Raw genomic sequence first — 112,283 nt, 5'->3', positions numbered from 1 at the left:
TCGCGCAGGACGGGCAGCGTGATGCCGCCCTGGTTGTGCAGCGTGAACAGCTTGGACAGCCCACGCGCCTCTAGCATGATGTGTCGCGAAGTCATATCAATTACTCAAAATGGACGAAACGAGCAGCTGGGTGTACGGATGCTGCGGATCGTCCAGGATCTGGTCGGTCAGCCCGCTTTCCACCACGCGGCCGCCGCGCATCACCAGCGTGCGATGCGCCAGCAGGCGCGCCACGGCCAGATCGTGCGTGACGACGATGGCGGCCAGGCCCAGGTCGGACACCAGCTGGCGCAGCAGGTCCAGCAGCCGCGCCTGCACCGAGACATCGAGCGAGGCGGTCGGCTCGTCCATGAACACCATGCGCGGATGCGTCACCAGGTTGCGCGCGATCTGCAGCCGCTGCTGCATGCCGCCGGAAAACGAGGCCGGCGCATCGTCCAGCCGGCCCACGTCGATCTCCATCTTGTGCAGCCAATTGCCGGCGACTTCGCGCAGGCCGCCATAGTGCCGCTGGCCCACCGCCATCAGGCGTTCGGCGATATTGGCGCCGGCGCTGACCTGCATGCGCAGGCCGTCGCGCGGATTCTGCCGCACGAAGCCCCAATCCGTGCGGGCCAGCAGGCGCAGCCGCGCCCGCGACAAGGTGGCCAGGTCGGTGGGGCCTTCTTCGCGCAGGTCGTAGCGCACGCTGCCGGCCTGGGGCGCGACCTGGCAGGACACCGCCTGCAGCAGGGTGCTCTTGCCGGAGCCGGATTCGCCGACCACGCAGAGCACTTCGCCGGGATAAAGGTCGAAATCGACGTCCCGGCAGCCGTGCACGCCGTCCCAGGTATGCGTCATGCCGCGCACGGAAAGCAAAGGGGTGGGCGCCATCATGCCGCGTTCTCCTCGACCCGCGGGCCTTGGTGTCCGGCGGACTGGCGGTCCGCGCAGTATTCCGTATCGGAGCAGACGAACCGGCGCGTGCCTTCGTCGTCCAGGATGATCTCGTCCAGGAAGCTGTCGCGCGATCCGCACAGGGCGCAGCAATCCCGCCATTTCTCTACCGTGAAGGGGTGGTCCTCGAAGTCCAGGCTGCGTACCCGGGTGTAGGGCGGTACGGCGTAGACGCGCTTTTCCCGGCCGGCGCCGAACAGCATCAGGGCCGGACTGCCGTCCAGCTTGGGATTGTCGAACTTCGGTATGGGCGAAGGCCGCATCATGTAGCGGTCGTTGACCACGACCGGATAGTCGTACGTGGTGGCGATATGGCCGTGCTGCGCGATGTCTTCGTACAGCTTGACGTGCATGCCGCCGTACTCCGCCAGGGCATGCATGGTCCGCGTTTCGGTTTCGCTGGGCTCCAGCCAGCGCAGCGGTTCCGGGATGGGAACCTGGAACACCATCACCTGGCCTTCGCGCAGCGGCGTTTCCGGTATGCGATGGCGGGTCTGCACGATCGTGGCCTCGCGCGTCGATTCGGTGGTCCGCACGCCCGTGACGCGGGCGAAGAAGCGGCGGATGTTGATGGCGTTGGTGGTGTCGTCCGATCCCTGGTCGATGACCTTCAGCACATCGCCGGCGCCGATGATGGCGGCCGTCACCTGGATGCCGCCGGTTCCCCAGCCGTAGGGCAGCGGCATTTCGCGGCCGCCGAAGGGGACCTGGTAGCCGGGCACGGCCACGGCCTTCAATAAGGCCCGGCGCAGCATGCGCTTGGTGGATTCGTCCAGGTAGGCGAAGTTGTAATGCGGGTCGCGCGCGACGTCGGTGGCGGTCATGATGCAATGGCCTCGTCCAGGGTGGAAGCGGCCGCGCGCGCGGCCGCCGTATCGTCGTCTTGGGTGGCGGCACCGGCGGCGCGTCCGGCGCCCGCCCGCGCGGCGAGCTCTGCGCGCATGCGGCGCACCAGTTCCAGATTGGCCTGGAAGTCCACGTAGTGCGGCAGCTTCAGGTGCTGCACGAAGCCGGAGGCCTCGACATTGTCGCTGTGATACAGCACGAACTCCTGGTCGTTGGCCGGCGAGTCGGCGGCTTCTCCCAGCTCGGCCGCGCGCAGCGCGCGGTCCACCAGCGCCATGGACATGGCCTTGCGCTCGCCATAGCCGAAGACCAGGCCGTAGCCCCGGGTGAACCGGGGGCCTTCCTGGGGATCGCCGGCGAACTGGCTGACCATCTGGCATTCCGTCACTTCGATCTCGCCCACGGTCACCGTAAAGCCGAGTTCTTCGACGTACATCTCCACTTCGACCGTGCCGTAGCGGATCTCCGCGGCGAAGGGGTGGGTATTGCCATAGCCGCGCTGGGTGGAATAGCCCATGGACAGCAGGTAGCCCTCGTCGGCGCGCGCGAGATTCTGCAGCCGCGCGGCCCGCGATGCCGGGAAGGACAGCGGTTGGCGCGTCAGGTCGAAGGGCGCGGGATCGCCGGGGGGGACGGCCTCGTCCTCCACCAGCGATTCGCGCCGCAGCAGGTCCGTGACGCGGGGCATGCGGGCGGCCACGGGTTCCTGCGCGGGCGGCAGCGGCGGCGGCGGCGCGTCGTCCTCCAGGCTGAAGTCCAGCAGGCGCTGGGTGTAGTCGTAGGTCGGCCCCAGCACCTGGCCGCCCGGTATGTCCTTGAAGGTGGCGGAGATGCGCCGCTGCAAGCCCATGCGGGCCGTATCCAGCGGCTGGGTGTAGCCGAAGCGCGGCAGCGTGGTGCGGTAGGCGCGCAGCAGGAAGACCGCCTCGATGGCATCGCCGGCCGCCTGTTTCAGCGCCAGCGCCGCCAGGTGCGGATCGTAAAGCGATCCTTCGGCCATGACGCGCGCGACCGCCAGCGGCATTTGCTCGCGGATCTGCGCCAGCGTCAGGGCGGGCACCGCGGGATCCCCGCGGCGATAGCCGTCCAGCATGCGGTAGGAATTCAGGATGGCGCGCTCGCCCCCCTTCACGGCAACGTACATATCAGTTCTCCATCCGCGTGGTGCGCGGCAGGCCGCAAAGCCGGCTGCCCTGGGTCAGGAACAGGTCCACGCCCAGCGGGAACATCGCATGATTGGCCGCCCATTGCGCCTGGAAGCCCGCGGGCAGGCCCTGCACGCGCAAGGCGCGGCTGCCCGGAATTCCCGGCCCGGACAGGGTCAACGGCGTATCGGCGTCGAAGGCCTGGACTTCCAGCAGCAAGGTCGCGGACCGGTCCGGATAGGCGGGATCGCCGGCGTCGCACCGATCCAGCGCGGGCGCCGCGCAGCCCGCCGGCACGGCGACGAAACGCGCTTGCGCCGGCTCGTCCACCAGCGGGCAGCCGCAGTGGAAGCGCAGGAAGCCCCGCACCGTTTCCCCGACATCCGCGGGCAGCCACACGGGCGCGTCGATATCGGCCAGTGCCAGAAGCATGGCCGTCATCGCGGGCGACAGGCCATCGGGCACCCCGCTGGCGGCGTCCAGCGACTGGATCGCGCCGGGATGGGCCAGCGCCTGCAGCGCGGCGCGAAAGGTGGCCTGCGCGCCGCCGACCGGATCGTCGAATCCCGGCAGCAGCGTGGCGGCGGCCGCCGCGGCGTGCGCGGCGGCGGTGTGATGCATCGTCATGTCAGTCCTCTCCGCGCACCATGGTGAAGAAATCGACGCGCGTCTGTCCGGCGGCCGCCGCGCGCGCGGCGGCCTGCTCGGCATGGGCGCGCGCCAGCGGCTCGATAACGTCGCGCCGCACGCGCTCGCGCCAGGCATCCATCTGCAGCAGGCCGTCCAGGACGGCGGCCTGCTCCGCGTGGCGCGGCGCGCGCCCCCGCACATACGCGGTGCCGACGACGCCGTCGTCGAAGGCGACGGTACAGCGCGTCACGGAAAGCTCGCCCAGGTTGAATTGCGCGCCGGTCCCGCCCGCACGGCCGCGCACCATCGCCATGCCGGTCTCCGGCGCGCGCAGCTTGCGGTAGCCGGGCAACGCGCCCAGCCCGGCATAGGCGCCGGCCAGCGCCTGGGGATCCGCCAAGGCCATCACGCGCATCCAGGCGGCGCGCGGGGCGTGGGGCTGTCCACCGGTATCCGAAATCATGGTTACCTCTAAACGTCTATACGAGTAGATGTAGTATGATCGCCCGGACAGCAAAGTTCAACCGCAGTGAAGCACGATGTGGGTGAATTTTTTATGACTACGCCTGCGCAACGGGACGACATCATGGTGGAAAGAGGATCGGGCATCGCCATCTGGCGCCAAATCGGCGAGGCCCTGGCGACGGACATACGCAACAAGCGCTACGTGCCCGGCGAACAGCTGCCGCCGGAGCCGGAGCTTGCCGCCAAGTTCTCCGTGAACCGCCACACGATACGGCGCGCCATGGGGGCGCTGGAGCAAGGCGGCCTGGTGCGCATCGAGCAGGGCCGCGGGACTTTCGTGCAGGAGCATGCCATCGATTACGCCATCGGCAAGCGCACGCGCTTTTCCGAGAATCTCGGCAGCCAGGGCGTACTGGGCCATACGCATGTGCTGGACAGCGGCACCGTCAAGTCGGCCGACATCGCGCAGCACCTGGGCCTGGCGCGCAACGCGGCCCTGCTGCGCGTGCATCTGGTCGGCAAAACCGAAAACCGCACCATCAGCGTGGCCGAGCATTATTTCGACGAAAAGCGCTTTCCCGGCTTCGTGGACAAGCTGAACGCCACGCGCTCGATCTCCAAGACCTATCGCCAGTTCGGTATCGCCGATTACACCCGCAAGTGGTCGCGTATCACCGCCACGCTGCCCAACGACGATGTCGCGCGCCTGCTGGCCCAGCCCAAGACCCGCCCCATCCTGAAGGTAGAGGCCTTGAACGTCGACCAGGACAAGCTGCCGCTGCAATACAGCGTCACGCGGTTCTCCGGCGACTGGGTGCAGCTCATGGTCAACGACCAGGACTAGCCCCGGCGGCCCGCTCCCCAGGGGCCGCCGCGTCTCGCAACACATCTAGACATCTGTCCGTCATCAATCCCGCCTAAGCTATCCGGCTCAACAGGTAGACCTATGCATACAGACACTACGCCCCCCCGCTTTCTGCGCGGCATCCGCGGCCGCCGCGTATTGACGTCCCAGGGGTTGGGCCCAGCCGGCCTGTCCTTCGCGCAGGACCGCATCGCCGAGGTGAGCCTGGACGCGGACCACCCGCGGGCGGATTTCGACGCCGGTAACCTGCTGGTGCTGCCCGGCATCGTGGACCTGCACGGCGACGCCTTCGAACGCGCCATCATGCCGCGCCCCGGCGTGACCTTCCCGTACGACGGCGCCCTGCTCGACGTCGATCGCCAGCTGCTTGCCAACGGCATCACCACCGAATTCCACGGCTTGACCCTGTCCTGGGAAGGCGGCCTGCGTGGCGAGCCCTACGCCCAGCGCATGTTCGACGCGCTGGAACGCATGCAGCGCCTGCTGGGCGCGCGCCATTACGTGCACCTGCGCTTCGAGACCCATCACGTGGCCGGCGTGGAACTCGCGCAGTCGTGGATACGGGCGGGCAAGGTGCGCTTCCTGGCCTTGAACGACCACCTGCCCAGCATGACCAGGCGCCTGGGCGACGACCGCAAGCTGCTGCAGTATGCGGAACGCGCGGAATGCGACCTGGACACGTTCCAGGAACGCATCCGGGCGGCGATGAGGTCGGCCGACGCCGTGGCCGGCGCCATGCGCGAACTGACCGATTGCGCGCTGGACGCCGGCCTGGAGATCGCATCCCACGACGACCGCGATGCCGCCACGCGGCGTTATTACCACCAGCTGGGCTGCAAGGTGGCGGAATTCCCGCTGACCATGGAAGCCGCCCAGGTCGCCCGCGGGCTGGGCGACTCCATCGTTTTCGGCGCGCCCAACGTCGTGCGTGGCGGCAGCCACACCAATGCGCCCGATGCGACGGCGATGATACGCGCCGGCCTGTGCGACATCCTGGCATCCGACTACTACTATCCCGCGCAATTGAACGCCGTCCTGAAGCTGGCCGCCCGCGGCATCCTGCCGCTGGAGCAGGCCTGGGCGCTGGTGTCGCGCAACCCCGCGCGGGCAGCGGGCCTGAAGGACCGCGGCCTGCTGGATGCCGGCATGACGGCCGACGCCATCGTGGTGGACGACAGCGTTCCCGAGGTCCCGCGCGTCTGCGCGGCCATCGTCGGCGGACGCCTGTGCTATGCCGCGCGCCACTTCGACAGCCGCCTGGAACGGGCCGCCGCCTGAGGTGCCACACCATGCCGCGGGCTTATCGATATGCCGTTTACCTGGCCCCGGTGGGCGCCTGGCGCGAATTCGGCCGGGCCTGGCTGGGCCGCGATGAAGAAACCGGCCAGCGCCTGCCCCGCTCGCGCCAGGACGATCCGCGCCTGGACGCCTGGACCGAGGCGCCCCGCCACTACGGGCTGCACGCCACCCTTAAGCCGCCATTCCGCCTGCGGCGCGGCACCACCGCCCGGGGGCTGGACGAGACCATGCGTGCATTGGCGCGCATGCAGGCGCCCTTCTCCATCGGCCTGGAACTGCGCGCACTGCGCGGTTTCCTGGCCTGGTGCCTGCCCGACGACGCGGGCACGCACGCGCGCGTACGGGCACTGGCCGACCGCATGGTGCGCGACGTGGATGCCTACCGCGAACCGCCTTCTCCCGCCGAGATCGCGCGCCGCCGGCCCGACCAGCTCAGCCTGCCCCAGCAACGCATGCTGGCGGAATGGGGCTACCCCTATGTCTTCGACACCTACACCTTCCATGTCACGCTGACCGGCCAATTGGGCGGCACGGAGCTCGACCACGCGCAGGACCTGGTGCGCGCCCGCGCCGGACGCGCGCTGGACGGCGCCATGCCCGTCGAGGCGGTCAGCGTATACGTGCAGCCACGCCAGGACGATCCCTTTATCGTCGCGCGGCATTACGGTTTCGACGGCCGCGTCCGCGACGCCGCCGGCAGTTCGTATCTGGACGACGACGCGCCATGAAGGACGATTCCCCGCCCCTGGTCTACGTCATGGGCCCTTCGGGCAGCGGCAAGGACACGCTGCTGCGCCGGCTGCGCGCCATGAGCGCGCCCGAGGACCGCATCCTGGTGGCGCACCGCTACATCACCCGTCCCAGCGGGGCGGACGAGGCCTCGCTCGCGCTGGACGAAGAGGAATTCGTCCGCCGCGAACAGCTCGGCTGCTTCGCCCTGTCCTGGCGCAGCCATGGCCTGGCCTACGGCATAGGCGTGGAGATCGACGCCTGGATGGCGGCGGGCGTGACCGTCCTGGTGAACGGATCGCGGGCCTACCTGCCGCAGGCCTGCGCGCGCTATCCGGGCCTGTGCGCGGTGGAGATCGCGGTCGCGCCGCAAGCCCTGAAGCTGCGCCTGGCGGGACGCGGCCGCGAAAGCGGACACGCGCTGGAAGCAAGGCTGGCGCGCGCGACGACACCGTTCCACGTGCCGGCGGATTGCCTGCACCTGACGATAGACAACAACGGCGCGCCCGAAGAAGCGGCGACGAAACTGCTGGACATTGTCCGGCGGCGCCACGCATAGCGCCTTGCGCGGGCCGCCCGGAATGGGCCGCGTCGCCCCATCCCGGGCGCGCCAGGCCTGGATCAATGCCCCAGCACGCGCAGCTCCCACGAAACGATGGCGGCGGCGGGCGCCGGATCCCGGGCGTCGATCACCTGCAATGTCCAGGTGCCGCGCGCGGACTCGTCCAGGAAGGCGTTGGATGCGGCCAGGTCGATGGAGAACTCGTCGGTGCCTATGAGCTTGACCATGGTGTGCGCCGGCAGGATGATGCTGCGAGTTCCCGCGGGCGACGTCAGCACGATATGCAACTGGCCGGGCTCCTTGTGCGTGGTACGCAGCCGCAGCTGTACGGTCTCGACCTTGATGTCGCCGTCCACCGCGATGCGCGATTTCCCGGCGTCGGCGTCCTTGGCCGAGACCGGCACATCCGTCTGCGCCGTCGCCAGCCAGCCGGTGTTGCGCAGCGGCCCCAGCAGCCTATGGCGCCGCGCGGCCTGTACCGCGGCGCTTGCGTCAACCAGGCCAAAGCCATACCAGTTGCTGAAGGCGCGCCCGGCGGCGTTGGTCACCCAGCCATCGTCCAGCACCAGTCCTTGCCAGACGATCTTCTGGCGGTCCGGGTCCAGCTTGCGCGCCGTGGTGGCCAGGATGTACTTGATGTCGCGCCACGTCAGCCGGGGATTGGCCTGCAGCACCAGCGCGGCAACGCCCGTCACGGTCGGCGCCGCGGCGGAGGTACCGTTGGCGCGCGCGGTGTAGTTGCCGCTGGGGTCGATGGGCGACGCGCTTGCGCTGTCCAGCGCGTTGAAGCGAGGATATCCCGGTTCCTCGCGATTCAAGCCCTGTTGCACGCCCGTGGTATCCGCCGCGACGATGGCCGGCGCGTACAAATGCGCATCGTCGACGCGCGAGGATCTTCCGTGCGCGCCCGATTCGACGAGCCGCGCGGTATGGCCGTTGGCGCCGGATGCCTCCGCGTATTGCCTTTCGTGGCCGAATTCGCCCCCCAGGCCGCTGACCCAGAGCGCCGAGCCGGTATTGGAATAGGAAGCCTTGACGCCGGCGGCGTTCACCGCCCCCACCGTCAGGGCGTTGGCCATGGTATTGATCTTGTCGGCCGTCGCGGTCAGGCAACTGATGCCCGTGCCCATCGTCGCGGCACGGCAGGCGTCGGCATCGATACCGATCTTGTGGGGCCGCTCGAATTCGTTGCCGGCGGACTTGATGAAAAGCTTGCCGTGACGCGAATCGAGCTCGGTATCGGGGTATTCGGATGCATCGTACGGGGCGAAATACACCGGCGAATTGCCACCGCTGGCGTTGTGCAGGATGGGCGTGGGCAGATCGTGCGCGCCGGGCGCCATCATGTCGAGCAGCCTCGCGTCGGGCGCGATGCCGCGGCCGCCCTTGCCGTTGTGCGCCACGGCGCCGATGATGCTGGCCGTGGCGGTGGCGTGCGCGACCTCGCGCGCGGGCGAGCGGGCCGGGTCCACCGGTCCGCCCAGCACCAGGTTGGGGGCCAGGTCCTCGTGCCCGGGATCGATGCGGCCTTGTTCGTGGATGGCCACGACGACGCCCTTGCCGGTGATACCTTCGCGGTGCAGCGTGCCGATGTTCAGGTCTATCCCGGGCGTGGGCAGGGTATCGGCGAAGACACGCTGCCCGGTGTTCTTCAGGTGCCACTGATAAGGGTACAGCGGGTCGTCCCGCCCCGCGCTTTCGAGCGTAAGCGTCGCGTTGTCGGCGGCTTGGCTGGCGGGGGTCGCCGGCGTGACGGGCGCCGGCATGGGGTCGGGCGGCACCGCGGCCGCGGGCGTGGAAACGTGGCTGGAAATCATGGGGACATGGACGGGTTGAAAAAGGCCACATGGTGGTGGCCCGGCGGCGCGCTTCGATCCCCGCATCCAGTGCCCGTGGAGGGCGGCGCTCCACGATTCATCAACGCGCGCCCTGCTCCCCTGCCCGTCCCGCCGCCCACGCCCGGCGTCGACCGATGCGCCCACGGAGGCGCCGCTCAGGCGGCCACCGTCTCCAGCATATCCAGGTAGTGCCGCAGCGGCGGCGTCGCGGCCCCCGGCACCTTGGCCAGGTCGTCGTACTTGCGCAGGCGCACGGCCTCGGCGAAATATGGCAGGCGCTCGAAGGCCTGCACTTCCTGCGTGCTGAACGGACCGCCCTGCAGCACCAGCGTGTCCTTGGACGCCTGCGACAGCGTGGCCCAGTATGCGCGGTCGACGGCGCACAGGTAGCGCTTGGCCGGCACGTGCAGGCGCACCGGCGCGCAGACGCTCTCGCCGACCAGGCCCAGCAAGGCGCGCGCGCCCACGTCCTGGTGGCGCTTGTCCTCCTGCTCGCTCTCGGCCATCATCAGGTGGCCGATATCGTGCAGCAGTCCGGCGACGACGGTGGCGGGCGATTCGCCGGCCTGTTCGGCCAGGGCCGCGCACTGCAGCGCGTGTTCGGTCTGGGTAATGGCCTCGCGGCCGTAATAGGCGCTGCCGTAGCCGCGGAACAGGCTCTCGACGCGCGCCAGCGTCAGGGCTTCGGACATGACGCCCCCCATCAGATGAAAAGTTTGCGTATGCGCGACGACAGCAAGTCGATGCCCGTCACGAAGACCACGATGATGATCATGACCGCGCAGGTCTGCGCATACTGGAAGCTGCGGATGATCTCCCACAGCACCATGCCGATACCGCCGGCGCCCACGATGCCCACGACGGACGCGGACCGCACGTTGGACTCGAAGCGGTACAGGGAATAGGAAATCCACAAGGGCAGCACCTGGGGGATGACCCCGAAGACGATTTCCTCTATGGCCCCCGCGCCCGTGGCGCGCACACCCTCCACCGGCCGGGGATCGATGGCCTCCACGGCCTCGGAGAACAGCTTGGCCAGCACACCCAGGGTATGCACCCACAGCGCCAGCACGCCGGCGAAGGGCCCCAGGCCCACGGCGACGATGAACAGCATGGCGAAGACCATCTCGTTGATGGCGCGGCAGGCGTCCATCAGCCGGCGCACGGGCTGGTATACCCAGGCCGGGACGATGTTCGACGAGCACAGCAGGCTCATGGGAACCGCCAGCACAATGGCCAGGAAGGTACCCCAGATCGCGATCTGGACGGTGACCAGCATTTCTTCCAGGTACATGCGCCAGTCGCGGAAGTTCGGCGGGAAGAAATCCCGCGCGAACTGCGACATGTTGCCCGAATCCCGGAACAGGTCCAGCGGACGCATGTCGGCGCCCTGCCACGAGGCGGCCAGCACCGCGATGACGATGGCCCAGGCCAGCATGGTGGGCAGCGAGCTCTTGGGCGGTTGCGGCGCGGGCCGCGCCGAGGACAGGGTGGCGCTCATTGGATATCTACCTGTTTACTGCGATGCGCGCGATTACTGTTGCGCCTTGGCGGCGGTGACCTGCTTGGCCAGGTCCGCCAGCTTGGCATCCAGCTCCGCCAGCTTCTGCTGCTTTTCCTGGGCGCCCAGCGTCGTGTCGTGCTCCACCTTGGCACGCTGGCCGGCCAGGTTGATCTGGCGCACGGGCAGCAGCTGCGTGTTGTCGGATTGGACGAAGCCCTTGTAGGTCAGGCCCTGCAGGTTCTTCAGCTCCTGCGCGGCGTTGGGGCCGGTCTTGCCGTAGTTCACGAAGAAGGCCTGCACTTTCTTCTTCAGGTCGGCCGGCAGGTCGGTGCGCCACACCAGCGGATCGGCGGGAATCAGCGGCGACTTCCACAGGATGCGGATCTTTTCCTCCGCATTGTGGCCGGTGCTGATCTGGTAGCGCGCGATCGCTTCGGTATTGGTGATCGCCACGTCCACCTGGCCGTTCATCGCCGACAGCAGATTGGTCTCGTGGTTGGCGATGCGGAAATTCTTGAAGAAACTCTTCGCATCGATCTTGTTCGCGCCCCACAGGTAGTAATTGGGAACGGCCGTGCCCGAGGTCGAGTTGGGATCGCCGGCGCCGTAGCTCATGGTCTTGCCGTTCTTCAGCACGTCGTCCAGGGACTTGACCTTGCCGTCCTTGGCGGTGACCAGCACCGACCAGTAGCCGGGATTGCCGTCCTTGTCGATCACGTGGGCAAAGACTTCGCCCTGGGAACGGTCCACCGCCTCGATGGCCGACAGGTTGCCGTACCAGGCCAGCTGGACCTTGTTGAAACGCATGCCTTCGATGATGCCGGCGTAGTCGGACGCGAAGAAGGGCTTGACCGGCACGCCGACGGCCTTGCTCAGGTCATCGATAACCGGCTGCCAGGCGCTGCGCAGATTGGAGGACGATTCGGTCGAGATAATGCCGAAATTCAGGGTCTTCGCGTCCTGGGCGAACGCCGGAGCGGTCAGGGCCGCGGAGGCGACGAGGGCGCAAAAGGTTCTGCGAAGCATGAGGGTAACTCCGTGTCTTGCGGTAGGAAGGAAAGGAATTCAGGCGGCGGCCAGCTGGGGACGGCCCGTGGCGGCGCGCGGCGGCAGGCCTTCCGCCGGCGGCGCGGCAGGCATCAGCTCGTCCAGTTCGGTGCCATACAGGTCTTGCAGCATCGCCGGGCTCAGGTCGGCCGAGGGACCGTCGTACACCACCTTGCCGTGCCGCAGGGCCACCACCCGCGGGCAGTAGCGCATGGCCACATCGACCTGGTGCAGCGAAACGACGACGGCCACGCCGCGGGCGCGATTGATCTGTGCCAGCGTATCCATCACGCGGCGCGACGATTCGGGATCCAGCGAGGCGATGGGCTCGTCGGCCAGGATGGTGCGCGCGTTCTGCACCAGGGTCCGCGCGATGGCGGCGCGCTGCTGCTGGCCGCCGGACAGGTTCGAGGCGCGCTGGAAGGCATGGCCTTCGATGCCCACCTGCGCCAAGGCGTCCAGGCCCACCTGGATTTCGCCGCGCAGGAACCAGCGCAGCAGGCTGCGGTACAGGGGAACGCGCGGCAGCATGCCGGCCAGCACATTGGTGATGACCGGCAGGCGGCCCACCAGATTGAATTGCTGGAAGACGAAACCGATGCCCGCGCGCGCGCGGCGCACGTCGCGGCTGATGCGGCCGTTGCGCTGGATCAGGTCGCCGTTGACGCGGATCTCGCCGCCGCCGGCATCGGCCGCCACGAAGCCGGCCAGGTGGCGCAGCAGCGTGGACTTGCCGGAGCCCGAGGCGCCGAGCAGCGCGACCATTTCGCCGTCCCGCACCTGCAGGCTCACGTCGTCCAGGGCCTTGTGCCCGGGACGGAAGGACTTGCTCACCCCGCGCACATCGATTGCATAAGTCATGACGGATCCCGCCTTCAAATTGATGCGAGTAGTCTGGGCAGCCCCCATGACAAGGGCATGACGGTGTAATACGGCATTCAGACAGTTTTTCGTGACGGTCTGTATGTTCGTCATCAAAATGAAATGATGCGCACCGCCATGCGGGCCGCTGCATTAGTCCTCGCGGCGGAGTCCCCAGGCGCGCCCCCACGGCTCCGGTCGCGGCCCCGCAGGCGGCCATATACGCGCTATTGCGGCGAAACACCCGCCAGAAACGCCGATATCGCGGCTGCCCAGCCGTGCAATGCATGAGCACGCTGCGGCGCCGCATCGGCAGGGCCGTTGCACCCTAAGCACATGGGTCATCTCCGGTTCTTATGGAGGACGCATGGCGCTGCGCCGGACGCGCAGAATCGGAGCATGGTTAAGGGCATAGGAGGTCGCCCATGGGCTTGCTCAGGACTTTATTCGCGCTATCCGTGGTTCTGGACCACTCACCTTTCAATGACGGCAATATGCTGGTGGGCGGACGCCTTGCGGTGCAGCTTTTCTATGTCATTTCGGGTTTCCTGATTTCGTACATCCTGGCCACCGACCCGGCTTATCGCAGCACGGCACGCTTCTACGAGAACCGCTTGCTGCGGCTGTTTCCCACGTATCTGGCGGTCGCCGTCGTCGCGCTGGCGCTGAACTGGGTGGCCAACCCGGAATTCATCGACGTATACCGCCGCAGCCCCGACAGTGCCGACCTGTTCCTGGTGCTTTCGAACCTGTTCATTTTTGGCCAGGACTGGCTGATGTTCTTCGGCATACGCAACGGTACGCTGGCCTTCACGGGCAGCTATGCCGCCAGCGACGTGCCGCTGTACCAGGGCTTGCTGGTGCCGCAGGCCTGGACGCTGGGCGTGGAGCTGAGCTTCTACCTGATCGCGCCGTTCGTGCTGCGTTCGATGTGGCGGGTGGCGGCCCTGTTCCTGGCGTCGCTCGCGCTGCGCGCGGTGCTGTTGCATATGGGCGTGGCGCAGTCCGACCCGTGGACGTATCGCTTCTTCCCGCTGGAACTGGCGCTGTTCCTGGCCGGCGCCCTGTCGCACCGGCTGTTGCTGCCGGGCTGGCAGCGGCTGGTCGCGCGCTTCCATTACCTGCCGGAACTGGCCACCGGCCTGTTCGTGGTGTATGCCTTGTTCCACTTCTCGGTGACGATCAACCACAACGTGCGCGACGCCCTGGCGCTGGCGGTGTTCACCGGCATCCTGCCGCTGACTTTCATCTATCAGTCGCGGCACAGGCTGGATAAAAAAATCGGGCAGCTGAGCTACCCGATCTATATCTCGCATGCCGTCGCCATTCTGCTGGTGCATCAGGCGACGAGCTGGCTGGGCCTGACCGACGCGCTGGCGATCTCGGTGCTGAACGTCCTGCTGTCGCTGATGCTGGCCGTGGTGCTCTGGCGCCTGATAGACAGCAGGATCGAAAGGCTGCGCGAGCGCGTCAAGTCCGGCGCGCCGTCAGGCGCTCCGGCGCGCGCCCTGCGGGCTTGAGAAGGCACCGGAGACCGCTTGCGCGACGATGGCCACGACGATGTTCACGACCAGCGCCACCAGGCCCGTGTACACGCCGTAGCTGTCGCCGCCCACCACGAAGCTATGCACGGGCTTGATGCCGTCCATATAGGCCAGCGTGGTGCCGGTGGCCAGCCCGGCCAGCCAGCCCAGCAGCAGCGGACCGCCGCGGAACCAGCCGAAGAACAGGCCGAACACCACGGCGGGGAAGGTCTGCAGGATCCACACGCCGCCCAGCAGCTGCAGGTCGAGCGCGTACTGCGTGGGGACGAACAGGATGAAGACCAGCGCGCCCACCTTGACCACCAGCGAGACGATCTTGGCGACCTTGGCCTCGCCTTCCGAGCTGACCGCGGGATTGACGTAGGCCTTCCAGAAGTTGCGGGTGAACAGGTTGGCCGCGCCGATGGACATCACGGCGGCCGGCACCAGCGCGCCGATGGCGATGGCGGCGAACGCAAAGCCCGCGAACCAGCTGGGGAACAGGGTGTTGAACAGCGCCGGCACCACGTCGTTAGGGGTCTGCGGATGCAGGTTGGCGGCATAGGCCATGTAGCCCAGCAGCGCGATCAGCCCCAGCAGCAGCGTATAGGCCGGCAGGAAGATGGCGTTCTTGCGTATCGTATCGGCGCTCTTGGCGGCGAAAATGCCCGTCAGCGTGTGCGGGTACATGAAGGCCGCCAGGGCGGAGCCCAGCGCCAGGGTCGCATACGGCAGGAACTGCGAGGCCTTCAGCGTCAGGCCGGTGGCGCCGCCCTTGGCGGCAAAGCCCGCCGCCGCGGAAGAGAACACCGCGCCATAGCCGCCCAGCTTGGCGGGCACCAGCACGATCGCCACCAGCACCACGATATAGATCATCAGGTCCTTGACGAAGGCGATCAGCGCCGGCGCGCGCAGGCCGGCGGAATAGGTATACAGCGCCAGGATCACGAAGGCCGCGGCCAGCGGCAGCTCGCCGGTCAGGCCCAGGGCCTTGATCACGACTTCCATGCCGACCAGCTGCAGCGCGATGTAGGGCATGGTCGCCAGTACGCCGGTGACGGCGATGGCGAGTTCCAGCGGACGCGACTGGAAGCGGGCGTAGACCACATCGGCCGAGGTGACGTGGCCGGCCTTGTGCGCCACCCGCCACAGGCGCGGCATGATGGTGAACACGATGGGATAGACCAGGATGGTGTATGGCAGCGCGAAGAAGCCATAGGCGCCGACCGCATAGACCAGCGCGGGCACGGCGATGACGGTGTACGCGGTGTAGAAATCGCCGCCGACCAGGAACCAGGTGATCCAGGTGCCGAAGCGGCGTCCGCCCAGCCCCCATTCATCCAGGTGGCTGGCGGCGTCGCCGCGTTGCCAGCGCGAGGCCGCGAAGCCCATGACCGTGACCAGCACGAAGAAAAAGACGAATACGCCGAGGGCGGTCCAGTTGATGCCGGTCATCATTCGTCTCCCTGGCCACGCTGGCTACGGTAGACGATCCATGTCAGGAACGCGGTGATCGGCACCCACAGCAGCTGGTACCAGTAGAAGAAGGGAAAGCCGAACAGCTCGGGCAAGGTCTCGTTGTAGAACGGTACCCAGAGCAAGCCGATGAAGGGCAGCAATAGCAGAATCCACATGCCTAGACTCGTTGTAAAGGGGTTGTCTCTCGTTTGTCTCGCGGCGGGTTGCGCGGATGGACATGGCGCCACGCGACGCGAGGTAGCGTGCCGGCGGCGAGGCCGCAGAATACTCCCGTACATCGAGCGGTCGCAATAAAACCGGGCGCATGCGCAACAGTTGGCGGCCCGTTCAGGTCTCTGTCGGGCGCCTGTGCTCAGCGCTGCGCCACGCTCCGGTGGAAGGCGCCGATGCCGTACGAAACGCCGTCCCGGTACATGCACGGCGGCAGTAAAAGGTTTACACCAGGGTAAAATTAGCGTAAACTCTATCGAGTAATAAATCCCCATAGCCCAGACTGCGTCTGAGCGATTGCGGCCTGTCGGCGGCACTGCCGCTCCCACCTGCTTCTTCCAATACGCCTGCCTGGGCGCATTGCGACCAAGCGCCCGCTTGCGCGGGTTTTCAGCCGCCGCGGCGGCAAGCGTCCTCGCCCTTTTTCCACCCCGGACGCAACCGGCTGCCGGAGCGTCACGGGCGCAAGCCCTTGGACCTGGCCCCCGGGGATTTTTCCTGCCGTTGCGCCGCAGCCGTGCAACGCGACGGTTCCCCATTTCTGGAGACTTTTATGGCGAAAGAAGAACTGATCGAACTCGACGGTATCGTCGATGAAGTACTGCCCGACGCCCGCTACCGCGTCACGCTGGACAACGGCGTGGAAGTCGGCGCCTATGCGTCCGGACGCCTGCGCAAGCACCGCATCCGCATCCTGGCCGGCGACCGTGTCACCCTGGAGATGTCGCCCTACGACCTGACCAAGGGCCGCATCAATTTCCGCCACAAGGACGCCAACCCCGTGCCGCGTCCCGCCACCAGCACGTACCGACGCTAGGAGTGGCCGGGCTTTCGGCCCGATTTCGACCGAATGCGCGGTCGCGCCATGGGTTAATGTTCCGGCTTTCGCCGAAGCACCCATCAGCCAGCCATGGCGACTGAACAGGACTTGCGCGCCGCCCTCGCGCGCATCACCGAACTCGAAAAACAACTCGCCCTGGCCGACCGCGGCTGGCAGTTGCTGGGCCGCTCCCGCGCGGCGTTCATCAGCAGCCTGCGGCACACCGGCCTGTCCTACGCGCACGCCCAGATCAAGTTCGACGACTTCGTCGAGGAACAGCGCCGCCTGTACGAACACCTTACGCAGGCGCTACAGGCTGCCCACGAGCATTACGCCAGCCTGGCGCGGTCCGCGGCCGGGGAAGAAGCCCCGGAGCGTCATCCGGATGAGCATCCCGGCGAGGTCGCCGCGGCGCCCACGCGGCCCTGAGGCCGCGGGTGCCGCGCCGGCGCGCCTCACATGCACAGATTGGCGGTCTGGACCAGGTTCTGGGAACCGAAGGACGAACGCGAGGACATGCGGACTTCGACGTTGCCGTTCGCATACTGCAGGATGCGCACCACCGAACTGGGCCCCATCGCCCCTTCGGCCACCACGTCGTAGCCATTGCTGATGGCGATCGTCTTTACCTGTTCGCCCTGGCCGCGCCAGCCGTCGGCGACGCACTGCGCATAGGCTTGCGGCGACTTGGACGTACGTCCGAAAAACACCGGGTCTCTTTTCAGCAGATCGCTGGGGGAGGTGCAGCCTGCCAGAACCAGCAGGGCGGCGGCGGCGCATAGGCGACGGGTCATCACGGCATCCCATTCATTTCATCGATAACGATCCGGGACTATAGCGCAGGAGTATGCTGAAGCGGTCCCGCGGCCCGCTGGCACGGGATGCGGCATGTCATGCCGCGGTTTCGAACGTCCGCCTTTCCCAGCTCGAAAAGGAATCCCCATGAAACGTTCATACCTTGCTCTCGCTCTTGCCTGCGGCGCCCTCGCCGTTTCCGCCGTGCAGGCCCAGCCCGCCACCCAGGGCAAAACCGACAAGGGCGCCGCCCTGGTCGACCAGAAGAAAATGACGCTGTACACCTACGACAAGGATGCCCAGGGCAAGTCCAATTGCAATGGGCAGTGCGCGGCCAACTGGCCGCCGCTGGCCGCCGGCACGGACGCCAAGGCCAGCGGCAAGTGGACCGTCATCACCCGCGACGACGGCAGCAAGCAATGGGCATACGGCGGCATGCCGCTGTACACCTTCAAGAAGGACACCAAGCCGGGAGACGCGACCGGCGACGGCGCGGGCGGCGGGACCTGGCATATCGCCAAGCCCTGAGCGCGCGCCGCGGCCCGCCGCGCCGTCCGGCGGCGGGCCGCCCGCTTACTTGCGCAGCGCCGACTTCGGGCGGAAGGCCTTGACGATTTCAGGACGCGTCTCGATGTAGGGGCCGCCTATCAGGTCGATGCAATACGGGACCGCGGCGAAAATGCCGGGCGCCGCCACCTCTCCTTGCGGGCCGCGCAGCCCCTCCAGCGTTTCCTTGATCGCCTTCGGCTGTCCCGGCAGGTTGACGATCAGCGCGGCATGGTCGGGCGTTTCGCGCAGCACCGCCACCTGCCGCGACAAAATCGCGGTGGGGACGAACTTCAGGCTGATCTGCCGCATCTGCTCCCCGAAGCCCGGCATTTCGCGCGTGGCGACGGCCAGGGTGGCTTCCGGCGTGACATCGCGGCGCGCGGGTCCCGTGCCGCCGGTGGTCAGCACCAGGTCGCAGCCGACCTGGTCCACCAGCTCGATCAGGACCGCGGAAATCGTCGCCCGGTCGTCGGGAATCAGGCGCTCCGCGGACTGCCACGGCGAGGACAAGGCGGTGCCCAGCCAGTCCCGCAGCGCGGGGATGCCCTGGTCTTCGTACGTGCCCTGCGATGCCCGGTCGGACACGGACACAAGGCCGACGATCAATTCATCGGGATGGCGGCGCACAAGGCGCTTGGCGGTATTGCTCATTTGACGGCACCTGACGGAACGAAGACATTCCGCGCACTATACCGCCGCCGATGTCAGCGCCCCAGGTTGGCGCGCGGGTCGAAGGGCGCCTGGCGCTGCAGGTTGCGGTAGGCCTCGCGCATCGCCGGCGTGTCGGCCGGCGGCAGGACCACCTCCAGCTCCAGGTACAGGTCGCCCACCGGCTTGCCGGGCAGGCCGCGCCCTTTCAGGCGCAGCTTGCTGCCGTTGCGGGAACCGGCGGGGATGGCCACTTCCACCTGTCCGCCCGGGGTGGGCGCCGTCACGGTCGCGCCCAGCGCGGCTTCCCAGGGGGCCACCGGCAAGGTCAGGGCCAGGTCGCGGCCGTCCACCCGGTACAGCCGGTGCGGCTTCAGGCGCACCTCCAGGTACAGGTCGCCCGCCGCGCCGCCGGCGTAGCCCGCCATGCCCTGCCCGGCCAGGCGGATGCGCTGCCCCTCGCGGATGCCGGCGGGAATCTTCACATTGAGCTTGCGTTCCTGCAGCCGTGGCCGGCCCTGCTCGTCCATCTTCATGGAGCGCAGGCTGATCTGCCTTTCCGCGCCGTGCAGCGCGTCTTCCAGGTCGACCTCGATGGTGGCATGGTGGTCCTCGCCACGGGCGCGGAAACCGCGCGGCCGCTTGCGCGTCGCGCCGCCGAACAGGGACGAGAAGAACTCGCTGAAGTCGGCGTCCTCGCCGCCGCCGGAGGAACTGAATTCGAAACCCTGGTCCCAGCCCGGCGGCGGCCGGTGGCCGGCGCCGGCGGAAACGCCCGCCGCCAGGCCGTCATACGCGGCCCGCTTCTCGGGATCGCGCAGCACGTCGTAGGCCTCGTTGATGTCCCGCATGCGCGCTTCGGCGTCGGGCTCCTTGCTGACGTCGGGATGGTACTGGCGCGCCAGCTTGCGATAGGCGCGGCGCAGGTCGTCGTCGCCGACGCCGCGCTCCACGCCCAGGATGTCGTAATAGTTTTTGAACTCCATATTGCCCGCTCTCGGTTCCGGGTCGCCGCGCGGGGACTACCCGGCCCACGCCGCCGCGGAAAACGCTGCCTGCGCCGAGGTTCCGCGCATCCCCTTTCCGGCGCCAGCCTGGCGATCCCGGACAAACTTTCAGATAGTGGACATATCGGGGCGAAACGGCGGATTTCAACGTAAGGCAGCCGCATGGGTCTACGGAACCCTACACCCACCGCGCCGGCGGGAGGATCCGCCGTTCGGGCGATGCGCGGACGCGTGGGCCGGTCCCGTACCGTGCCCCGGGATGACGACCGGGACGGCCGTAACCGCTGGCACTGCGCCCGATACAACATTGGGAACATTATGTAGCGCGGCGACGACGTTTACGACAGAATGAGTGCCGTTCATATTAGCGGGCACCTGGTTTGTTCCGTCGCCAAACACTCACGATCCAGCAGCAGATCGTCCTGCTGGCCGGCACGCTTTGCCTGGCCCTGGTGGCCGCGGCGGCCGGCGGAGCGGCCTACATGGGCCAGCGCCAGACTCGTGATTTGATCGAACAGCACGTGGCCGACATCGCCGGCACCATGGCGCGCACCCTGGACCGCGATATGTTCGAGCGGTTCCGCGAGATCCGCATGCTGTCGGAAAGCGCGGCCGTGCGCGCCATGGCGTCGGAGTCCCTGCGCGGCGTGCTGACGGGCCGCCAGCAGTCCATGACGGACTATGCATGGATAGGCGTGGCCGGCACCGACGGGACGGTGATCGCCGCGACCCAGGGCAAGCTGGAAGGCGGCTCCGTGGCCGACCGCCTGTGGTTCAGGCGTGGCCTGGAATCGCCCAACATCGGCGACGTGCGCGAATCCAATATGCTGAACGAGCTGCTGGGGCGTCCGCGCGGCAAGGGTTTCCGCTTCGTCGAGATCTCCGCGCCCATCGCGGACCACGGCCGCGTCATCGGCGTGCTGGGGGCCCACCTGAGCTGGACCTGGGCCGCCGACGTCCGCCGCGCCATGCTGGAAGCCGACAGCGCCAGCGGCGTCCGCGACCTGTGGATTCTGTCGTCGGACGGCACCATGCTGCTGGGCCCCCGCCTGGGCAGCAAACCTTTTCCGGACGAACAGGTCGCCCGCATGCGCGCCAGCCGGCAGGGCTACTTCGAAATGCAGACGGACCAGGGCGAGATGCTGACCGGCTACGCCCTGGCATCGGGCTATCGCGATTTTCCGGGCCGCAACTGGATCATCGTGGCCCAGCAGCCGGCCCGCGACGCCTATGCCGCGGTGCGGCGCCTGGAATGGCGCGTCCTGATCCTTAGCGTGCTCATCAGCCTGGCCGGCCTGGCATTGATGTGGACGATCGCCAACCGCATCGCCCGCCCCCTGCGCGCCCTGACCAAGGCCGCCACCCACCTGGGCCGCGACGAATCCGTGACCATGCTGCCCCGCCTGGGCGGCGCCCGGGAAATCGTCGACCTTTCCGCCGCGCTGCGTTCGCTGATGCGCCGCCTGGACGTGGAGCAGGCGCGCGCCGAGCACGTGCAGCGCCGCGCGCAGATCGAGGAACAGCGCTACGTGCAGGAGATCAGCGAGCTGCGCAAGGCGGCCGGCATCGATCCCTTGTCCGGCCTGTTGAACCGCCGCTCCTTCCTGTACGCGGCCGCCATGCTGATGGCCGAACAAAGCAGCCGCATGGGGCAAGTGGCCGTCATCATGGCCGACATCGATTTTTTCAAGATGGTCAACGACAACCACGGTCATGGCGCGGGCGACGCCACCATCCGCAAGGTGGGCGAGATCCTGACGGGCTCGGTGCGCGAACACGATCTGGTCGCGCGCTTCGGCGGCGAGGAATTCGTCATCCTGCTGGCGGGCGCCTCGCCCAACGCGGTGCTGGCCACCGCCGAGCGGATGCGCCGCAACGTGCAGGAAACGCCCATCGAATACCAGCACGTGACCATCCGCATCACCATCAGCCTGGGCATCGCCGTGGGCAGCGCGCGCGACGGCGACATCCAGGCCATCATCGAAAGCGCCGACCATGCCCTGTACCGCGCCAAGCAGCGCGGCCGCAACCGGGCCGTCCTGTCCGCCTGACCTCCGGAACCCGCCATGGCTGATCCCGACCACTTCGCGCTCCTGGCCCGCTACAACGCCTGGATGAACGACAAGCTGCTGCAGGCCGCCCGCCAACTGCCCCCGCAGGGCTTGCGGGCCGATCGCGGCGCGTTCTTCGGTTCCATCCTGGGTACCCTCAACCATCTCGTGGTGACCGACACCATGTGGTTCAGGCGCTTCCTGGACCACCCCGCGGCGCTCCGCACCGGCGCCCTGGCGCCCATCGCGGCCATGCCGGTCGAAAATCGCCTGGACGCCGCGCCCTTCGATACGCTGGAGGACCTGCGGCCGCGCCGCGCCGCCATCGACGCGGCCATCGGCGCCTGGATCGGGGAACTCGGCGCCGAGGACCTTGCCTATATCCTGAGCTACCGCAACAGCAAGGGCATCGCGTCGCGGCGCGAGACCGCCAGCCTGCTGCTGCACGTCTTCAACCACCAGACCCATCACCGCGCCCAGGCCGCCACTCTGCTGACGCAGGCCGGCGTGGACGTGGGCGTGACCGATCTGCTCGTCCTGGTGCCGGACGAACTGGCCGGGCGCTGCTAGTATTGACCCGACACATGGGCGCCCCCGGCTGCCCGTGCACCACACGCTGACCGGAGGAGACCGTGGCCGTACCGCTGACCCTATACGTCGATGCCCATTTCCTGAGCCCCTACGCGCTGTCCGCGTACGTCGCCCTGGAAAAAAAAGGGCTGGACTTCGAGGTCAGGCTGGTGGACCTGGAGCAAGGCGACCAGCGGACCGCGCCTTTCCTGCACCGGTCGCCCATCGGCAAAATCCCGGTGCTGGCGCACCTGGACTTCTACCTGGCGGAATCCAGCGCCATCGCCGAATACCTGGAACACGCTTTCCCGCCTCCGGACTATCCGGCCCTGTATCCGGCGGACCCGCGCCCACGTGCCCAGGCCCGCCAGATCCAGGCCTGGCTGCGCAGCGACCTGCACGCCCTGCGCCGCGAGCGCCCTACCGAGGTGATTTTCGAAGGCATGCGGCCGGGGCCGCTGAGCGACGCCGGCCACTGCGACGCGGCCCGCCTGATCCGCGTGGCCAGCGCCATGCTGGCGCACGGCCGGCCGCACCTGTTCGACGCCTGGTGCCTGGCCGACCTGGACCTGGCGCTGATGATCAACCGCCTGGCCATCGCGGGCGACAGCCTCCCGGACGCGCTGCACACCTATGCGCAGGCACAATGGAACCACCCCGGCGTGCGCCACTGGCTGGCCAGCCGGGGATAGCGGCGCCGCACGGACATCCAAGGCCCCGCCCTGGCCCCTGCGCAGCCGGTCCCGCATGGGCCGGCGGACCCGTCGGCGGGCCCTCCAGCCGGCACGCGCCGCGCCTTCAGCCCGCCCGCTGCTGCAGGACTTCCACGGCGGGCAGGGTCTTGCCTTCCAGGAACTCCAGGAAGGCGCCGCCGCCCGTGGAGATATACCCCACCTTGTCGGTGATGCCGAACTTGGCGATGGCCGCCAGCGTATCGCCGCCACCGGCGATGGAAAATCCCTGGGACTCGGCGATCGCGCGGGCGATCGCTTCGGTGCCGTGCGAGAACTGTTCGAACTCGAACACCCCAACCGGCCCGTTCCACACGATGGTGCCGGCCTTCTTCAGGATGTCGGCCAGCGCCTGCGCGGTCCGCGGCCCGATATCCAGGACCATGTCGTCCGCGCCGATGGCGTCGGCCGGCTTGACCGTGGCCGGGGCATCGGCGCCGAACGAGGGCGCGCACACCACGTCGGTGGGAATGGGCACATCCGCGCCGCGCTGGCGCATGATGTCCATCACCGCCGCAGCCTCGCCCTTCTGCTCCGGTTCGGCCAGCGATTTGCCGATGGGCTTGCCGGCGGCCAGCATGAAGGTATTGGCGATGCCGCCCCCCACCACCAGCTGGTCGACCTTGTCCGCCAGCGACTGCAGGATGCTCAGCTTGGTCGACACCTTGGATCCACCCACGATGGCCACCAGTGGGCGCTTGGGTTCGTGCAGGGCACGGCCCAGGGCATCGAGTTCGGCTTCCAGCAACGGGCCGGCGCAGGCCACGGGCGCGAAGCGCGCGATCCCGTGGGTGGTGGCCTCGGCGCGGTGCGCCGTACCGAAGGCATCGTTGACATAGACATCGCACAGCGCCGCCATTTTGCGCGACAGGCCTTCGTCGTTTTTCTTCTCGCCCGGGTTCACGCGGCAGTTCTCCAGCAGCACCACCTGGCCCGGGGACACCTGCACGCCATCCACCCAATCGCGCACCAGGGGCACGGGCATGCCCAGCAGCTCGGACAGGCGGCGGCCCACCGGCGCCAGGCTGTCGGCGTCCGTCAGCTGGCCTTCCTTCGGCCGCCCCAGGTGGGACGTCACCATCACGGCCGCGCCGGCGTCCAGCGCCATGCGGATGCCCGGTACCGAGGCACGGATGCGCGTGTCTTCGCTGATGTTGCCGGCGTCGTCGAACGGCACATTGAGGTCGGCGCGGATGAACACACGCTTGCCTTGCAGCGCGCCGGACTTGGCCAGCGCGGACAGAGTATTTACCTTGGACATGTTCTTTCCCCGGAAAAGAGTCGGCCCCGATCGCCGCACATGGCGGTCCTCCGCCCCTGGCGGGGCGCCATCGCTCCAGCGGGCCTTGCGGCAATAGAGGAAAACAAGGGGGACGCGCGCGTCCCCCTTGTTCGTGGTCACTGCATGCGCGACGCGCCGCTTACTTGGCGTTCATCAGCGCAACGGTGGTGTCCAGCATGCGGTTGCTGAAGCCCCACTCGTTGTCGTACCAGGACGAGACCTTGACCAGCGTGCCCGAGACCTTGGTCAGCGTGGCGTCCACGGTGCTGGAAGCCGGGTTGTGGTTGTAGTCGACCGACACCAGGGGTTCGGTGTTGTATTCCAGGATGCCCTTGAGCGCGCCCTGCGAGGCCGCCTTCAGGATGCCGTTGACTTCCTCGACGGAGGTTTCGCGCTTGGCGATGAAGGACAGGTCGACGATGGACACGTTGATGGTCGGCACGCGGATGGCGTAGCCGTCCAGCTTGCCGTTCAGCTCGGGCAGCACCAGGCCCACCGCGGCGGCCGCGCCGGTCTTGGTGGGGATCATGCTCATGGTGGCCGAACGGGCACGGCGCAGGTCTTCGTGGTAGACGTCGGTCAGCACCTGGTCGTTGGTGTAGGAGTGCACGGTGGTCATCAGGCCCGACACCACGCCCAGCTCGTCGTGCAGCGGCTTGACCAGCGGCGCCAGGCAGTTGGTCGTGCACGAGGCGTTGGAGATGACCGTGTGTTCGGCCTTCAGGGTCTGGTGGTTGACGCCGTACACCACGGTGGCGTCCACGTCCTTGCCGCCGGGCGCGGAAATCACCACCTTCTTCGCGCCGCCCTTCAGGTGGGCGCCGGCTTTTTCCTTGCTGGTGAAGAAGCCCGTGCATTCCAGCACCACGTCGACCTTGAGCTCGCCCCAGGGCAGTTCGGCCGGATTGCGGTTGGCCAGCACGCGGATCTTGTCGCCGTTGACGATCATGTACTCGCCGTCGACTTCGACGGTGCCGGGGAAGCGGCCATGCACGGTGTCATAGCGCGTCAGGTGCGCATTGGTCTTGGGATCGCCGAGGTCGTTGATGGCGACGATCTCGATACCGTGCTTCTTGCCGCTTTCGTAGTGCGCACGCAGGACATTGCGTCCGATGCGGCCGTAGCCGTTGATGGCAACGCGTATGGTCATGACTCGATCTCCTCGTTTACAAAACCTGTTTGACGGCCTCGGCCACCTTTTCGGCGGTCAGCCCGAAGAAGGGGAACAGCGCGCCGGCGGGCGCCGATTCGCCGTAGCGATCGATGCCCACCACGGCGCCTTCCAGGCCCACGTATTTATGCCACAAGCCGGTGGTGCCGGCTTCGACGGCGACCCGCGGCAGGCCCTTGGGCAGCACGCTGGCGCGCCAGCCCGCATCCTGCTTGTCGAACACATCCGTGCTGGGCATCGATACCACCCGCACGGCCACGCCATCCTTGGCCAGCAATTCCTGTGCGGCCAGCGCCAGGGCGACCTCGGAACCGGTGGCGATGATGACGGCGCGCGCCTGGTCGGCGTCGCGCAGCACATAACCGCCCCGGGCGATGGCGGCCAGGGTTTGTTCGTCGCGCGGCACGAACGGCAGGTTTTGGCGCGACAGCAGCAGCGCCGTCGGGCCGCCGTCCCGCACCGCCATGCCGATGCTGGCGGGACGCCGGACCGCCTCGATCCAGGCCACCGCGGTTTCGGCGGTATCGCAGGGGCGCCACACCGACAGGTTGGGGATCAGCCGCAGGCTGTTGGCATGCTCGATGGATTGGTGCGTGGGGCCGTCTTCGCCCAGGCCGATGGAATCGTGCGTGAACACATGGACCACCCGCTGCTTCATGAGCGCGGCCATGCGCAGGGCGTTGCGCGAATAATCGGAGAAGGTCAGGAAAGTGCCGCCGAACGGCAGGTAGCCGCCATGCAGGGCGATGCCGTTCATGATGGCGGCCATGCCGAACTCGCGCACGCCATAGTTGATGTGGCGGCCGAACTGGATGGCCTTGTCGCCGGCGCGCACCGGCGCCACGCCTTTCCAGTCGGTGTAGTTGGAGCCGGTCAGGTCGGCCGAACCGCCCAGCAGTTCCGGCAGCGCCTGCGCCAGCGCGGCGATCGCATACTGCGAGGCCTTGCGGGTGGCGACGGTTTCCGCCTTTTCGACCGTGGCGGCCAGGAAGGCGCGTGCCTTGTCGGCGAAATCGGCGGGCAGTTCGCCCTGCATGCGGCGGGTGAACTCCGCGGCTTCGGCCGGGAATTGGCGGGCATAGGCGTCGAAGCGCGTCTGCCATTCGTGCTGCGCGGCGGCGCCGGCCCGGCGCGCGTCCCAGCCTTCGTAGAATTCCGGCGGGATGACGAAGGGCGCATGCGTCCAGTTCAGCGCGGCGCGCGTGGCGGCGATTTCGTCCTTGCCCAGCGGCGCGCCGTGGACCTTGTCGGTGCCGGCCATCGTGGGCGCGCCCTTGCCGATGACGGTGCGGCAGGCGATCAGCGTGGGGCCGCCGTGGCTGGCGGCATTCGCCCGCGCCTGGCGCAGGGCGGCATCGACCGCGTCGACGTCATGGCCGTCGACGCCGCGGATCACATTCCAGCCGTAGGCTTCGAAACGGCGGGCGGTATCGTCGCCGAACCAGGCTTCGACCTTGCCATCGATGGATATGCCGTTGTCGTCGTACAGGACGATCAGCTTGGACAGCCGCAGCGTGCCGGCCAGCGAGCAGACCTCGTGCGAGATGCCTTCCATCAGGCAGCCGTCGCCCACGAAGGCGTAGGTGTGATGGTCCACCACGGCATGGCCGGGGCGGTTGAATTCGGCGGCCAGCAGGGCTTCGGCCAGCGCCATGCCGACGGCGTTGCCCAGGCCCTGGCCCAGCGGGCCGGTGGTGGTTTCGACGCCGGCGGTGATGCCGACTTCCGGATGGCCGGGCGTGCGCGAGTGCAGTTGGCGGAATTGCTTGATTTCCTCGATGGGCAGGTCGTAGCCCGTGAGGTGCAGCAGCGCGTACAGCAGCATCGAGCCGTGGCCATTGGACAGCACGAAACGGTCGCGGCCGGGCCAGGCCGGGTTGGCCGGATTGTGGCGCAGATGCCGCGTCCACAAGGCTTGCGCGATCTCCGCCATGCCCATGGGAGCACCCGGGTGCCCGGAATTCGCCTGCTGTACGGCGTCCATCGCCAAAGCGCGGATGGCATCCGCCAAAGAAGGTTGTCGGGCGGTCGGATTGCTCATTCTGGAAGGGCTCGTCTGCCGGCGAAGGTCGCGAAAAAAGCCGGCCATAGGGTTTGAAGAGCTCACGATTTTAGCATCCGGGCGGGGGTCCTCCGGCGGCAGGGCATCCTGCGGGCGGCCTAGTGCGGCCCGGCCATCCGATGGACGGCGCGCGGGCGGCGGTAAGATTCCCCGCGCAACCCTTATACGACACCGACATGCCCAGCCCCCGTTTCCATTGCCCCTTCGCGCTTTCGCCTCATGCCCGGATCGAACTGCCGGACGCCATCGCGCATCATGCCGCGCGGGTGCTGCGGCTGCGCGACGGCGAGACGGTGGTCCTGTTCGACGGCAACGGGGGTGAATATCCGGCCACGCTGCGCATCGCCGGCAAGACCGTGCACGCCGAGCTGGGCGCGCACGATCCGCGCGAGGCCGAACTGGGCGGGGGCATCACCCTGGTCCAGGGCTTGCCCTCGGGCGACAAAATGGACTGGATCGTGGAAAAGGCGGTGGAACTTGGCGTGGAGCGGCTGGTGCCCATCGCCGCCCAGCGCAGCGTCCTGCAATTGAACGGCGAACGGCAGGACAAGCGCCTGGCGCATTGGCGGCGCGTGGCCGCGGCCGCCAGCGAGCAATGCGGACGCAACCGGCTGATGCGCATCGACGCGGTGGCCAGCCTGGCGCACTGGCTGGATACGCCGCCGGCCGGCCCGCGCCTGTTATGCCACCCGGAAGACAGCGCGCCGCTGAATGCGGCCCTGGATGACGCGCGCCGCGCCGGATCCCTTGCCCTGCTGGTGGGCCCGGAAGGCGGCTGGTCGGATGCGGAACAAGCGGCGGCACGCCAGGCCGGCGTCGCGGCGGTAAGCTTCGGACCGCGTGTGCTGCGCACCGAGACCGCCGGCCTGGCGCTGGTGGCGGCGGCGACGGCGCTGTTGGGCTGGGAGCAGCCCGCGGCGGCGCGGGCGCCTTGAATCCCCGGGGCTAGTCCGCTTCGCCGTAGGGCGCCGCGGCAACGCCGGGCTCGGCCGCGGGATGGGCGCCGGCATGCTCGACGATATAGGCGAACAGCCGGCCGTTTTCGCGCGCGTATTCGGTGACGTCCTGGCAGATGGAGACGATGTGCGCGGCGTCTTCTTCCAGGGCCGGATCGCCGGAATGCAGCTTGTGCAGCCACAGCACGACGCCGACCTTCTGATCGAGCACGGTGTCGGAGAGGCAATCCGAGAGTTCGTCGAAACTGCGGAAATGCATCGGGAAGTCCACCGCCTTGGCGATGGCGCGGAAGACAGCCGAGCGGCTGCGGGCGCGGTCGCAGTCGGCGACATACAAGGCCGCGCGCAATTCGCCGGCAGCCTCCACCACGGATTGCCTATCCAGCGCAGCAGCATCGAGCTCACCGCCACGCTGCAACTGGCGTTGCAATGCGGGCTGACCGGTTCTGGCCATGCTCGGACCTCCTGCAAAAAAAGCCACCGCGACCCATCCGCGGAATACGCTGCATCGTATCGGCATAAAGCGGATCGATCAATCGCATTGCGCCATGATTTTGCGGCATTCCCATACACGGGCTATCCACGGTCGGCACCGTGGTTTCGGAAGATACACCGAAGACCGACGCAATGAAAAGGGCCGGAGACCGGGGCTTGCGCCCGCGGTCTCCGGCCCGTCGTGCCCAGCCGCCCGGACTAGCGGCGGTTGTTCGCGTCCACCACCGCCAGCGCGGTCATGTTGACGATGCGGCGCACCGTGGAACTGGACGTAAGAATGTGTACCGGCGCATTGGCCCCCAGCAGGAAAGGACCCACCGCCACATTCCCGCCGGCGGCAGTCTTCAGCAGGTTGTACGCGATATTGCCCGAATCGACGTTGGGGCAGACCAGCAGGTTGGCGGTGCCCTTCAGCGTGGAGGACGGCAGGATGCGCAGGCGCAGCTCTTCGTCCAGCGCGCAATCGCCGTGCATTTCGCCGTCGATTTCGATTTCCGGCGCGCGATCGCGCACCAGCTGCAGCGCGGCGCGCATTTTCTCGCCGGACGAGGAGCTGCCCGAACCGAAATTGGAGCGCGACAGCAACGCCACCTTGGGCGCCACGTTCAGGCGGCTCATTTCCTGGGCAGCCGCGATGGTGAATTCCGCGATCTGCTCGGCGCTGGGATCCTCGTTGATGTGCGTATCCACCAGCACGACGGTGCGCTCGGCCAGCAGCAGGATGCTCATGGCGGCATAGACATTGCAGCCGGGACGCTTGCCGATGACTTCGTCGACGAAGCGCAGGTGGTCGGCGTACGCGCCCACCGTGCCGCAGATCATGGCGTCCGCATCGCCCAGGTGCACCATCATCGCGCCGATCAGCGTCAGGCGGCGGCGCATTTCCACGCGGGCCATTTCCTTGGTGATGCCACGGCGGCACATCAATTCCCAATACGTCGTCCAGTAGCGATGGAAGCGCTCGTCGTACTCGGGATTGGTGACTTCCACGTCCTCGCCCAGGCGGATGCGCAGGCCCAGGCGCTCGATGCGCGCCGCCAGCACGGCCGGACGGCCCACCAGAATGGGCTTGGCCAGGCCTTCGTCCACCACCACCTGCACGGCGCGCAGCACGCGCTCGTCTTCGCCCTCGGTGAAGACGACGCGGGCCTTGCCGCCTTCGCGCACCAGGCGCTTGGACGCCGCGTACACCGGCTTCATGAAGGCGCCGGAGTGGTACACGAACTGCTGCAGCTGCTCGATGTAGCCGTCCATGTCGGCCAGCGGACGCGTGGCCACGCCTTCTTCCATCGCGGCCTTGGCCACGGCCGGCGCGATGCGCACGATCAAGCGCGGATCGAAGGGCTTGGGAATGAAGTATTCCGGGCCGAAGCAGAGGTCGAAGGTGCCATAGGCGGCGGCCACGACTTCGCTCTGTTCTTCCTGGGCCAGCTTGGCGATGGCATAGACGGCGGCCTTTTCCATGCCGCGCGTGATGGTCGTGGCGCCGACGTCCAGCGCGCCCCGGAAAATGTACGGGAAGCACAGCACGTTGTTGACCTGGTTCGGATAGTCCGACCGGCCGGTGGCCATGACGGCGTCGTCGCGCACGCTCTTGACCACTTCGGGCAGGACTTCCGGCGTGGGGTTGGCCAGCGCCAGGATCAGCGGACGCGGTGCCATCGCGGCCACCATATCGGGCTTGAGCACGTTGCCCGCCGACAGGCCCAGGAAGACGTCGGCGCCTTCGATGACCTCGGCCAGCTTGCGCAGGTCCGTCTTGCGCGCGAAGCGGGCCTTGTCCGGATCCATCAGCGCGGTACGGCCTTCGTAGACCACGCCTTCGATGTCGGTGACCCAGATGTTCTCGATGGGCAGGCCCAGGTCGACCATCAGTTCCAGGCAGGCCAGGGCCGCGGCGCCCGCGCCCGATGTCACCACCTTGACCTTGCCGATGTCCTTGCCGACGACCTTCAGGCCGTTGATGAAGGCCGCACAGACGGTGATGGCCGTGCCGTGCTGGTCGTCATGGAAGACGGGGATCTTCATCCGCTCGCGCAGCTTGCGCTCGACGACGAAGCATTCCGGCGCCTTGATGTCCTCGAGGTTGATACCGCCGAAGGTGGGCTCCAGGCCAGCGATGATTTCCACGAGCTTGTCGGGATCGGTCTCGCTGATTTCGATGTCGAACACATCCAGGCCGGCGAACTTCTTGAAGAGGACCGCCTTGCCTTCCATCACGGGCTTGGACGCCAGGGCGCCGATGTTGCCCAGGCCCAGCACCGCCGTGCCGTTGGAGATCACGCCCACGAGGTTGCCGCGGCTGGTGTAGCGGTAGGCATTCACCGGATCGGTGACGATTTCTTCGCAGGCGGCCGCGACGCCGGGCGTGTAGGCCAGGGCCAGATCGCGCTGGTTGGTCAGTTGCTTGGTCGGCGTGACCGAGATCTTGCCGGGGCGGCCCTGCTCGTGATATTCGAGCGCGGCCTTGCGAAGATTGGCGTCCATGATGGCTTGATACGTGTGAAGAAAGTTGAAAACCGAAAACGCAGGATTCTAGTCCCTTGCGGCGTTGGGTGCTGGAAACCGCGCGAAAACCTGCCATTGCGCTGCCGTCGCGCGATCCCGCGCCACGAAGAAACGATGCCCCCATGCCTGGGCGGCCCACCGTTTCTTACATCTGCAAAGTCTTTTATCTTACTCCGCTCACGCTATCCGGTCCCGGATGTGCGATGGCGCGTGGCGTGGCGAGGCCCGCGCACACGCCGCATACGGCGCGATCGGCCTTGCCCGCTGCTGGCCGCTTCCGGCGCGAGCATCGCGGTGCCTCGCATGGCATCGCGCTTCAGAAGGGCTCGGGAAACAGGCCGGCGGGATCGAAGCTGTCCTTGATCCGCCGGTCCAGCGCCCGCGCTTGCGCCGGCGGCAATCCCGGCGGCAACCGCGTGGTTTCGCTGTCTTCGGCGGGAGCCGCATCGCCGGCATGATCGCCATGCGCCGCGATGCGCCCGGCAGGCGGCACTTCCAGAATCAGGCTTTCCAGCCATGCCAGCGTGCCGCCGTGGCCGTGCAACATGCGCGCCAGATTCGTCGAGGCCGGCGGCACGGGCAGCAAGGCGTCGAGCCGGTACCGGGCAGGCCAGGCCGATTGCGCCGCGCACCATTGCGCCTCCGGCCCGGATGCCAGGCGAAACAGCGTGGGCACCAATTGCTGCAGTGCCGCGCTGCGCAGCGGCCAGCCGTCATCGGCGCCGAAAGGTCCCAGGGTGTCGGCCACCCCGTCCGCCAGCAGCACATCGGCCGCATAGATGCCGGAAAGGTCCGCGCGGCCCGCGGGCCATGCCGCGGCATGCCGATCCGCCAGCCAGGCCGCCACGGTGCGCCCGGCCTCCTGCCCCGCGAACTGCCGCAAGCCGGCCTGCGCGAGCGCGCCCAGCGTCACGCCGGGACCGGCACGCCAGCGCGCCCGCGCGCCCGTTTCCCGCACCAGGGCGTCCAGGCGGCGCGGATCCACCCACAGCACCGGCCGTCCCTCGACGGCGGCGGCGCTGTCCGCCAGCGCCAGCTGCACGCCATGCTCCGCGCACAGCGCGCGCGCCTGCCGCACGTCGGCCGCGGTCCGGGGCGTCCAGCGCGCCTGGGGTGCCTGGGATGCCCCGGCCGGCATGCGCGAGCCCTGGCCATCCGGATCCGATGCCGGCAGCAGCTTCAGCTCGCCGTCGCAGGCGCGGCGCAGGCTGTGGCAAAAGGCCTGCCACGGCGTGCGCGGCGTCGATCGCCCAAGAAGAAACGCCCGTCGCGATGGCTGCATGACTACAATCCTTTCCTTCCTATCCGCCAACTGCCGACAGAATCCGTATGCTGTACCCGCTCGCCGACCGTACCCACGAGTTCCTGACCTTCCATGCCGTTGAGATGTTCAAGCAGGCGCAGGCACTGCAGGCATCGGGCCGGGACATTATCAGCCTGGGCATCGGCGAACCGGACTTTACCGCGCCGCCCGCGGTGCTGGAAGCGCTGGAACGCGCCGCCAGCGCCGGGCTGAGCGGCTATAGCGCCCCGGCGGGACTGTCCGCGCTGCGCGAAGCCATCGCCGGGTTCTATGCCCGTTTCGGCGCGCACGTCGATCCCGCGCGCGTCATCGTCACGGCCGGCGCCTCCGGCGCGCTGTCGCTGGCTTGCGCGGCGCTGGTCAACCCGGGCGACGAAGTCCTGATGCCCGACCCATCCTATCCCGCGAACAGCAACTTCGTACTGGCCGCCGGCGGCCGGCCGCGGCTCATTCCGAGCACGCCGGCCAAGCGCTTCCAGCTGTCCGCGGCGGACCTGCGGGAACACTGGACCGCGCGCACGCGCGGCGCCATCATCGCCTCGCCCAGCAATCCGACGGGGACCTCGGTTGCGCAGGCCGAACTGGCCGAACTGCTGGCGGAAACCCGCCGGCGCGGCGGCTACACGCTGATGGACGAAATCTACCTGGCGCTGTCCTACGACGGCGCGCCGCGGTCGGCGCTGGCGCTGGATGACGAGGTCATCGTCATCAACAGCTTTTCCAAGTACTTCAACATGACGGGGTGGCGGCTGGGCTGGTTGATCGTGCCCCAGCCCATGGTAGCCACGGTAGAAAAAATGGCCGCCAGCCTGGCCATCTGCGCCCCCACCCTGGCCCAGCATGCCGCCCTGGCCTGCTTCCAACCCGACACGCTCGCGCTGTACGAAACGCGCCGCCTGGCCTTCCAGCAGCGCCGCGATTTCCTACTGGACGCCTTCCAGCGCCTGGGGATAGCCGTGCCCGTCAAGCCGGACGGCGCCTTCTACATCTATGCCGACGTGTCGAAATGGGGCATGGACAGCACGGATTTCGCCATGCGGCTGCTGCACGAAGCCGGAGTCGCCGCGGTCCCGGGGCTGGATTTCGGCCCCGCGCATGCCAGCCGCACCATGCGTTTCGCCTATACGACGGGCATGGACCGGCTGGAAGCGGCGGTGGACCGCATCGACGGATTTCTGAAGGGCCTGTGCGGCTGAAAACCGGCGCGATCAAGAACCGGCGCGGTTGAGGACCGCCCCGCCCACCACGCCGTCGCTCAGTCCCGCGCCAGCGGAATGCCGGACGCCAAGGCCAGGCGGCGACGCTCGGCCTGTACTTTGTCGCCGTAGCCGCCATCGTTGGGGCCGCTGGCTCCCACGTAGCAGGCCAGGCCGCCCGGCACGGAGCCGCGGCGCTTGATGCAGTCCTTCAGGATGCCGGCGCCGACGCGGATATTGGCCACGGGATCCAGCGCGCCCTTCTTGCCATAGGCGTCGAACTTGGACTGGTGCACGCTGGTCATCACCTGCATCAGGCCTTGCGCCCCCACGCTGCTCTCGGCGAAGGGGTTGTAGCGCGATTCGACGGCAATGACGGCCAGCAGCAGCAAGGGATCGACCTTCAAGTCCCGCCCGACCTTGTACGCGGTATTGACGAGCACCGCGGTGGCGTCGGACGCGACCTTGTACTTGCGCGAGATATAGTTGCGCAGCGCTTCGGTTTGCGCATTGCTGACGGCGTCCGACCGCGCCGCCGGCTTGGTCTCCGGATGCGGCAAGGGCGTCAGGAAAGCGGTTGCGTTGTTGCTCGTTTCCGGGACGGCAAGGGCGACGGCGCTGGCTGAGCGGTCCGCCGCGGTGCCGACACCGTCGTCGGCATCGCCCAGGGCATCCGCATCGGCATAGGCGCTGTCGGAACCGGCGGGCGGAACCGTCGCGGGCGCCAGGGCGGCGAGCAGTGCCTTGTGTACCTGCAGCGCCTGGTCCCGCAGACCGGGCAAAGCCAGACCCATGCTTACGGTGACGATGACCGCGATGCCCAGATAAACCGAACAGATGCGCAGCCATTCGCCGAGATAGCGGTGAACGCCTTGTGCCAATTGCCGGAATAAGGGGTAATTGGCCACTGACGCATAAGGCATTGGTGACCTCCTGCGTTTTAAAGGGAAGGGGATGTTAACCTCTTATGGCCTTCCCATATGTAACAAATCCCGTAAATAACATGCAACGTTAGGCAATTCTGCCTAACTTCCGCGAATTCGCATTTCGTCTCCCATAGGCCTTCCGTGAAGTACCGAGATTTAAGAGATTTCATCGCCCAACTCGAATCGCGTGGCGACCTCAAACGCATCGCCGCGCCGGTCTCGACGCACCTGGAAATGACCGAAATCGCGGACCGCGTCCTGCGCGCGGGCGGCCCTGCCTTGCTGTTCGAACAGGCTCGCCATCTGGACCGGCCCGCCGGCATGCCGGTGCTGGCGAATCTGTTCGGTACGCCGCGACGCGTCGCGTGGGGCATGGGCGCCGACCAGGTCGAGGCCTTGCGCGATACGGGGGAACTGCTGGCCTCGCTGCGCGAGCCCGAACCGCCCAAGGGCCTGCGGGACGCCTTCGCCAAGGTAGCGATGCTGAAGGCGGCGCTATGGGACATGAGCCCCAGGACAGTGCGCGGTCCGGCCTGCCAGGAGATCGTGCTGGAAGGCGACGACGTGGACCTGGCCCGCCTGCCCTTGCAGACTTGCTGGCCGGGCGATGTGGCGCCGCTGCTGACCTGGGGCCTGGTGATCACCAAGGGCCCCCGCGCGCGGCGCCAGAACCTGGGCATCTACCGCCAGCAGCCGGTCGGCCGCAACAAGCTGATCATGCGCTGGCTGTCCCACCGGGGCGGCGCGCTCGATTTCCGCGAACACGCGCAGGCCCACCCGGGCCAGCCCTTCCCGATTGCCGTGGCGCTGGGCGCCGATCCCGCGACCATCCTGGGCGCCGTCACGCCGGTGCCCGATACCTTGTCGGAATACCAGTTCGCCGGCCTGCTGCGCGGCTCGCGCACCGAGGTGGCCAAGGCGATCGGCAGCGACTTGTCCGTGCCGGCCTACGCGGAAATCGTGCTGGAAGGCCACCTGCTGCCTTCCACCGACCCGCGCGCGGTGGCGCCCACGGTGCCCGACGGCGTGGCGCCGCCGCCGGCGACGGGCTACGAGATGGCCCTGGAAGGCCCCTACGGCGACCACACCGGCTACTACAACGAGCGCGACTGGTTCCCGGTTTTCACGGTGGACCGCATCACAATGCGCCGCGACCCCATCTACCACTCCACCTACACGGGCAAGCCGCCCGACGAGCCGGCCGTGCTGGGCGTGGCGCTGAACGAGGTCTTCGTCCCGCTGCTACGCCGGCAATTGCCGGAAATCGTCGATTTCTACCTGCCGCCGGAAGGCTGCAGCTACCGGCTGGCCGTCGTGTCCATCCGCAAGCAGTACGCCGGCCATGCCAAGCGCGTCATGTTCGGGCTGTGGAGCGTGCTGCGCCAGTTCATGTACACCAAGTTCATCGTGGTGGTGGACGAAGACGTCAATCCGCGCGACTGGAAGGAAGTGGTGTGGGCCATGACCACGCGCATGGACCCGGTGCGGGACACCACGCTGGTGGAACGCACGCCCATCGATTACCTGGATTTCGCCTCGCCGGTTTCCGGCCTGGGGGGCAAGATGGGCCTGGACGCCACCAACAAATGGCCGGGCGAGACCGACCGCGAATGGGGCCGGCCCATCGTGATGGACCCCGCCGTCAAAAAGAAAGTGGACGCGATGTGGGGGGAACTGGGTTTGTGACGGCCTGGGTGGCGGCGTCGCTGGCCTGGCGTGCCCGCCAGCCGCGATAGACCTGCCATCCGACCGCTCCCGCGGTGGCCAGCTTCAACAGCCGGGACCGCTTGCCGCGCAGGAAGATCGCCGACAGCGTCGACATGATCACCGGGTAGCGGCGGACCACCGAAAAAGCCTGCCACGCCATCATCGGCATGTTGCCCGCGCTGAGACGGGGCACCAGGCCCTTGACCAGGTGGGACGGCGACAGGGATGCCGTCAGGCCGGCAACGTTATGGACCAGGGCCTCGCGCTCGACCGCCGCGCGGGCGCGCAGCAGTTCGATGCGCACCTGGCGATCGACCTCAGGGGACATTTTGCTCATCGCGAGGCCTCCCGGCGGATAGGGTGCGAGTGGCGTTCGGCTTGCGCGCGCCGTTCCGCTTCTTCCTCCGCCTTGGCCTGGGCGCGCAGATGCTCCAGCAACTGCACGTCCCGCGCCAGCTCTTCCAAGGTGGCGGCGAAGGGGGCCGGACCCACGGTCAACATGCGGCGCACGGCATACAACAGCCCCAGCCCGAGAACGGCGTAAATGGCCGCCAGCGCTCCCAGGGCCATATAGCGTTCATCGGTGGGCCAGAAATACACGGCGACCAGGATGGAAAACACCAGGACCGCCAGCGTCAGGAACAGCAGCGCCGCGAAAGAGCAGCCCAGCAGTTTCAACAGGCGGGCTTTTTCCGCGGAAGCCTCCAGGGCGAGGAGCTCGAACCGGGTGCGCCCGAGTTCGATCAGGCTGGAGGCAACGCCGAGCAAGGATTTGCGTAGGGCCATATGCTGATACGGGCCATCGAGCAGGCACAGGCGGCCGGCTCGATCGTTGCCCCCTCCAGTCAGTTCAACGGCGGCTGATCAACAGACCCAGCAGCAGGCCGGTCAGGCCGGCGATACCGATGGCCTGCCACGGATTGTCGTGGACATAGTCGTCCGTCGCGCGCGCCGCCTTGCGGCCGCGTTCCATCACGGCATCCTGCACTTCGTACAGCGCTTCACGCGTGCGCTTCAGTGAGGTCATGGCACGATCACGCAGTTCGGCCGCCTTGTCGCCGGTGCTGGCCGCGGCCTCGCGCAACAGGTTTTCGGCGTCGTTGAGACTGCTTTTCACGCTGTCGATCAGGTTTTCCTTGGCGCTTTCGGGTGTGGTCGCGTTCATGTTCGCTCCTTTCTTTTTGATCCGTGTTCCTGACGGAAACAATGATACCAGCGGCGTTTTGCCTCAAGCCCCCTATTGCTACCGACTGCTACGCGCGCGCCGCCGGAAAACGCGCGATGCAGGCTGCGGCCAGGCTGCGGTTTTCTATTTGACCGCCTTGGCGCGGCGGCTTATTTGATCTTTGTTATCTCGACGGCGGATTTGATGCCCTGCTGGTCGATGTCCTGCTTCATCACCAGGTTGACGGCCGGGCAGTACCAGTCGGTGACCGTGGTGTTCAAGGCCGGAATCGGAATCGTCAGCCCCTTGAAGGTGGCCATGGTCGGATCCGTATCGCGGCTGTAGGAGATGGGCCAGCAGGACTGCTTGCCCAGCGCCGTATCCAGGGTGCGCCGCGCGCCCACCGTCTTCTGGCCGATACGCACGGTGGTGCTGGGCTGGCCGCCCACGGGGGCCTCCTTGCCGATATTCAGGCGGAAATTCGCGCCCGGCAGCTTCTGGCCCGGCCCGGAGATCTTGCCGTCATAGGCGAACAGGCCCAGCATGCGCAGGTCGAACTGGCCGTCGGAAGCGGGCTTCTCGCCGGCGTTCTCATACCGCACGAAGCTGGCCTTGCCGTCCCGTACGGTCATCAGGTAATCCAGCTTGGACTTCCCCGGCGGCAGGCCGGCATACGAGAAAGTGGCGATGCCCGTGACGCGCGCCTGGCAGTTTTCTCCATTGCGTTTCGTTACGTCGGCAAACGAGAGGTCGGCACCCAGTTGCAAATTGCCGGAGCCCGTCAGCTGTACCTGGCCGCCGTCGCGCACGAACTGGGCGTCGCAGACGCCGGCCTGCGCGGCGCCGGCCGCCAGCACCATCGCGGCGGCCGCCGCATAAAGCAAAGTGGCGGGAACCGGGCGCCGGCCCCGCCGCGGTAAACGCGCGTCGCGGGCGTGGCAAGCCGGCACGGCAGCGAGAGCGGAATGCGGATACACCATGGGAGACCTCTAGCGAAAACAGCCGCCGCTGACACCGGGCGGTTGCACCGATACTACACCGCGGTCCGGCCGGCGGGCGCTGCAAGCGCGTGAGGAATTCCCAGGGGCGTTTATAGCGCGCCGACATAAAATCGGATCGGAATATTAGTTTTCATTATATAAACATGCCCACATCTTCGTTCGGGCATGGGTGCGCGCCTTTCTAGAATGGAGCGCTCGCCCATGCCGCGCCGCGGAAATGGGCTCGCGCCGTTTCCTTTCGCAGCCTGCCATGAAGCTATTTCCCCTATTCGCCGACCTGAGCCAGCGTCTCGTGCTGGTGGTGGGAGGCGGCGCCGTCGCCGCGCGCAAGACGCAAGCCTTGCTGGAGGCCGGCGCCCGTGTGCGGCTGGGGGCGCCGGAACTGAACGCCGAGCTGGCGGCGCTGGCAAGCGAAGGCAGGATCGAGCACATCGCCGGTTATTTTCAGGACGAATGGCTGGACGATGCCTGGCTGGCGGTCGCCGCCACCGATGACGATGGCGTCAATGCGCGCGTAGCGGCCGCCGCCGGCGTCCGCCGCATGCTGGTGAACGTCGTGGACGACCCCGCCCTGTCCTCGTTCCAGGTGCCCTCCATCGTGGACCGGTCGCCGCTGATCGTGGCGATTTCCTCTTCGGGCGTGGCGCCCGTGCTGGCCAGGCGGCTGCGCGAACGCATCGAATCGATGTTCGACCATGCCCTGGGTCCCTTGGCGGAGCTGGCGGCGCGCTACCGGGCGCGGATCCGCGAACGCCGCCCCGACCTGGGCGCCCGCCGCCGCTTCTACGACCGCCTGATGGACGGCCCGGTCGCCGCCCTGCTGCGCCAGGCGCGCCCTGCCGAGGCCGAACAGGCACTGCAAGCGGCCCTGGAAGCGCCCCAGGACCCGCCGGCGGGCAGCGTGGTGCTGGTCGGCGCGGGCCCCGGCGACCCCGGCCTGCTTACGCTGAAGGCCTTGCGGGCCTTGAACGAGGCCGACATCATCCTGTACGACCGCCTGATCGGCGGCGAAATCCTGTCGCTGGCGCGGCGCGATGCCGAACGCGTCGACGTGGGCAAGCGGCCGGGCGAGGACCACGCGGCCACGCAGGCGCGCATCCATGCGCTGATGGTCGAACATGCCCGGCGCGGCCGGCGCGTGGTGCGGCTGAAGGGTGGGGACGCCTTCATCTTCGGCCGCGGCGGCGAGGAACTTCAATACCTGCGCGCCCATGGCGTCCCGTACGAAGTCGTGCCCGGCGTGACGGCGGCCCTGGCTTGCGCGGCCCACGCCGGCATACCGCTGACCCACCGCGAGCACGCCCAGTCGCTGCACCTGATCACCGCCCATTGCCGCGATGACGGCCAGACACCGGATTGGGCCGCGCTGGCCCCGGGGAACCAGACCTTGGCGTTCTATATGGGCGTCAGCCAGCTGGAACCGCTGTCGCGCCGGCTGCGCGAACATGGCCGGCCGGCGGATACGCCCTTCGCGCTCGTGGAAAACGGCAGCCGCCCGGACCAGCGCGTCCTGACGGGACGCCTGGAAGACCTGGCCGGCCTGGCGAGCAAGCACGCCATCCGCGCACCCGCGCTGCTGATCGTCGGCAGCGTCGCCGCCCTGGCGAACGAGCTGCATTGGTACGGCGAGCACATCGACGGCATGGCCGCGGCGCTGCCGACCTAGGCGCGCCGAGCCTTGCACGCCGGCGGGGCGCCTTGCGCGCCGTTCGGGCACAGGACCGGCATGGCGCGCCGCCCCCGCGTCCGAACGCCCGGCGGATTCAGTCGATGGCCTGCCGCGTGCCGAAGATGCGGTCGCCCGCGTCGCCCAGGCCGGGGATGATGTAGCCGTCCTCGTTCAGGCGCTGGTCGATCGATGCCGTGTACACGTGGACATCGGGATGGTCGCGGCCCAGGCGCGCGATGCCTTCCGGGGCCGCCACCAGCACCAGGGCGCGGATGTCGCGGCAGCCCGCGCGCTTGAGCATATCGATGGTGGCGCACATCGAGCCGCCGGTGGCCAGCATCGGATCCACGATCAGGGCCACGCGGCGATCCAGGTCGGCCACCAGCTTTTCCAGATAGGTATGCGCCTGCAGGGTTTCCTCGTTGCGGGCCAGCCCCACGACACTGACCTTGGCGCCGGGCACCAGCGTGAGCACGCCGTCCAGCATGCCTATCCCGGCGCGCAGGATGGGAACCACGGTGATTTTCTTGCCGGCCAGCTTTTCCACGTCCACGGTGCCGCTCCAGCCCTGGATCTGGCAGGGCTCCAGCGGCAGGTCCTTGCAGGCCTCGTAGGTGAGCAGCGCGGCGACCTCCTGGGACAGTTCGCGGAAGCTCTTGGTGCTCAGGTCGGCGCGCCGCATGATGCCCAGCTTGTGGCGGATCAGCGGATGGCGGATTTCATGCACGGGCATGGGGGTCTCCGGTATCTATGGATGGAATCGTAGCCCGGCGGTCAGCGCTCGGCCAGCCACTTGATCAGCGCGTCGTCGAAGGGACGCACGGCGTCCGCCCGCTCGTCGTTGACGATGCTCACCACCACGTAGCGTTTGCCGCTGGCGCCCAGGACGTAGCCGGCCATGGCCCGCACATTGACCAGCGAGCCGGTCTTCAGGTGCGCCATGCCGCGGGTATCGCGATCGCGCAGGCGCCGCCGCATGGTGCCGTCGACGCCCGCGATGGCCAGCGAGGACATGAATTCCGGCATATAGGGGGAATTCCAGGCCACGGTCAGCAGCGATGCCAGGCTGTCGGCGGAAATGCGGCCGATGCGCGACAAGCCCGAGCCGTTGTCGATGACGAGTTCGGGCATCGACAGGCCCTGGCTGCCCAGCACCCGCCGCACCGCCGCCGCGCCGCCGGCCTCGGTGGCGGGCCGGCGGCCGCCTTCCGCGCCCAGGGTCAGCAGCAGCAGGCGCGCCATCACGTTATTGCTGCGCTTGTTGATCGTGCGGATCACGTCGCCCAGCGGCGGCGATTCGTGGACGGCCAGCGGCACGGCATCGGGCGGCACCATGCCGGCGCGCACCTGCCCGGCGAACGTGCCGCCCAGTTCGCGCCAGAGCAGCCGGAAGACTTCCGTGGCGAACTCCGGCTGCGACAGCGCCAGCCGGTACAGGCTGAACTCGCCGCAGGAACCCGCCACCTTGCCGCTGAGCCGCAGCGTGATGCCCTGTTGGGTGATGACCGGTTCGGTGGCCACTTCGGGGGATCCGGGGCAGGCCACGTCGCTCCACTCCACCTGGCCGCTGACGCTCACGCCGGGCACGGGCGGATCGATGACCGGGCGCCAGCGCCGTGCCGCGGGATCCGGCATGAAAAGCAGCCGCACCGCGCCGAATCCCACCATGAAGGCGTCGGGACTGGCGTTGTAGGCGCGGTCGGGGGCGCCGTCGAAGGCGCCGGGATCGGTGGCCACCGGGCCGAAGATCGTCCGGTCTATCACCAGGTCGCCGATCTGGCGGACGCCATGCAGGCGCAGGTCGCGCAGCAGGGTCCAGAGATCCTGCATGAGCAGCAGCGGATCGCCGCTGGCGCGCAGGTACAGGGGACCGGGCAGGACGCCGTTGGCGCCTGGCCGGGCGCCCGGCTCGGACAGCAATTCCGTGCGCCAGACGTAGTTGGGGCCCAGGCTGGACAGCGCCGACCACGTGGTGACCAGCTTCATCACCGACGCGGGATTGCGCGGTTCCTTGGCGTTGACGGATACCAGGCGCTGTCCGCCCAGTTCCTGCACCACTAGCGACAGGGAGCTGGTCGGCAACTTGCTGGCGCGCCAGGCGGTGGCGAGTTCGTGCGGCAGCACGTTGGCCGAGGCGGGCGCCAGGCCCTGGGCGCGGGCCGCGCCGGCCGTCAGGCCCGTCATCGATATGGCGATCAAGGCGGCCGCCAGCCGCCGCCCCACGCTTGCCGTCCGCCAGCCCCACCGCTCGATCATTCCGCGCCCGCTTCCTTCACCGATCCGCCAAAAGCGCCAAGGATACACGGGCCGGACGCCCGGCTTTCGCCCGCCCACTACAATCACGGGTTGGCTTTCGACGATTTTCACATTCAGCGTGTCACTCTCTCAACCTTCCAGCCATCGCGTTTCCGACTTCGATTACGAGCTGCCGCCGGAATTGATCGCCCAGCATCCCAGCGCGGAGCGCGGCGGCAGCCGGCTGCTGCACCTGGACGCCCAGGGCGGCCTGCACGACCGGCGCTTCCCCGATATCGCGACCCTGCTGCGGCCGGGCGACCTGCTGGTCTTCAACGACACGCGGGTCATCAAGGCGCGGCTGACCGGCCACAAGGCCAGCGGCGGCAAAGTGGAAGTGCTGGTCGAGCGCATCACCGCGCCGCGGCGCGCGCTGGCGCACGTGCGCGCCAGCAAATCGCCGGGCCCGGGCACGGTGCTGCGGTTGGCGGACGCCTTCGAAGTCCAGGTGGAAGGCCGCGCCGGCGAATTGTTCGACATTTCCTTTCCGGACGACGTGCTGGCCCTGCTGGATGCCCATGGCGCCACGCCCTTGCCGCCCTATATCGCGCACGCGGCCGACGCCCAGGACGAGACCCGCTACCAGACCGTGTACGCGCGCGAGCCCGGCGCGGTGGCCGCCCCCACGGCGGGGCTGCATTTCGACCAGGCCATGCTCGACCGCCTGGGCGCGGCGGGCGTCGAACGCGCCTTCGTCACGCTGCACGTGGGCGCCGGCACTTTCCAGCCGGTCCGGGTGGAAAACGTGGCCGACCACGTCATGCACGCGGAGTGGTACACCGTGCCCCAGGCCACGGCGGACGCCATCGCGCAAGCCAAGGCGCGCGGCAGCCGCGTGGTCGCGGTGGGCACCACCAGCGCCCGCGCGCTGGAATCCGCGGCCGGCCAGCATCTGCCGCTGTGCGCCACGCAGGGCGACACCCGCCTGTTCATCACCCCCGGCTATCGCTTCCAGGTGCTGGACGCGCTGGTCACCAACTTCCACCTGCCGCAATCGACGCTGCTGATGATGGTGTCGGCGCTGGCGGGAATGGAACCCATCCGCCGCGCCTATGCCCACGCCGTGGCGCAGCGCTACCGTTTCTTCAGCTACGGCGACGCGATGTTCATCGAAGCCGCCGCGGGCCTCGCACCATGACCGGACTCGATTTTCAACTGCTCGCCACCGACGGCGCCGCCCGGCGCGGCCGCATGACGCTGAACCATGGCGTCGTGGAAACGCCCATTTTCATGCCGGTGGGCACCTATGGCAGCGTCAAGGCCATGATGCCCCACGAACTGGCCGAAGTCGGCGCGCAGATCGTGCTGGGCAACACCTTCCACCTCTGGCTGCGCCCCGGCACCGACATCATGGAAAAGCACGGCGGCCTGCACGGCTTCATGGGATGGGACAAGCCCATCCTGACCGATTCCGGCGGCTTCCAGGTGTTCAGCCTGCAAGGCATGCGCAAGATCACGGAAGAAGGCGTGCGTTTCGCCTCCCCCATCGACGGCGCCCGGCTGTTCCTGACGCCGGAAGAATCGATGCGTATCCAGCGCGCGCTGAATTCCGACATCGTCATGGTGTTCGACGAATGTACGCCTTACGAAATCGAGGGCCGCGCCGCCACCGAGGAAGAGGCCGCCCGCTCGATGCGCATGTCGCTGCGCTGGGCGCGGCGCTCGCGGGACGCCTTCGACCAGTCGGGCAATCCCAACGCCCTGTTCGGCATCGTCCAGGGCGGCATGTACGAACGGCTGCGGGACGAATCGCTGGCGGGCCTGCTGGATATCGGCTTCCACGGCTATGCCATCGGCGGCCTGTCGGTGGGCGAACCCAAGGAAGACATGATGCGCATCCTGGCGCACGTCGCCCCGCGCCTGCCCGCGCAGGCGCCGCGCTACCTGATGGGCGTGGGCACGCCGGAAGACCTGGTGGCCGGGGTCGCGCAGGGGGTCGACATGTTCGACTGCGTCATGCCCACCCGCAACGCCCGCAACGGCTGGCTATTCACCCGCCATGGCGACGTCAAGATACGCAATGCCCGCTACCGCGACGACACCCGGCCGCTGGATCCCACCTGCGCCTGCCACACCTGCCGGCATTTCACGCGCGCCTATCTGCACCACCTGCAGCGCGCCAACGAAATCACGGGCGCCCGCCTGAACACCCTGCACAACCTGCACTTCTACCTGGCGCTGATGGGCGAAATGCGGGAGGCCATCGCGGCCGGCCGCTTCGAAGCCTGGCGGGAAGAATTCGCCGCCGACCGGGCGCGCGGCGTCGATTAGCGCCGGCCGCGTCCTGGCGCCCGGCGGCGCGGCGGCACGCGGCGCTTCCCCGGGCGGGCAGCTTCGCTACAATAGCGGGCTGCCCTGTATGCGCAGGCTCGCGAAAAAACGCAAAAACCATATCAAAAACCCGATAACCAACCGGATCCGCCCGGCGGAATCCATCAGGAGAACCCGATGTCCCTTACCGACACCCTAGGCGTCGTCGTCGCCCAAGCCGCTCCCGAGAGCGCGCTGATGAACATCCTGCCCATCGTGCTGATGTTCGTCATCCTGTATTTCCTGATGATCCGGCCGCAGATGAAGCGCCAGAAGGAACATCGCAACCTGCTGGCCGCGCTGAGCAAGGGCGACGAAGTCGTCACCGCCGGCGGCCTGCTGGGCAAGGTGACCCGCGTCACCGACACCTACATCACGGTGGAAATCGCCGAAGCCGCGGACAAGCCGGTGGAAGTCGTCGTGCAGAAGACCGCCGTCTCCACCGTGCTGCCCAAGGGAACCATCAAGGCCCTCTGACCGTCCCAGGTTCACCGCGCGGCCCCGCCGCGCGGCGCGCCGGCCAGTCGCGGCGCCCGCCTTCCCCGTCACATTCGTCACAAGCAAGTAGCCGGCCATGAACCGCTATCCCCTCTGGAAGTACCTTACGGTCCTGATCGCGGTCGTCATCGGCCTGCTGTATACGCTGCCCAATTTCTATGGCGAATCCCCCGCGGTGCAGATCTCCAGCGCGAAAGCGACCGTCAAGGTCGACAACGCGCTGCTGGGCACTGTCGAACAGATCCTGAACCAGGCCAAGATCCCCACCACGGGCGCCTTCTACGAGCAGAACGGCCCATTGGGCACGATACGCGCGCGCTTCTCGTCCACCGACCAGCAGCTGCAGGCGCGCGACCTGATCGATAAATCGCTGAACACCGTCCCCGGCGACCCGCACTACACGGTCGCGCTGAACCTGCTGCCGGCCTCTCCCGAATGGATGCGCGCCCTGGGCTGGTTCGAACCCAAGCCCATGTACCTGGGCCTGGACCTGCGGGGCGGCGTGTACTTCCTGCTGCAGATCGACATGCAGGGCGCGCTGTCGGCGCGCTACGACTCGCTGGCGGCCGACGTGCGCAGCGTCCTGCGCGACCAGAACGTGGCCGGCGCCACCGTGGACCGTACCGGCCAGGCAGTGACCGCCACCTTCCCCAATGGCGACAGCCGCGACCAGGCCGTCTCCATCCTGCGTACGCGCCTGCCCGACCTGCAGTTCGTCGACCAGAACGACGGCGGCAAGCCGCAGCTGGTCGGCACGCTCAGCCCGGCGTCCATCACGCGGGTGCAGGAAGCGGCCCTGAACCAGAACATCAATACCCTGCACAACCGCATCAACGAGCTGGGCGTGGCCGAACCGGTCATCCAGCAACAGGGCAACGACCGCATCGTCGTGCAGCTGCCCGGCGTGCAGGACGTCGCCAAGGCCAAGGAACTGCTGGGGCGCACCGCCACCCTGGAAATCCGCATGGTGGACGATTCGCCCACCGCGCAATCCGCCCTGGCCGCCAATACCGTACCGTTCGGGCTGGAGCGCTATACCGACCGCGACGGCCGCCCCCTGCTGGTGCGCCGCCAGGTCATCCTGACCGGCGAAAACCTGCAGGACGCCCAGCCGGGCCGCGATCCGCAGACGCAGCAACCGGCCGTGCACCTGACGCTGGACGCCAAGGGCGCGCGGATTTTCCGCGACGTCACGCGCGACAACGTCGGCAAGCGCATGGCCATCCTGCTCTTCGAGAACGGCAAGGGCGAAGTCGTCACCGCGCCCGTCATCCGCGGCGAAATCCCCGGCGGCCAGGTACAGATCTCCGGCAGCATGACGGCGGAAGAAGCCGCCGATACGGCCCTGCTGCTGCGCGCGGGCGCCCTGGCCGCGCCCATGTCCATCATCGAGGAACGCACCATCGGCCCCAGCCTGGGCGCCGACAACATCGCCAAGGGCTTTGCCTCCACGCTGTACGGCTTCCTGGCCATCGCCGTCTTCATCATCGTTTACTACCGCCTGTTCGGCGTGTTCTCCACCATCGGCCTGGCGGTGAACGTGCTGTTGCTGCTGGCGCTGCTGTCCATGCTGCAGGCCACCCTGACCCTGCCCGGCATCGCGGCCATCGCGCTGACGCTGGGCATGGCCATCGACTCCAACGTGCTGATCAACGAGCGGATACGCGAGGAACTGCGCAACGGCGCCTCCCCGCAACAGGCCATCCATCACGGCTTCGAGCGGGCCTGGGGCACCATCCTGGACTCCAACCTGACCACGCTGATCGTCGGCCTGGCCCTGCTGGCCTTCGGCTCCGGGCCCATCCGCGGCTTCGCGGTGGTCCACTGCCTGGGCATCCTGACCTCGATGTTCTCCTCGGTGGTGGGCGTGCGGGCCCTGGCCAACCTGTGGTACGGCCGCCGCAAGAAGCTGGCCAGCGTCTCCATCGGCCAGGTCTGGAAACCCTCGGAGGACTCCAAGGCCAAGGCCTGAAGGCCCGGGCCTGAGGCGCGCGGACCGCGCGCCGCGGATATCGCGACACAACACGACAAGGACACGGGCGCCGCGGCCCCACCGGCCGCCGCCCCACCCAAGCAAGGCGAAACATGGAATTTTTCCGTATTCACCGCACCATCCCGTTCATGCGGCATGCGCTGGTGCTCAACCTCATCAGCGCGGTGACCTTCCTGGCCGCGGTCTTCTTCATCGTGACGCGCGGCTTCCACCTGTCCATCGAGTTCACGGGCGGCACGGTGATGGAAGTCAGCTACGCGCAGACCGCGCAGCTGGAATCGGTGCGCGGCACCGTCTCCAAGCTGGGCTACGCGGACTTCCAGGTGCAGAACTTCGGCACGTCGCGCGATGTCCTGATCCGCCTGCCCCTGCAGGAAGGCCAGACATCCTCGCAGCAGAGCGATGCCGTGCTGAAAGCCCTGAAGACGGCCGATCCCTCCGTGGAGCTGCGCCGCGTGGAATACGTCGGTCCGCAAGTCGGCCAGGAACTGGTGCACAACGGGCTGATGGCCTTGCTGTTCGTCGTCCTGGGCATCGTGATCTACCTGGGCATCCGCTTCGAGTGGAAATTCGCCCTGGCCGGGGTGGTGGCCAACCTGCACGACGTGGTCATCATCCTGGGCTTCTTCGCGTTCTTCCAGTGGGAATTCTCGCTGTCGGTACTGGCCGGCGTGCTGGCCGTGCTGGGCTATTCCGTGAACGAATCCGTGGTGATCATGGACCGGATCCGCGAGAACTTCCGCAAGCAGCGCAAGGCCAGCGTGCCGGAAGTCATCAACGGGGCGATCACGCAGACCATCTCCCGCACCATCATCACCCACGGCTCGACCCAGATGATGGTGCTGTCCATGCTGTTCTTCGGCGGCCCCACCCTGCACTACTTCGCCATGGCGCTGACCATCGGCATCTGGTTCGGTATTTATTCGTCGGTGTTCGTCGCCGCGGCGCTGGCCATGTGGTTCGGCGTCAAGCGCGAGGACCTGGTCAAGCCGGCCAAGAAGGACGGCCCCGAAGTCGCCTGACGGCGCGCGCCCCAGCGGCGCGCCCCCCGCGGACCTGGGGGAGCCGGTTCCAGCGGCGGACAGGCCGCGACGCTCCCCGGGCCCCGACCCCGGAGTCATCCTGTCGCCCCGCCCGGCAGATCGTCCTGGCGCCCTCCCCGCCTACGCGGGGCAATTCATCCGCGTCGCCAGCTCGCCCATGTCCTGGGCGATCCAATCCCATTCCTGCTCGGCGCGCAGATTGGTTTTCTGGTTCGGGCCGTACTCCGTCGGGCGCAGGATGAAGGCGGTACGAAAGCCGCACTGGCGGGCGGCCGCCAGGTCGGAATTGTGCGCGGCGACCATGCAGATTTCCTCGGGCCGCAGGTCCAGCACGTCGGCCGTCCGCAGGTAGGCCTCGGGCGAGGTCTTATACGCCTTGACGACTTCGGCGCCCAGGATGGCGTCCCAGGGCAGCCCGGCATGCTTGGCCATATCCGTCATCAGGCGGATATTGCCGTTCGACATGGGGGCGATGATGAAACGCTGCTTCAGCCGCCGCAGGCCCGCCACCGAATCCGGCCAGGGCTGCAGGCGGTGCCAGATCAGGTTCAGGTCGTTCAGCGTTTCCTCGGGCAGGCTGGCGACGTCGATCTTGTAGTCCTCCAGCAGCTTTTCCAGGTTCTCGCGATGCAGCACGTCCAGCTTGACGAAGGGCCGGCGGCCCGAGCGGACCTCTTCGAGCGCCGGCTGGTACTTCTTGCGCCACGCGTTGGCCACGTCGTGCGGATCGTCCTGGATGCCGTGCCGCGTCAGGAATGGCTGCAACTCGCGCGCCACGCTGGTACGCCAGTCGACCACCGTGCCGAACACGTCGAACAGCAGCGCCTTGATCTTTTCTTCCTTTGCCATGGTCTCCACCCATATGTCGAGCAAAACCCGATGACGGAGTCTACCTCCGGTACTATTCCAGCGGCTTAATCGGCGCTGAACCTGAAGGCCGGACGGCCGGGGAGGATGAAATGGCTCATGGCGAGCACCATTACTATGTACAGGTCGAATGGACGGGCAACCGCGGCACGGGGACATCCGGCTACCAGTCGTATGGCCGCGATCACGCGATACGGGCGGAAGGAAAACCCGAGATCCCCGGTTCGTCGGACCCGGCGTTCCGCGGCGATGCCGCGCGCTGGAATCCGGAGGACCTGCTGGTGGCCTCGGCCTCTGCCTGCCACAAGCTTTGGTATCTGCACCTGTGCGCCGACGCCGGCATCGTCGTGCTGGAATACGTGGACCATGCGCAAGGCACCATGCGGGAAAGCCGGGGTACCGGCCAGTTCACCGGCATCGTCCTGCGCCCGCGGGTCGTCATCCAGGCCGGCGGGGATGCCGCCCAGGCGGAACGGCTGCACCATCTGGCGCACGAGAAGTGCTACATCGCCAACTCGGTGAATTTTCCTATCGCCTGCGAGCCGACCATCATCGTCGCCGAGGTTTCGTGACCGGTATCGCGGCGGCCCTGGCGAAGGCTATTTGCCCCGGAGCTGGTCGATCAGGCGGCGGTTGCGCTTGGTCGGACGGCCCTGTTCGATATCCAGCGCGGGCTCCGGAGCCAGCCGGCGCATTTCGGCCGCCCGTTCCCGCGCGGCAATGCTGTCGGGGGTTTCGTCATACATCAGCCGGGCGGCCGTGGCCGGCCCCCGGATAGTACTGACCGCGCGCACCAGCACCCTTATGGGCGGATCGAGCTTGCGTATGGTGATGTAATCGCCTTCCCCGACTTCGCGGGCGGGCTTGGCGGGCTGGTCGTTGACCAGTACCCGGCCCTTGCCGATTTCCTCGACGGCCAGGCTGCGGGTCTTGTAGAAGCGGGCCGCCCAGAGCCATTTGTCGAGGCGGATCTTGTTGGTCATGATGGATTAGCCTCAGTACGTGGCGAAGTGGAAATCATAGCGGCACCGGGGGCCGCGCCTGGCCGGACGCGGCCGAGCAGGCGATCGATGCGCTGGCAAGCCGTGCAAACCCGCATAAAGCTCGCGCACGCCTGCGTTTACATTGCCCTCTGTTCCCACGACGAAGAATGGTACCCGCCATCATGAGACTGCTCGCCACCCTGATCCTGATATCCCTGCCGGCGCTGGCCGGCGCGCAAACCGCCAGCCCGGCATCCGCGTCCACCCTGGGCAAGGTCGAACAGAGCGGCGTGCTGCGCGTGTGCACGCCGGGCGACTACAAGCCCTTCAGCTTCCAGCATGCGCCGGGCCAGTTCGAAGGCATCGACATCGACCTGATGCAGACCTTGGCAACCGCGCTGAAGGCCAGGCCGGAATACGTCAAGACCACCTGGGCCAAGCTGCTGCCGGACTTCGTCGCCGGCAAGTGCGACATCGCGGCGGGCGGGATATCCGTATCGTTGGAACGCCAGAAACAGGCTTACTTCAGTACGCCCTACATGATCAACGGCAAGACGCCGCTGACCCGCTGCGAGAACGTGTCGCGGTTCCAGACCATCGAGGCCATCGACCAGCCCTCGGTGCGGGTAATCGCCAATCCGGGCGGCAGCAACGAGCGCTTCGCCAAGACCAGGCTCAGCCACGCCAGGCTGACCATGCATCCGGACAACCTGACCATCTTCGAGGAACTGATCAAGGGCCAGGCCGACGTGTTCGTGACCGAGGCGGCCGAGGCCATCGTGCAGAGCAAGGCCCATCCCGAGCTGTGCGCGGTCAACCCCGACAAGCCCCTGCAGTACGCCGAAATGGCCTATCTGTTGCCGCAGGGCGACGAAGTGTTCAAGCAATTCGTCGACCAATGGCTGCACCTGAGCCAGGCCAGCGGCGAATACGGGCAGATACGCGCGAAGTGGCTGGGCAAGTAAGCCGCCCGGCCGCCGCCAGGACATCCCGTGGAGACCATTACCGAGTACAAGCTATGGTCGTTTACAGGCGAGTCGCCGGCGGCCACCGTCGTGCAGCGGCAGGATTACCGCAAGGCCGCCGCCTACCCGGTCGATTCGTACTTCGACCTGGCGACCAAGATCGCGGCGCTGCAATTCCATAACCGCGACCACATTCTGCTGTTCCGCGGCCAGGCCGCCGACCACCGCAACCGGGCCGGGTATACGTCCCTGAAACCTACCCTGCTGCGTGGGTCGGGCAACCGCAACCCCAGCCTGGAGGAATTGCGCAGGCGTTTCGCGCGCCTGATCCGCGCCGAGAAAATCCTGGCGGAGGAATACCTGGCGGCGGGACTGCTGGGGCTGGAACGGGTCGGCCGTCACCGCATCGTGCGCTGGGCGATCCTGCAGCATTACGAGATATGCGCCACCCCCTTGCTGGACGTCACGCACTCGCTGCGCGTGGCCGCCTCGTTCGCCAGCCATGGCAGTGGGAACGAGGGCTGCGTATTCGTGCTGGGCGTGCCCTACCTGAGCGGCGGGATCACCGTCAGCGCCGAGGCCGGCCTGCAAACCGTGCGGCTGTCCAGCGTCTGCCCGCCCTCCGCGGTGCGGCCGCACCTGCAGGAAGGCTACCTGCTGGGCGAGTATCCGGAGATGTCCGGCATCGGCCAGAAAGCGCTTTACCTGCATCACGAAATGGATTTCGGACGGCGCCTGATCGCCAAATTCCGCTTCGATCCCGCCCGCTTCTGGGAAGGACACAGTTTCCCCCTGGTCGGCAAACAGGCCCTGTACCCCTCCGACGATCCCATGCTGGCGCTGGCGCGGCGGGTGAAGGAAAAGCTGGCATTGCAGGCGCCCCATGCCGCGCCATGACATCGCGGCGCCGGGCCGCTTACGTCAGGCGTTTTTATCGTCCCGGCGGCGCCACTGCCAGGGCAGGCGCGTGGGCCAGGTATAGGCCGGATCCAGGAACCAGGGCTTGAGCGCATGCACGGCGGCGATCGCGATCAAGGCCGATGCCGTCACGTCGGAAGCGAAATGGTCCAGGTTCACCACGCGGCTGACGGCGGCCAGGATGGCCACCGTATAGATCGCCCAGCGCCAGCGCGGCGCCACCACGGAGATGGCCGCGGCCAGCACGAAGGCCGTCAGCGCATGGCTGGACGGGAAGGAATTGAAGGGCTTGCCCTGGAAGGCATGCCCCAGGCCGTAGAAGCCCTGCTCGAAGAACACTTCCGGGCGGGCCCGCGCCACCGTTTGCTTGAGCAGCCCCGTGACGATGCCGCCGACGATCCACGCGGCCATCAGCAGCAGCGAACCGCGCACCACGCGTTCATAGCCGCCCGGCCAGGCGGCCTCCCGGCCGCGGCGCAGCGCGACCAGGGCGGCGATATACACGGCAAGCACGACCCAGGCGTAATTGTCGCTGTCGCCGATTTCGCCGATCCACTCGAAGGCGTTGTCGACGGCGGGCGGCACATGGGCCTGCATGAACCGGGACAGGGGAAGATCGACGAACAGGAACAGCACGCCGATGGCCAGCAGGCCCAGTATGCTGCCCGCCAGCCAGCGGTTGCGGGCGTGGGCGCGGCGGGCCGCCTTATTGCCGGCCGCGTCGCCGCGCAGGGCCGTATCGTGACGCATATCCCCTCTCTCGTCGGTGATTCCACGGCGGCCGCCCCGTGCGGAACCGGCCGTGCATCCGGCCTCATGCTAGGACCGGACCGAGACAATACCAAGACAACGCACCATCCGGGGTAAAATTCTGTTTTTCGCCTCGCCCCCGGGATCTACACCCGCCACGGCCATCGACATGCAAGAAATCCTGATCGCGCGCGACGCCGCGTCCGCGCCCGCCGAGCCTTCCCCCTCGGCTTCCCCGCGCAAGCTGTTCATCCGCACCTTCGGCTGCCAGATGAACGAGTACGACTCCGACAAAATGGCCGATGTCCTGCGCGAGTCGCAGGGCGTGGAGCTCACCGATACGCCGGAAGACGCGGACATCATCCTCTTCAATACCTGTTCCGTGCGCGAAAAGGCGCAGGAAAAGGTGTTCTCGGACCTGGGCCGCGTGCAGCAGCTCAAGAAAACCAAGCCCGGCCTGGTCATAGGCGTGGGCGGCTGCGTCGCCAGCCAGGAAGGCGAGGCCATCGTCAAGCGGGCGCCCTATGTGGACGTGGTCTTCGGCCCCCAGACCCTGCACCGGCTGCCCGAGCTGATCCGCCAGCGCCAGGCCGAAGGCCGCGCCCAGGTGGACATCACCTTCCCCAGCATCGAAAAGTTCGACGCCCTGCCGCCGCCCCGCGTGGAAGGCGCGACGGCCTTCGTGTCCATCATGGAAGGCTGCAGCAAGTACTGCAGCTTCTGCGTGGTGCCGTACACGCGCGGCGATGAAGTCTCGCGTCCCTTCGACGATATCCTGGTCGAAATCGCCGACCTGGCCGACCAGGGCGTGAAGGAAGTCACGCTGCTGGGACAGAACGTCAATGCCTATCGCGGCCGCCTGGGCGACGGCGACGAGATCGCCGACTTCGCCATGCTGCTGGAGTACGTGCACGAGATCCCCGGCATCGAGCGCATCCGGTACACCACCTCGCACCCCAAGGAAATGACGCCGCGGCTGATCCAGGCCTACGCCCGCCTGCCCAAGCTGGTGTCCTTCCTGCACCTGCCGGTACAGGCCGGCAGCGATCGCGTGCTGGCGGCCATGAAGCGCGGCTACACCACGCTGGAATTCAAATCCATCGTGCGCCGCCTGCGCGAGGCCCGCCCCAACCTGACCTTGTCGTCCGACTTCATCGTGGGCTTTCCCGGCGAAACCGAAGAGGACTTCGAAAAAACCATGAAGCTGATCGACGACGTCGGCTTCGATACTTCGTTTTCCTTCGTCTATTCGCGCCGTCCCGGCACCCCCGCGGCCGACCTGGCCGACGATACGCCGCAGACGGTCAAGCTGCAGCGCCTGCAGCGGCTGCAGGCGCGCATCGGCGAACAGGCGGCGGCCATCGGCCGCGCCATGGTGGGCAGCACGCAGCGCGTGCTGGTGGAAGGCCCCTCGCGCCGCGATCCCGACGAACTGATGGGCCGCACGGAAAACAACCGCATCGTGAACTTTGCCGCGCCGCCGCGCCTGATCGGACACATGATCGACGTCGTCATCACCGAAGCCTTTACCAATTCCCTGCGCGGGCGCGTCGTCCTGGCGGACGACGATACCGCGGAGCCGGCATGAGCGGCCGCGAGCGCCCACCCCGCAAGCAGGCCGGCATCGTGGTGCAGCTCAGCGGCGATAACGCCCAGCTGGCCAACCTGTGCGGTCCGCTGGACGAAAACCTGCGGCAGCTGGCCGACGGCCTGGGCGTCAAGCTGGCGCGCCGCGGCAGCCGCGTCACCCTGGAAGGCGACCAGGCCGAACTCGCGGCCCAGGCATTGCGCCGTTTCGACGAACAAGCCGCGCGCAAGCCGCTGTCGGTGGACGATATCCAGCTGGGGCTGGTCGAGATCGGCGTGGGCCGCCCCACGGAAAACGGCGGCGGACGGCCGGCCCTGAATCCGGCGGCGCTGCCCGCGCTGGAAAGCGATAGCGAATTCATCGCGCTGCGCACGCGCCGGTCGGACCTGCGGCCGCGCACGCCGCGCCAGCGCGATTACCTGGAAAACATCCTCAAGCACGACATCACCTTCGGTGTCGGGCCGGCAGGCACGGGCAAGACCTGGCTGGCGGTGGCCTGCGCCATCGACGCGCTGGAGCGCGACACCGTGCAGCGGCTGGTGCTGACGCGTCCCGCCGTGGAAGCCGGCGAGCGCCTGGGTTTCCTGCCGGGCGACCTGGCGCAAAAGGTGGACCCTTACCTGCGGCCCCTGTACGACGCGCTGTACGACCTGATGGGATTCGAACGGGTGCAGCGCCTGTTCGAAAAGCAGACCATAGAGATCGCGCCGCTGGCCTATATGCGCGGGCGCACGCTCAACCACGCCTTCGTCATCCTGGACGAGGCGCAGAACACCACGCCGGAACAGATGAAAATGTTCCTGACGCGCATCGGCTTCGGCAGCAAGGCGGTCATTACCGGAGACCCCTCCCAGGTGGACCTGCCGCGCGGCCAGCAAAGCGGCCTGGCGCACGCCGTGGGCGTGCTCGAGGACGTCCAGGGCATCGCGATGACCCGTTTCACCAGCCGCGACGTGGTGCGGCACCCGCTGGTGGCGCGCATCGTCGACGCCTACGAAAAGGCGGCGGCGGATGAGGACTGACACGCCCGTCGCGCTGTCGCTGTCCGTGCAATATGCCGTCCCGGCGCCCGCCCTGCCGCGCTGGCGCCTGCGCCGCTGGATCGCGCGCGCGCTGGATGCCGCGCGCGACGACGGCCTGGTGCCATTCAGCGGCGCGGAGATCAGCCTGCGCATCGTCGGCCAGGGAGAAGGCCGCCAACTGAACCATGCCTTTCGCGGCCGCGATTACGCCACCAACGTCCTGACCTTCGAATACGGCGTCGGGCCCGACGCGGTGGCGCGCGGCGACATCGTGCTGTGCCTGCCGGTCCTGCGCCGCGAAGCCCGCGAGCAGCGCAAGACACCCCTGGCGCACGCGGCCCACCTGACCATCCATGGCGCCCTGCATGCGCTGGGCTACGACCATGTCAAGGCGCGCGACGCCAAGCGCATGGAAACCCTGGAAACCCGCGTGCTGGCCGGGATGGGCATCGCCGATCCCTACACGCCGCGCTGAAGCATGGCGGCGGGCCGCCGCGCCCTGGGGTAATCCCCGCCGCACCGTTACAGAAGCGCCCGGCAACATCGGTTATGCTGGATTCTTTGTAACTTGTCCTCTGGACGATGCCCGACCCCTACCCTGCGAACGACGCGGATGCTCCGCGTCAACACAAGCCCGCGAACAAATCCCTGCTCGACCGCCTGCTCTCCCTGGTTCGACGCGAACCCGAGGACCGCGAAGGCATCAAGGCGATTCTCGAAGCCGCCCACGAGCGCGACCTGCTGGATGCCGAGTCGTACGCGATGATCAAGGGCGCCCTCGCCGTGTCGGAACGCACCGTGGGCGACATCATGGTGCCGCGCTCGCGCATGGACCTGCTGGACATCGCCCAGCCCCTGCCCTACCTGCTTTCCGTCATCATCGACACCGCGCATTCGCGCTTTCCGGTATTCGAGGACGACCGCGACAACATCATCGGCATCCTGCTGGCCAAGGACCTGCTGCGCTGCATGCTGGAGCCCGACATCGAGCTGCGCTCCCTGGTGCGCCCGGCGGTCTTCATCCCCGAATCCAAGCGCCTGAACGTGCTGCTGCATGACTTCCGCGAAAGCCGCAATCACCTGGCCATCGTCATCGACGAATACGGCGGCATCGCCGGGCTCGTCAGCATGGAGGACGTGCTGGAGGAAATCGTCGGCGATATCGAGGACGAATTCGACGAAGACGACGAAGCCACCATCTTTCCGGAAGGCGAGAACCAGTGGCGCGTGCTGGCCACCACGGATATCGAAAAGATCAACGAAACCTTCGGCCTGTCCCTGCCGGATGACGAATACGACAGCATCGGCGGCTGGCTCGGCGGCGAACTGGGCCGCATCCCGCGCCGCGGCGACCACCTGGAACACCAGGGCCTGCGCTTCGAGGTCGTGCGCGCCGACGCGCGCCGCCCGCTGTGGCTGCGCGTGAAACGCCTGCCGCCGCCTCCCCCTGCAACACCGCCCGCCGACACCGAATGACCGCATTGACGACGCGCTACCCCCGGGCGGCCGGCGCCGCCTTGATGGCGGTGGCCGGCGCGATCCAGGCCCTGACTTTTGCCCCCGGTCCCCTGCCCGACGGCCTGCTCGCCTTGGCGCAGGTGGCCATGCTTGCCATCCTGGCGCGCCGGCAGCTGGCCGCGCCGAGCCTGCGCCAGGCGCTGCGGGACGGCTGGGTTTTCCACTTCGCCTGCTATGCGCTGGGCTTGTACTGGCTGTACGTCAGCATGCACGACTACGGCGGCTTGTCGGCGCCGCTGGCCGTGGCGGGGGTACTGGCGCTGTCCGGATTCATCGCGCTATTCCCGGCCGCCGGCGGCGTGCTCGCACGCTGGCTGGCGCCGCTGACCGCGGATGCCGGGCCGCCGCGCCGGCTGCGCGCGGCCATCGCCTTCGCCTGCGGCTATATCGCCCTGGAGTGGGTGCGCGGCACGCTGTGGACCGGCTTTCCCTGGCTGAACATCGGCTATGCGCACGTAGACAGCCCCTTTGCCGGCTGGGCGCCCGTGCTGGGCGTCTACGGCGTGGCCTGGCTGGCCGCCTTCGCCGCCGCCGGCCTGGCGGTGCTGTGGCGCCCCGTGGACGCGCCGCGCGACCCGCGCCAGGGCGTGGCGGCCGCGCTGGCCATCGTCGCCGCGCTGGCGGGCTGGGGCATGTCGCGTATCGAATGGTCGCGGCCCGATGGCGCGCCGCTGCGGGTGCGGCTGGTCCAGGGCAATATCGAACAGTCGCAGAAGTTCGATCCCGCGCTCATGGAAAAAGGCCTGTTGCAGCACATGAACCAGGCTTCCATGCCGCCGGGACCGGGCGAGCCCGCCCCGCAAGTCATCATCCTGCCGGAAACGGTGCTACCCGTATTCCAGGACCAGCTTGACCCGCGCGCCTGGTCGGTGTGGCGCCGCATCGCGGAGGAGCGCAACGCCACCATCGTCATGGGCGTGCCGCTGCACCGCGTGGTCGACGGCCGCGACCGCTACACGAACAGCGCCGTCGCCTTCGACGGGTCTACCTCCGTGGAAGCCCTGCGTACCGGCGAAGTGGCGATGCGCTACGACAAACAGCATCTGGTGCCGTGGGGCGAGTTCGTCCCGCCCGGCTTCCATTGGTTCGTGCGCCTGCTGGACATCCCGCTGGGCGATTTCGACCGTGGCGACGTGCGGCAGGCGCCCTTCGATATCGATGGCCAGCGGCTGGCGCTGAACATTTGCTACGAGGACTTGTTCGGCGAAGAACTGCTGCCCGCCATACGGCCGGCGCCCGACGGCGCGCCCGGCGCGTCCATCCTGGTCAATATCAGCAACCTGGGCTGGTTCGGCGATACCTGGGCCCTGCGCCAGCACCTGCAGATCGGCCGCATGCGCACCCTGGAAACGGCGCGGCCCATGCTTGCCGCCACCAACACCGGCCTGACCGCATCGATCGCCCCGGACGGCCGCGTGCTGGCCGAAGCGCCGCCGATGCGGATGACGGCCCTGCCCGTGACGGTACAGGGCATGGCGGGGCTGACGCCGTATGTCCGCACGGGCAACAGCGTCATCATGGGCCTGGTCGCCTTCGGCCTGCTGGCGCTTGTGGCGACGCGGCGCCGGACGGTCCAGGCCTGACCGGGCGTTTCTTCTATAGCCGCTGCGTGTCGCGCAGCGGCAATTCCTCGCCGGCCTGCCGCCGTGGCGATGACGGGCCCGTGCCCACGCCCGTGGTTTCGATGAAAGCGGCGATTTCCGCCATATCGTCGTCATCCAGCTCCAGCGTCGCCGCGCCCAGCCAGCCATCCACCTGCCCGGGCGAACGCGCGCCCACGATGGCGCCCGTCACGCCGGGCCACGCCAGCGTCCAGGCGATGGCGGCAGCCGGAACGGTGCACCCGTGCCGCTCGGCCACGCGCTGCAGCACTTCGGCCAGCGCCAGATTGCGCCGCAGATTGTCGCCGGTGAATTCCGCATTTCGCGAGCGCCAATCGTCGGCCGGCAGGGAGGCGGCCCGGGCCTCGCTGAAGCCGCCGCTGAGCAGTCCCGACTGCATCGGGCTGTAGACGATCACACCGGTGCCGTGCGCCTGGCACCACGGCAACAGGTCGGCGGCCGTGTCGCGGCGGATCGCCGAGAACGGCGGCTGCACGGTATCCACATGGCCCAGCCGCTCGGCGTCTTCCAGTTGCGCCGCATTGTGGTTGGACAGGCCGACGGCGCGCACTTTTCCTTCCGCTTTCAGGTCCAGCAGCGTCTGCCAGTACTCGGCCAGCGTCGCGCCGTCGGTGGCGGGCCAGTGCATCTGGTACAGGTCGATGCACTCCACGCCCAGGCGGCGCAACGAGGCCTCCACCTCGGCGCGCAGGCTGCGCGCCGCGCCCACGCGCCGCGGCGGCGCGGCGGGCTGGTCGGGATCCCAGGCCAGCCCGCATTTCGTGAACACATAGGGGCGCCGGCTGGCGCCCATGCCCTTGAGGGCCTGGCCGACCAATTCCTCGGAATGCCCCAGGCCATAGACCGCGGCGGTGTCGATCCAGTTGATGCCGCGGTCCACCGCGTGGCGGATCGCCGCGATGGAGTCGGCATCGTCCTGCGCGCCCCAGCCGGCCGCCCAGCCCGCGCCGCCTATCGCCCAGGCACCGAAGCCGATACGCGTGATGTTCATGTCCGTGCGTCCGAGGGGACGCACCGGGAAGGATGTTGGACTCATGAAAGGACCTCCGTTCGTTGCCGCGCCGGGCCTGCCTTGGCCGTGCCGCGAGCCCGGCGGCATGCGCCGTGCCGGCAAGTCGTGCCGCCGGGCGCCGCGACTTGCACACCAAAAAAAAGTCGTGCATAATCTCGTTTCTTCGCCAACGGCACAGAACAAAAGCCGGCAAGAACAGCGATCGAAGCAGTGAACACGTACTGATTCAAGCACTGATTTTGCAGGATTTTGGCCTGAGGATTACGAGATCCGTCGGGGGTATAGCTCAGCTGGGAGAGCGCTTGCATGGCATGCAAGAGGTCAGCGGTTCGATCCCGCTTACCTCCACCAGTCGAAAGCGAAGATAGTCAGTCCAAGTCCCCTTCGTCTAGAGGCCTAGGACATCACCCTTTCACGGTGAGTACAGGGGTTCGAATCCCCTAGGGGACGCCAGCTTGATTGCTGGCAGGTTGTAAAGGGTCAGCCTCGTCGGCCTTATCGGCAAACGATGTTGTCCAAAATACACCGCTGCGGAGCGGTAGTTCAGTTGGTTAGAATACCGGCCTGTCACGCCGGGGGTCGCGGGTTCGAGCCCCGTCCGCTCCGCCAGAATTCCAGCTTGATGACCCGCGTCATCGGCTTACGAAAAAAGCCCCGGTTGCCCCGGGGCTTTTTCTTTTTCCGGCCACGGGCGAACACTTCCCTAAGGCGCGTACCCCCATAGATCCAGGATGACCGCCCCACCCGCCAGGAACAGCGGATCCGCGACCTGGATCGCGCTGAAAGGCAAGCCGGCGCCCCGCAGCGCCGGATCCCAGGCCATGTAGCCGCGGCGGAAATCCCCCAGGTCGGAATGGAAATGCAGGGCGCGCGTCACGCGGCCCAGATCGGTGCCCGCGGCGGCGAAGATGGCGGCGGCCTTGTCCAGAATGTCGCGCATCTGGGCATGGACCGGATCGTCATAGAAAGGCGCGCTGGCCGCCACGCGGGCCCCGGCGCACAGACCGCCGTCCTCGATACCCATCAGGCCGGCGACGAACAGCACGCCGTCGAAGACGCGGGCCGGCAGCATGTCCGCGCCGGGCAGGAAGACATCGCAATCGATATCGCGCACGCGGGCCGCGGCGGATTCGTGCGCGGCCACCAGGTTTACCTCCAGGGTGGCGTCCCGGGTGCCGAAAGCGGGGTGCCGCACCGGCACCACGGTGGTCGGCGGTACGCGGCCGCCGAAGGCGCGCGACCACGCCTGCCAGAAAGCCGGCAGGTCTTCGCCATGGCTCAGGTACACCTGCGCCTTCAGCACCAGGTCCGGCCGGCTGCCGGCCGCGTCCAGGGCGGGCAGCAGCCGCTTTTCGACCAGATAATCCGTCTCCAACTTGATGCGGGTGCCATTCCACATTTGCCCGTCTGGCACCCGGGCCTCCGCCGCCAGGTTGCCGCCGGCATCGCGCGCCAGCTGGCCGGCGACGAAGATCATGTCGCCCATGCGCAGGCAAGGCGCATAGCCGGAGGTCCGCGGCACGTTCAGCTTGCCGGTGCCCGCCTGCTGCGCGCGGTAGCCGCTATCGGCGGTGGCCGCCATGACCTGGACGTCCATGGACACGTCCAGATTGAGCAGCCGGTCCACGATGACGGAAGTACTGGGCGCCACCTGCCCGGCCAGCGCGCGCTTGCGCGCGACGTGATAGGGATCGACGCAGCCCGCATCGGGGTAATACTGGTCCAGGCGCGCGACGCGGTCCATGCCGCTGCCCGCTTCCTCCAGATGGCGGCGCATGGTATCGAAGATGGCCTGCGCCTCGCGCTGCGCCCGCGGCGGCGCGCCCAGTGGGCGATCGGGCCGCAGCACGTCGGGATCGCCCAGGCCGTCGGGCCGCACGGCGCGCAATCCCGTGCCGAACACCCAGTTGCCCGCGCGCACGAAGGGTACGTGCACGATGTCGCCATTGCCGTAGCGCCTGGCGCCGTAGCGTTGGAAAGTCATGTTGTCTCCGTCAATCTATTTTCAGTCCGGCTTCCTGGATGGCCTTGGCGGCGCGGATCTTTTCCTGCTGGAAGAAGGCGTGGAACTCGGCGGGCGTGTCGGTGATGATTTCGACCGACGCATTGTTCATGTAGGCCTTTACCGTATCGCTATCCATGGCTTTCTTCAGTTCGCGGTTCAGGCGGTCGATGATGGCGGGCGGCGTGCCCTTGGGGGCCACCAGGCCCGACCACACATAGGCCGAAAACCCCGGAAAGCCGGATTCCGCCAGGGTCGGCACCTGCGGCAGCAAGGGCGAACGCGCGTCGCCCGTGACGGCCAGCGGAATCAGGCGCTGCTCGCGGATATGCGGCATCATCGCCGCCAGTCCGGGCATCGCGACCAGGACCTGGCCGGCGACCACGTCGGTGACCGCCTGCGCGCTGCCCCGGTAGGGGATGTGCATCATCTGCAAGCCCGCGGCCGACAGGAACATGGCGGTGAACAGGTGCTGGGCGCTGCCATTGCCGGAAGACGCGTAGTCGATCTTGCCCGGGCGGGCCTTGACGTAGTCGATGAATTCCCTGACGCTGCGCACCGGCATGGCGGGGTTGACCACCAGCACGCCCGGTTCGCGGCCGAACAGCGAAATCGCCGCGAAATCCCCCACCGGATCGAAGTTCAGCTTGCTGTACAGCGTGGCGCTGATGGCCTGGGGGTTGGAAGCCAATAGCAGCGTATAGCCGTCCGGCGCGGAACGCGCGACGTACTCCGCGCCTATCATCGCGCCCTGCCCCGGCTTGTTCTCGATGACGATGGCCTGGCCCAGTTGCTGCGCCATCTGCTGCGCGATGACGCGCATGGGGGCGTCGGAAGAACCGCCGGCGGAATACGGCACCACGATATGGATGGCGCGCGAAGGATAGTTGTCGGCATGGGCGGCTGGCGCGGCGAGCAAGGCGGCCAGGAGCCCGAGCGCCGCGATCGCGGGACCCGCGGCCAGGCGCCGCAGCAGCCGGGCGGCGCCGCCTGGCGATTGACGATATGACGAAGCATCCATCCGGGACTCCTGCATGGTAGGGCGGCAATGCCCGAATGTTGCGGCGCGCCCGCGCCAAGAACAATGCGGGCTGGGAAACACACTATTCAGCGGAATTTCCAAATCGCCCCGCGGCGGGCGCGCGACGCGGCGCCGCGGCTCACACTTTGGCGAATTCCAGGTCCCGCTCCCAATAAGGCCCCGGCGCGAAGGCCGCCTCCAGGAAACGCACGAAGGTCTGCACACAGTTCGCCATGGTGGGATTGGGCAGATAGGAGGCGTACATCACCCCCTCGGGCAGCACATAGTCCGGCAGCAGCCGCACGAGCCGGCCCGCGCGGATGTCCTCCGCCGCCGCCATGGTGGTGATGGCCGCCACCCCCAATCCGGCCAGGGTAGCCTGCAGCACGCCATCGGCGTTGTTGGCCTTGAAGTTGCCCCGCACCCGCACGGTTTCATCCCCGCGCGCGCTGCGGAAGCGCCATTCTCCCTGGGCGTTGGAGCAATACACGATGCAGTTGTGGCGCGCCAGGTCCTGCGGGGCCTGGGGCGCGGGATGGCGCGCCAGGTAGGCCGGCGCCGCGCACAGGACGAAGCGCCAGGGCGCCAGCGGGCGCGCCACCAGCGACAACAGGCGCGGCTCGCATGCCGTGCGGATGACCACATCCTCGCCCCCGGTGATCAGGTCGGCGAACTTGTCCGTCAGGTTCAACTCGACCGTGATGCCGGGATATCGGGCGAGGAATCGCGTGATCACCGGAATCAGGTGCAACCGGCCGAAGGCGATGGCCGCGCTGACCTTGACATGGCCGCCCGGCGCGGCGCGGAATTGCTCCAGTTCGCGCACGGCATGCTGGGCGTCGGACATCAGCCGCTTGCAGCGTTCGTAGAACAGGCTGCCGGCGGGCGTCAGGCCGATCTTGCGGGTGCTGCGATGCATCAGCTTGACGCCCAGCGTCTGCTCCAGGTCGGCGACGTGCTTGGTGGCCAGCGGCCGGGATATGCCCAGGCGCTCCGCGCCGGACGAAAAACTTCCCGCGTCGGCGATCGCCACGAAGGTGGTGAATTCATTCAGGTTCAGCATCCCGGCTATCCAAAGGCGGCATCGACGCCAGCATCAAGCAATATGCGCGCCAATTTTGCCTTCGGCGTGCGGCCACAGCATGCACCGCCATGGGGCTTGGTACGATCCGGTATTTCCCGCAAAAGGTGCCTGCACCGCACTTGCTGCTGGCAGCCGCCGCGATCGGGGCGCCGTCCGAGGGGAGGCCGCGGCGCCGGCGTGGCCGTCTTCCAGAGGCCGCCGCAAACCCGAAAACCACCGTTCCGGCGGGTATCATGGCTCTCCCGCTTCCGATCACAGCGCGACTTATGTCGAACAACGAACCGCCGCCGCGGAATAGATCCACCGCGCTCCCCAGCCACCTGCCGTTTCCCGTGGTGGGCATCGGGGCCTCCGCCGGCGCCGTCGAAACGCTGAAGGTCTTCTTCGAAAACATGCCGTCCAATCCCGGCATGGCCTTCGTGGTGGTGGTGCATCTGTCGCCCAAACACGAAAGCGTGCTGGACCGCATCCTGCAAACCTGCACCAGCATGCCGGTCGTCCAGGTAACGAAACACACCTCCATCGAGGCAGACCACGTCTACGTCATCCCGCCGGCGGCCAGGCTGGAAATGAATGACAGCTATCTGCGCGTGCAGCATGCGGTCCGCGCCCAGGGGGATCCCGTCGCCATCGACGAATTCTTCCGCACGCTGGCGGACGTCCACAAGACCCGGGCGGTGGGCATCGTGCTGACCGGCGGGGGTTCCGATGGCTCCGTGGGACTATCCCGCATCAAGGAGCAGGGCGGCATTACCCTGGCCCAGGACCCCGATGACGCCATGCACGACACCATGCCGCGCAGCGCCATCGCCACCGGTGCGGTGGACATCGTGCTGCCCGTGAGTGCAATCCCGGCCCGCCTGCTTGCCATCGCCAAGAATATGGGGCGCATCCATATCCCGCCGCCGGCGGACCTGCAGCGGGACGCCGGCGAGCGGCCGGACGAAGGGCACGAAACCGCGAACGACCGCGCGGCGCTGCGGGACATCCTGGCGATGCTGCGCGCCCGCACCGGTCACGATTTCAAGCACTACAAGAAAGCCACGGTCCTGCGCCGCATCGAACGCCGCATGCAGGTGACGGGGCTGCCCGACATGCCGGCCTATGCCGCCATGTTGCACGAGAAGCCGGACGAGACCCCGAAGCTGCTCAGCGACATGCTGATCGGTGTCACGCAGTTCTTCCGCGACCGGGAATCTTTCGAGATCCTGGAGCAACGCATCGTCGGCAATCTCTTCGGCGGGGACAACGGGCCGGTGCCCACGCACGTGCGCACCTGGGTGGCCGGCTGCTCCAGCGGCGAAGAAGCCTATTCCGTCGCCATGCTGCTGTGCGCCGAGGCCGATGCCCGCAACGCCGCGCCGAAAATCCAGGTGTTCGCCACGGACATCGACGAATTCTCGCTGGTCATCGGGCGTGCCGGGGTCTATCCCGGCGCCATCGAGACCGATGTCCCGGCCGCGCGGCTGCAGCAGTTCTTCACGCGGGAGGGCTCCAATTACCGGGTCAGGAAGGAGCTCCGGGAACGGGTACTGTTCGCGCCGCACAATGTATTGCGCGATCCGCCCTTTTCCAAACTCGATCTGGTAAGCTGCCGCAACCTGCTGATCTACCTGGATCGCGAAGTGCAGGCCGACGTACTGCGCATGTTCCACTTCGCGCTCAAGCCCGGCGGCTATTTGTTTCTGGGCAGTTCCGAGTCGGCCGATGCGTGCGAAAATCTGTTCGCGGTCGTCGACAAGCGCCACCGCATCTACCAGGCCAAGAACACGGCCTCCCAACACCGCCCCGTTCCCCTGCTGCCGATAGCGGGCACCGACAAACTGCCGCAGGCTTCCGTACCCGTCCACGCCGTGCGAGGAAACCGAACGTCATTCGCCGACATCCACCGGCAAGCGCTGGAACACTATGCGCCGCCCAGCGTGATCGTCGACCGCGACTCGAACATCGTCCACATGTCCGAGCGGGCGGGACGTTTCCTGCGGCACGTCGGCGGCGAGCCCTCGCGCAGCCTGCCCGCGCTGGTGTACCCGGACCTGCGCATGGAACTGCGCACCGCCCTGTTCCAGGCGCTGCATTCCCACAAGAGCGTGGAGGCCCGCCGCGTGGCCATGACGCTGGGCGACAGCAAGGTCTACATCAACATGATCGTGCGCCCGTTCCGGCACGACGAAACCGGCAACGAATTCATGCTCGTCATCTTTGACGAGGTGGATGCCGTGATGAGCACCCACGAGAGCGATGAAGAGTCGCGCGTGCCCAGCAGCGTGCTGGCCCAGTTGGAAGCCGAACTTCAGCGCACCAAGGAGCAGCTGCAGCTGACCATGGAGCAATCCGAGACCTCCACGGAAGAACTCAAGGCGTCCAACGAGGAACTGCAGGCCATCAACGAAGAGCTTCGCTCCACCACGGAAGAGCTCGAGACGGGCAAAGAAGAGCTGCAATCGGTGAACGAAGAGCTGATCACCGTCAATTCCGAACTGAAGAGCAAGGTCGAGGAAACGGCTAAGATCAACGACGACCTGCAGAACCTGATCGCGTCCACCGACATCGCCACGGTGTTCGTGGACCGCGGAATGCGCATCAAATGGTTCACGCCGCGGGCCACCGACATTTTCAGCGTGATCGCCAACGACGCGGGACGTTCGCTGCTGGACATCACGCACCGGCTGGACTATCCCGACCTGGCGCAGGATGCGGCCGCGGTGTTCGAGTCCCTGCGTACCATCGAGCGCGAAGTGCGCAGCGCGGACAACCGCTGGTTCCTGGCCCGGCTCCTGCCCTATCGCAGCGCCGAGCATCGCATCGAGGGCGCGGTCCTGACCTTCATCGACGTGACGGCCCGCCGCAACGCCGAGGCGCGCATCAACGCGATGGCGCAGAGCACCAAGGACTTCGCGATCATCACGATGGGGCAGGACGGGGTCATCACCACCTGGAACATGGGCGCGCAGCAGATGTTCGGCTATGCCGAAACGGAAGCGGTGGGCCAGCACTTCTCGTTGATCTTTACCCAGGAAGACATCGACGCCGCCATTCCCCGGCACGAACTGGAACGGGCACGGCGCGAGGGGTATGCGCCCGACGAGCGCTGGCACAAGCGCAAGGACGGCACCCGGCTTTTCTGCGTGGGTGGCATCAACCCGATCGACGACCCGCTGTTCACCGGCTACGCCAAGATCGCGCGCGACATCACGGCGCAGAAGCACCGCGAGATGGAACAGGAAAGCCGGCTGGAAAGCAGCCGCGCGGACAACACGCTGAAGGACGAATTCTTCGCCGTCATGTCGCATGAACTGAAGCATCCGCTGAATCTGATCCAGTTGAATGCGGAACTGCTCGTGCGCACGCCGCAGGTGCGGGCTACCGCCAGCGCGGCGCGGGCAGCCGATGCGATCCAGCGCGCCGTGCGCAGCCAGGCGCGCATCATCGAGGATTTGCTGGATATCGCGCGGGCACAGACGGGCAAGCTCAAGCTGAACCGCTCCACCGTCAGCCTGGTCGCCACGGTGGACGGCATCGTCAACGTGGTGCAACCCACGGTGGCGGACGTGGGCGTGACGCTGGACAAGGCCTACGACCTCAACACGACGCTCTATATCGATGCGGACCCGGTGCGCGTCGAGCAGATCGTCTGGAACCTGATCAATAACGGCATCAAGTTCACGCCGCCGGAGGGCACCGTCACCATCCGGCTGGATCGCGACGGCCAGATGGCGCGCCTGACGATCAGCGATACCGGCGAGGGCATAGACCCGGAGTTCCTGCCGCGGCTGTTCGAGATGTATAGCCAGGACCGTGGGCAGGATGGATTGCGCGGCCGCATGGGCCTGGGCATCGGCCTGGCGGTCGTGCACCAGCTGGTGCAGGCGCACGGCGGCCGGATAGAGGCCGCCTCGGACGGCAAGGGCAAGGGCTCGACCTTCACCGTGTGGCTGCCCCTGTCCGCCCACGCCTATGGGCCGGCCGACCCTGCGGGCGTGCCGCCCGAAGCCGCCGCGCTGGAAGGCATCGCCATCCTGCTGGTGGACGACTCGCCGGAAATCCTGGATACCTTCGGCGCGCTGCTGGAAATGGAAGGCGCGCGCGTCGATACCGCCAGCAGCGGACAAGCGGGGCTGGACGCGCTGGCGCGTACCGCTTTCGATATCGTCATATCGGACCTGGGCATGCCGGAGATGGACGGCTACGGATTCCTGAACGCCATGCGGCAGAAGAACATCGCCACGCCGGCCATCGCGCTGAGCGGCTATGGCGCGAAACGCGACGTGGACAAGGCGATGTCCGCCGGTTTCACGGCGCACCTGGGCAAGCCGGTGCCGCTGGAACAACTGGTCAAGGTGATCAGGCAAACGCTGGCGCGGGAAGAAACCCGCCAGGCGGGCGAGTAGGCGGTCGCTTGGCCGATGCGGCCGCGCGGCGCGCTCGCGAAGGCGACGATGGGCGGGGCAAGCCGCCCCTTCATCGTCAACGCGCCGGCTTCGCCGACCCGGCCAGCGTCAACTGGTCTGCCCGCCCTTCGTAGGCGATGTCGGAGCGGAATGCCCATGCGCTGCTTTCGAAATGCAGCGGGATGCTGGGTAATTGGTCCAGGGCGCGCCGCACGGATTGCCGCAGCAGTTTTTCGCGCTGCGCCGGATCCACCGTGGTGATGGCCTGCCTGAACACCTTGTCGAACTCCGGATCCGAGTATCCGCCGTAGTTGCTGGTGCCCAGTCCGCGGGCCGTATCCAGGGACGTGACCCAATAGGTCAGGAATGAAGAGGCCTCGCCGGTATCCGACCCCCATCCGCCCATGGCGAAGCTGAATTCGCGCTTGGCCCGCTGCGGAAAGAACACCGAGCGTGTCATGGCGTTGACATCGGTCTTGATGCCGATGCGCGACAAGTACTGCGCGACTGCCTGCGCCACGGCCGCGTCGTTGATGTAGCGGTCGTTGGTGGCGGCCAGCGTCATGGCGAAACCATCGGGATAGCCCGCTTCGGCCAGCAGCTTCTTCGCGGCGGCGGGGTCGTATTTCAGTTCGGGGGCGTGGGGCAAGGCGCCGAACATGCCGTCGGGCAGGAATTGATAGGCCGGCGTGGCGGCCCCATCCATGATGCGCTGCGCGATGGCCTTGCGGTCGATGGCCATCGAGATGGCCTGCCGCACGCGCAGGTCCTGCAAGGGATTCTTGCCGTCCGGCGCGTGTACTTGCGGGCTGGGGCTGCGGCCGACGTCCAATTGCAGGAACAGCACGCGCACCGAAGGCGTGACCACGTACTTGAAGCGCTTGTCGCCGTCCAGGCGTTTCAGGTCGCGCGCGGCCGGGTTTTCGATCAGGTCGAAGTCGCCGGCCAGCAGGCCGGTCAGGCGCGGGCCGGCGTTGGGCACGGGCGTCATGACCACATCTTTCCAGGCGGGCTTGCTGCCCCAATAGCCGTCGTTGCGCTCCAGCGCCACGGCGGTGCCGCGCACGAAGGACTTCAGCGCATAGGGCCCCGTGCCGATGGCGTTCTTGCCGGAATTGAAGTCTTCCATCTTGGGCCATGGGCCGGTGACGCCGCAATTGTGCTGCGGGTCGAAGCGGATCTGCCCGTGCTGCACGATACCGCTCCAGAGTATCCACATGCGGGTCAGCTCGTTCGCCAGCAGCGGATACGGCGCCTTGGTGGTGACGACCAGCGTGGCACCGTCCTTGACGTCGATCCTGTCGATCTTGCGGGCGATGTTGGCGTAGGAGCCGGCGATGGCCTGCGGGTTGTTCAACACCCGGCAGAACGTGAAGATCACGTCCTCGGCGGTGAACGGCGCGCCGTTGGAGAACTTCACGCCCTGGCGCAGCGTGAACTCCCAGGTGGTGTCGTCCAGCGGTTTCCATGCCGTGGCCAGGCCGGGCGCGAGCTTCATGCCGGCATCGGCGGACACCAGCGTATTGAACGCGTGGGCCGACAGGGCGTCGTTGGGCGTGGCCTGATGGTAGTGGGGGTCCATCGAGGTGGGTTCGGACGCCAGCCCGATACGTAGCGTCTGGCCCTGCGCGGCGCCCATGCCCAGCGCGAAGATGGCGGCAAGCGCCGCGATGGATTTGCGTGCGATCATCGGTTCCCCTTGTGCCGGTCCCTTGCGCGGCGGCGCGGGGACGGTGTGTATCGGGGAGCCGCGCCAGGCCATGCGCACCGCCGCGGACCCCGCCTGCCCGGGCATGGCTGGCCCGTGGCTGGCCATTCTAGCAACGCGGGATACCGGGCGGATCGCGCGCCGGTGCGGGATTACCCGTGCCGGCGTCGCCGGTTCACGCCGCCCGCGCCTGAAGGACGGGGTAGTCCGTGTATCCGCCGGGGCCGCAGTGTTCCAGGTCGTAGATGGTCGCGGTATCCACGGCATTCAGCGGCGCGTGGCGGCGCAGGCGCTCCACCAGGTCCGGATTGGCGATGTACGACCTGCCGAAGGCCACCGCGTCGGCCTCGCCCCGCGCCACGACGTCGGCGGCCGTGGGGCCGTCGTAGCCATCGTTGGCGATGCATATGCCGCCGAATTCGCGCTTGAGCATGGGCAGCAGCGCGCCCTCGCCCGCGGTTTCGCGTATGAACAGAAAGCCCAGGCCACGTTCGCCCATGGCCTTGGCCACGTGGCCGAAGGTACGCGCCGGGTCGCTGTCCGACATCGAGTAGGACGGCGAGCGGGGCGCCAGGTGCAGGCCCACGCGGTTGGGACGCCAGACCTCCAGCACGGCGTCCACGACCTCGCGCATCAGTCGCGCGCGGTTTTCCACGCTGCCGCCATAGGCGTCGGTGCGGTGGTTGGAGCCGTCCTGCAGGAACTGGTCCAGCAGATAGCCGTTGGCGCCGTGGATGGTGACGCCGTCGAAGCCGGCGGCCTTGGCATTGCGCGCGGCCTGGCGGAAGGCGTCGACGATGGCCGGGATTTCTTCCAGCGCGAGCTCGCGCGGCACGACGTACGGCTGCTGCGGGCGCAGCAGGCTGACATGGCCTTGCGCGGCGATGGCGCTGGGGGCGACCGGCAGGCGTCCCTGCAGCAGCAGCGGATGGGAAATGCGCCCCACGTGCCAGATCTGGGCCATGATGCGGCCGCCGCGCCGGTGCACGGCTTCCGTCACGAGCTTCCAGCCTTCCGTCTGCGCATCGCTCCACATGCCGGGCACGTGCCGGTAGCCGACGCCGTCCTCCGAGACCGGGGTGCCTTCGCTGATGATCAGGCCGGCGGACGCGCGCTGTTCATAGTATTCAGCCATCAAGGCATTGGGCACGCCGCCACGGGCGCGCAGGCGCGTCAGCGGCGCCATCACGATACGGTTGGGCAAATGCAGATCGCCGATGGACAAGGGATCGAATAGCGTCGTCATGGGGCACCCCGGGGGTAGGCGCGCCGGCCGCCGGCGCATTGTTTAATGTTGAAACCTTGCTCATGATACGCATCATGGTTTAACATTGCAACCATGAAATGCGGGGACGACACCGCCGGGACAGAACGCGGGGACCAGACCATCTGGCGGGAGACAGCAAATGCGGCGCAAATGTTTATCGGAGGACCCCTGCCCTATCGCCCGGTCCCTGGACGCGGTGGGCGACTGGTGGAGCCTGCTGATCGTGCGCGAGGCCCTGCGGGGCCAGTGCCGGTTCAGCGATTTCCAGCAAGGCCTGGGCTTGGCCAAGAACATTCTTGCCACGCGGCTGCGCAAGCTGGTGGAGCAAGGCGTGCTGGAAACCCGCCCTTCGGCGGATCGCAGCGATCACAACGAATACCACCTGACGGAAAAAGGCCGCCGGCTGGAACCCGTGCTGCGCGCGCTGGCCACCTGGGGCAGGGAAAACCTGTTCGACGCGAAGGACACGGCGGCGGGCTGAACCCCGCCGCGCCGCCGGGCCTTGCTTCCTGCCCTTACTTCTTGCCGGGAACGGGGTCCAGGCCCGTTTGCTTCACGGTGGGCTGGGCCTGCGCCGATGCCAGGAACCTGAGCAGTTCCGCGGCTTCCTTGGGATGACTGGAAGCCGCCGGCACCCCGCCGGCGAAGCGGGTGATGGACTGGACTTCGGCGGGCACCTTGCCCACGAAGGTCACGCCGGGCACCGGCAGCAGTTCGGCCACCTGCTGGAAGCCGACCTCATACTTGCCATTGGCGACCTGGGACGCCACCGGGATCTTCGGGACCATGGTGGCCTTGGACTTGACCTGGTCTTCTATCCCCAGCTTCTTGAACATCTCCTTTTCGATGTAGACGCCGCTGGCGCTGTCCGAATAGGCGATGGACTTGGCGTCCAGCAGGGTCTTCCTGAGCGCCGCCACGGTGGAGATATCCGGCTTGGGATGTCCCTGCCGTACCACCATGCCGATGGGCGAGTCGGCCAGCTCCACGCGCGAATCCTTGCCGACCTGGCCTTGCTTGATCAGGTCGTCCAGCGCGTAGCCCACCATGATGACGACGTCGGCCGGTTCGTGCCGGGCCAGACGGTTGGGAATCGCTTCCGCCGACTTGCCCATGGAGGGACCATGCTCCGTGACCAGCGTATTGCCCGTGGCCGCGGTGAACTGGGGACCCAGTTTTTCATAGGCGGCGGAAAAACCGCCGGAAATCAGCACGTGCAGTTCCGCTGCCTGGACCGGCGCGCCGGCCAGCGATGCCGCCAGCAGGGAACCGGCCAGGGCCAGGGTGCGTAGGGATATCTTCATGGTCTCCTCGATAGCTGAGAGTGGAAAAAATCAGGACTGCGTGGCCATGCGGGCGGCCGCCGGGCGGCGGGCATACAAGGCCAGCGTGGCAACGAAGGCGCACAGCGCGGCGAACGTCATCCAGTACCCCGGCGCCGCGCGGTCGCCGGTCACGTGGATCAGCGCGGTGGAGATTTCCGGCGTGAAGCCGCCGAATATCGCGGTGGCCAGGCTGTATGCGACCGAAAACCCCGCGACGCGCACCGACGCCGGCATCACCTCCGTCAGCGCGACGACCATCGCGCCGTTGTAGACGGCGTACAGGAAGGAGAGCCACAGCAGGACGACCAGCATCCGGGTGAAGGTCGGGCCATCGGCCAGGAAGGACAGGGCAGGATAGGCCGTGACGATGGCCAGCGCGGTCATCGCCAGCAGCACGGGCTTGCGCCCGATGCGATCCGAGATCGCGCCGCCTATGGGCAGCCAGATGAAGTTCGATACGCCGACGCACAGCGTCACCAGCAGGCTGTCCGAGGTGCTCAGGTGCAGCACGGTCTTGCCGAAGGTAGGCGCATACACGGTGATCAGGTAGAAAGCGGTGGTGGTCATGGCCACCATCAAGGCGCCGCCCACCATCAGCCGCCAGTTCACCACCAGCGCGACCCAGGACTCGCGCAGGCCGGGACGGTGCGAACGGGCCTTGAATGCCTGGGTTTCCTCCAGCCGGCGGCGCAGCACGAAGATGAACGGAATGATCAGGCAGCCGACGAAGAAGGGGATGCGCCAGCCCCAGGCGGCGATGGTGGCGGAATCCATCCATTGATTCAGCGCGAAGCCCAGGGCCGCGGCCACCACGATGGATACCTGCTGGCTGCCGGATTGCCAGCTCGTATAGAAGCCCTTGCGGCCCTCGCTGGCCATCTCGGCCAGGTAGACCGACACACCGCCCAGTTCGGCACCCGCCGAAAAGCCCTGCAACAGCCGGCCCAGCAGAACCAGCAAGGGCGCCAGCGGGCCGATGGCGGCGTGCCCCGGGACGAAGGCGATCAGTATGGTGCCGCTGGCCATCAGCGAGAGTGTCAGGATCAGGCCTTTGCGCCGTCCGACCCGGTCGATATAGGCGCCCAGCACAATGGCGCCCAGCGGCCGCATCAGGAATCCCGCGCCGAAGACGGCGAAGGTCTGCATCAGGGACGCGAACTGGCTGCTGGAAGGGAAGAAGACGGCCGCGATCTGCGTCGCATAGAAGCCGAAGAGGAAAAAGTCGAACTGCTCGAGGAAGTTACCGGCCGTCACCCGCACGACGCTGCGCGCGAGGTTCAAGGCGGAGGGCCGTTCCGCCGACTGGGATTGCTGCATGCTCTGAGTCCTTTCTGGAATGCAAGGTGCCCTTTGCATCCGGACAAGAGCAATCTTTCTATTCGCCACCAGGACAGTGCAACGGGCATGCGACCGGGCATCTGTGCCCGGACCGCCACAGGTGTAACGTTAGCCCTCGCACCTGACCGGCGCATTAAAGGGGCCCGATCTGTTACGTCCCCGGCGCATCTGTGCTGCCCGGGCCCGCCACTTGCTTTCCCGCTCACGGATGGGCTGGCAGGCCGCGTGGCCCATGGCGCCCCCGCTTTGCCGGCATGGATGCATCGAGAGCCGTGTTGCCGGGCGGCGCGCGAGCCGGCCATAAGGAAAACGGGGAGGACCTGACATGTCGACCAATCGAGTACCCACCGCGGAGCCGGCCGGCTCTGACACGCCGCTAGCCCGCGTGATGGGGCCCAAGCTGTTGCTGCTGTTCATCGTCGGCGACATCCTGGGAACCGGCATTTATGCCTTGACGGGACAGGTTGCCAAGGAGGTCGGCGGCGCCGCCTGGCTGCCCTTCCTGGTGGCCTTCGTGGTGGCCCTGCTTACGGCGCTTTCGTACCTGGAACTGGTCACCAAATATCCGCAGGCCGCCGGCGCGGCCCTGTACGTGCACAAGGCCTTCGGCGTGCACTTTCTTACCTTCATCGTATGCTTCACGGTGATGTGCTCGGGCCTGACCTCGGCGGCCACGGCCTCGCGGGCCTTCGCCGCCAACCTGTTCGCGGCCATCGGAATGGATGCCGCGCCGGATATCGTCACGTGGGGCGCGCTGGGCTTCCTGGTGCTGGTCATGCTGCTGAACCTGCGCGGGGCGGCGCATAGCGTCAAGACCAATGTGGTGCTGACGCTCATCGAGCTGAGCGGCCTGCTGCTGGTGATCCTGCTGGGATTCTGGGCGATCGCCGGCGGCCAGGCGGATTTCTCGCGCGCCATCGCCTTCGATACGCCGGAAGACAAGAGCGTCTTCCTGGCCGTGACCTCGGCCACCACCCTGGCTTTCTTCGCCATGGTGGGCTTCGAGGACTCGGTGAACATGGCGGAGGAAACCCATGCGCCCCACCGCATTTTTCCCAAGGTCATGCTGACCGGCCTGGGCCTGACGGCGGCGATCTATGTGCTGGTTTCCATCTGCGCGGTGGCGCTGGTGCCGGTGGGCGAACTGGCGGCGAGCAACACGCCGCTGGTGCTGGTGGTCCAGCGCGCCGCCCCCGGCCTGCCCACCGACACCATCATGCCCGTCATCTCCATGTTCGCGGTCGCGAACTCGGCGCTGATCAACATGATGATGGCCAGCCGCCTGCTGTACGGCATGGCCAACCAGGGCGTCCTGCCGGGCTTCCTGTCGCGCGTGCACAAGCGCAATCGCACGCCCTGGGCCGCCATTCTGTTTACCACGGCCATCGGCCTTGGCCTGACCGTGCTGGTGTCGCGCGCCGAATCGCAGGCCATCCGGGCGCTGGGCGGCACGACGGCGCTGCTGCTGCTGGGCGTGTTCGCCTTCGTGAACGTGGCGGTGCTGGTATTGCGGCGCGACCGCGTCTCGCACGAACACTTTCGCGTCCGGACCGTGGTGCCCTGGCTGGGCGCCGCCACCTGCCTGTTCCTGGTGACGCCGCTGACGGGCCGCGATCCCATCCAGTACCAGGTGGCGGGCTGGCTGCTGCTGCTGGGCGTGGTGATGTGGGGGATCACGCTGGCGACGCGCCAGCGGGGCGGCATGCGGCTGGATCCGGAGAAGCTGGATTGATTCGGGCGGGAACGGCTCGGCCTTGCGGCGCGCGAGTAAGCACGGGGCCGGCGCGGTAGAATGGCCGCGCGGCTGTCTCCCGCCATGGCGGGCAAGCGGCGCATTTCCCCCTAATGGCCGTCCAGGCGCATCGCCCCGTACCGCCCGCCATGCCTGTGCACTATCTTCGCGCGTTGACCAGCCCCGGACGCACCACCGAGAACAACCGCCGGCTGGGACGCTCCCTGGCCTTCGTCGCCGGGGCCGCGAACGCGGGCGGCTTCCTGGCGGTGGGCCAGTACACCTCTCACATGACCGGCATCGTATCGGCGCTGGCCGACCACGCCGTGCTGGGCAACGCCGTGCTGGTCACCGCGGGCTTGTGCTCGCTGCTGGCCTTCATGACCGGGGCCGCGGTTTCGGCCATCCTGATCAACTGGGGCCGGCGGCGCGGCGCGCAGAGCGAATACGCCATGCCGCTGATGCTGGAGGCCGCGCTGCTGCTGGTATTCGGCCTGCTGGGCACGCAGCTCGCCGAGCATCGCATGTTCTTCGTGCCGGCCACCGTCGGCCTGCTGTGCTTCATCATGGGTTTGCAAAACGCCATCATCACCAAGATTTCCAAGTCCGAGATACGCACCACGCACATGACAGGCGTGGCGACCGATATCGGCATCGAGATCGGCAAGCTGTTCTACTGGAATGTCCAGGGCGGCGCGCCGGACGCCAAGGTGATGGCCAACCGGCCGCGCCTGCGGCTGCTGGCATCGCTGCTGGGCATGTTCCTGCTGGGCGGCGTGACCGGCGCGCTGGGATTCAAGCATATGGGCTTCGTCGCGACGGTGCCGCTGGCCACGCTGCTGATCGTGCTTGCCATCGTTCCGGTATTCGACGACCTGGCCGCGCTGGGCCGGCGATTCTAGGGACCGGCGCGACATGCGGCGAGCCGGCAGCGCGGATCTGCCCTTGCATGGCGGACGCGTGCCCGCGTGGCTGGGCGCGCGCATGTCGCGCCTGGGCGCGGTGATCGCCCAGGCCATCGTGCATCACTACGGCCGCGACGAATTCCTGCGCCGCCTGGCCCATCCTTTCTGGTTCCAGTCCTTCGGCGCCGTCATGGGCATGGATTGGCATTCCTCCGGCATCACCACCAGCGTGATCGGCGCGCTCAAGCGCGGACTGGGCCCCTTGTCCGGCGAATTGGGCATCCATGTCTGCGGCGGGCGCGGCAATCACTCGCGCCGCACGCCGCAGGAGCTCCTGCAGGTGGGCGAGCGCGTGGGCGTGGACGGCGATGCGCTGGCGCGGGCCAGCCGATTGGTGGCCAAGGTGGACAGCGCGGCGGTGCAGGACGGCTTCGACCTGTACCTGCATGGCTTCATCGTCACCGACGACGGCAAATGGACCGTGGTGCAGCAGGGGATGAATGGCGACAGCCGGCTGGCGCGCCGCTACCACTGGCTGTCCGAAGACCTGCGCAGCTTCGTCGACGCGCCGCACCGCGCCATCGATGGCCCCAACCAGGGGCGCATCGTCAACCTGACGGACCGTCGGGCGGCCGCGTCGCGGCAGGGACAGCTGGTCCTGCTGCGCGAACAGGGGCCCGACTTCATCGTCGCGGAAGCAGGCGCGCTGGCCGCGTCCCGGCCGGACCTGTATGGCGGCGACGCGGTGCCGGCGGCATCGCACCCGGCCGTCGCCGCCGGCGATGCGGGCGCGCCGCGGCAGGGCCAGCTGGCGCTGGACCTGCCCCACCTGGCCATGCCGGCGCATCACGACGTGCGGCCGAAGGACGTGAATCTGCGCCGCCTGCACGGCGCCCTGGCGGCGGCCGCCGAATGCGGCCCCAAGGACTTCGCGGACCTGCTGATGGTGCCCGGCGTGGGCGCGCGCACCGTGCGTTCGCTCGCGCTGGTGGCGGAAGTCGTCCATGGCGCGCCCTGCCGCTTCAGCGATCCGGCGCGGTTTTCGATGGCGCACGGCGGCAAGGACCGGCATCCCTACCCGGTTCCCGTGGATGTCTATGACCGCACGATAGACGTGATGAAAACGGCGGTCAGCCAGGCCAGGCTGGGCAACGAGGAAAAACTGGATGCCCTGAAGCGCCTGGACCGCCAGGCGCGCCGCCTGGAACGCGACGCGCGGGGGCCGGCGCTGGCGGATCTGGTCGAAGCGGAACGGCGCGATTCGCCCGACTACGGCGGCCGCAGCGTCTTCGGCCTGGAGACCCGGGCGCATGTCACAGATACCGGGAAACCGGACACCGGTCGCGGCGATCCCGGCGGCGGCGCGGCATTTCTGACAGACTGCTGAACAATTTCGTTGCCGTCACGCGACGATGAGAACTGCAAATTGTTGTCACATCGGCGGAGGCATTTCAGAATCCTCCTACATGACAAAACGATGACAACAACGCAGCATGAGCACCCTACCGCTGGACATCGCGCCGGAGCTTGCCTCCACACGCGATGTAGAACTGGTTCTATCGGTAAAGATCGGCGCCGGGCACGATCGCGACGTCTGGCGCCACCCGCTGGACGACACGCTGTGCGTCAAGGTGGCCCAGCCGAATCATGGGCGCGCCCAGAACGATATCGACCTGCACTACGGCGCCCACCTGCAGCGCCGCAACATATCCAGCCCCCACGTGCCCCGCGTGTACGGCATGGTGCCGACCGACCGCGGTCCGGGCCTGGTCGTCGATCTGGTCCGGCAACCGGACGGCACGACCTGTCCGACCTTGCCGCAGGCCTTGCGCAGCGGCATGGTAGGCGAAGCGCAAGCCGAAGCCATGGTGCACGAGGCCTGTGAATGGCTGGCGCGCAACGGCGTCATGTTGGCCGACCCCGGCATTCACAACGTCATGGTGCGCAGTTCGCCCGCGACCGGGCGGCCCTGCCTGGTCTTCGTCGATGGACTGGGCACGCGCAACCTGGACCTGAAGTATTGGGCGCGCTGCGCGTTCGAGCCGCTGGAACGCATGACCGCGCGCCAGAAGGCCGCCGTGTTCCGCGACAAATTCCTGCGCCTGCTGCGGGACCGCTCCAGCAAGCTATGGGTGCCCAAGCGGCCCTCAGGCGTCGCGCAGCAGGTCGTGTGAGTTAAGGATTTCGTACGCGATATCGGGCCGCGCATCCAGGCAGCGGCGCACGGCCGCCGGTATGCTTTTCCGCGTCAGGCGGCACAGGCCGGGGCAATCTTCCAGATGGATGTCGAAGCCCCGCACGGTCCGCACTTCGTTGGGACCGGGAGAGATATGCAGCCGGATGCCCAGCTGCGCATGGATGCGGCCTTCCACATGGCGCAGGTCGGCAAGATCGCGCACGGCCTCGATCCGCGCGATGAGACGCTTTTCTTCCTGCTTGGTCAGCTGCAGCACGCGCAGGTCGCCGTGCGGATCGCACAGCAGGCGCTCGCGCTCGCACACACAAGCGCCGGGCGGGCATTCTTCGCGGATGGGAAACGGCAGATTCATGACGGGCAACGGGTCTTGGCGACGACATGATAAATCGTTTGCATCCGTCCCCGGCGCGCCGCGCGCCGCCGCCGTAAAATGGCGCCCGCCTTGCCCATGGGCGGCGCCACCGCATCGCGAGACGCCGCCGCCTACGATTCCACCGACACCGCCATCATGAAAACCGCGCTCGACGCACGACGCTCCTTCAACCCCGTCCTGGGCCTTGCCGTTTTCCTGGCGATCGCCGTGGTGGGCCTGTTCTACGTGAAGTGGTTTCCCTATTACCACCGCGCCTGGGCCGCGGCGGACAGCCACTCCATCGGCACCTCCATTTTGATGGGCACCGCCGACAGCGCGCCGCCGCCTTCGCTGGACGCCGCGGTCGGCTACGCGCTGGCCTACGGCAAGGCGATCTGGCAAGCCATGGTGCTGGGCCTGCTGCTGGGCTCCGCGGTCCAGGCGCTGCTGCCGGGCCGCTGGATCGCCGGCGCGCTGGGCGGCACCGGACTGGGCAGCGTCGTGGCCGGCGGCCTGCTGTCGCTGCCGGGCATGATGTGCACCTGTTGCGCCGCCCCCGTGGTGGCCGGCCTGCGCAAATGCCAGGCGGCGCCGGGCAGCGCGGTGGCCTTCTGGCTGGGGAATTCGGTGCTCAATCCCGCCACGCTGGTGTTCATGGGCTTCGTGCTGGGCTGGCAATGGTCGGCGCTGCGGCTGGCCCTGGGCGTCGTCATGGTGTTCGGACTGGGATGGCTGCTGAACCGCATGAGCGCCGCGTCGGGACGCATGGTGGACACCGGACCCGTGCAGGCCTTGCATGCGCAATCCCCGGACGCCGGCGACGCGATGCATCCCTTCAAGCGCTGGGCGGCGATTTTCGCGCGCATGACGCTGCGGCTGGTGCCCGAGTACATCGTGCTGGTTCTCGCGCTGGGCGCGGCGCGCGCCTGGCTGTTTCCGCACATCGGCGCCGACGTCGACAACCACCTGTGGTGGATCGCCGGCCTGGCGGTGGCCGGCGCGCTGTTCGTCATCCCCACCGCGGGCGAAGTGCCCATTGTCCAGGCCATGCTGTCGCTGGGCATGGCCGCGGGGCCGGCCGCGGCGCTCATCATGACCCTGCCGCCCATCAGCCTGCCCTCGCTGGCGATGCTGGCCCGGTCCTTCCGCCCCGTGGAACTGGCCACGGTGTTCGCCGGCGTGGTCGTCACGGGCCTGGCGGCCGGCGGGTTGGCGATCGCCCTGGGGTTCTAGCGGAGTCCGGGCTTCGACCGTTTGCGCGGGCCTCTCCGGCGCGACCGCGGATTGCCATCGAAGGGCCCAGGCCCTAGTATCGATGGCACATCCCCCGACGGCGCCGCCATGACGGCCCGCATACTACGGAGACTCGCCCATGAACCGCAAAGCGTTGCTGGCTGGAATGCTGGCGTGCGGCCTGCTGGCCGCTTCCCCCCTGGTCGCCCATGCCCAGGCGGAGCCGGCCTTTCCCAAGGTCATGACCATGGTCGTGCCATTCCCCCCGGGTGGCAGCAACGACGTATTCGCGCGCGTGCTGGCGGAACGGCTGTCGGCGCGTCTGCATAACTCCGTCATCGTGGAGAACCGCCCGGGCGCGGGCGGGTCCATCGGCGCGGATTATGTGGCGCGCGCGCCCAAGGATGGATCGGTGCTGATGCTCAGCTCGTCCACCTTCACCACCAATGCCGCGGTGCAGCCCAAGCTGCAGTACGACGTGGTCAAGGATTTCAGCCCCATCGCCATGCTGGCCTCCAGCCCCATGGCCATCACGGTGGGCAAGGCGTCGAAGTACGACAGCCTGGCCAGCCTGCTGGACGCCGCGCGCGCCCAGCCCGGCAAGCTGAGCTACGGCAGCGCCGGCATCGGCTCGGTCAACCAGATGGCCAGCGAAATCCTGGCCGGCATGGCCAAGGTCTCTTTCATGCACGTCCCCTACAAGGGCATGTCGCCGGCGATGAACGACCTGGCCGCCGAACGGGTGGACATGATCGTCGCCAGCTTCGCATCGATATCCGCCATGCTGAAAAGCGACCGCGTGCGGGTACTGGCCGTGACCTCGCCGCAGCGCTCGCCGTTCTACCCCGACCTGCCCGCCGCCAGCGATACGGTGCCGGGCTACGCCGTGCAGCTCTGGTGGGGCGTGCTCGGCCCCGCCGGCCTGCCCCAGGCCATGGTGCAAAAGCTGAACAGCGAGATCCGCGCCGTGGTGGCCGAACCCAGGATGCGCGACATGTTCGCCGCCGAAAGCGCCGTGCCCTCGGAGCTGTCCGTGGCGCAGTTCGCCGACCTGGTCAAGCGCGATGCCGCCACCTGGAAGCAGGTGGCGCGCGACCGGAATATCTCCGTCGAGTAGGCGGGCGCCATCGCCGGCGCCGGCGTTTCGGCGGCAAGTCAGCGCATCGACAGCCTGGAGGCGCATCATGGCGCGCAATCCACGATCGCTCCAGGAGGCGCCATGCGCTTGCGATGGCCCGAGATCTATTCCGCCGCGCGCGACGTCGCCCCGGGAACGCGGGTGGTGCTTGCCGGCCACCCGGTGTTCCCGACGCCAGGACAGCCCTCGGACACCCTGGTGCTGGTCGAGGACAACCCCTGCTGCGGGGCCCATGCGGGCCTGCACGCGGCAATGGCGGTGGAAGTGCATGCCCGCGCGGAAGTCGCCGCGCCAGGTGGACCGGTGCGCGTCGAAGGCCTCTGGGAGCCGCTTACCGGCGATCCCGCCGGCTGGCGCTACCGTATCCGCGGCGCGACCGTGACCCCCATCCGCGACCCCTGGGAAGCGGCGAGCCTGAATCGCCGCCGCCTGCTGGCCTTGGGCGCCCTGTCGGGGCTGGCGGCCTGCGCGGCGCCCGTGGCGGACGTGGGGAAGGACGCCGCATCCATCCAACCGGACACGCTGGCCTGGATGCGCGCCCAGGTCACCGTGGACATACACAGCCATGCCGGCCACATCAACCTGGGGCGCGCGGCCGTGCCGCCCGCTTTCACGCCCGTCGCCGCCCCCATGCGGGCGGGCGGCATGGACGTCGTCTGCATGGCCGTCGTCAGCGACTCCAGCGTCGATCGCATTGTCCAGACCGCGTCCGGCCGCCGCCGCATCGTCGCCTACCGCGATCCCGAGCCGGGCGAGATGGCCGCGCGCGGCGAGGCCGCCTTCCAGCGCCTGCATGCCCTGATGGCGCGGGAGGGACTGCGGCCCATCCTGGATGCGGGGGAACTGGCAAGGGCGCGCGCCACGGGCGGCGCCGTGGTCGTCGCGGCCGAGGGCGCGGACTTCCTGGAAGGCGATACGGACCGCCTGGACGACGCGTGGCGCCGCCATGGCCTGCGCCACCTGCAGCTGACACATTACCGGGTCAATGAATTGGGCGACATCCAGACGGCGCCGCCCGTGCACCGCGGCCTGACGGATTTCGGCGCGGAAGTCATCCGCCGCTGCAACCGGCTGGGCATCGTTGTGGACGTGGCCCATGGCACGCCGGACCTGGTGCGGCGCGCCGCGGCCGTGACGGCGCGCCCGCTGGTGCTTTCGCACACCGCGCTCGGCGCGCGGCCATCGCGCTACAGCCGCGCGATCACGCCCGAGCACGCGCGGCTCGTGGCCGGCACGGACGGCGTCATCGGAATCTGGCCGGTCGCCGCCACCTTCCCCACCCTGGCCGCGATGGCGGGCGGCATACGCGCCATGGCGGATGCGGTCGGCGTGCGCCACGTGGGCGTGGGCAGCGACATGCTGGGCCTGGTGGGCCCATCCGTCCTGGACAGCTACCGCAAGCTGCCGCTGCTGGCGCAGGCGCTGCGCGACGCCGGGTTCACCCGCGAGGAGGCCGGCATGATATTGGGCGGCAACTACGCGCGCGTATGGGCGGCATCGCTGGCCCCGGCATGAAGCGGCCGCCGCCCGTACCGGCGCCCGCATGGCGATACCGCCCGGTCCATCATCGGGGCGCCACCGCCTGGATCTCGCGGGCGATGGCGGACAGCGGCACGCTGCGTTCCACGCCGCCGCGCTTGATGGCTTCCTTGGGCATGCCGAAAACCACGCAGCTGTCCTCGTCCTGCGCCAGGGTGCGCGCGCCGGCCTGGCGCATTTCCAGCAGGCCGGCCGCGCCGTCGTCGCCCATGCCCGTCATGATGATGCCCACGGCGTTGGCGCCCCCATGGCGGGCCACGGAGCGGAACAGCACATCCACCGACGGCCGGTGACGATTCACCAGCGGGCCGTCGCGCACCTCGACGAAATACTGCGCGCCGCTGCGCTTGACCAGCATGTGCTTGCCACCGGGCGCGAGCAGCGCGCGGCCCGGCACCACGCGGTCGTTGTTCCGCGCTTCCCGCACGGCGATCTGGCAGATGCCGTCCAGCCGCGCGGCGAAGGCGGCGGTGAATTTCTCCGGCATGTGCTGCACGATGACCAGGCCGGGACAGACGCGCGGCAGCGCGGTCAGCACTTCCTCCAGCGCCTGGGTGCCGCCCGTGGACGTACCGATGGCGACCAGCCGCTCGGTGGTCTGCAGCACGGGACGCGCGTCCGGCGGCGGCAGGACCGCGTCGGCGCTATGCCGCGGCATGGGCACCACGGGCGCGGGTGCGCCGCCCGGCGGCATGCGGCGCACCCGCGCCCGGGCCGCCGCCCGCACCGTGGCGATGAGCTCCGCCGCGCTATCCGCCAGGAACTGCTTCAATCCCAGCCTGGGCTTGGTGACGACCGACACCGCGCCGGCGGCCAGGGCCTCCACGGTAATGCGGGCGCCCTTCTCGGTAAGCGTCGAACAGATGACCACCGGCGTCGGCCGTTCCTGCATGATCTTGCGCAGGAAGGTCAGACCGTCCATGCGCGGCATCTCGATGTCCAGGACGATGACATCGGGCCAGGCGTGCTTCATGCGTTCGGCGGCCAGTATCGGGTCCGCGGCGGCGTGCAGCACCTCGATGCCCGGGGCCTCGGATAGCAGTCCCGCCAGCACCTGGCGCACCACGGCGGAATCGTCGACGACCATGACTTTGATGGATGGCATAGGCTACGTGGCGAGATCGGAAAGGGAGCGGTCAGGGCTTGCGGTAGACGGACGGCATGACGGCGGCGACCGCGTCGGTCACGCCGTGCAGGCTTTCGGAATGGCCGATGAACAGATGGCCGCCGGGCTTGAGCAGTCCCAGCACGCGCTCCACCACGCGGCGCTTGGTATCGCCGTTGAAATAGATCATGACGTTGCGCAGGAAAATCACGTCGAAACGCCCCAGGTCCGGCAGCGGCGCATTCAGGTTGGCGTGCATGAAACGTACGTGGGCGCGCAGCTCGCGATGCACCAGCATCGTGCCGTGATGGGCGCCGGTGCCCTTCAGGCAATAGCGCTTGCGGTAGTCGGGCGGCATCTGGCGCGCCCGCTGCTCGGAATAATGCCCCGTGCGGGCGCGTTCCAGGACGCGCGTGCTGATGTCGGTACCGACGATCTCGAAGGGCCGCGCGGCGCCGGCGCCCGTCCCGCCCAGGCAATCGGCCAGCACCATGGCCGCGGTGTAGGCTTCCTCGCCGGAGGAACTCGCCGCGCTCCAGACGCGAAAGGGCTGCTGCGAACGGCGGCCGTCCGGGCCGGTCTCCAGGGCCAGGCGACGCAGCACGTCGAAATGCCGGGGCTCGCGGAAAAAGTAGGTTTCGTTGGTCGTCAGCAGGTCGATGGCGATCTGGGTTTCGGCGCCGCCGCCCTCGCCTTGCAGCAGGTCGAAGTACTCGCTGAAGCTGGCGGCGCCGCGCGCCTGCACTCGCTTGGACAGCCTGCCGGACACCAGCGCCTTCTTGGCATCGGTCAGCGTGATGCCGGCCGCTTCGTAGATGAAGCGCTGGAACTGGGCGAATTCCCGGTCGTTGATGGGCTGCATGGACAAGACTGAAACGATGCGTGGTTATTCTTCGCCGGGGTTGGCGGCCGGCGCGCGCAGCAGGGCCAGGCGCGTCCGATGGGTCTTCAGCCACGCGGGAATGGCCTCGCCCGGCATGGCGCGGGCGATGAAGTAGCCCTGCCCCAGCGTACAGCCCAGCCGTTGCACCAGGCGCCAGTCCTCCAGGGTTTCTATCCCTTCCGCGGTGGTGACCAGGCCCATTTCCGTAGCCATGTCGATGGCCGCGCCCAGGATGGTGCGCAGCTGCTTGCGCCCGCTGGCGCCGTGCACGAAGCTGCGGTCGATCTTCAGCTCGGTGAAGGGCACCCGCGTCAGTTGCTGCATGGACGAAAACCCCGTGCCGTAGTCGTCGATGGACAGCCCGAAGCCGCGCAGGCGCAGGCGCGCCAGCAGCCCGCGCGCGCCGCTGTCGGCATCGACCAGCGAGCTTTCGGTGATCTCGAACACCAGTTGCTCCGGCGGTACCTGGAAGCGCTCCACCACTTCCAGGATGCCGCCGGCCAGCCCTGGCCAGCCCAGCAGCAGCGGCGACAGGTTAACGGCCAGCGACAGGCGCAGGCCGCGCCGGCTCCACCGCGACACCTGCGCCAGCGCCTGCTCCATGACGACGAAGGTCAGGGGATGGATCAGTCCGTATTGTTCGGCCAGAGGCACGAAGCGGGCCGGCGATATATCGCCGCGTTCGGGATGCGTCCAGCGGGCCAGGGCCTCCACGCCGCGGATAAGGCCCGTGCGCATGTCCGCCTTGGGCTGGTAGTGGACGTGGATCTGGCTGTCCCGCAGGGCCCCTTCCAGCATGCCCGGCGGGATGGGCGCCTCGCTATCCGCCGCCGGCGCCCCATGCCGCGCCGCGCCGCGCACGTGCATGCCGCGCAGGGCCAGGGCCGCGGACAGTCCCGCCACCGTCAGGGGTTTCTCCAGCCCCGCCAGCACATGGAAACCCATGCCGCCGGCCACCGATACCACCGAGTCGATCATCGCGCCTTCGCGGCCCGAGGCCACAACGAGGTCCGGCGTGATGTGGCGGATCAAGAGCTGCTCCAGGAGCTCGATGCAGTCCATGCCCGGCATCTCGATATCGACCACCATGACGGCAGGGCGCGGCGACACGCGTCCCAGCAGCGCCAGCGCCGCCACCCCGCCCGAGGCCTGGTGTACCGTCTCGATGCCCAGCTCGCGGCACAGCGACGCGGCGTGCAGGCGATGCACGGCGCTGTCATCGACCACCAGGACCGACGCCACGCCGTGCGGCGCGACCGCAATGGGCGGGAGCCGGTCCGGACTGCTCATGGCATGCCCGCGTCGTCCGCCGGGACGGCCGTGCGCGCGGCGCCCTCGATGGCGGCACCGTGCAGGCCGTCCAGGCCCTCCAGCGACATGACATGGCCAACGGCGAGCAGGATCACGAAGCGGCCGCGCACCTTGCCGACACCGGCGATGAAATCGCTGCGCAAGCCCGCGCCGAAGGCAGGCGGCGGCTCGATGTCGGCGGGGGCGATTTCCAGGACCTCGTTCACGCCATCCACCACCACGCCCACTACCTGCCGTCCGGCCTCGTCCGTTTCCAGCTCGACGATGACGATGCAGGTACGCTTGGTGACGGGCGACGGCTCGCGGCCGAAGCGCGCCTGCAGGTCCATCACCGGCACGACCGCGCCGCGCAGGTTGATCACGCCGCGGATGCACGCCGGCATCATGGGCACCAGCGTCAGGTCGTGGTATTCGATGATCTCCTTGATGGCCAGGATGCCGATGGCGAAGGTCTCCTTGCCCAGCATGAAGGTCAGGTACTGCGAAGGCTCGGCCTGCCCGATGGGCGCGCCGCCCGGCTTGAGAATCGCATTCATCGCCCTGCCCTCAATAGCGGACGAACTGGGATTCGTCGACCGCTTCCGCGCCCGCGTAGGCCAGCTTGCCGGCGGTCTCGGGCTCGGCGGTTTCCTTGGCCACCATCGCGGCCGGACGCCGCGCCGCCACCGGCCGCTTGCGGGCCGCGGCCGCCGCGCCGGCGGCGCGCGCCACGCGGTCGGACAACTTGAAGAAACTCATGGCCTGCTGCAGCTGTTCCGCCTGGGCGCTCATTTCCTCGGCCGTGGCCGCCAATTCCTCGGAACTGGAGGCGTTCTGCTGCGTGGTCTGGCTCAATTGGCCGACGGCGGCATTGATCTGGCCCACGCCGGAGGACTGCTCCTCCGAGGCCGCCGTGATTTCCTGCACCAGGTCCGAGGTCTTGCGGATATTGGGCACCATTTGCTCCAGCAGGCGGCCGGCCCGTTCGGCCAGGTCCACGCTGGAACCGGCGACGTCGCCGATTTCCTGCGCCGCGACCTGGCTGCGCTCCGCCAGCTTGCGCACTTCCGCCGCCACCACGGCGAAGCCCTTGCCGTGCTCGCCGGCCCGGGCCGCTTCGATGGCGGCGTTCAGGGCCAGCAGGTTGGTCTGGTAGGCGATGTCGTCGATGATGCCGATTTTCTGCGCGATCTGCTTCATCGCCGCCACCGTGGATGTCACCGCCTCGCCGCCTTCGGCCGCCTCGGCGGCGGCCTTGGTGGCCATGCTATCGGTGACCTTGGAGTTCTCGGTGTTCTGCGCGATCGAGGCCGTCATCTGCTCGATGGAGGCGCTGGTTTCCTCGACGCCGGCCGCCTGCTCGCTGGACGCCTGGCTGAGCGATTGCGCCGTCGCGCTGACTTCCTCCGACGCGCCGGCCAGGGCCTCGGCGCTGCTGTTGACCTCGGACACCACCTGGGCCAGCCGGCCGACCATGTTCCTGACGCTGGCCATCATGCTGGTGGTGTCGCCCTTGCGGGTCTTGACGTCCACCGACAGGTCGCCACCGGCCACCTGCTGCAGGACTTCCGCCGCGTAGGCGGGCTCGCCGCCCAGCAGCTTCAGCAGGCTGCGCGTGATGAAGACGCCGATCAGCAGGGCCAGCACGATGGCGCCGCCGGACATGGCCAGCACCAGCGTGCGCGTCTGGTCGTACATGATGTCGCCCGCGGTGTTGGCCTCGTCCATCTGGTGCGCCTGGTAGTTCAGCAGATCCCGCACGGCATTCTCCACCGCCGTGTTGGCGGGAACAATATCGCTGCGCAGGTAGGCGATGGCATTGGACTTGTCGGCGCCCGCGGCCAGGGCGAAGAAACCGTCTATGCGCTGCTCCAGCGCCGCGCGCGCGTCCTCGATCTTCTTCAGCATCGCCCGAGGACCATCGCCGGTAATGCTTTTATCCAGCTTGCCCAGGGTCTGGCCGCGCGCGGCGGCATTGTCGGCCAGCCGCTTGCGCAGGCGGGTCACCTCGGTGTCGTCGACAGCCAGCAGCAGGCCGCGCAACTGGCGTCCGTCGTCCAGCGAGCGCTGCAGGATATCGTTCAGCTGCACCGTCTTGGGGTAGCGGTTCGTCGCCACTTCCGTGAGCGCGTCGTTGATTCGCTCCAGCCGCGTGATGCTCAGCACCGAGATCGCGGCCAGCAAGGCAATCACGATCCCGAACCCCCATGCCAATCGCGTGGCAACCTTCATATTCCCGAACATGCCTATCTCCCTAATGATCCACGCGGCCCCCGCGCCGCGCCTGTTGCCACATCAAACGGACAGGCGGGCATGCCCCGCCGCCACGGAATTGCGCGCCTCGGCCATCAGGGCCGGGACGTCGAGTATCAATGCCACATCGCCGCTGCCCAGGATGCTGGAGCCGCTGATGCCGCGCGCCTGGGCGAACAGGCGGGACAGCGGCTTGATGACGGCCTGGGTTTCGCCGAGCAGCGTGTCCACCACCAGGCCGATGCGCTCGCCGCCGTGCCGCACCACCACGATGTTCTCGCGCGCGGCCGGCTCGCCCGGCAGGTCGAACATGCGCCGCAGGCGGATGAAGGGCAGCACCCGGCCGCGCAGGTCGGTATAGTCGCGGCCTTCCACCGGCGTATAGGCGACGCACTCGTCCACCATATCCAGTGGCAGGACGAACAGCGAACGCCCCACCGCCACCTGGAAACCGTCGATGATGGCCAGCGTCAGGGGCAGGCGCACGGCGACCGTGCTGCCCTCCCCCGCGCGGCTGGCTATTTCGACGCTGCCGCGCAGCGCCTCGATATTGCGCTTGACCACGTCCATGCCCACGCCGCGGCCGGAAAGGTCGGTCACCGCGGGCGCGGTCGAGAAACCGGGTTCGAAGATCAGGCGGAATACGTCCTCGTCCCGCATGCCGCGGCCGTCCTCGATCAGGCCGCGCTCGATGGCCTTGGCGACGATGCGATCCCGGTTCAATCCCGCGCCATCGTCGCGGACTTCGATGACGATGTGGCCGGATTCATGGCGCGCGTCCAGCACGATGGTGCCGTGCGCCGGCTTGCCCAGCGACGCGCGCGTTTCCGGCGCTTCGATGCCGTGGTCCATGGCGTTGCGCACCAGGTGGGTCAGGGGATCGCCGATGCGCTCGATCACCGTCTTGTCCAGCTCGGTGTCCTCGCCGCGCACCTCCAGCTCGATATGCTTGCCCAGGCTGCGCGACATATCGTGCACCACGCGGCGGAAGCGGTTGAACGTGGCGCCTATCTTCACCATGCGCAGTTGCAGCGTGCTGTCGCGCACGGCCTCGACCAGGCTGGCCACCTGGGCGTTGCAGGCCTGCAGTTCGGCATTGCCGGCGCGCGCCGCCGCCACGCTGGCACCGGAAGACGCGGTGATCAGCTCGCCCACCAGCGAAATCAGGTGATCCAGCTTGTCCGCGTCGACGCGCATGGACTTGCTTTCCCGCGACTTGCTGTCCTTGGCCTGCCGCTGCTTGGCCAGCGCGCGGTCCACCACCGGTTCGGCCACGGTTTGCTGCCGCACCAGGATCTGGCCCAGCGGGCCGTCGGCCTCGCCGCTGCGCTGCGCGCGCAAGGCTTCCTCCAGCTCGCGCGGGGTCAGCGTGCCGCATCGCACGAGCATTTCTCCCAGCATCGCCGGCTCTTCGCCCAGCTCTTCGATCATGAGCATGTAGTCGGCCGCCCGGCTCCGCGGCGGGATGATGCGGATATCGCAATCGTCCAGGACGAACTCGAAGGTGCTCTCGATGGTGGCCTTGTCGGCGGGGCTGTCCAGGCCGATCTCCAGGCCCAGGTAGCAGGCCTCCGGGTCCATCGCTTCCAGCGTCGGCAGGCGGCCCGTCTGGCAGGCGACGCCGGTGACCCGCCCCAGCTTGTGCAGATAGCGCACGAAGGAAAGCGGATCCATGCCGTTGCGCAGCACGCCTTCATGGAAGCGCAGGGAAATATGCCAGTGGTCGGCCGCGCCGGCGTCGGCCGGAGGATCCGTGGCGTCCGGGCCGCCGGGCGAACCCGCCGTCCCGGTCCCGGCCGCGCCGTCCGCGTCCCGGGCCGGCAAGCGCGTATACGCGCCCAGGCGCTCCCGCAGCACGGCCGCCTCCGCGGCCAGGGCGGGGTCGTCGTCCACGCAACCCTCGGCCACGCGTTCGACCATCCGGCCGATGGTGTCGCTGCACGCGAGCATCAGCGCCACCAGTTCGCCGTCGATGGCGATGGCGCCTTCGCGCACGCGATCCAGCACGCTTTCGACATGGTGGGTAAACGACACGATGCTATCGATGCCGAACAGCCCCGCGGATCCCTTGATGGTGTGCGCGGCGCGGAAGATCGCATTGACGGCATCGCCGCGGTCGTCGGCGCCCTCGACAATCAGCAGCGCCGATTCCATATCGGCCAGCAGTTCGCGGCTTTCCGCGATGAAGGTTTGCAATGCCTGGTCCATGTCCATGGCGGTTCTCCGGCTCGGGCCTTCAGGCAAGGGGCGTGGCGGCGCGGTCGTCCGCGCCGCCATGGATGTCGGCGCACGCATCGCCATCGGCTCCGCCGGAGCCGGACGGCGTCTCGCGCGCACCGGCGAAGGCGTCCTCCAGCCCCAGCAGTTCAATGGCGGTGTCGACGCTGCGCGAGACGCCCGCCAGGCGCAGCTCGCGTCCCTGGTCGCGCGCCTGCCGGAGCGCCGCCAGCAGCAGCTGTATGCCCGCGGTGTCGGCTTCCGTGATGTCGCGCAGGTCCAGCCGCACGATGCCCGCGGCGTCTTGCGAAGCCAGCGTCCGCGACAAGCGCTGCCGCATGTCCTGCGCGGTGTAGATGGTCAGTTCGCCTTCCAGGCGCAGATCAACATGGGTCACGGCGGATCTCCGGATTCCTTGGGGCCCGCCTTCAAGGCAGGATCAGCTTTTCGACCGCGCCGAGCAATTGCGCCGGCTGGAAAGGCTTGACGACCCATGCCTTGGCCCCGGCCTGTTGTCCTTCGCGTTTTTTCGCTTCCTGGCTTTCCGTGGTCAGCATGATCACCGGCGTGAAGCGGTAGGCGGGCAGCAGCTTGACCGCCTTCAGGAAGGCGATGCCGTCCATCTCCGGCATGTTCACGTCGCTGATGATCAGGTGCACTTTCTGGCCCGTCAGCTTCGCCAGGGCGTCCTTGCCGTCGCGCCCCTCGATGACGTCGTAGCCGGCGCCGCGCAGCGCGATGCCGACCACCTGGCGCACCGAGGCCGAGTCGTCGACGATGAGTATGGTCTTTGCCATGGCGAGGATTCCCTTGGATATGACGGGCCCTGGGGCCCGATTCAGAAGAAGGTGATGTCGGTGGAGGCGGCCGGCGCGGCAACGGGCGCCGCCTTGCCGGATTGATGGTTCTGGCGCTCTTCCGCCATCGCGTAGGTGCGCTCCAGTTCGCCCAGCAGCGGGGCGGCGTCCAGCGGCCGCAGCTCGCCCGCCTCGGCGCAGGCGACGCCGTAGTCGTGGATGACCGAAGGCAGCCGTTCGATATTGGCCCCCACGTGCGCCATCACCTGGCTGACCCGGTCCTGGAACTGCAGCTGCACCAAAGCCTGGCTGACCTCTTCCTGGATGCCCTGGCTTTCCTGGCGCAGCAGTTCGGTGGTGCCGCCCAGCCCTTCGGCGAAGACGCGGAAGCGCTCCAGGACCTCCTGGATGGTGGCCTCGGATTTGGCGATGGCGGCCTGCTCGCTGCGCGTGGATTCCTCGGCGGCGGCGCAGGTGGCGACAATGGCGTCGCCGATGAAGGCGATTTTCTCGGCGATGCGCGCGCCGGTCTCGCCGGACTGCTTGGACAAGGCGCGCACTTCCTGCGCCACCGTGGCGAAGCCGCGTCCCAGGGCGCCGGCATGCGCGGCCTCGATGGTCGCGTTGATGGCGAGCAGATTGGTCTGCTGCGTGATCTGGCCGATGGCCTGCACCATGCTTTGAAGCTCGTCGACGAATCCTTTCAGGCCCTGCACCTTGCCCAGCAGTTCGGCCTTGGTCTTGATGCTGGCGCCCAGCAGGCTGACCACGCCATCCAGCTGTTCCGCGCTGCGCGCCGAAACGCCCGCGGCCGACTCGCCGTGGCCGCCGCTGTCGCGCGTCGACAGGCGCAGGGTCTGGTCCAGGCGGCTGGAGATCTCGCCGAAGCGCATGCTGAGCGCCGTGACCGCCGTCTCCATCTGGGCGCGGGACGACTCGATCTGGCGCGACCAGACCGGCGCCAGGTCGGCGCAGAAATCCTCCAGGCCCCGGACGTGCGCGCCGATGTCGATGGCGTCGCCGGCGCGCCCGCGGCGCCCCGCATAGCCGGCGGCCAGACCCAGGCCGGCCAGGGCCGCGGCCACGGCCAGGGCGGCAGGGGTATAGGCGCCGAAGAATGCCGCGGCGGCGCCGCCCGCGATGCCCAGCAGTGGCGCGGCGGCGGAAGACCAGGAAGAAAGGACGAAAGTCATGTGGATGAGCATCCCGTGGCATTGCCGCCGGGCCGATACGGCGGCGGCGGTTGTATCCCAACAACGGCATGCCGCCTCTCCACACTAAGGACGCGGCCGGCCAGATTAGGGCACCATGTCGGCCAATGTTGTCTTTTTGTTTGAATCTGTGAACAATTGCATGGTTGCCGCTCGTGCCCCGGCTGATGAACGCCAGGGGTTCCCTATCCCGTTGTAATGATGATGCTCAGCAGCACCGAGAGTCCCGCGGCCACCCCTTGCATGCCGTCGCCGCGGCGCGGTCTGTCCGGCGCCGCGGCCGCCAATATCCGTCCCGTTACGCTGCGCCAGTTGCTGGTGGAAGTCCTGCGCCGGGGCAAGGATCCCCGGCCGCTGTGCGAAGGGCTGGGATTCTCGCCGGACGATCTGCAACAGGACGGCTTCTTCGTCTCCGGCCTGCAGGCGGTGCAATTGATACGCCGCACCTTGCCGCTGATGGGCAATCCCGTCCTGGGCCTGGAAATGGGCGCGGGCGTGAACATCGTGTCCTGGGGACTGGTGACGCTGGGCTTCATGGCCTGCGATTCGTCCCGGCAGATGCTGGATTTCGCCATCGAGCACCAGCGCCACGCCGGCTGCCTGCCCACCCTTCATGGGGAAGCCACCGCGCAGGCTTTCCGGCTGGTGGCGCGCGCGCCGTTCGCCGAACATGAGGTCGCGACCTTCCTGGTGGACAAGGCCCTGGCCTCGATGGCGCAACTGGGCCGCCAGGTAGTCGGTCCGCATTTCAATCCCAGCCGGGTAGACCTGGTCATGGAAAGGCCGGCCTATGGCGCGGCCTATGAAAACGTCTTCCGCTGCCCGGTGCGTTTCGGCAGCACGGAAAACCGCATCTATTTCCCCATCGAGCCGTATGCCGTGCGCACCGCGGACGCGGTCGTACTCGGCCAGGTGTCGCGCGTCCTGTCGAGCGCCGCGGAACCGCGGGCGGACTCGGCGACGCGGGTCTGCGTGGTGCAGGCCATCCGCCGGGACCTGGCGCATCCGCCGCCGCTCTGCGCCATCGCGGCGTCGCTGCACGTCAGCGAACGCACCTTGCGCCGCCGTCTTGCGGATAGCGGCGACAGCTACGCCGACCTGCTGTGCGCGGAGCGCCGCACGCGCGCCCTGTCGCTGGTGGCGCATTCCTCGCGCACCTTGCAGCAGATCGCGCGGGAATGCGGCTTCAGCGACGTGCGCAGCTTGCAGCGGGCCTTCAAGCGCTGGACCGGGGTGAGCCCCACGGCCTTTCGCGGCCAGGCGGGCACGCGCCAGGGCGCCCGGATGCTGCCCTAGGGCCTGTTAACGCTAGAAGAAGCGGGACGGGATCTTCCCGCTAGGTTCGCCGCGCCAGGACACGGATTGCCTCGGCCAGCCTGTCCATCTCCGCATCGGCGGTCAGATAGCTCACGGAGGCGCGGGCAATCTCCGCCAATCCGCGCGCGCGCATGTCCAGGGGCGTATAGGCCGGTCCGTTGGCGCCGATCGAGATGCCCTGCGCAGCCAGCGCGCGCGCCAGCGCGGACGCCTCCATGCCCGCCACGGCGAACGACACCAGCCCCGACCGCTCGCGTCCCTGGTCCAGCACCGCCACGCCGGGGATGTCCGCCAGCAGCGCGCGCAATGCCCCGGCGTTGCGATCGATGCGCGCGCGTATGGCGGGGATGCCGATATCCAGGGCCTCGCGCAGCGCATTGGCCAGGCCGCAGCGCAGGACGTACGACCGTTCGGAGGGCTCGAAGCGCTCGGCGTCCTCGCGCAGCACCGGCAGGCCCTGGCCATCCAGCGGCGCGGAACTGGTGTCCACCAGCGCCGGCGTCAGGCGCGGCAGGAAATCCTGGCGGACATACAGCAGGCCAGTCTGGCGCGGGCCGCGCAAGGCCTTGCGGCCGACGCCCGCCAGCACATCGCAGCCGATGGCCTGGACGTCGATGGGCAGCTGCCCCACGGCCTGGGCCGCATCGACGAAATAAGGAACGCCGTGCCGGCGCGCCACGGCGCCGATGGCGGCAACCGGATTGATCAGGCCGCCGTTGGCCGGCAGCCAGGTCACCGACACCAGGCGCACGCGGTCGTCCATCATGGCTTCCAGCGCCCGCGGATCGGCCATGCCGCTGTCGTCGCAGGGGATGGTTTCGATACGCGCGCCGGCGCGCACGGCGGCCAGGTGCATGGCCGCGATATTGCCGCCCCATTCCTGGCGCGCCACCAGGATGCGGTCGCCCGGCCGCCAGTTGCCCAGCGCGGCGAAGGCCCCGGCCCATCCCACGGAATTCCCGGCGGTGATCGCGATTTCCCCGGGGCGGGCATTCAGCAATGCCGCGCCCAGCACGCGGGCCTGTTCGGCCTGGTCGCGCGCCGCCGCGCCGGCCTCGATCGGCCCCATTTCGGCCTCGCGCCACATCTGCGCGCGCATGGCTTCCAGCGTGCCGGCGGAAGGCAGCGAGGCCCCCGCATGATTGAAGTGGACGGTGGTGCGCACGCCGGGCGTACGGGCGCGCAGCACGTCGACGGCGGCATCGTCCAGGATCGCGGGAGGGGGCGTTGCGCTCATGGTGTCGGGCTCCGGAAGGGAATGCCGCGCGGGCGGCGTAGCCCGCTATCCTAGCTCATGGATACTGCTGCCGCAGATAGGTGTCCTGCCACGCGACGTACTGTTCCACCGCGCCCACGCCGCCTATCGCGTCGAAGGCCTGCCGCAGGATGTCGGTCAGACGCCAGACCGGCGGTGTGTCGCCGGGCGGCGTGGCCAGCACGCCTTCCGCGAACGCCAGCGGCGATATCCATTGGTAGTCCAGGCCCAGCTCGGCCAGGATGCGCTGCGACAGGTAATCCACCGCGCCGCGTTCGCCGGCGCCCAGCGCCACCACGCATTGCGGGTCGATGCGGCCGTCGGCGCCCATCCAGGGCGCGGGGTTCAGCGGATTGGCCCCCGTCAGTGCGGCGACCATCGCCCGCACGGCATAGCAGACGGGGTTCATGGGCATCAGGCCGCCCCCCTTGAAAACATAGAAATGGTTGCCCAGGGGACGCGCGTCGCGCAGCGGCAGCGTCATCACCCGCGTGGTGCGGCGAATGCCGATCGCCTCGTACAGCGGCAGGCCGTCGCGCTCGGCGATCGGCGACAGCAGGACGATGGACCAACGCTCGGGCGCGGCCAAGGGCAGGTTGCGCTGCGCGATGGCATGATGGATCAGCTTGCGGAAAGACGGGGATTTGTCCAGCGCCGACATCAGCGCCGTTACCGTCGCCAGGTCGGACTGCCGCTGCGCGACGTAGGGCTCCAGGGAGCCGGACGTGGGCGGCGACCCCGCCAGGCACACATCGAAATACAGCACCGAGGGCAGGTCGTGTTCCGGGGGGACGGGCTGGCTGGGTATGTTGGCCAGCACCAGGCAGCTGTCCCACACGGTTTCGGTTTCCGAGATCCCGCCGCCGGGCACCCGCGCCACGCCCCTCAGGTCGATATACGGCGCCCTTCCCATGTGCAGCTCGTGGGGAACGAGGCCGATGTGCGCCTGCACGCCCGGATGCTGGGCGCGGAAAAAATGGAAGAACTCGGCGGTGGCATTGGTGCCGTCCGCCACCGCCGCGGGCGCCGCGGCGGTGGCGGCGCTGGATGCCGCGGCCGACGTACCGGCCCTGGCGACGGCGTCGGCGGCGACATGTGCCCTTGCCCAGGCGGCGGACAAGGCGGATGTGGCGGCCGCCGCCGAGGTCGATGGATCGTCGGGTACGGGCCAGGAAGCGGCCTGGCTGGAGGTCCCCGGCTGCGATGCCGGCTGCGCCGGACCCTGCGCGCGGCGGCTGTCCGACGACACCATGGCGACCAGCCGCGCGGAAGTGTCCATGCGGCACCACTGCGGCGGCAGGTCCACGCGGGCCGTTCCCGGCGTCCAGCGGAAATCCACGCGGACCGGCGCGAAACCGCCCGTCGCGGGAACGAGCGGGGCGGACAGGCCCGGCCGTAGGGAAAGATCGGGATGCATGCGGCGACTCCTGAAGTTGCGGGCTGCGGGCCGCGGCGGAACGTCCGCCAGGGCCTGGGTTTCAAGCCCACCCGCTGGGGTAATGTTCCTGCAGGTATTCGTCCTGCGCGGCGACGTAGCGCGCCACGGCCTGCAACCCGCCGTTGGCCGCTATCGCGGCCTGCATGGCGTCGTTGAGCCGCGCTTCCGGCCATTTCTTGCCGGGCGGCGTGACGAGGTTGTCGATACCGAACGGGATGGGCGACAGCCATACCGGCGCATCCGGCTGCAGTTCGCGCAGGATGCGCTGCGCCAGGTAATCCACCGCGCCCCGTTCGCCCATCCCGAAGATGACGACGCGCTGCGGGTCGATAAGGCCATCCGTGCCCACCCAGCGCTCCGGCCCGGCCGGCCGCGCGCCGAGCAGCGTGCACACCAGCGCACGGACCGTGCACGCCCGCGCGCTCATCTGGCGCAATGCGATCTCCTCGGACTCCCCGGCCCTGGACAGGTAGTAGCGGTTGCCCGGCGGCTCGCTTCCCGGCAATGGCAGCGTGACGACGCGGCAGGCGTGATCGGGCAGGAACGGGTCCTTGAACGCCGCCTGCGGACCGTCAGGCGGGCCAATGGCCCGGCCCAGGTCCGCGCAGCCCGCCGGACACGCGACCTTGGCCACCCATCGACCCGGCCCGCTGACGGGCAGGCGGCCTTGCTCGACCGCCACGCGGACCAGTTGGCGCAAGGTGGGCGAGGCATCCATGCGGCGCAGTTCCAGCGCCGTATCGACCATTGCCTGCTGGACATACGTCCACGCGGGATCGGCCGGCGCCACGGGCAGGCCGGCGGCCTGGCCGTTGCCCGCCTCCACCAGCAGGTTGAAGTACGCGACGATAGGCAGGTTGCTCTGGACCGTGATGGGGGCCCATCGCGCTTCCGTCAGCACCTGGCCGGCAGCCCATACCGATTCCGTATGGCGGACGCGCCCATGCGGATGCCGCAACGTTCCGTTCAGATCCCGGTACGCGGCGTAGCCCATCTTGAAGCCGGGGGGTACGGTACCGTTGGACCAATCGTGATCCGCGACGCCGCACGTGGCACGCGCGGCCGGTGCCGGCGGCTTGCCCGGAGGCGTGCCGCGCGGCAAGGCCGGCCAGTCCTCGATGCTGAGCCGGCGGGCGGGGCCGCGGGATACCGCGCTCACGTAGGTGCGGGGCAGTACGGGCAGCGGGACGCTCCAGTTGCGGCCGTCCCGCGCGCGGCCCTGTCCGGGCAGCGAACTGAAGCGGCGCAGGGCTGGCGTGCGCGCCGGCGCCGCCGGGCCGGCGCCCTGCGTATACGCGGTGTCCAGGAAAGCGGACAAGGTGGGAAAGCTCGGATACATGCGGGGCTCCAGGGTTTCGCGGGCAGCGGATCAAGAGGATGCGTGCCGGTAGTGCAGATCCAGGTAGTCGTCCTGCGCCTGCACATAGGCCATCACGAACTCCACGCCGCCGATGGCCTCGAACGCGCGCCGGGTCTTCAGGTTGAACCGCAGGGCATGCGCCGCGCCGTCGCGTGGCGGCGCCAGGTTTTCCTCGGTGAACGGCAGCGGCGAAAGCCAGGCGCCGTCATCCGCGTCGAGTTCGCTGGCGATCCGCTGCGCGAGGCAATCGACGGCGCCGCGTTCCCCCACGCCGCGTTCCACGATGCGGGCCGCGTCAATGCCGCCGCCCGGCATGAGCCAGGGCTGGCAGGCGGTGGGCCGCGCGCCCGTCAAGGCGCACACCAGGGCGCGCAGGATGCAGTGCCGCGCGCGCATCGGCTGCAGCGTCCCGTCCTTCATCAGGTAGTAGCGTCCGCCGATCGGATCGTCGACCGAGGCCGGCAGCGTCAGCACGCGGCCCGCGGGGTCGGGGTGGAAAGGCGCGGCATACATCGCCAGCCTGCCGTTCCCGGGCGCGGCGTAGCCGTTGGGGTTGACGTCGTAGCCCAAGGGCTGGACGATTTTCAGCACCCAGCGGCCGTCGCCCTCCATGGGCAGGCGGCCTTTGTTTACGGCCACGCGCACCAGCTTGCGCAGGGTGATGGAGTCTTCCACGGCCATCAGCTCATGCAGCACTTGCTGCTTGATGCGCTGTTCGAACCGTAGCGCGGCATCGACGGGCATGACCGGGAAAAGCGGGTTGCCCACCTCCACGCGCAGCTCGAAATGGGCCGCGAGAGGAAGATCGCCGGCCGGGGGAATCGGCGCCCGCTGTGCCGCGATCAGGATCTGCGCCGAGGTCCAGACGGTTTCCGTGTCGCGGGTGCGGCCGGTCGGTTTTTGCACCTGCCCGTTCATGTCCTCGTAGGGCGCCCGGCCCATGGGAAACGCGTGGTGGATGACGCCCCCGAATCGCTGGTAGTCGGAATCCGCCGGCGCGAAGGCGGGCAAGGGCGCGGCGCTCGCGGATGTTGCGGAAGCGCTTGAAGCGGCGGCGGTCGCCGATGTTGCTGAAATCGGGGAAGGTGCGGATGCCGCAGACGCCGATGCCGCCGAAGACGCCGCGGACGCCGATGCCGGCCGGCTGGCCGGCGATTCCGCCCACTCCATGGCCGCCGGGACGTCCGCGGACGCGCGGCCGCCCCTGGACGCCCCCGCGCCGATCAGGCCGGGCGGCGGCGACAGGGGTTCCCCGGGCCAGCCGCGCGCGGACGCGGCCCGCCCCTGCCCGCTGGCCGCGGTAAACGGCGAGGACGGGGAAGCGTTGCCATCGCCCGCTGCGGGGACGATGTCCGGCAACGGGTTGAAGACGTATGAAGTGGGATGCATGCGGCGTCTCCGGTTGTATCCTGACCGGCACGGCCGGGACGCGGCGCCCCGGTCGGCCATCGAAGCGCTTACGTACGCGATCGCCGCCGACGGTTCCTGACCTGGACCGGCATGGCGCCCGGCCGGGAACGCGCGAAACCGCAATTCCATGTCGATTCCATTGCGCGCCGTTCGTCGTACCGTTGGGACGCTCCTGCCGGCTCGCGCAGCGATCCGTCCCCTCACAACAGGAGGAATGACCCATGACTTACGTAGACGGATTCGTGGCCGCCGTGCCCATCGAAAACCGCGAGGCCTATATCCGGCATGCCCGCGTCGCCGCCGAGGTGTTCAAGGAACACGGCGCGCTGAGCGTCGTGGAGTGCTGGGAAGACGACGTCCCCGATGGCAAGATCACCTCCTTCCCCATGGCGGTGCAGCGCAAGGAAGGCGAGGCCATCGTCTTTGCCTGGATCGCCTGGCCATCGCGGGAAGCGGAACAGAAAGGCATGAAGGCGGCCATGGAGGATCCGCGCCTGCGTCCGGACGACAACCCCATGCCTTTCGACGGAAAACGCATGATCTACGGCGGTTTCACCACGGTCCTGGAGCTCTAGGACATAGAGGCTTACGACTATCGCGCGCGGCGCGGCACTCTGGTATACAGGCACTTTGCCCACGTACAGCAGGGGAAACCATGAACCGTGCCGCGGCGATCGCCCATGCCGATGCCAGCTTTACATCCGGCGCCTTCCAGGCGGCGCTGGCCCGCCGCATCGCTATGCCGACGGAAAGCCAGAACCCGGACCGGGCCGCGGACCTGGCGGCCTATTTGCACACCGAACTGCAGCCGGCCTTCGAATCCATGGGCTTCGCCTGCCGTACGCTGACCCATCCCAAGGCGCGGGCGCCATTCCTCTACGCGGAACGGATCGAGGACCCCGCCTTGCCCACGGTATTGGGCTACGGCCATGGCGATGTCATCCGCGGCCTGGACGCCGAATGGCAACAGGGCCTGTCGCCCTGGAAGCTGACGGAATCGCAGGGCCGCTGGTACGGCCGCGGCATCGCCGACAACAAGGGCCAGCACACCGTCAATATGGAAGCCCTGCGCAGCGTGCTGGAAACCCGCGGCAAGCTGGGCTTCAACGCCAAGTATCTGGTCGAGATGGGCGAGGAAACCGGCTCGCCGGGGCTGCGCGAGGTCTGCGAGGCGCACCGCGAGCTGTTCGCCGCCGATCTGCTCATCGCATCCGACGGTCCGCGGCTGCGCGCGGAACGGCCGACGGTATTCCTGGGCGCGCGCGGCGGGCTCAACTTCGATATGACCATCGAGGCCCGCGAAGGCGGCCATCACTCGGGCAATTGGGGCGGGCTGCTGTCCAACCCCGGCATCCAGCTGGCGCACGCCATCGCCAGCATCGTCTCGCCCACCGGGCAGATCCGCATCCCCGCCTGGGTGCCGAAGGAATTGCCGGCCTCCGTGCGCCGCGTGCTGGCCGATTGCGAAGTCGACGGCGGCGCGGACGGCCCCGAAATCGACCCCGGCTGGGGCGAGCCCGGCCTGACGCCGGCCGAGCAGGTCTATGGCTGGTGTTCTTTCGAGGTGCTGGCCTTCAAGACGGGCAACCCCGAAACGCCGGTGAATGCCATTCCGCCGCGCGCCTGGGCGCGTTGCCAGCTGCGCTTCGTGGTGGGCGTGGATACCGACGACCTGCTGCCCGCGCTGCGCAGGCACCTGGATCGCCACGGTTTCCCCATGGTGCAACTGACACTGACGCGCGAGACGATGTTCAAGGCCACGCGCCTGGATCCCGACGATCCCTGGGTCAAGTGGGCGGTGGAATCGCTGGCGCGGACCAGCGGCAAGAAGCCGGCCATCCTGCCCAACCTGGGCGGCTCGCTACCCAACGATATCTTCACCGAAGTCCTGGGGCTGCGTACCATCTGGGTCCCGCACTCCTACCCCTCGTGTTCGCAGCACGCGCCCAACGAACACCTGCCGCCCGAGCTCCTGCGCGAAGGCCTGAACCTGATGACCGGGCTTTATTGGGACCTGGGCGCCGGCGATACCCCCGCCTTGCAGCGCGCTTGACCCGCGCATCCCGGCAGGACGCCGGCCGCCAGGGCGGCCCGCGCCAGCGGCCCCGGCCAGGCCCGGGCGCATCGAATACTATTCCGCGATGCCGATTCCGCTGGAGCCTTGCGTGAAAAACCTGCCCGCCGCCATCCTGGCCGCCCATGCCGCCATCCGTCCGCACGTGCCCGTCTCGCCGCTGGAACGGAGCGGCGCGCTGTCCCAGGCGCTGGGATGCGAGGTCTGGCTGAAGTGCGACCACCTGCTGCCCATCGGCGCTTTCAAGGTACGCGGCGCGGCGAACAAGATCCGGGTGCTGGGCGATGCGGCGCGCGCGACGGGCGTGGTCACCGCGTCCACCGGCAATCATGGCATGGCGGTGGCCTGGGCCGGCGCCCGCGCCGGCGTGCCGGTCACGGTTTATGTGCCGGCCTCCGCCGTGCAGGGCAAGCTCGACGCCATCGAAGGCCTGGGCGCGAAGCTCGTCGTGCTGGACGCGCCGCCCATCGAAGGCGAACGGCAGGCGCGGCGCTACGGCGCCGCGCACGGCGTGCCGTATATCTCGCCCTACAACGATATCGACGTCGTCGCCGGCCAGGGAACGATAGGCGTGGAAATCGCCGAGCAGGCCGGTGCGGACGCGCTGGACGCCGTCTTTGTCTGCGTGGGCGGCGGCGGGCTGGCCAGCGGGCTGGGCAGCGCGATCAAGCACTGGTCGCCGCGCACCCGCGTGGTCGGCGTCTGGCCGGAGAACTCCCCGTGCATGCTGCGCGCCCTGGAGGCCGGCCGCATCCTGGACGTTCCGGAATTTCCCACCCTGTCGGATGCCACGGCCGGCGCGGTGGAGGAAGGCTCGATCACCTTTCCCTTGTGCCAGCAAGTGATAGACGAGCGCATCACCGTGTCGGAAGCGGAGATCGGCGCGGCCATGCGCGCCGTGGCCCAGGCCGAACACTGGATGGTCGAAGGCGCGGCCGGCGTGGCCTTGGCGGGCCTGATGCAGCGCCGCGAGGCATGGCGCGGGAAGAAAATCGGGGTGGTGCTTTGCGGCCGCAATATCGGCCTGGAGCGGTTCATCGGCGCCGTGGGCGCGGCCTTGCCGGGCCAGTCGCGGTGACGGAATCGCGCAGCCCCGCGAGCGCGGCCGGCTCATACTTTCGCGGGCATCCGTAAGGATTAAGGGCCGCCTCATCCCAAGCGCCCGCTATCCAGGTACCCGCCGAGCCGCCACAATGGACGCGTGCCGATTCGAGCACACGGCCGCGACCGCGCGCTTCGGCGCAAGAAACGGCCGGCACGACAACTAGGGCCTGTTAACGCAACGTGGCACACGGGAGACAACGATGAATCGATCTTCGTCGCATAACGAAGGCCGGCGGCGCGTGCTGGTGGGCGGCGCCGGCGCGCTTGCCGGCCTGGGCCTGGGCCACGCCACGGCGCGCGCGCAATCGGCGCCGGCGGCGGCGCCTTCCACCCCGCCCGCCCCCCCGACAAGCGGCAGGCCGCTGCCCGCCTACGTCGCCTGGAAGAACCCGGACGCCCTCATCGTCCACAGCGCCAATACCATCGAAACCCGGCGCACGGCCTTTGGCGACGGCGTCATCACGCCGGCCGACCAGCTATACATACGCAACAACGTCTCGCCGCCGGACCCCTCCATCCTGAAGGACCGCGACGCCTGGATGCTGAGCGTGGACGGCGTGAAGACGCCGCGCGACATCACGGTGGGCGAACTGAAGACGATGGGGCTGGCGACGATGGCCGCCGTCCTGCAATGCAGCGGCAACGGGCGCAAATTCTTCCCGCACAAGCCCAGCGGCACGCCGTGGAACGTCGGCGCCGCGGGTTGCGTGATGTGGACCGGCGTGCCCGTAAAGCAGGTGGTGGAGGCGCTGGGCGGCGTCGCGGGCGGCGCACGCTATATGACGGGCCGGGGCGGCGAGACCCTGCCGGCCGGCATCGACGCCAATACGGTGATGGTGGAACGCTCCGTGCCGCTGGACGCCATGCAGGACGCGCTGCTGGCCTGGGAGATGAACGGCGAGCCACTCAGCCTTGCGCACGGCGGCCCGCTGCGCCTGATCGTGCCCGGCTACTCCGGCGTGAACAACGTCAAGTACATCAAGCGCCTGGCCTTCACGCCGGAGCAGACGCAGGCGGCCATCCAGGACGTGCGCTATCGGCTCGCGCCGGTGGGCGCCAAGGAAACGCCGCAGCAGCCCGCCGTATGGCAGATGGATGTCAAATCCTGGATCAACGGCTTCGAGAGCGAAGGCACGCTGCCGGCCGGCCCCTACGTGATACGCGGCGTGGCCTTCGGCGGCATGGACGCCGTGAAGTCCGTCGACGTTTCGGTGGATGGCGGCAAGACCTGGGAGCAGGCCGCCTTCATCGGGCCGGACCTGGGCAAGTATGCCTGGCGGCAATTCGCCTTGCGGGTGGACCTGAAACCCGGGGACTACGTCTTCGTCAGCCGCGCCACGGACGTCAAGGGCAACGTGCAGGTCGAGAACCGCAACGACAACGAGGCCGGCTATCTGAACAGCAGCTGGCGCGACCATGCGCTGAAGATCAAGGTCACGGCATGACGTGGCGGACGATGGACTGGCGGGTGGCGGGTCCTTGCCGGCGGCGAACGCCGGCGGGGGCCGCCCTTATCGCGCTGGCCGTCGCCTGCGCGGCCGGCCCCGCACATGGCCAGGATGCCCGGGGCGCGCTGCGCGAGCGGGGCAAGGCGCTATTCACCGGCGGCGCCACGCCGGCATGCGCCATCTGCCACACGCTGGAAAACGCGGGCGCGACCGGCGCGGTGGGCCCGTCCCTGGACGAGCTCAAGCCGGATGCCGCGCGGGTAGAGGCCGTACTGCGCAAGGGGATGGGCGTCATGCCGGCCTATACGGCCCTGAGCGAGGAGGACATCAAGGCGCTGGCGGAGTATGTCTCCGCGGCCACGCATATCCCGTGAGCCTTGCGTCGTCGGTCGACAGCGGTCATGCATGCTTGCCGATCGCCCGCGCCGCCCGTATCACCAAGGGCCCCAGTTCCGCCTTGGCGCGCTCCAGCGACCATTGCGGTTTCGGCACCGAGATATTCACCGCCGCCACGGGATCGCCGTGGTCGTCCAGGATCGTCGCCGCGACGTTCAGGTCGCCGGGATAGAACTCTTCGTCCGCGTAGGCGTAGTGATCCCGCCGTGCCTCGTCGATCAGTTCACGCAAGGCAGCCACGTCCGTCGTGGTGCGTGGCGTGTGCTTGATGCGCGCGATGGCGCGCAACTTCTTGTCCAGCTCCGCCGGCGGCAGGTGCGCCCACAACGCACGGCCCGATGCGGACGCGACGCAGGGGATGCGCGTACCCGCGGGCAGGTAGACGGGAATATGCCGGGCCGGCGCGACCCGCATGACGAAGACCATATTGTCCTGATCGTCGGGTACGGACAGATTGACGATCTCGCCGCACTCCTGGTTCAGCTGGTGCATCACGGCATGCGCGTGCTGGAACAGCGGCGGACGATAGAGATAGCTGTATCCCAGGCCGACGGTCTTTACCGTGGTGCTGTAGCGCTTGCTGCGCGGATCCTTGGACAGGTAGCCGGTCTGTTCCAGGGTGTAGGCAACCCGCTGGGCCGAGCCCATGCTGATGCCATTCTCCCGCGCGATTTCCTGCAGGCTCATCGAGGCGTGGGCGCGGAACGATTCGAGAACGGCCAACCCTTTCTCCAAGGACTGGATCAACAGGGGGGACGATTCGGCCATGGGCGTCTCCGGGGGCGGGTTAGGGAAACCCTTACGTTGTTGGGCAGAAGGCGGCGGAGTATAAAAATCGATATACGGAATTGATTATCGCATAGCGATAAGGCAACACACTCGCGCAGCGCCCCCAAGCAGTCGTACGCCACTTATGCAGTCCAGCACAGCTTCCCCGCCCTTCTCCACCGATTCCGCCCAGGCCGGCTGGCGCGCCGAAGCGCCCCAGGCCTCCGAACCCCTACCCCGCGCGGTAGACGTCGCCATCGTCGGGGGCGGCGTCATCGGGGTCGGCGCCGCCTATGCCCTGGCGCGGGCGGGCGTGCGCGTCGCCCTGTTCGAAAAAGCCACCCTGGCCTGCGAGCAATCGTCCCGCAACTGGGGCTGGGTGCGCACCCTGACGCGCGATCTGCCCGAAGTGCCCCTGGCGATCCGGGCCAATCAATTGTGGGGCGACATCCAGACACGCATCGACGTCGGCTTCCGGCGCACGGGCATGCTGTACCTGCAGGAATCCGACGCCGACGCGGCCGGCCACCAGGCCTGGATGGAGCGGGCCCGGATGTACGACATCGACGCCCGCCAACTGGACCGCCGCGAGGCGCTCGCCCATCTGCCCCAATCGTCCCGCCCCTGGACGGGCGCCATGTACAGCCCCACCGACGGCGTGGCCGAGCCGCTGGTCGCCGTCCAGGGCATCGCCGCGCTGGCGCGCCAGGAAGGGGCGATCATCCAGGAACGCTGCGCGGTGCGCGGCGTCGAACGCGCCGCCGGCCGTGTCGCGGCGGTGGTCACCGAACGTGGCCGCGTGGCGGCGCAGGCGGTGCTGGTCGCGGCCGGGGCGTGGTCGCGCCTGTTCTGCGGCAACCTGGGCGCGGATTTCCCGCAGCTGAAAGTACGCGGCTCGGTCATGCGCACCCAGCCCTTCGACGCCGGCCTTTCCGCGGCCGTCAACGGCAAGGATTTCACCTGCCGCAAGCGCGCGGACGGCGGCTACACGGTGTCGCAGTTCGGCGCGTCGATGGCCGATCTGGTGCCGGACAGCTTCCGGCTGATGCGGCACTTCATCCGCCCCTGGCTGGCGAACAACACCTTCGTGCGGCTGCGCTTCGGCAAGCGCTTCTTCCAGGAACTGGCGACGCCGCGGCATTTCGCGACGGACCGCGAGTCGCCCTTCGAGCGCCATCGCGTGCTGGACCCCATGCCCTCGCGCCAGGGGGTGGCGCAAGCGTGGCGGCGGCTGTCGGATGCCTTCCCCATCTTCCGGCAAGCCAGGATCGCGCATTCCTGGGCCGGCTATATCGATGTGACGCCGGATGCGATGCCGGTGATGGATGCGGTACCGGGGCTGCCCGGGCTGTATCTGGCGTCGGGCTTTTCCGGCCATGGCTTCGGCATCGGTCCCGCCGCGGGCGAGGCCATGGCGCAGCTGATCCAGGGAACCACGCCTTTCGCCGACCTGCGGCCGTTCCGCTTCGGCCGGTATACGGAGTGATATCCGTCCGGACACGCCTTCACGAACCCCCACACCCTCAAAGACCAAGGGCCCCGCACATATGGACATCACCGACCTGCACCGACGATCCACCATCATCGATGGACTGGTCTTTTTCAGCGACGGCAGCGCGCGCGACATGCTGGCTGGCGGCGTCAGCGCCATCAACCTTACCGTGACGGACATGGGCTCGGATTTCGAGCAGGCCCTGAAGGACGCGATGACGTGGCGCCAACGCTGCGCGGCGCCGGATTCCCCCTGGCTGCTGGTGGAGCGCGCCGAGGACATCGCACGGGCCAAGCACGCTGGCAAGCTGGGCCTGATCATGGGATGGCAGAACGGCCGCCCGCTGGGCGACCTGCCGGATCGCGTGGCTTTGTTCCATACGCTGGGCGTCCGCGTGATCCAGCTGACCTACAACGAAGCCAACCTGCTGGGCGACGGCTGCCTGGAAAAGCGCAATGCCGGGCTGAGCGACCTGGGCGTGAAGATGGTCAAGGAGATGAACCGCGTCGGCATCGCCATCGACCTCAGCCACTGCGCGGCGCAGACCTGCCTGGACGCGGCCCGGCATTCCGGCAAGCCGGTCCTGCTGACGCACGCCAATGCCAATGCCGTCATCCCGCGCCCGCGCAACAAGTCCGATGAGGTCATCAAGGCCGTCGCGGAAACCGGCGGCGTCATCGGTTGCAGCATCCATGCCTACCTGAACTGGCGCGGCAATCCGAAACAGCAGCCTGCCCTGGAGGACTTCGTCGCCAACGTGCGGCACATCGGCCAGCTGGTGGGCTATGAGCACGTCGGCATCGGCACGGATTTTCCGTCGGTCGATACCTACGAAGCGGTGCGCCACGTCATGGTGATGTCGCGCACGAAATACGCGGCCTCCGGCGGCGACTTCTCCAATGCCTTCGGCGATGTGATGGAAGCCCGCTATCCGGTCGAGACGCCGACGCCGGCACAGTTTCCCGCCTTCACCCATGCATTGCACCGGGCGGGCCTGGGCGACACGCAGATCATGGGCGTGCTGGGCGGCAACTTCCAACGCGCATTCGCACAGAGCTGGGCAAGCGCCTGACAGAACACGCAAAAGGGGGAAACCATGACAATGCTATCGACCACGTCCGGGCGGGAAACCCGGTCCATGGAACCCGGCGCGACGGCGGCCGCGCCAGGGCCGCGCCTGGCCGGCCGCATCGCGTCGGCCACGCTGGCCGCGCTGTCGGCGCTATCCATCGTGGCCGCGGCGCCGGCGGCGCGCGCGGCCGACGACTATCCGGCCTATCCCATCCACATCGTCGTCCCATATCAAGCCGGCGGCTCCACGGACATCGTCATCCGCAAATTCGCCGAACTGGCCGCGCCCAGGCTGGGCCAGTCCATCGTCATCGAGAACCGCGGGGGCGCCGGCGCGACGCTGGGCGCGCGCGCCATCAAGACCGCCAGGCCCGACGGCTATATGCTGGCCATCCTGCCGAGTCCGGTGTACCGCATGCCGCATATCCAGGACATGGGCTACGACCCGGTGCGCGACTTCACCTACATCATGATGCTCAGCGGCTATACGCTGGGCGTGGCCGTGCCCACGGACTCCCGCTTCAAGACCTGGGCGGACTTCATCGGCTACGCCAGGTCGCATCCCAACGAGGTGACCTACGGCACCGCCAGCGTGGGCAGCGCCTCGAATGTGATGATGGAGGACATCGCCACGCGCAATGGCGTGACGTGGCGGCATATCCCCTACAAGGGCGAATCCGATGTACTGACCGCGGTCATCGGCGGCCAGGTCACCGCCTACGCCGGCTCCACCACGGTCCAGCCGCTCGTTCAGGCGGGCAAAATGCGCATGCTGGTAACCTGGGGCGAACACCGCAGCGCGCAGTATCCGGACGTCCCCACCTTGAAGGAGCTGGACGGCACGCCGCCGGCCAATGCGCCCTTCGGCATCGCCGGGCCCAAGGGAATGCCGCCGCAGGTAGTGGCGAAACTGCAAACCGTATTCAAGCAGGTGGCGGAGTCCCCCCAGTTCAGGCAGGTGCTGACGCAGTACGGGCAGGAACTGGTCTATATGGACGGCAAGGACTACGCCGCCTATGCCGCGCAGCAGTACCAGCTGGAAGCGGACATCGTCCGCAAGCTCGGACTGGCACAGAACAAATAGCTGTACGCGGGCGTTGCGATCTGAAGGAAGGCGGGCAAGGGGGATTTCCGGAGCGATGCGGGCGGCGCGGCGCCACCCGATAACCATGCATCAAGGGGTGTTCGATGATTGCCTGTGGTCCATCTCCCTGGCGTGCGCTGGCGCGCCGCCTGCCGGCCCTGCTTGCCGGCGGCCTGATTGCCATGCTGGGCGTGGCGTCCGCGCCGCCGGCGCGGGCCGCCGATTGGCCCGAACGCCCGATACGGCTGGTGGTGGGCTACCCGCCCGGCGGCGGCACCGACACGGTGGCGCGCGTGCTGGCCCAGCAGTTGGCCAAGGTGCTGCACCAGTCGGTGATCATCGAGAACCGCGCCGGCGCCAGCAGCACCATCGCCGCGCAGCAAGTGGTGCGCGCCGAGCCCGACGGCTACACCGTGCTGTTCGCCACGGGATCGCCCCTGACCGGGGCGCCCCTGACGGTCAAGGGCCTGACCTATGACCCGTTGAAGGACCTGGTCCCGGTCACGCTGATCGGCGGCGGCCCCTTCATCCTGGTCGCCAACCCCGGCTTTCCGCCCGACACGCTGCCGCAGCTGGTCGACTACGCGCGCGCCCATCCCGGCCAGGTGAACTACGCCTCGCCCGGCATCAGCACCGCCAACTACTTCTTCGCGGAACTGTTGAACCAGGACGCGCATATCAAGACCGTGCATGTGCCCTACAAGGGCAGCTCCGCGCTGATCAACGACCTGATCGCCGGACAGGTGCAATACACGCTGGATACGCCGGGCACCACGCTGCCGCTGATCCACGCGGGCAAGCTCAAGCCGCTGGCCATCTTCAGCCGGAAGCGGCTGGATCGCGCGCCCGACATCCCCACCGCCGTCGAATCCGGCTATCCCGACATGGTGGGCGGCTCCTGGTATGGCCTGCTGCTGCCCAAGGGCACGCCGCCCGCCATCGCCGATGCGCTCTACCGGGCCACGAAGCAGGCATTGGCGGGCGAAGACGTGCGCCGCGCCATGGAGGCGCGCGACGTCATCATCCAGGGCAGCACGCCGGCGGAGTTCAAGGACTTCATCCAGGCCGAATACAGCAAGTGGAAGGCGGTGACGGACAAGCTCGGCATCGTGCCGCAATGATCGCCGCGAACACAAGGAGCAGAGCATGGCGACCCCCCGAAGCGCCCCGGACCTGACCGCCGGCAGCGCGCCATTGTCAATGCGGCCGACGCTGGCCGGGCTGAATCATATGATCTCCGCCGGCCACTACCTGGCCACGCAGGCCGGCATGGACGTGCTGCGGGCCGGCGGCAACGCGGTGGACGCCGGCGTCGCCGCCGGCATCGCGTTGGGCGTCGTACAGAGCGATATCGTCAACTTCGGCGGCGTCGCGCCCATCCTGGTCTACCAGGCCGACACGGGCAAGGTCTGGAGCATTTCCGGGCTGGGCTACTGGCCCCGGGCGACCCGGCTGGAGGACTTCCTGCGGCAGCACCACGGCACCATTCCCGCCGGCGTGCTGCGCACCGTGATCCCGGCCGCGCCGGACGCGTGGATCACCGCCCTGGAACGCTTCGGCACCATGAGCTTCGGCGAGGTCGCGGCCGGCGCGATCCGCCTGGCGCACGACGGCTTCGTCATGTATTCGCTGATGGCCGAGGTGCTGGCCGAGAACGCCGCGAACTACGCACGCTGGCCTTCCAGCGCGGCGGTGTACCTGCCGGGCGGCAAGCCGCCGCCGGCCGGCGCCATCTTCCGCCAGGCCGACCTGGCGCGCAGCCTGCAATACCTGGCCGACGAAGAGCGCGCGCACCAGGGTCAGGGCCGCCTGGCCGGCCTGGCCGCCGCGCGCCGCGCCTTCTACCAGGGCGACATCGCCGCCGCCATCGTCAAATACCACCGGCAGGAAGGCGGCCTGCTCACGCACGAAGACCTGCGCGACTTCTCGGTAGAGGTCGACCCGGCCCTGGCGACGGACTTCCATGGCACCCGCGTGCACAGTTGCGGCTTCTGGTGCCAGGGGCCGTCCCTGCTGCAAATGCTGAACATCCTGGAGCCGCGCGACCTGAAATCGCTGGGCCACAATTCGGCGCCCTATGTGCACCTGCTGACCGAGACCATCAAGCTGGCCTTCGCCGACCGCGAAGCGCACTACGCCGATCCCCGCCATGCCCACGTGCCGCGGGACGCCCTGCTGTCCAAGGCCTACGCGCGCGAGCGCCTGGCGATGATAGACCCCGATCGCGCCGGCCCTGACATGCCGCCGGCCGGGCGGCTGCCCACGGCCCGCGATATCCCGCTGCGCGAGGCCGGGCCGGGCGATACCGCGCGCACCGATCCACGCCTGGATACCTCCTACGTCGCGGTGGTGGACAAGCATGGCAATGCCTTCTCCGCCACGCCCAGCGATGGGTCGTATAACTCGCCGGTGATTCCGGGCACCGGGCTGATCGCCTCCGGCCGTGGCAGCCAGTCCTGGGCCGAGGCCGGCCACCCCTGCGCCGTGGGACCGGGCCGCCGGCCCCGCCTGACGCCGAATCCCTCGATGGCCATCCGTCCCGGCGGCTATGTCATGCCCTTCGGCACGCCGGGCGGCGATGTGCAGGTGCAGGCGATGCTGCAGACCTTCCTGAACATCGAGGTCTTCGGCATGGCGCTGCAGCAGGCCATCGAGGCGCCCCGCTTCGCCAGCTTCAGCTTTCCCTCGTCCTTCGAGCCGCATACCGCCGTGCCGGGCCGGCTGATGATGGAAGACCTGATACCGCGGGAAGTCGGCGAGCGCCTGGCCGCCATGGGCCATTCCGTAAAATGGTGGCACGACCGCAACTGGCGCGCGGGCGCGATGTGCGCGGTGCGGCACGACCTGGCCAGCGGCATCCGCTGGGGCGGCGCAGATCCGCGGCGGCCGGCCTATGCCGCCGGATGGTAGAACGATCGCTCGATGGAAGAAGACCTGCTCGCATACTGGAAGCCGCGCCTCATCCGCATTGCCGCGCCCGCGGCGGCGGATGACGGCGCGCACGACCTGAATCACCTGGAACGCGTCTGGTCGGTGGCGCGGCGCATCCTCGAGGACCATGCCGACGCCGATGCGCTCGTCGTGCTCGCGGCCTGCTTCCTGCACGACCTGGTCAACCTGCCCAAGAACCATCCGGATCGCTC

General features: G+C 68.2%; 104 protein-coding genes and 3 tRNA genes (2 of these 107 cut by a window edge). 52 read left to right on the top strand and 55 right to left on the bottom strand.

Features of this window, described 5'->3' with window-relative positions:
- The 6 genes in view from phnL to phnG are tightly spaced (at most 1 nt apart) and all read right to left on the bottom strand, a layout consistent with a single transcriptional unit that may run on beyond the window.
- Positions 1 to 95 carry the beginning of a phosphonate C-P lyase system protein PhnL gene (gene phnL, locus BAU06_RS05055; RefSeq protein WP_066345108.1) on the bottom strand. It extends 619 nt beyond the left edge of the window, so the window shows 95 of its 714 coding nt (coding positions 1–95); the start codon lies at positions 93 to 95; its stop codon lies beyond the left edge, outside the window.
- 1 nt (position 96) lies between these two features.
- Positions 97 to 873: a phosphonate C-P lyase system protein PhnK gene (gene phnK / locus BAU06_RS05050; RefSeq protein WP_066358102.1), complete on the bottom strand. Its 777-nt coding sequence runs from the start codon at positions 871 to 873 to the stop codon at positions 97 to 99.
- Positions 873 to 1,760 carry an alpha-D-ribose 1-methylphosphonate 5-phosphate C-P-lyase PhnJ gene (locus tag BAU06_RS05045; RefSeq protein WP_066345106.1) on the bottom strand — a complete coding sequence of 296 codons (888 nt, stop codon included), beginning with the start codon at positions 1,758 to 1,760 and terminating at the stop codon, positions 873 to 875. Before BAU06_RS05045 ends, phnK begins: the two co-directional genes overlap by 1 nt.
- Positions 1,757 to 2,926, bottom strand: coding sequence for a carbon-phosphorus lyase complex subunit (locus BAU06_RS05040; RefSeq protein ID WP_066345104.1), 1,170 nt, complete (start codon positions 2,924 to 2,926; stop codon positions 1,757 to 1,759). The genes BAU06_RS05045 and BAU06_RS05040 overlap by 4 nt, the downstream gene beginning before the upstream one ends.
- 1 nt (position 2,927) lies before the next feature.
- Entirely contained in the window at positions 2,928 to 3,554 is a 627-nt protein-coding gene (gene phnH / locus BAU06_RS05035; protein ID WP_415834869.1) for a phosphonate C-P lyase system protein PhnH, read from the bottom strand.
- Position 3,555: 1 nt separating this feature from the next.
- A complete protein-coding gene (gene phnG / locus BAU06_RS05030; RefSeq protein WP_066345097.1) occupies positions 3,556 to 4,020 on the bottom strand; it encodes a phosphonate C-P lyase system protein PhnG in 465 nt (154 codons plus the stop codon).
- A 123-nt stretch (positions 4,021 to 4,143) separates the two neighbouring features.
- On the opposite strand from phnG, the gene phnF reads away from it, so the two are divergent.
- From phnF to phnN, 4 genes are all read left to right on the top strand, one after another.
- Complete coding sequence (gene phnF / locus BAU06_RS05025) at positions 4,144 to 4,866, top strand: phosphonate metabolism transcriptional regulator PhnF (protein WP_066358097.1); 723 nt, start codon at positions 4,144 to 4,146, stop codon at positions 4,864 to 4,866.
- A 102-nt stretch (positions 4,867 to 4,968) separates the two neighbouring features.
- On the top strand, positions 4,969 to 6,165 hold the full coding sequence (locus BAU06_RS05020; protein WP_066345093.1) for an alpha-D-ribose 1-methylphosphonate 5-triphosphate diphosphatase: 1,197 nt from the start codon (positions 4,969 to 4,971) through the stop codon (positions 6,163 to 6,165).
- A gap of 11 nt (positions 6,166 to 6,176) precedes the next feature.
- Positions 6,177 to 6,914 (top strand): DUF1045 domain-containing protein, encoded by a 738-nt coding sequence (locus BAU06_RS05015; protein ID WP_066345085.1) that lies wholly within the window; start codon positions 6,177 to 6,179, stop codon positions 6,912 to 6,914.
- Positions 6,911 to 7,474 (top strand): phosphonate metabolism protein/1,5-bisphosphokinase (PRPP-forming) PhnN, encoded by a 564-nt coding sequence (gene phnN / locus BAU06_RS05010; protein WP_066345084.1) that lies wholly within the window; start codon positions 6,911 to 6,913, stop codon positions 7,472 to 7,474. The genes BAU06_RS05015 and phnN overlap by 4 nt, the downstream gene beginning before the upstream one ends.
- Before the next feature lie 62 nt (positions 7,475 to 7,536).
- Here the strand turns inward: phnN and BAU06_RS05005 are convergent, their stop codons facing one another.
- The 5 genes from BAU06_RS05005 to phnC form a co-directional block, all read right to left on the bottom strand.
- Positions 7,537 to 9,294 (bottom strand): S8 family serine peptidase, encoded by a 1,758-nt coding sequence (locus tag BAU06_RS05005; protein WP_066345082.1) that lies wholly within the window; start codon positions 9,292 to 9,294, stop codon positions 7,537 to 7,539.
- Between the two features lie 176 nt (positions 9,295 to 9,470).
- A complete protein-coding gene (locus BAU06_RS05000) occupies positions 9,471 to 10,007 on the bottom strand; it encodes a phosphonate degradation HD-domain oxygenase (protein ID WP_066358094.1) in 537 nt (178 codons plus the stop codon).
- Positions 10,008 to 10,018: 11 nt separating this feature from the next.
- On the bottom strand, positions 10,019 to 10,816 hold the full coding sequence (gene phnE, locus BAU06_RS04995) for a phosphonate ABC transporter, permease protein PhnE (protein ID WP_066345080.1): 798 nt from the start codon (positions 10,814 to 10,816) through the stop codon (positions 10,019 to 10,021).
- A 33-nt stretch (positions 10,817 to 10,849) separates the two neighbouring features.
- Positions 10,850 to 11,845 (bottom strand): phosphonate ABC transporter substrate-binding protein, encoded by a 996-nt coding sequence (phnD, locus tag BAU06_RS04990; protein ID WP_066345078.1) that lies wholly within the window; start codon positions 11,843 to 11,845, stop codon positions 10,850 to 10,852.
- Positions 11,846 to 11,884: 39 nt separating this feature from the next.
- Positions 11,885 to 12,727 (bottom strand): phosphonate ABC transporter ATP-binding protein, encoded by an 843-nt coding sequence (gene phnC, locus BAU06_RS04985; RefSeq protein ID WP_066345076.1) that lies wholly within the window; start codon positions 12,725 to 12,727, stop codon positions 11,885 to 11,887.
- 425 nt (positions 12,728 to 13,152) lie between these two features.
- Between phnC and BAU06_RS04980 the strand changes: the two genes are divergently transcribed.
- Positions 13,153 to 14,247: an acyltransferase family protein gene (locus tag BAU06_RS04980; RefSeq protein ID WP_082987984.1), complete on the top strand. Its 1,095-nt coding sequence runs from the start codon at positions 13,153 to 13,155 to the stop codon at positions 14,245 to 14,247.
- On the opposite strand, the gene mctP is transcribed toward BAU06_RS04980, so the two are convergent.
- Positions 14,215 to 15,708 carry a monocarboxylate uptake permease MctP gene (gene mctP / locus BAU06_RS04975; protein ID WP_156770152.1) on the bottom strand — a complete coding sequence of 498 codons (1,494 nt, stop codon included), beginning with the start codon at positions 15,706 to 15,708 and terminating at the stop codon, positions 14,215 to 14,217. The genes BAU06_RS04980 and mctP overlap by 33 nt on opposite strands.
- Positions 15,705 to 15,884: a DUF3311 domain-containing protein gene (locus BAU06_RS04970; RefSeq protein WP_066345070.1), complete on the bottom strand. Its 180-nt coding sequence runs from the start codon at positions 15,882 to 15,884 to the stop codon at positions 15,705 to 15,707. The genes mctP and BAU06_RS04970 overlap by 4 nt, the downstream gene beginning before the upstream one ends.
- Before the next feature lie 608 nt (positions 15,885 to 16,492).
- Between BAU06_RS04970 and infA the strand changes: the two genes are divergently transcribed.
- Both infA and BAU06_RS04960 read left to right on the top strand, forming a co-directional pair.
- Positions 16,493 to 16,756: a translation initiation factor IF-1 gene (gene infA, locus BAU06_RS04965; RefSeq protein WP_066345068.1), complete on the top strand. Its 264-nt coding sequence runs from the start codon at positions 16,493 to 16,495 to the stop codon at positions 16,754 to 16,756.
- Between the two features lie 93 nt (positions 16,757 to 16,849).
- The gene (locus BAU06_RS04960) at positions 16,850 to 17,188 is read left to right on the top strand and encodes a hypothetical protein (RefSeq protein ID WP_156770151.1); all 339 of its coding nucleotides are present in this window, start codon (positions 16,850 to 16,852) and stop codon (positions 17,186 to 17,188) included.
- Between the two features lie 26 nt (positions 17,189 to 17,214).
- Here the strand turns inward: BAU06_RS04960 and BAU06_RS04955 are convergent, their stop codons facing one another.
- The gene (locus BAU06_RS04955) at positions 17,215 to 17,553 is read right to left on the bottom strand and encodes a hypothetical protein (RefSeq protein ID WP_066345065.1); all 339 of its coding nucleotides are present in this window, start codon (positions 17,551 to 17,553) and stop codon (positions 17,215 to 17,217) included.
- A gap of 148 nt (positions 17,554 to 17,701) precedes the next feature.
- Here BAU06_RS04955 and BAU06_RS04950 point away from each other — a divergent pair, with 148 nt between their 5' ends.
- On the top strand, positions 17,702 to 18,082 hold the full coding sequence (locus BAU06_RS04950) for a COG4315 family predicted lipoprotein (protein WP_066345064.1): 381 nt from the start codon (positions 17,702 to 17,704) through the stop codon (positions 18,080 to 18,082).
- A gap of 45 nt (positions 18,083 to 18,127) precedes the next feature.
- On the opposite strand, the gene mog is transcribed toward BAU06_RS04950, so the two are convergent.
- Positions 18,128 to 18,754: a molybdopterin adenylyltransferase gene (mog, locus tag BAU06_RS04945; protein WP_066345063.1), complete on the bottom strand. Its 627-nt coding sequence runs from the start codon at positions 18,752 to 18,754 to the stop codon at positions 18,128 to 18,130.
- Between the two features lie 53 nt (positions 18,755 to 18,807).
- Entirely contained in the window at positions 18,808 to 19,737 is a 930-nt protein-coding gene (locus tag BAU06_RS04940; RefSeq protein ID WP_066345061.1) for a DnaJ C-terminal domain-containing protein, read from the bottom strand.
- A 401-nt stretch (positions 19,738 to 20,138) separates the two neighbouring features.
- Between BAU06_RS04940 and BAU06_RS04935 the strand changes: the two genes are divergently transcribed.
- The 3 genes from BAU06_RS04935 to yfcF all read left to right on the top strand — a co-directional run bounded on the left by BAU06_RS04935 (position 20,139) and on the right by yfcF (position 23,071).
- Entirely contained in the window at positions 20,139 to 21,809 is a 1,671-nt protein-coding gene (locus tag BAU06_RS04935; protein ID WP_066345059.1) for a sensor domain-containing diguanylate cyclase, read from the top strand.
- A 15-nt stretch (positions 21,810 to 21,824) separates the two neighbouring features.
- Positions 21,825 to 22,379, top strand: coding sequence for a DinB family protein (locus BAU06_RS04930; protein WP_066345057.1), 555 nt, complete (start codon positions 21,825 to 21,827; stop codon positions 22,377 to 22,379).
- Positions 22,380 to 22,441: 62 nt separating this feature from the next.
- Positions 22,442 to 23,071: a glutathione transferase gene (yfcF, locus tag BAU06_RS04925; RefSeq protein WP_066345055.1), complete on the top strand. Its 630-nt coding sequence runs from the start codon at positions 22,442 to 22,444 to the stop codon at positions 23,069 to 23,071.
- A 106-nt stretch (positions 23,072 to 23,177) separates the two neighbouring features.
- On the opposite strand, the gene BAU06_RS04920 is transcribed toward yfcF, so the two are convergent.
- The 3 genes from BAU06_RS04920 to tkt form a co-directional block, all read right to left on the bottom strand.
- Positions 23,178 to 24,371 carry a phosphoglycerate kinase gene (locus BAU06_RS04920; protein WP_066345048.1) on the bottom strand — a complete coding sequence of 398 codons (1,194 nt, stop codon included), beginning with the start codon at positions 24,369 to 24,371 and terminating at the stop codon, positions 23,178 to 23,180.
- Between the two features lie 160 nt (positions 24,372 to 24,531).
- The gene (gene gap, locus BAU06_RS04915; RefSeq protein WP_066345047.1) at positions 24,532 to 25,542 is read right to left on the bottom strand and encodes a type I glyceraldehyde-3-phosphate dehydrogenase; all 1,011 of its coding nucleotides are present in this window, start codon (positions 25,540 to 25,542) and stop codon (positions 24,532 to 24,534) included.
- A gap of 16 nt (positions 25,543 to 25,558) precedes the next feature.
- Positions 25,559 to 27,604 (bottom strand): transketolase, encoded by a 2,046-nt coding sequence (tkt, locus tag BAU06_RS04910; protein WP_066345042.1) that lies wholly within the window; start codon positions 27,602 to 27,604, stop codon positions 25,559 to 25,561.
- 197 nt (positions 27,605 to 27,801) lie between these two features.
- Between tkt and BAU06_RS04905 the strand changes: the two genes are divergently transcribed.
- Complete coding sequence (locus BAU06_RS04905; protein WP_066345041.1) at positions 27,802 to 28,560, top strand: 16S rRNA (uracil(1498)-N(3))-methyltransferase; 759 nt, start codon at positions 27,802 to 27,804, stop codon at positions 28,558 to 28,560.
- 10 nt (positions 28,561 to 28,570) lie between these two features.
- Here the strand turns inward: BAU06_RS04905 and BAU06_RS04900 are convergent, their stop codons facing one another.
- From BAU06_RS04900 to BAU06_RS04890, 3 genes are all read right to left on the bottom strand, one after another.
- Positions 28,571 to 29,035 carry a barstar family protein gene (locus BAU06_RS04900; protein ID WP_066345040.1) on the bottom strand — a complete coding sequence of 155 codons (465 nt, stop codon included), beginning with the start codon at positions 29,033 to 29,035 and terminating at the stop codon, positions 28,571 to 28,573.
- 239 nt (positions 29,036 to 29,274) lie between these two features.
- On the bottom strand, positions 29,275 to 31,563 hold the full coding sequence (locus BAU06_RS04895; RefSeq protein WP_066345039.1) for an NADP-dependent malic enzyme: 2,289 nt from the start codon (positions 31,561 to 31,563) through the stop codon (positions 29,275 to 29,277).
- Positions 31,564 to 31,900: 337 nt separating this feature from the next.
- Complete coding sequence (locus BAU06_RS04890; protein WP_066345038.1) at positions 31,901 to 32,866, bottom strand: hypothetical protein; 966 nt, start codon at positions 32,864 to 32,866, stop codon at positions 31,901 to 31,903.
- A gap of 47 nt (positions 32,867 to 32,913) precedes the next feature.
- On the opposite strand from BAU06_RS04890, the gene BAU06_RS04885 reads away from it, so the two are divergent.
- Positions 32,914 to 34,083, top strand: coding sequence for a pyridoxal phosphate-dependent aminotransferase (locus BAU06_RS04885; RefSeq protein ID WP_066345036.1), 1,170 nt, complete (start codon positions 32,914 to 32,916; stop codon positions 34,081 to 34,083).
- A gap of 59 nt (positions 34,084 to 34,142) precedes the next feature.
- On the opposite strand, the gene BAU06_RS04880 is transcribed toward BAU06_RS04885, so the two are convergent.
- Entirely contained in the window at positions 34,143 to 35,006 is an 864-nt protein-coding gene (locus tag BAU06_RS04880) for a transglycosylase SLT domain-containing protein (RefSeq protein ID WP_066345032.1), read from the bottom strand.
- A 144-nt stretch (positions 35,007 to 35,150) separates the two neighbouring features.
- Between BAU06_RS04880 and BAU06_RS04875 the strand changes: the two genes are divergently transcribed.
- Positions 35,151 to 36,695, top strand: coding sequence for a UbiD family decarboxylase (locus tag BAU06_RS04875; RefSeq protein ID WP_066345027.1), 1,545 nt, complete (start codon positions 35,151 to 35,153; stop codon positions 36,693 to 36,695).
- On the opposite strand, the gene BAU06_RS04870 is transcribed toward BAU06_RS04875, so the two are convergent.
- The 4 genes from BAU06_RS04870 to BAU06_RS04855 form a co-directional block, all read right to left on the bottom strand.
- Entirely contained in the window at positions 36,652 to 37,053 is a 402-nt protein-coding gene (locus tag BAU06_RS04870; protein WP_066345025.1) for a hypothetical protein, read from the bottom strand. The genes BAU06_RS04875 and BAU06_RS04870 overlap by 44 nt on opposite strands.
- On the bottom strand, positions 37,050 to 37,502 hold the full coding sequence (locus BAU06_RS04865) for a phage holin family protein (protein ID WP_066345024.1): 453 nt from the start codon (positions 37,500 to 37,502) through the stop codon (positions 37,050 to 37,052). The genes BAU06_RS04870 and BAU06_RS04865 overlap by 4 nt, the downstream gene beginning before the upstream one ends.
- Positions 37,503 to 37,566: 64 nt before the next feature.
- Entirely contained in the window at positions 37,567 to 37,881 is a 315-nt protein-coding gene (locus BAU06_RS04860; protein WP_066345023.1) for an ElaB/YgaM/YqjD family protein, read from the bottom strand.
- Between the two features lie 170 nt (positions 37,882 to 38,051).
- Positions 38,052 to 38,741 carry a hypothetical protein gene (locus BAU06_RS04855; RefSeq protein ID WP_066345022.1) on the bottom strand — a complete coding sequence of 230 codons (690 nt, stop codon included), beginning with the start codon at positions 38,739 to 38,741 and terminating at the stop codon, positions 38,052 to 38,054.
- 391 nt (positions 38,742 to 39,132) lie between these two features.
- Between BAU06_RS04855 and cysG the strand changes: the two genes are divergently transcribed.
- A complete protein-coding gene (cysG, locus tag BAU06_RS04850; protein ID WP_066358083.1) occupies positions 39,133 to 40,548 on the top strand; it encodes a siroheme synthase CysG in 1,416 nt (471 codons plus the stop codon).
- Between the two features lie 97 nt (positions 40,549 to 40,645).
- Here cysG and upp read toward each other — a convergent pair whose 3' ends face one another.
- Positions 40,646 to 41,284 (bottom strand): uracil phosphoribosyltransferase, encoded by a 639-nt coding sequence (gene upp, locus BAU06_RS04845; protein WP_066345016.1) that lies wholly within the window; start codon positions 41,282 to 41,284, stop codon positions 40,646 to 40,648.
- A 41-nt stretch (positions 41,285 to 41,325) separates the two neighbouring features.
- Positions 41,326 to 42,735 (bottom strand): D-alanyl-D-alanine carboxypeptidase/D-alanyl-D-alanine endopeptidase, encoded by a 1,410-nt coding sequence (dacB, locus tag BAU06_RS04840; RefSeq protein WP_066345014.1) that lies wholly within the window; start codon positions 42,733 to 42,735, stop codon positions 41,326 to 41,328.
- Between the two features lie 190 nt (positions 42,736 to 42,925).
- Between dacB and queA the strand changes: the two genes are divergently transcribed.
- The 5 genes from queA (at position 42,926) to secF (ending at position 48,669) form a co-directional block, all read left to right on the top strand.
- Positions 42,926 to 43,984: a tRNA preQ1(34) S-adenosylmethionine ribosyltransferase-isomerase QueA gene (gene queA, locus BAU06_RS04835; RefSeq protein ID WP_066358081.1), complete on the top strand. Its 1,059-nt coding sequence runs from the start codon at positions 42,926 to 42,928 to the stop codon at positions 43,982 to 43,984.
- Complete coding sequence (gene tgt / locus BAU06_RS04830) at positions 43,981 to 45,117, top strand: tRNA guanosine(34) transglycosylase Tgt (RefSeq protein ID WP_066345012.1); 1,137 nt, start codon at positions 43,981 to 43,983, stop codon at positions 45,115 to 45,117. The genes queA and tgt overlap by 4 nt, the downstream gene beginning before the upstream one ends.
- Positions 45,118 to 45,294: 177 nt before the next feature.
- The gene (yajC, locus tag BAU06_RS04825; RefSeq protein ID WP_066345010.1) at positions 45,295 to 45,633 is read left to right on the top strand and encodes a preprotein translocase subunit YajC; all 339 of its coding nucleotides are present in this window, start codon (positions 45,295 to 45,297) and stop codon (positions 45,631 to 45,633) included.
- Between the two features lie 97 nt (positions 45,634 to 45,730).
- Positions 45,731 to 47,626 (top strand): protein translocase subunit SecD, encoded by a 1,896-nt coding sequence (secD, locus tag BAU06_RS04820; RefSeq protein ID WP_066345005.1) that lies wholly within the window; start codon positions 45,731 to 45,733, stop codon positions 47,624 to 47,626.
- 113 nt (positions 47,627 to 47,739) lie between these two features.
- Positions 47,740 to 48,669 (top strand): protein translocase subunit SecF, encoded by a 930-nt coding sequence (gene secF / locus BAU06_RS04815; RefSeq protein ID WP_066345003.1) that lies wholly within the window; start codon positions 47,740 to 47,742, stop codon positions 48,667 to 48,669.
- Between the two features lie 141 nt (positions 48,670 to 48,810).
- Here the strand turns inward: secF and BAU06_RS04810 are convergent, their stop codons facing one another.
- On the bottom strand, positions 48,811 to 49,539 hold the full coding sequence (locus BAU06_RS04810) for a haloacid dehalogenase type II (RefSeq protein ID WP_066358073.1): 729 nt from the start codon (positions 49,537 to 49,539) through the stop codon (positions 48,811 to 48,813).
- A 110-nt stretch (positions 49,540 to 49,649) separates the two neighbouring features.
- On the opposite strand from BAU06_RS04810, the gene BAU06_RS04805 reads away from it, so the two are divergent.
- Positions 49,650 to 50,129 carry an OsmC family protein gene (locus BAU06_RS04805; protein ID WP_066345001.1) on the top strand — a complete coding sequence of 160 codons (480 nt, stop codon included), beginning with the start codon at positions 49,650 to 49,652 and terminating at the stop codon, positions 50,127 to 50,129.
- A gap of 27 nt (positions 50,130 to 50,156) precedes the next feature.
- Here the strand turns inward: BAU06_RS04805 and BAU06_RS04800 are convergent, their stop codons facing one another.
- Positions 50,157 to 50,540, bottom strand: a complete 384-nt coding sequence (locus BAU06_RS04800; protein WP_066344995.1) for an RNA-binding S4 domain-containing protein — start codon at positions 50,538 to 50,540, stop codon at positions 50,157 to 50,159.
- A 182-nt stretch (positions 50,541 to 50,722) separates the two neighbouring features.
- Between BAU06_RS04800 and BAU06_RS04795 the strand changes: the two genes are divergently transcribed.
- Positions 50,723 to 51,505 carry a transporter substrate-binding domain-containing protein gene (locus BAU06_RS04795; protein ID WP_082988513.1) on the top strand — a complete coding sequence of 261 codons (783 nt, stop codon included), beginning with the start codon at positions 50,723 to 50,725 and terminating at the stop codon, positions 51,503 to 51,505.
- A 27-nt stretch (positions 51,506 to 51,532) separates the two neighbouring features.
- A complete protein-coding gene (locus tag BAU06_RS04790; RefSeq protein ID WP_066344990.1) occupies positions 51,533 to 52,402 on the top strand; it encodes an FRG domain-containing protein in 870 nt (289 codons plus the stop codon).
- 24 nt (positions 52,403 to 52,426) lie between these two features.
- Here the strand turns inward: BAU06_RS04790 and BAU06_RS04785 are convergent, their stop codons facing one another.
- The gene (locus BAU06_RS04785) at positions 52,427 to 53,173 is read right to left on the bottom strand and encodes a phosphatase PAP2 family protein (protein WP_082987983.1); all 747 of its coding nucleotides are present in this window, start codon (positions 53,171 to 53,173) and stop codon (positions 52,427 to 52,429) included.
- A gap of 169 nt (positions 53,174 to 53,342) precedes the next feature.
- Between BAU06_RS04785 and miaB the strand changes: the two genes are divergently transcribed.
- The 5 genes from miaB to lnt all read left to right on the top strand — a co-directional run bounded on the left by miaB (position 53,343) and on the right by lnt (position 58,884).
- Positions 53,343 to 54,761, top strand: coding sequence for a tRNA (N6-isopentenyl adenosine(37)-C2)-methylthiotransferase MiaB (miaB, locus tag BAU06_RS04780; protein WP_066344988.1), 1,419 nt, complete (start codon positions 53,343 to 53,345; stop codon positions 54,759 to 54,761).
- Entirely contained in the window at positions 54,758 to 55,783 is a 1,026-nt protein-coding gene (locus tag BAU06_RS04775; RefSeq protein WP_066344986.1) for a PhoH family protein, read from the top strand. Before miaB ends, BAU06_RS04775 begins: the two co-directional genes overlap by 4 nt.
- A complete protein-coding gene (ybeY, locus tag BAU06_RS04770; protein WP_066344984.1) occupies positions 55,773 to 56,258 on the top strand; it encodes an rRNA maturation RNase YbeY in 486 nt (161 codons plus the stop codon). Before BAU06_RS04775 ends, ybeY begins: the two co-directional genes overlap by 11 nt.
- A 107-nt stretch (positions 56,259 to 56,365) precedes the next feature.
- Entirely contained in the window at positions 56,366 to 57,259 is an 894-nt protein-coding gene (locus tag BAU06_RS04765) for an HlyC/CorC family transporter (RefSeq protein WP_066344981.1), read from the top strand.
- Entirely contained in the window at positions 57,256 to 58,884 is a 1,629-nt protein-coding gene (gene lnt / locus BAU06_RS04760; protein ID WP_066344974.1) for an apolipoprotein N-acyltransferase, read from the top strand. Before BAU06_RS04765 ends, lnt begins: the two co-directional genes overlap by 4 nt.
- 13 nt (positions 58,885 to 58,897) lie before the next feature.
- Here the strand turns inward: lnt and BAU06_RS04755 are convergent, their stop codons facing one another.
- Complete coding sequence (locus BAU06_RS04755) at positions 58,898 to 59,914, bottom strand: aldo/keto reductase (RefSeq protein WP_082993528.1); 1,017 nt, start codon at positions 59,912 to 59,914, stop codon at positions 58,898 to 58,900.
- 296 nt (positions 59,915 to 60,210) lie between these two features.
- Between BAU06_RS04755 and BAU06_RS04750 the strand changes: the two genes are divergently transcribed.
- The 3 genes from BAU06_RS04750 (at position 60,211) to BAU06_RS04740 (ending at position 60,544) form a co-directional block, all read left to right on the top strand.
- Positions 60,211 to 60,286, top strand: a tRNA-Ala gene (locus tag BAU06_RS04750).
- A 26-nt stretch (positions 60,287 to 60,312) separates the two neighbouring features.
- A tRNA-Glu gene (locus BAU06_RS04745) sits at positions 60,313 to 60,388 on the top strand.
- A 79-nt stretch (positions 60,389 to 60,467) separates the two neighbouring features.
- A tRNA-Asp gene (locus BAU06_RS04740) sits at positions 60,468 to 60,544 on the top strand.
- A gap of 94 nt (positions 60,545 to 60,638) precedes the next feature.
- Here BAU06_RS04740 and BAU06_RS04735 read toward each other — a convergent pair.
- The 3 genes from BAU06_RS04735 to BAU06_RS04725 all read right to left on the bottom strand — a co-directional run bounded on the left by BAU06_RS04735 (position 60,639) and on the right by BAU06_RS04725 (position 64,021).
- Positions 60,639 to 61,919, bottom strand: coding sequence for a RidA family protein (locus BAU06_RS04735; protein WP_066344970.1), 1,281 nt, complete (start codon positions 61,917 to 61,919; stop codon positions 60,639 to 60,641).
- A 10-nt stretch (positions 61,920 to 61,929) separates the two neighbouring features.
- A complete protein-coding gene (locus BAU06_RS04730) occupies positions 61,930 to 62,958 on the bottom strand; it encodes a tripartite tricarboxylate transporter substrate binding protein (RefSeq protein WP_066344967.1) in 1,029 nt (342 codons plus the stop codon).
- Positions 62,959 to 63,097: 139 nt separating this feature from the next.
- Positions 63,098 to 64,021 carry a LysR family transcriptional regulator gene (locus BAU06_RS04725; protein ID WP_066344965.1) on the bottom strand — a complete coding sequence of 308 codons (924 nt, stop codon included), beginning with the start codon at positions 64,019 to 64,021 and terminating at the stop codon, positions 63,098 to 63,100.
- Positions 64,022 to 64,308: 287 nt separating this feature from the next.
- Here BAU06_RS04725 and BAU06_RS04720 point away from each other — a divergent pair, with 287 nt between their 5' ends.
- Positions 64,309 to 68,433, top strand: a complete 4,125-nt coding sequence (locus BAU06_RS04720; RefSeq protein WP_066344963.1) for a CheR family methyltransferase — start codon at positions 64,309 to 64,311, stop codon at positions 68,431 to 68,433.
- Positions 68,434 to 68,509: 76 nt separating this feature from the next.
- On the opposite strand, the gene BAU06_RS04715 is transcribed toward BAU06_RS04720, so the two are convergent.
- On the bottom strand, positions 68,510 to 70,123 hold the full coding sequence (locus BAU06_RS04715; RefSeq protein WP_066344961.1) for an ABC transporter substrate-binding protein: 1,614 nt from the start codon (positions 70,121 to 70,123) through the stop codon (positions 68,510 to 68,512).
- Between the two features lie 193 nt (positions 70,124 to 70,316).
- The gene (locus tag BAU06_RS04710) at positions 70,317 to 71,387 is read right to left on the bottom strand and encodes an alkene reductase (protein WP_066344957.1); all 1,071 of its coding nucleotides are present in this window, start codon (positions 71,385 to 71,387) and stop codon (positions 70,317 to 70,319) included.
- A gap of 160 nt (positions 71,388 to 71,547) precedes the next feature.
- Between BAU06_RS04710 and BAU06_RS04705 the strand changes: the two genes are divergently transcribed.
- Positions 71,548 to 71,889 carry a winged helix-turn-helix transcriptional regulator gene (locus BAU06_RS04705; RefSeq protein WP_066344951.1) on the top strand — a complete coding sequence of 114 codons (342 nt, stop codon included), beginning with the start codon at positions 71,548 to 71,550 and terminating at the stop codon, positions 71,887 to 71,889.
- Between the two features lie 34 nt (positions 71,890 to 71,923).
- Here BAU06_RS04705 and BAU06_RS04700 read toward each other — a convergent pair whose 3' ends face one another.
- Both BAU06_RS04700 and tcuC read right to left on the bottom strand, forming a co-directional pair.
- Positions 71,924 to 72,712 (bottom strand): substrate-binding domain-containing protein, encoded by a 789-nt coding sequence (locus BAU06_RS04700; protein ID WP_066344945.1) that lies wholly within the window; start codon positions 72,710 to 72,712, stop codon positions 71,924 to 71,926.
- Positions 72,713 to 72,742: 30 nt separating this feature from the next.
- On the bottom strand, positions 72,743 to 74,050 hold the full coding sequence (gene tcuC, locus BAU06_RS04695; protein WP_066344944.1) for an MFS transporter: 1,308 nt from the start codon (positions 74,048 to 74,050) through the stop codon (positions 72,743 to 72,745).
- A gap of 346 nt (positions 74,051 to 74,396) precedes the next feature.
- Between tcuC and BAU06_RS04690 the strand changes: the two genes are divergently transcribed.
- The 4 genes from BAU06_RS04690 to BAU06_RS04675 all read left to right on the top strand — a co-directional run bounded on the left by BAU06_RS04690 (position 74,397) and on the right by BAU06_RS04675 (position 78,882).
- A complete protein-coding gene (locus BAU06_RS04690) occupies positions 74,397 to 75,803 on the top strand; it encodes an APC family permease (RefSeq protein WP_066344943.1) in 1,407 nt (468 codons plus the stop codon).
- 149 nt (positions 75,804 to 75,952) lie between these two features.
- On the top strand, positions 75,953 to 76,705 hold the full coding sequence (locus BAU06_RS04685; RefSeq protein ID WP_066358062.1) for a YoaK family protein: 753 nt from the start codon (positions 75,953 to 75,955) through the stop codon (positions 76,703 to 76,705).
- 13 nt (positions 76,706 to 76,718) lie between these two features.
- Positions 76,719 to 78,095, top strand: a complete 1,377-nt coding sequence (locus BAU06_RS04680; protein WP_066344942.1) for a DUF763 domain-containing protein — start codon at positions 76,719 to 76,721, stop codon at positions 78,093 to 78,095.
- 106 nt (positions 78,096 to 78,201) lie between these two features.
- A complete protein-coding gene (locus BAU06_RS04675; protein WP_066344936.1) occupies positions 78,202 to 78,882 on the top strand; it encodes a YrbL family protein in 681 nt (226 codons plus the stop codon).
- Here BAU06_RS04675 and BAU06_RS04670 read toward each other — a convergent pair.
- A complete protein-coding gene (locus BAU06_RS04670) occupies positions 78,856 to 79,257 on the bottom strand; it encodes a hypothetical protein (RefSeq protein WP_066344935.1) in 402 nt (133 codons plus the stop codon). The two genes, BAU06_RS04675 and BAU06_RS04670, sit on opposite strands and share 27 nt — an antisense overlap.
- 156 nt (positions 79,258 to 79,413) lie before the next feature.
- Between BAU06_RS04670 and BAU06_RS04665 the strand changes: the two genes are divergently transcribed.
- The 3 genes from BAU06_RS04665 to BAU06_RS26985 all read left to right on the top strand — a co-directional run bounded on the left by BAU06_RS04665 (position 79,414) and on the right by BAU06_RS26985 (position 83,143).
- Complete coding sequence (locus BAU06_RS04665) at positions 79,414 to 80,490, top strand: permease (RefSeq protein ID WP_066358056.1); 1,077 nt, start codon at positions 79,414 to 79,416, stop codon at positions 80,488 to 80,490.
- 139 nt (positions 80,491 to 80,629) lie between these two features.
- Entirely contained in the window at positions 80,630 to 81,607 is a 978-nt protein-coding gene (locus BAU06_RS04660) for a Bug family tripartite tricarboxylate transporter substrate binding protein (protein ID WP_066344934.1), read from the top strand.
- A gap of 102 nt (positions 81,608 to 81,709) precedes the next feature.
- The gene (locus BAU06_RS26985; protein ID WP_082993527.1) at positions 81,710 to 83,143 is read left to right on the top strand and encodes a dipeptidase; all 1,434 of its coding nucleotides are present in this window, start codon (positions 81,710 to 81,712) and stop codon (positions 83,141 to 83,143) included.
- A 49-nt stretch (positions 83,144 to 83,192) separates the two neighbouring features.
- Here BAU06_RS26985 and BAU06_RS04650 read toward each other — a convergent pair whose 3' ends face one another.
- The 9 genes from BAU06_RS04650 to BAU06_RS04610 are packed head-to-tail and all read right to left on the bottom strand — an operon-like array spanning position 83,193 to position 92,905.
- A complete protein-coding gene (locus tag BAU06_RS04650; protein ID WP_066344933.1) occupies positions 83,193 to 84,272 on the bottom strand; it encodes a protein-glutamate methylesterase/protein-glutamine glutaminase in 1,080 nt (359 codons plus the stop codon).
- A 31-nt stretch (positions 84,273 to 84,303) separates the two neighbouring features.
- Positions 84,304 to 85,134 (bottom strand): CheR family methyltransferase, encoded by an 831-nt coding sequence (locus tag BAU06_RS04645; protein WP_066344931.1) that lies wholly within the window; start codon positions 85,132 to 85,134, stop codon positions 84,304 to 84,306.
- A gap of 24 nt (positions 85,135 to 85,158) precedes the next feature.
- Positions 85,159 to 86,445, bottom strand: a complete 1,287-nt coding sequence (locus tag BAU06_RS04640) for an EAL domain-containing response regulator (protein ID WP_066344929.1) — start codon at positions 86,443 to 86,445, stop codon at positions 85,159 to 85,161.
- The gene (locus tag BAU06_RS04635; protein WP_066344927.1) at positions 86,442 to 87,002 is read right to left on the bottom strand and encodes a chemotaxis protein CheW; all 561 of its coding nucleotides are present in this window, start codon (positions 87,000 to 87,002) and stop codon (positions 86,442 to 86,444) included. The genes BAU06_RS04640 and BAU06_RS04635 overlap by 4 nt, the downstream gene beginning before the upstream one ends.
- Positions 87,003 to 87,012: 10 nt before the next feature.
- The gene (locus BAU06_RS04630) at positions 87,013 to 88,689 is read right to left on the bottom strand and encodes a methyl-accepting chemotaxis protein (protein ID WP_066344925.1); all 1,677 of its coding nucleotides are present in this window, start codon (positions 88,687 to 88,689) and stop codon (positions 87,013 to 87,015) included.
- A 51-nt stretch (positions 88,690 to 88,740) separates the two neighbouring features.
- Complete coding sequence (locus BAU06_RS04625; protein WP_066344924.1) at positions 88,741 to 90,912, bottom strand: chemotaxis protein CheA; 2,172 nt, start codon at positions 90,910 to 90,912, stop codon at positions 88,741 to 88,743.
- A gap of 22 nt (positions 90,913 to 90,934) precedes the next feature.
- A complete protein-coding gene (locus tag BAU06_RS04620) occupies positions 90,935 to 91,312 on the bottom strand; it encodes an STAS domain-containing protein (protein WP_066344921.1) in 378 nt (125 codons plus the stop codon).
- Positions 91,313 to 91,343: 31 nt separating this feature from the next.
- Positions 91,344 to 91,712, bottom strand: a complete 369-nt coding sequence (locus BAU06_RS04615) for a response regulator (RefSeq protein ID WP_066344918.1) — start codon at positions 91,710 to 91,712, stop codon at positions 91,344 to 91,346.
- Between the two features lie 41 nt (positions 91,713 to 91,753).
- Positions 91,754 to 92,905, bottom strand: a complete 1,152-nt coding sequence (locus BAU06_RS04610; protein ID WP_066358038.1) for a methyl-accepting chemotaxis protein — start codon at positions 92,903 to 92,905, stop codon at positions 91,754 to 91,756.
- Between the two features lie 216 nt (positions 92,906 to 93,121).
- On the opposite strand from BAU06_RS04610, the gene BAU06_RS04605 reads away from it, so the two are divergent.
- Positions 93,122 to 94,219 carry an AraC family transcriptional regulator gene (locus BAU06_RS04605; protein WP_066344915.1) on the top strand — a complete coding sequence of 366 codons (1,098 nt, stop codon included), beginning with the start codon at positions 93,122 to 93,124 and terminating at the stop codon, positions 94,217 to 94,219.
- Between the two features lie 40 nt (positions 94,220 to 94,259).
- Here BAU06_RS04605 and BAU06_RS04600 read toward each other — a convergent pair whose 3' ends face one another.
- From BAU06_RS04600 to BAU06_RS26820, 4 genes are all read right to left on the bottom strand, one after another.
- On the bottom strand, positions 94,260 to 95,477 hold the full coding sequence (locus BAU06_RS04600) for an aminotransferase class V-fold PLP-dependent enzyme (RefSeq protein WP_066344913.1): 1,218 nt from the start codon (positions 95,475 to 95,477) through the stop codon (positions 94,260 to 94,262).
- 55 nt (positions 95,478 to 95,532) lie between these two features.
- Entirely contained in the window at positions 95,533 to 96,912 is a 1,380-nt protein-coding gene (locus tag BAU06_RS04595) for a hypothetical protein (RefSeq protein ID WP_066344910.1), read from the bottom strand.
- Between the two features lie 61 nt (positions 96,913 to 96,973).
- Positions 96,974 to 98,272, bottom strand: a complete 1,299-nt coding sequence (locus BAU06_RS04590) for a hypothetical protein (protein WP_066344908.1) — start codon at positions 98,270 to 98,272, stop codon at positions 96,974 to 96,976.
- Between the two features lie 30 nt (positions 98,273 to 98,302).
- Positions 98,303 to 99,304, bottom strand: a complete 1,002-nt coding sequence (locus BAU06_RS26820; protein ID WP_066344906.1) for a hypothetical protein — start codon at positions 99,302 to 99,304, stop codon at positions 98,303 to 98,305.
- 620 nt (positions 99,305 to 99,924) lie between these two features.
- Here BAU06_RS26820 and BAU06_RS04575 point away from each other — a divergent pair.
- The 5 genes from BAU06_RS04575 to sorU all read left to right on the top strand — a co-directional run bounded on the left by BAU06_RS04575 (position 99,925) and on the right by sorU (position 104,703).
- A complete protein-coding gene (locus BAU06_RS04575) occupies positions 99,925 to 100,278 on the top strand; it encodes a DUF1428 domain-containing protein (RefSeq protein WP_066344902.1) in 354 nt (117 codons plus the stop codon).
- 80 nt (positions 100,279 to 100,358) lie between these two features.
- Positions 100,359 to 101,756, top strand: coding sequence for a M20 family metallopeptidase (locus BAU06_RS04570; protein ID WP_066344900.1), 1,398 nt, complete (start codon positions 100,359 to 100,361; stop codon positions 101,754 to 101,756).
- 112 nt (positions 101,757 to 101,868) lie between these two features.
- Positions 101,869 to 102,855 carry a threonine/serine dehydratase gene (locus BAU06_RS04565; protein ID WP_066358031.1) on the top strand — a complete coding sequence of 329 codons (987 nt, stop codon included), beginning with the start codon at positions 101,869 to 101,871 and terminating at the stop codon, positions 102,853 to 102,855.
- A 226-nt stretch (positions 102,856 to 103,081) separates the two neighbouring features.
- Positions 103,082 to 104,326 carry a SorT family sulfite dehydrogenase catalytic subunit gene (gene sorT / locus BAU06_RS04560; RefSeq protein WP_066344898.1) on the top strand — a complete coding sequence of 415 codons (1,245 nt, stop codon included), beginning with the start codon at positions 103,082 to 103,084 and terminating at the stop codon, positions 104,324 to 104,326.
- Positions 104,323 to 104,703 carry a SorU family sulfite dehydrogenase c-type cytochrome subunit gene (gene sorU, locus BAU06_RS04555; RefSeq protein ID WP_082987979.1) on the top strand — a complete coding sequence of 127 codons (381 nt, stop codon included), beginning with the start codon at positions 104,323 to 104,325 and terminating at the stop codon, positions 104,701 to 104,703. The genes sorT and sorU overlap by 4 nt, the downstream gene beginning before the upstream one ends.
- 25 nt (positions 104,704 to 104,728) lie before the next feature.
- Here the strand turns inward: sorU and BAU06_RS04550 are convergent, their stop codons facing one another.
- Entirely contained in the window at positions 104,729 to 105,493 is a 765-nt protein-coding gene (locus tag BAU06_RS04550; RefSeq protein WP_066344891.1) for an IclR family transcriptional regulator, read from the bottom strand.
- Positions 105,494 to 105,638: 145 nt separating this feature from the next.
- On the opposite strand from BAU06_RS04550, the gene BAU06_RS04545 reads away from it, so the two are divergent.
- The 6 genes from BAU06_RS04545 to BAU06_RS04520 form a co-directional block, all read left to right on the top strand.
- Entirely contained in the window at positions 105,639 to 106,979 is a 1,341-nt protein-coding gene (locus tag BAU06_RS04545) for an NAD(P)/FAD-dependent oxidoreductase (RefSeq protein WP_082993526.1), read from the top strand.
- A gap of 61 nt (positions 106,980 to 107,040) precedes the next feature.
- On the top strand, positions 107,041 to 108,057 hold the full coding sequence (locus BAU06_RS04540) for a dipeptidase (RefSeq protein WP_066344889.1): 1,017 nt from the start codon (positions 107,041 to 107,043) through the stop codon (positions 108,055 to 108,057).
- Between the two features lie 24 nt (positions 108,058 to 108,081).
- A complete protein-coding gene (locus tag BAU06_RS04535) occupies positions 108,082 to 109,140 on the top strand; it encodes a tripartite tricarboxylate transporter substrate binding protein (RefSeq protein WP_231934000.1) in 1,059 nt (352 codons plus the stop codon).
- A 104-nt stretch (positions 109,141 to 109,244) separates the two neighbouring features.
- Complete coding sequence (locus BAU06_RS04530; RefSeq protein ID WP_066344879.1) at positions 109,245 to 110,261, top strand: Bug family tripartite tricarboxylate transporter substrate binding protein; 1,017 nt, start codon at positions 109,245 to 109,247, stop codon at positions 110,259 to 110,261.
- Positions 110,262 to 110,286: 25 nt separating this feature from the next.
- On the top strand, positions 110,287 to 112,050 hold the full coding sequence (locus BAU06_RS04525) for a gamma-glutamyltransferase family protein (protein ID WP_066344873.1): 1,764 nt from the start codon (positions 110,287 to 110,289) through the stop codon (positions 112,048 to 112,050).
- Between the two features lie 12 nt (positions 112,051 to 112,062).
- Positions 112,063 to 112,283 carry the beginning of an HD domain-containing protein gene (locus BAU06_RS04520; protein ID WP_066344867.1) on the top strand. It continues 442 nt past the right edge of the window, so 221 of the gene's 663 nt are visible here — the first part of the coding sequence; its start codon is at positions 112,063 to 112,065; its stop codon lies beyond the right edge, outside the window.

Origin of the sequence: Bordetella bronchialis, from assembly GCF_001676705.1 — a bacterium.
Taxonomy (GTDB): domain Bacteria; phylum Pseudomonadota; class Gammaproteobacteria; order Burkholderiales; family Burkholderiaceae_B; genus Bordetella_C; species Bordetella_C bronchialis.
This window is presented reverse-complemented; position numbering and strand designations above follow the sequence as displayed.

Excerpts from the sequence above, each read along its gene's own strand:
- BAU06_RS04690 (WP_066344943.1), top strand. The coding sequence starts at position 74,397 with ATGTCGACCAATCGAGTACCCACCGCGGAGCCGGCCGGCTCTGACACG.
- mog (WP_066345063.1), bottom strand. The coding sequence starts at position 18,754 with ATGAGCAATACCGCCAAGCGCCTTGTGCGCCGCCATCCCGATGAATTG.
- BAU06_RS04970 (WP_066345070.1), bottom strand. The coding sequence starts at position 15,884 with ATGTGGATTCTGCTATTGCTGCCCTTCATCGGCTTGCTCTGGGTACCG.
- BAU06_RS04660 (WP_066344934.1), top strand. The coding sequence starts at position 80,630 with ATGAACCGCAAAGCGTTGCTGGCTGGAATGCTGGCGTGCGGCCTGCTG.
- phnH (WP_415834869.1), bottom strand. The coding sequence starts at position 3,554 with ATGACGATGCATCACACCGCCGCCGCGCACGCCGCGGCGGCCGCCGCC.
- BAU06_RS04860 (WP_066345023.1), bottom strand. The coding sequence starts at position 37,881 with ATGAACGCGACCACACCCGAAAGCGCCAAGGAAAACCTGATCGACAGC.
- phnE (WP_066345080.1), bottom strand. The coding sequence starts at position 10,816 with ATGAGCGCCACCCTGTCCTCGGCGCGGCCCGCGCCGCAACCGCCCAAG.
- BAU06_RS04785 (WP_082987983.1), bottom strand. The coding sequence starts at position 53,173 with ATGCGTCACGATACGGCCCTGCGCGGCGACGCGGCCGGCAATAAGGCG.
- BAU06_RS04600 (WP_066344913.1), bottom strand. The coding sequence starts at position 95,477 with ATGAGCGCAACGCCCCCTCCCGCGATCCTGGACGATGCCGCCGTCGAC.
- BAU06_RS04735 (WP_066344970.1), bottom strand. The coding sequence starts at position 61,919 with ATGACTTTCCAACGCTACGGCGCCAGGCGCTACGGCAATGGCGACATC.
- BAU06_RS04930 (WP_066345057.1), top strand. The coding sequence starts at position 21,825 with ATGGCTGATCCCGACCACTTCGCGCTCCTGGCCCGCTACAACGCCTGG.
- BAU06_RS04805 (WP_066345001.1), top strand. The coding sequence starts at position 49,650 with ATGGCTCATGGCGAGCACCATTACTATGTACAGGTCGAATGGACGGGC.
- BAU06_RS04940 (WP_066345061.1), bottom strand. The coding sequence starts at position 19,737 with ATGGAGTTCAAAAACTATTACGACATCCTGGGCGTGGAGCGCGGCGTC.
- BAU06_RS04595 (WP_066344910.1), bottom strand. The coding sequence starts at position 96,912 with ATGCATCCCGATCTTTCCCTACGGCCGGGCCTGTCCGCCCCGCTCGTT.
- cysG (WP_066358083.1), top strand. The coding sequence starts at position 39,133 with ATGAAGCTATTTCCCCTATTCGCCGACCTGAGCCAGCGTCTCGTGCTG.
- BAU06_RS05040 (WP_066345104.1), bottom strand. The coding sequence starts at position 2,926 with ATGTACGTTGCCGTGAAGGGGGGCGAGCGCGCCATCCTGAATTCCTAC.
- BAU06_RS05045 (WP_066345106.1), bottom strand. The coding sequence starts at position 1,760 with ATGACCGCCACCGACGTCGCGCGCGACCCGCATTACAACTTCGCCTAC.
- BAU06_RS04550 (WP_066344891.1), bottom strand. The coding sequence starts at position 105,493 with ATGGCCGAATCGTCCCCCCTGTTGATCCAGTCCTTGGAGAAAGGGTTG.
- BAU06_RS04685 (WP_066358062.1), top strand. The coding sequence starts at position 75,953 with ATGCCTGTGCACTATCTTCGCGCGTTGACCAGCCCCGGACGCACCACC.
- BAU06_RS04715 (WP_066344961.1), bottom strand. The coding sequence starts at position 70,123 with ATGATCGCACGCAAATCCATCGCGGCGCTTGCCGCCATCTTCGCGCTG.
- BAU06_RS04775 (WP_066344986.1), top strand. The coding sequence starts at position 54,758 with ATGAGCGGCCGCGAGCGCCCACCCCGCAAGCAGGCCGGCATCGTGGTG.
- BAU06_RS04575 (WP_066344902.1), top strand. The coding sequence starts at position 99,925 with ATGACTTACGTAGACGGATTCGTGGCCGCCGTGCCCATCGAAAACCGC.
- upp (WP_066345016.1), bottom strand. The coding sequence starts at position 41,284 with ATGCCCGTGCATGAAATCCGCCATCCGCTGATCCGCCACAAGCTGGGC.
- BAU06_RS04950 (WP_066345064.1), top strand. The coding sequence starts at position 17,702 with ATGAAACGTTCATACCTTGCTCTCGCTCTTGCCTGCGGCGCCCTCGCC.
- BAU06_RS04895 (WP_066345039.1), bottom strand. The coding sequence starts at position 31,563 with ATGGACGCCAATCTTCGCAAGGCCGCGCTCGAATATCACGAGCAGGGC.
- BAU06_RS04540 (WP_066344889.1), top strand. The coding sequence starts at position 107,041 with ATGGACATCACCGACCTGCACCGACGATCCACCATCATCGATGGACTG.
- BAU06_RS04980 (WP_082987984.1), top strand. The coding sequence starts at position 13,153 with ATGGGCTTGCTCAGGACTTTATTCGCGCTATCCGTGGTTCTGGACCAC.
- BAU06_RS04900 (WP_066345040.1), bottom strand. The coding sequence starts at position 29,035 with ATGGCCAGAACCGGTCAGCCCGCATTGCAACGCCAGTTGCAGCGTGGC.
- BAU06_RS04855 (WP_066345022.1), bottom strand. The coding sequence starts at position 38,741 with ATGGTGCTGGCGGCCGGCGCCGCGCAGGCCGGCGTCTGCGACGCCCAG.
- BAU06_RS05005 (WP_066345082.1), bottom strand. The coding sequence starts at position 9,294 with ATGATTTCCAGCCACGTTTCCACGCCCGCGGCCGCGGTGCCGCCCGAC.
- mctP (WP_156770152.1), bottom strand. The coding sequence starts at position 15,708 with ATGATGACCGGCATCAACTGGACCGCCCTCGGCGTATTCGTCTTTTTC.
- BAU06_RS04710 (WP_066344957.1), bottom strand. The coding sequence starts at position 71,387 with ATGACGACGCTATTCGATCCCTTGTCCATCGGCGATCTGCATTTGCCC.
- BAU06_RS04525 (WP_066344873.1), top strand. The coding sequence starts at position 110,287 with ATGGCGACCCCCCGAAGCGCCCCGGACCTGACCGCCGGCAGCGCGCCA.
- BAU06_RS04680 (WP_066344942.1), top strand. The coding sequence starts at position 76,719 with ATGCGGCGAGCCGGCAGCGCGGATCTGCCCTTGCATGGCGGACGCGTG.
- BAU06_RS04765 (WP_066344981.1), top strand. The coding sequence starts at position 56,366 with ATGCCCGACCCCTACCCTGCGAACGACGCGGATGCTCCGCGTCAACAC.
- BAU06_RS04610 (WP_066358038.1), bottom strand. The coding sequence starts at position 92,905 with ATGACTTTCGTCCTTTCTTCCTGGTCTTCCGCCGCCGCGCCACTGCTG.
- BAU06_RS04725 (WP_066344965.1), bottom strand. The coding sequence starts at position 64,021 with ATGCTGAACCTGAATGAATTCACCACCTTCGTGGCGATCGCCGACGCG.
- BAU06_RS04535 (WP_231934000.1), top strand. The coding sequence starts at position 108,082 with ATGACAATGCTATCGACCACGTCCGGGCGGGAAACCCGGTCCATGGAA.
- tcuC (WP_066344944.1), bottom strand. The coding sequence starts at position 74,050 with ATGCAGCAATCCCAGTCGGCGGAACGGCCCTCCGCCTTGAACCTCGCG.
- yajC (WP_066345010.1), top strand. The coding sequence starts at position 45,295 with ATGTCCCTTACCGACACCCTAGGCGTCGTCGTCGCCCAAGCCGCTCCC.
- phnF (WP_066358097.1), top strand. The coding sequence starts at position 4,144 with ATGGTGGAAAGAGGATCGGGCATCGCCATCTGGCGCCAAATCGGCGAG.
- secF (WP_066345003.1), top strand. The coding sequence starts at position 47,740 with ATGGAATTTTTCCGTATTCACCGCACCATCCCGTTCATGCGGCATGCG.
- phnC (WP_066345076.1), bottom strand. The coding sequence starts at position 12,727 with ATGACTTATGCAATCGATGTGCGCGGGGTGAGCAAGTCCTTCCGTCCC.
- infA (WP_066345068.1), top strand. The coding sequence starts at position 16,493 with ATGGCGAAAGAAGAACTGATCGAACTCGACGGTATCGTCGATGAAGTA.
- BAU06_RS04700 (WP_066344945.1), bottom strand. The coding sequence starts at position 72,712 with ATGAAGATATCCCTACGCACCCTGGCCCTGGCCGGTTCCCTGCTGGCG.
- BAU06_RS04675 (WP_066344936.1), top strand. The coding sequence starts at position 78,202 with ATGAGCACCCTACCGCTGGACATCGCGCCGGAGCTTGCCTCCACACGC.
- BAU06_RS04795 (WP_082988513.1), top strand. The coding sequence starts at position 50,723 with ATGAGACTGCTCGCCACCCTGATCCTGATATCCCTGCCGGCGCTGGCC.
- BAU06_RS04730 (WP_066344967.1), bottom strand. The coding sequence starts at position 62,958 with ATGGATGCTTCGTCATATCGTCAATCGCCAGGCGGCGCCGCCCGGCTG.
- BAU06_RS04630 (WP_066344925.1), bottom strand. The coding sequence starts at position 88,689 with ATGTTCGGGAATATGAAGGTTGCCACGCGATTGGCATGGGGGTTCGGG.
- gap (WP_066345047.1), bottom strand. The coding sequence starts at position 25,542 with ATGACCATACGCGTTGCCATCAACGGCTACGGCCGCATCGGACGCAAT.
- BAU06_RS05000 (WP_066358094.1), bottom strand. The coding sequence starts at position 10,007 with ATGTCCGAAGCCCTGACGCTGGCGCGCGTCGAGAGCCTGTTCCGCGGC.
- sorU (WP_082987979.1), top strand. The coding sequence starts at position 104,323 with ATGACGTGGCGGACGATGGACTGGCGGGTGGCGGGTCCTTGCCGGCGG.
- miaB (WP_066344988.1), top strand. The coding sequence starts at position 53,343 with ATGCAAGAAATCCTGATCGCGCGCGACGCCGCGTCCGCGCCCGCCGAG.
- BAU06_RS04955 (WP_066345065.1), bottom strand. The coding sequence starts at position 17,553 with ATGACCCGTCGCCTATGCGCCGCCGCCGCCCTGCTGGTTCTGGCAGGC.
- BAU06_RS04640 (WP_066344929.1), bottom strand. The coding sequence starts at position 86,445 with ATGAGCAGTCCGGACCGGCTCCCGCCCATTGCGGTCGCGCCGCACGGC.
- phnD (WP_066345078.1), bottom strand. The coding sequence starts at position 11,845 with ATGCTTCGCAGAACCTTTTGCGCCCTCGTCGCCTCCGCGGCCCTGACC.
- secD (WP_066345005.1), top strand. The coding sequence starts at position 45,731 with ATGAACCGCTATCCCCTCTGGAAGTACCTTACGGTCCTGATCGCGGTC.
- BAU06_RS04800 (WP_066344995.1), bottom strand. The coding sequence starts at position 50,540 with ATGACCAACAAGATCCGCCTCGACAAATGGCTCTGGGCGGCCCGCTTC.
- BAU06_RS04665 (WP_066358056.1), top strand. The coding sequence starts at position 79,414 with ATGAAAACCGCGCTCGACGCACGACGCTCCTTCAACCCCGTCCTGGGC.
- sorT (WP_066344898.1), top strand. The coding sequence starts at position 103,082 with ATGAATCGATCTTCGTCGCATAACGAAGGCCGGCGGCGCGTGCTGGTG.
- BAU06_RS04890 (WP_066345038.1), bottom strand. The coding sequence starts at position 32,866 with ATGCAGCCATCGCGACGGGCGTTTCTTCTTGGGCGATCGACGCCGCGC.
- phnK (WP_066358102.1), bottom strand. The coding sequence starts at position 873 with ATGGCGCCCACCCCTTTGCTTTCCGTGCGCGGCATGACGCATACCTGG.
- BAU06_RS26985 (WP_082993527.1), top strand. The coding sequence starts at position 81,710 with ATGCGCTTGCGATGGCCCGAGATCTATTCCGCCGCGCGCGACGTCGCC.
- BAU06_RS05020 (WP_066345093.1), top strand. The coding sequence starts at position 4,969 with ATGCATACAGACACTACGCCCCCCCGCTTTCTGCGCGGCATCCGCGGC.
- BAU06_RS04590 (WP_066344908.1), bottom strand. The coding sequence starts at position 98,272 with ATGTATCCGAGCTTTCCCACCTTGTCCGCTTTCCTGGACACCGCGTAT.
- dacB (WP_066345014.1), bottom strand. The coding sequence starts at position 42,735 with ATGACGGGCCTGACGGCCGGCGCGGCCCGCGCCCAGGGCCTGGCGCCC.
- phnN (WP_066345084.1), top strand. The coding sequence starts at position 6,911 with ATGAAGGACGATTCCCCGCCCCTGGTCTACGTCATGGGCCCTTCGGGC.
- ybeY (WP_066344984.1), top strand. The coding sequence starts at position 55,773 with ATGAGGACTGACACGCCCGTCGCGCTGTCGCTGTCCGTGCAATATGCC.
- BAU06_RS04755 (WP_082993528.1), bottom strand. The coding sequence starts at position 59,914 with ATGAACATCACGCGTATCGGCTTCGGTGCCTGGGCGATAGGCGGCGCG.
- BAU06_RS04670 (WP_066344935.1), bottom strand. The coding sequence starts at position 79,257 with ATGAATCTGCCGTTTCCCATCCGCGAAGAATGCCCGCCCGGCGCTTGT.
- tgt (WP_066345012.1), top strand. The coding sequence starts at position 43,981 with ATGACCGGACTCGATTTTCAACTGCTCGCCACCGACGGCGCCGCCCGG.
- BAU06_RS05015 (WP_066345085.1), top strand. The coding sequence starts at position 6,177 with ATGCCGCGGGCTTATCGATATGCCGTTTACCTGGCCCCGGTGGGCGCC.
- BAU06_RS04605 (WP_066344915.1), top strand. The coding sequence starts at position 93,122 with ATGATGATGCTCAGCAGCACCGAGAGTCCCGCGGCCACCCCTTGCATG.
- BAU06_RS04530 (WP_066344879.1), top strand. The coding sequence starts at position 109,245 with ATGATTGCCTGTGGTCCATCTCCCTGGCGTGCGCTGGCGCGCCGCCTG.
- BAU06_RS04615 (WP_066344918.1), bottom strand. The coding sequence starts at position 91,712 with ATGGCAAAGACCATACTCATCGTCGACGACTCGGCCTCGGTGCGCCAG.
- phnG (WP_066345097.1), bottom strand. The coding sequence starts at position 4,020 with ATGATTTCGGATACCGGTGGACAGCCCCACGCCCCGCGCGCCGCCTGG.
- BAU06_RS04870 (WP_066345025.1), bottom strand. The coding sequence starts at position 37,053 with ATGAGCAAAATGTCCCCTGAGGTCGATCGCCAGGTGCGCATCGAACTG.
- BAU06_RS04720 (WP_066344963.1), top strand. The coding sequence starts at position 64,309 with ATGTCGAACAACGAACCGCCGCCGCGGAATAGATCCACCGCGCTCCCC.
- BAU06_RS04635 (WP_066344927.1), bottom strand. The coding sequence starts at position 87,002 with ATGAATGCGATTCTCAAGCCGGGCGGCGCGCCCATCGGGCAGGCCGAG.
- BAU06_RS04920 (WP_066345048.1), bottom strand. The coding sequence starts at position 24,371 with ATGTCCAAGGTAAATACTCTGTCCGCGCTGGCCAAGTCCGGCGCGCTG.
- BAU06_RS04645 (WP_066344931.1), bottom strand. The coding sequence starts at position 85,134 with ATGCAGCCCATCAACGACCGGGAATTCGCCCAGTTCCAGCGCTTCATC.
- lnt (WP_066344974.1), top strand. The coding sequence starts at position 57,256 with ATGACCGCATTGACGACGCGCTACCCCCGGGCGGCCGGCGCCGCCTTG.
- BAU06_RS04570 (WP_066344900.1), top strand. The coding sequence starts at position 100,359 with ATGAACCGTGCCGCGGCGATCGCCCATGCCGATGCCAGCTTTACATCC.
- BAU06_RS04625 (WP_066344924.1), bottom strand. The coding sequence starts at position 90,912 with ATGGACATGGACCAGGCATTGCAAACCTTCATCGCGGAAAGCCGCGAA.
- BAU06_RS04545 (WP_082993526.1), top strand. The coding sequence starts at position 105,639 with ATGCAGTCCAGCACAGCTTCCCCGCCCTTCTCCACCGATTCCGCCCAG.
- BAU06_RS04810 (WP_066358073.1), bottom strand. The coding sequence starts at position 49,539 with ATGGCAAAGGAAGAAAAGATCAAGGCGCTGCTGTTCGACGTGTTCGGC.
- BAU06_RS04650 (WP_066344933.1), bottom strand. The coding sequence starts at position 84,272 with ATGCCATCCATCAAAGTCATGGTCGTCGACGATTCCGCCGTGGTGCGC.
- tkt (WP_066345042.1), bottom strand. The coding sequence starts at position 27,604 with ATGAGCAATCCGACCGCCCGACAACCTTCTTTGGCGGATGCCATCCGC.
- BAU06_RS04960 (WP_156770151.1), top strand. The coding sequence starts at position 16,850 with ATGGCGACTGAACAGGACTTGCGCGCCGCCCTCGCGCGCATCACCGAA.
- BAU06_RS04705 (WP_066344951.1), top strand. The coding sequence starts at position 71,548 with ATGCGGCGCAAATGTTTATCGGAGGACCCCTGCCCTATCGCCCGGTCC.
- BAU06_RS04865 (WP_066345024.1), bottom strand. The coding sequence starts at position 37,502 with ATGGCCCTACGCAAATCCTTGCTCGGCGTTGCCTCCAGCCTGATCGAA.
- BAU06_RS04885 (WP_066345036.1), top strand. The coding sequence starts at position 32,914 with ATGCTGTACCCGCTCGCCGACCGTACCCACGAGTTCCTGACCTTCCAT.
- BAU06_RS04905 (WP_066345041.1), top strand. The coding sequence starts at position 27,802 with ATGCCCAGCCCCCGTTTCCATTGCCCCTTCGCGCTTTCGCCTCATGCC.
- BAU06_RS04880 (WP_066345032.1), bottom strand. The coding sequence starts at position 35,006 with ATGCCTTATGCGTCAGTGGCCAATTACCCCTTATTCCGGCAATTGGCA.